The 115,343-nt window shown below is 36.8% G+C and carries 116 protein-coding genes, 2 pseudogenes and 4 other annotated features (2 of these 122 running past the window's edge); of the genes and pseudogenes, 91 read left to right on the top strand and 27 right to left on the bottom strand.

Annotated features, from left to right (window positions below; genetic code table 11):
• From MKY70_RS23130 to pheA, 3 genes are all read left to right on the top strand, one after another.
• Nucleotides 1-1,716, top strand: partial view of an ABC transporter permease gene (locus MKY70_RS23130; protein WP_088034163.1) — the 3' portion only. Its footprint begins 207 nt before the window's first position; only the last 1,716 of its 1,923 coding nucleotides appear in the window; its start codon lies off the left edge, out of view; its stop codon occupies nucleotides 1,714-1,716.
• 49 nt (nucleotides 1,717-1,765) lie between these two features.
• The gene (locus tag MKY70_RS23125) at nucleotides 1,766-3,679 is read left to right on the top strand and encodes an ABC transporter permease (protein ID WP_088034165.1); all 1,914 of its coding nucleotides are present in this window, start codon (nucleotides 1,766-1,768) and stop codon (nucleotides 3,677-3,679) included.
• Between the two features lie 97 nt (nucleotides 3,680-3,776).
• Entirely contained in the window at nucleotides 3,777-4,628 is an 852-nt protein-coding gene (gene pheA, locus MKY70_RS23120; RefSeq protein WP_002192473.1) for a prephenate dehydratase, read from the top strand.
• A 112-nt stretch (nucleotides 4,629-4,740) separates the two neighbouring features.
• Here pheA and MKY70_RS23115 read toward each other — a convergent pair whose 3' ends face one another.
• From MKY70_RS23115 to MKY70_RS23105, 3 genes are all read right to left on the bottom strand, one after another.
• Entirely contained in the window at nucleotides 4,741-5,388 is a 648-nt protein-coding gene (locus tag MKY70_RS23115; RefSeq protein WP_088034168.1) for an MOSC domain-containing protein, read from the bottom strand.
• An 80-nt stretch (nucleotides 5,389-5,468) separates the two neighbouring features.
• Nucleotides 5,469-6,011: a transcription repressor NadR gene (locus MKY70_RS23110; protein WP_002034157.1), complete on the bottom strand. Its 543-nt coding sequence runs from the start codon at nucleotides 6,009-6,011 to the stop codon at nucleotides 5,469-5,471.
• Nucleotides 6,011-7,153 carry an IscS subfamily cysteine desulfurase gene (locus MKY70_RS23105; RefSeq protein ID WP_002190770.1) on the bottom strand — a complete coding sequence of 381 codons (1,143 nt, stop codon included), beginning with the start codon at nucleotides 7,151-7,153 and terminating at the stop codon, nucleotides 6,011-6,013. The genes MKY70_RS23110 and MKY70_RS23105 overlap by 1 nt, the downstream gene beginning before the upstream one ends.
• 153 nt (nucleotides 7,154-7,306) lie before the next feature.
• On the opposite strand from MKY70_RS23105, the gene nadB reads away from it, so the two are divergent.
• From nadB to MKY70_RS23080, 5 genes and pseudogenes are all read left to right on the top strand, one after another.
• Nucleotides 7,307-8,836, top strand: coding sequence for an L-aspartate oxidase (nadB, locus tag MKY70_RS23100; protein WP_113734167.1), 1,530 nt, complete (start codon nucleotides 7,307-7,309; stop codon nucleotides 8,834-8,836).
• A 19-nt stretch (nucleotides 8,837-8,855) separates the two neighbouring features.
• A complete protein-coding gene (gene nadC, locus MKY70_RS23095) occupies nucleotides 8,856-9,689 on the top strand; it encodes a carboxylating nicotinate-nucleotide diphosphorylase (RefSeq protein ID WP_002184918.1) in 834 nt (277 codons plus the stop codon).
• Between the two features lie 30 nt (nucleotides 9,690-9,719).
• Nucleotides 9,720-10,826 carry a quinolinate synthase NadA gene (gene nadA / locus MKY70_RS23090; protein WP_341025780.1) on the top strand — a complete coding sequence of 369 codons (1,107 nt, stop codon included), beginning with the start codon at nucleotides 9,720-9,722 and terminating at the stop codon, nucleotides 10,824-10,826.
• A 224-nt stretch (nucleotides 10,827-11,050) separates the two neighbouring features.
• Nucleotides 11,051-11,207 (top strand): annotated as a pseudogene (gene safA / locus MKY70_RS30890) (SafA/ExsA family spore coat assembly protein); the annotation flags it as partial.
• A 1,969-nt stretch (nucleotides 11,208-13,176) separates the two neighbouring features.
• Complete coding sequence (locus MKY70_RS23080; RefSeq protein ID WP_341025775.1) at nucleotides 13,177-13,821, top strand: YhcN/YlaJ family sporulation lipoprotein; 645 nt, start codon at nucleotides 13,177-13,179, stop codon at nucleotides 13,819-13,821.
• A gap of 32 nt (nucleotides 13,822-13,853) precedes the next feature.
• On the opposite strand, the gene MKY70_RS23075 is transcribed toward MKY70_RS23080, so the two are convergent.
• Nucleotides 13,854-14,288, bottom strand: coding sequence for a branched-chain amino acid ABC transporter substrate-binding protein (locus MKY70_RS23075; RefSeq protein ID WP_341025772.1), 435 nt, complete (start codon nucleotides 14,286-14,288; stop codon nucleotides 13,854-13,856).
• Nucleotides 14,289-14,729: 441 nt separating this feature from the next.
• On the opposite strand from MKY70_RS23075, the gene MKY70_RS23070 reads away from it, so the two are divergent.
• Entirely contained in the window at nucleotides 14,730-15,245 is a 516-nt protein-coding gene (locus MKY70_RS23070; protein WP_002167631.1) for a BofC C-terminal domain-containing protein, read from the top strand.
• A gap of 10 nt (nucleotides 15,246-15,255) precedes the next feature.
• Here the strand turns inward: MKY70_RS23070 and MKY70_RS23065 are convergent, their stop codons facing one another.
• A complete protein-coding gene (locus MKY70_RS23065) occupies nucleotides 15,256-16,200 on the bottom strand; it encodes an iron-hydroxamate ABC transporter substrate-binding protein (protein ID WP_088034180.1) in 945 nt (314 codons plus the stop codon).
• 189 nt (nucleotides 16,201-16,389) lie between these two features.
• On the opposite strand from MKY70_RS23065, the gene ruvA reads away from it, so the two are divergent.
• The 6 genes from ruvA to yajC are packed head-to-tail and all read left to right on the top strand — an operon-like array spanning nucleotide 16,390 to nucleotide 20,723.
• Nucleotides 16,390-17,007 (top strand): Holliday junction DNA helicase RuvA, encoded by a 618-nt coding sequence (gene ruvA, locus MKY70_RS23060; RefSeq protein ID WP_002088786.1) that lies wholly within the window; start codon nucleotides 16,390-16,392, stop codon nucleotides 17,005-17,007.
• A gap of 5 nt (nucleotides 17,008-17,012) precedes the next feature.
• Complete coding sequence (ruvB, locus tag MKY70_RS23055; protein WP_000344470.1) at nucleotides 17,013-18,014, top strand: Holliday junction branch migration DNA helicase RuvB; 1,002 nt, start codon at nucleotides 17,013-17,015, stop codon at nucleotides 18,012-18,014.
• Nucleotides 18,011-18,211, top strand: coding sequence for a DUF2905 domain-containing protein (locus MKY70_RS23050; RefSeq protein ID WP_000138161.1), 201 nt, complete (start codon nucleotides 18,011-18,013; stop codon nucleotides 18,209-18,211). Before ruvB ends, MKY70_RS23050 begins: the two co-directional genes overlap by 4 nt.
• A 19-nt stretch (nucleotides 18,212-18,230) precedes the next feature.
• Complete coding sequence (gene queA / locus MKY70_RS23045) at nucleotides 18,231-19,283, top strand: tRNA preQ1(34) S-adenosylmethionine ribosyltransferase-isomerase QueA (protein WP_088034182.1); 1,053 nt, start codon at nucleotides 18,231-18,233, stop codon at nucleotides 19,281-19,283.
• 12 nt (nucleotides 19,284-19,295) lie between these two features.
• Nucleotides 19,296-20,435 (top strand): tRNA guanosine(34) transglycosylase Tgt, encoded by a 1,140-nt coding sequence (tgt, locus tag MKY70_RS23040; protein WP_000125368.1) that lies wholly within the window; start codon nucleotides 19,296-19,298, stop codon nucleotides 20,433-20,435.
• A gap of 27 nt (nucleotides 20,436-20,462) precedes the next feature.
• The gene (gene yajC / locus MKY70_RS23035) at nucleotides 20,463-20,723 is read left to right on the top strand and encodes a preprotein translocase subunit YajC (RefSeq protein ID WP_002034132.1); all 261 of its coding nucleotides are present in this window, start codon (nucleotides 20,463-20,465) and stop codon (nucleotides 20,721-20,723) included.
• A 38-nt stretch (nucleotides 20,724-20,761) separates the two neighbouring features.
• On the opposite strand, the gene MKY70_RS23030 is transcribed toward yajC, so the two are convergent.
• Nucleotides 20,762-21,145, bottom strand: coding sequence for a TIGR04086 family membrane protein (locus MKY70_RS23030; protein ID WP_002190755.1), 384 nt, complete (start codon nucleotides 21,143-21,145; stop codon nucleotides 20,762-20,764).
• A 104-nt stretch (nucleotides 21,146-21,249) separates the two neighbouring features.
• Between MKY70_RS23030 and MKY70_RS23025 the strand changes: the two genes are divergently transcribed.
• On the top strand, nucleotides 21,250-21,906 hold the full coding sequence (locus tag MKY70_RS23025; protein WP_002015314.1) for a DUF421 domain-containing protein: 657 nt from the start codon (nucleotides 21,250-21,252) through the stop codon (nucleotides 21,904-21,906).
• Nucleotides 21,907-21,935: 29 nt separating this feature from the next.
• Here MKY70_RS23025 and spoVB read toward each other — a convergent pair whose 3' ends face one another.
• Nucleotides 21,936-23,495, bottom strand: a complete 1,560-nt coding sequence (spoVB, locus tag MKY70_RS23020) for a stage V sporulation protein B (protein WP_289404674.1) — start codon at nucleotides 23,493-23,495, stop codon at nucleotides 21,936-21,938.
• 187 nt (nucleotides 23,496-23,682) lie between these two features.
• On the opposite strand from spoVB, the gene MKY70_RS23015 reads away from it, so the two are divergent.
• The 11 genes from MKY70_RS23015 to aspS all read left to right on the top strand — a co-directional run bounded on the left by MKY70_RS23015 (nucleotide 23,683) and on the right by aspS (nucleotide 37,653).
• Nucleotides 23,683-23,967: a post-transcriptional regulator gene (locus MKY70_RS23015; RefSeq protein ID WP_002015311.1), complete on the top strand. Its 285-nt coding sequence runs from the start codon at nucleotides 23,683-23,685 to the stop codon at nucleotides 23,965-23,967.
• 282 nt (nucleotides 23,968-24,249) lie between these two features.
• Entirely contained in the window at nucleotides 24,250-26,514 is a 2,265-nt protein-coding gene (gene secDF, locus MKY70_RS23010; protein ID WP_088034186.1) for a protein translocase subunit SecDF, read from the top strand.
• A 269-nt stretch (nucleotides 26,515-26,783) separates the two neighbouring features.
• Nucleotides 26,784-27,677, top strand: coding sequence for a cation diffusion facilitator family transporter (locus tag MKY70_RS23005; RefSeq protein ID WP_088034188.1), 894 nt, complete (start codon nucleotides 26,784-26,786; stop codon nucleotides 27,675-27,677).
• 101 nt (nucleotides 27,678-27,778) lie between these two features.
• On the top strand, nucleotides 27,779-30,100 hold the full coding sequence (gene recJ, locus MKY70_RS23000; protein WP_002015306.1) for a single-stranded-DNA-specific exonuclease RecJ: 2,322 nt from the start codon (nucleotides 27,779-27,781) through the stop codon (nucleotides 30,098-30,100).
• A 65-nt stretch (nucleotides 30,101-30,165) separates the two neighbouring features.
• Nucleotides 30,166-30,678: an adenine phosphoribosyltransferase gene (locus MKY70_RS22995; protein ID WP_002015305.1), complete on the top strand. Its 513-nt coding sequence runs from the start codon at nucleotides 30,166-30,168 to the stop codon at nucleotides 30,676-30,678.
• Nucleotides 30,679-30,889: 211 nt separating this feature from the next.
• On the top strand, nucleotides 30,890-33,073 hold the full coding sequence (relA, locus tag MKY70_RS22990) for a GTP diphosphokinase (RefSeq protein WP_002015304.1): 2,184 nt from the start codon (nucleotides 30,890-30,892) through the stop codon (nucleotides 33,071-33,073).
• A gap of 17 nt (nucleotides 33,074-33,090) precedes the next feature.
• The gene (locus MKY70_RS22985) at nucleotides 33,091-33,531 is read left to right on the top strand and encodes a D-tyrosyl-tRNA(Tyr) deacylase (protein WP_002015302.1); all 441 of its coding nucleotides are present in this window, start codon (nucleotides 33,091-33,093) and stop codon (nucleotides 33,529-33,531) included.
• Between the two features lie 116 nt (nucleotides 33,532-33,647).
• The gene (locus tag MKY70_RS22980; protein WP_215588509.1) at nucleotides 33,648-33,980 is read left to right on the top strand and encodes a YrdB family protein; all 333 of its coding nucleotides are present in this window, start codon (nucleotides 33,648-33,650) and stop codon (nucleotides 33,978-33,980) included.
• A gap of 82 nt (nucleotides 33,981-34,062) precedes the next feature.
• Entirely contained in the window at nucleotides 34,063-34,239 is a 177-nt protein-coding gene (locus MKY70_RS22975) for a hypothetical protein (RefSeq protein ID WP_002015300.1), read from the top strand.
• Between the two features lie 54 nt (nucleotides 34,240-34,293).
• Nucleotides 34,294-34,524: a binding site (T-box leader), on the top strand.
• A gap of 69 nt (nucleotides 34,525-34,593) precedes the next feature.
• Nucleotides 34,594-35,865: a histidine--tRNA ligase gene (gene hisS, locus MKY70_RS22970; protein ID WP_012261743.1), complete on the top strand. Its 1,272-nt coding sequence runs from the start codon at nucleotides 34,594-34,596 to the stop codon at nucleotides 35,863-35,865.
• Nucleotides 35,866-35,877: 12 nt separating this feature from the next.
• Entirely contained in the window at nucleotides 35,878-37,653 is a 1,776-nt protein-coding gene (aspS, locus tag MKY70_RS22965; RefSeq protein WP_215576559.1) for an aspartate--tRNA ligase, read from the top strand.
• Between the two features lie 32 nt (nucleotides 37,654-37,685).
• Here the strand turns inward: aspS and MKY70_RS22960 are convergent, their stop codons facing one another.
• Entirely contained in the window at nucleotides 37,686-37,826 is a 141-nt protein-coding gene (locus MKY70_RS22960) for a hypothetical protein (protein ID WP_341025762.1), read from the bottom strand.
• Nucleotides 37,827-38,015: 189 nt separating this feature from the next.
• Here MKY70_RS22960 and MKY70_RS22955 point away from each other — a divergent pair, with 189 nt between their 5' ends.
• Nucleotides 38,016-38,783, top strand: a complete 768-nt coding sequence (locus MKY70_RS22955; RefSeq protein ID WP_000903181.1) for a tRNA threonylcarbamoyladenosine dehydratase — start codon at nucleotides 38,016-38,018, stop codon at nucleotides 38,781-38,783.
• A 156-nt stretch (nucleotides 38,784-38,939) separates the two neighbouring features.
• Here MKY70_RS22955 and MKY70_RS22950 read toward each other — a convergent pair whose 3' ends face one another.
• Both MKY70_RS22950 and MKY70_RS22945 read right to left on the bottom strand, forming a co-directional pair.
• Entirely contained in the window at nucleotides 38,940-39,581 is a 642-nt protein-coding gene (locus MKY70_RS22950; RefSeq protein WP_002034101.1) for an RsfA family transcriptional regulator, read from the bottom strand.
• A gap of 37 nt (nucleotides 39,582-39,618) precedes the next feature.
• Entirely contained in the window at nucleotides 39,619-40,905 is a 1,287-nt protein-coding gene (locus MKY70_RS22945) for a replication-associated recombination protein A (RefSeq protein ID WP_002067244.1), read from the bottom strand.
• Nucleotides 40,906-41,299: 394 nt separating this feature from the next.
• On the opposite strand from MKY70_RS22945, the gene cymR reads away from it, so the two are divergent.
• The 7 genes from cymR (at nucleotide 41,300) to MKY70_RS22910 (ending at nucleotide 47,706) form a co-directional block, all read left to right on the top strand.
• Nucleotides 41,300-41,716 carry a cysteine metabolism transcriptional regulator CymR gene (gene cymR / locus MKY70_RS22940; protein WP_000704117.1) on the top strand — a complete coding sequence of 139 codons (417 nt, stop codon included), beginning with the start codon at nucleotides 41,300-41,302 and terminating at the stop codon, nucleotides 41,714-41,716.
• Between the two features lie 35 nt (nucleotides 41,717-41,751).
• Nucleotides 41,752-42,897, top strand: coding sequence for a cysteine desulfurase family protein (locus MKY70_RS22935; RefSeq protein ID WP_061689583.1), 1,146 nt, complete (start codon nucleotides 41,752-41,754; stop codon nucleotides 42,895-42,897).
• A gap of 16 nt (nucleotides 42,898-42,913) precedes the next feature.
• Nucleotides 42,914-44,029, top strand: coding sequence for a tRNA 2-thiouridine(34) synthase MnmA (gene mnmA / locus MKY70_RS22930; protein ID WP_002088752.1), 1,116 nt, complete (start codon nucleotides 42,914-42,916; stop codon nucleotides 44,027-44,029).
• A gap of 110 nt (nucleotides 44,030-44,139) precedes the next feature.
• A complete protein-coding gene (locus MKY70_RS22925) occupies nucleotides 44,140-44,799 on the top strand; it encodes a tetratricopeptide repeat protein (protein WP_002143220.1) in 660 nt (219 codons plus the stop codon).
• Nucleotides 44,800-44,906: 107 nt separating this feature from the next.
• Nucleotides 44,907-47,243 carry an SF1B family DNA helicase RecD2 gene (gene recD2 / locus MKY70_RS22920; protein ID WP_002034106.1) on the top strand — a complete coding sequence of 779 codons (2,337 nt, stop codon included), beginning with the start codon at nucleotides 44,907-44,909 and terminating at the stop codon, nucleotides 47,241-47,243.
• Between the two features lie 127 nt (nucleotides 47,244-47,370).
• A complete protein-coding gene (locus tag MKY70_RS22915) occupies nucleotides 47,371-47,559 on the top strand; it encodes a hypothetical protein (RefSeq protein WP_002015288.1) in 189 nt (62 codons plus the stop codon).
• Between the two features lie 18 nt (nucleotides 47,560-47,577).
• Complete coding sequence (locus tag MKY70_RS22910; protein ID WP_002015286.1) at nucleotides 47,578-47,706, top strand: YrzQ family protein; 129 nt, start codon at nucleotides 47,578-47,580, stop codon at nucleotides 47,704-47,706.
• A 36-nt stretch (nucleotides 47,707-47,742) separates the two neighbouring features.
• Here MKY70_RS22910 and MKY70_RS22905 read toward each other — a convergent pair whose 3' ends face one another.
• Complete coding sequence (locus MKY70_RS22905) at nucleotides 47,743-47,955, bottom strand: hypothetical protein (protein WP_002015285.1); 213 nt, start codon at nucleotides 47,953-47,955, stop codon at nucleotides 47,743-47,745.
• Between the two features lie 177 nt (nucleotides 47,956-48,132).
• Here MKY70_RS22905 and MKY70_RS22900 point away from each other — a divergent pair, with 177 nt between their 5' ends.
• On the top strand, nucleotides 48,133-49,200 hold the full coding sequence (locus tag MKY70_RS22900; RefSeq protein WP_241875786.1) for an AI-2E family transporter: 1,068 nt from the start codon (nucleotides 48,133-48,135) through the stop codon (nucleotides 49,198-49,200).
• Nucleotides 49,201-49,238: 38 nt separating this feature from the next.
• Here the strand turns inward: MKY70_RS22900 and MKY70_RS22895 are convergent, their stop codons facing one another.
• On the bottom strand, nucleotides 49,239-49,583 hold the full coding sequence (locus tag MKY70_RS22895; protein WP_341025754.1) for a PH domain-containing protein: 345 nt from the start codon (nucleotides 49,581-49,583) through the stop codon (nucleotides 49,239-49,241).
• A gap of 237 nt (nucleotides 49,584-49,820) precedes the next feature.
• Nucleotides 49,821-50,039: a binding site (T-box leader), on the top strand.
• Between the two features lie 41 nt (nucleotides 50,040-50,080).
• Here MKY70_RS22895 and alaS point away from each other — a divergent pair.
• The 12 genes from alaS (at nucleotide 50,081) to MKY70_RS22835 (ending at nucleotide 62,210) form a co-directional block, all read left to right on the top strand.
• Complete coding sequence (gene alaS / locus MKY70_RS22890) at nucleotides 50,081-52,723, top strand: alanine--tRNA ligase (protein ID WP_002015283.1); 2,643 nt, start codon at nucleotides 50,081-50,083, stop codon at nucleotides 52,721-52,723.
• 78 nt (nucleotides 52,724-52,801) lie between these two features.
• On the top strand, nucleotides 52,802-53,068 hold the full coding sequence (locus tag MKY70_RS22885; protein ID WP_000348591.1) for an IreB family regulatory phosphoprotein: 267 nt from the start codon (nucleotides 52,802-52,804) through the stop codon (nucleotides 53,066-53,068).
• Nucleotides 53,069-53,071: 3 nt separating this feature from the next.
• Nucleotides 53,072-53,485 (top strand): Holliday junction resolvase RuvX, encoded by a 414-nt coding sequence (ruvX, locus tag MKY70_RS22880; RefSeq protein ID WP_001221204.1) that lies wholly within the window; start codon nucleotides 53,072-53,074, stop codon nucleotides 53,483-53,485.
• Between the two features lie 12 nt (nucleotides 53,486-53,497).
• On the top strand, nucleotides 53,498-53,776 hold the full coding sequence (locus tag MKY70_RS22875; protein WP_002034112.1) for a DUF1292 domain-containing protein: 279 nt from the start codon (nucleotides 53,498-53,500) through the stop codon (nucleotides 53,774-53,776).
• 241 nt (nucleotides 53,777-54,017) lie between these two features.
• The gene (mltG, locus tag MKY70_RS22870; RefSeq protein ID WP_341025753.1) at nucleotides 54,018-55,088 is read left to right on the top strand and encodes an endolytic transglycosylase MltG; all 1,071 of its coding nucleotides are present in this window, start codon (nucleotides 54,018-54,020) and stop codon (nucleotides 55,086-55,088) included.
• 215 nt (nucleotides 55,089-55,303) lie between these two features.
• Complete coding sequence (locus MKY70_RS22865; protein ID WP_002034114.1) at nucleotides 55,304-55,945, top strand: O-methyltransferase; 642 nt, start codon at nucleotides 55,304-55,306, stop codon at nucleotides 55,943-55,945.
• 7 nt (nucleotides 55,946-55,952) lie between these two features.
• Nucleotides 55,953-56,882 carry a peptidase U32 family protein gene (locus MKY70_RS22860; protein ID WP_002015276.1) on the top strand — a complete coding sequence of 310 codons (930 nt, stop codon included), beginning with the start codon at nucleotides 55,953-55,955 and terminating at the stop codon, nucleotides 56,880-56,882.
• Nucleotides 56,883-56,900: 18 nt separating this feature from the next.
• A complete protein-coding gene (locus MKY70_RS22855) occupies nucleotides 56,901-58,181 on the top strand; it encodes a peptidase U32 family protein (RefSeq protein WP_002143215.1) in 1,281 nt (426 codons plus the stop codon).
• 17 nt (nucleotides 58,182-58,198) lie between these two features.
• A complete protein-coding gene (gene udk / locus MKY70_RS22850; RefSeq protein ID WP_002015274.1) occupies nucleotides 58,199-58,837 on the top strand; it encodes a uridine kinase in 639 nt (212 codons plus the stop codon).
• A gap of 276 nt (nucleotides 58,838-59,113) precedes the next feature.
• Entirely contained in the window at nucleotides 59,114-59,590 is a 477-nt protein-coding gene (gene greA, locus MKY70_RS22845; protein WP_105584419.1) for a transcription elongation factor GreA, read from the top strand.
• 92 nt (nucleotides 59,591-59,682) lie between these two features.
• A complete protein-coding gene (locus MKY70_RS22840; RefSeq protein ID WP_341025750.1) occupies nucleotides 59,683-61,434 on the top strand; it encodes a peptidoglycan D,D-transpeptidase FtsI family protein in 1,752 nt (583 codons plus the stop codon).
• A 116-nt stretch (nucleotides 61,435-61,550) separates the two neighbouring features.
• A complete protein-coding gene (locus MKY70_RS22835; protein ID WP_012261740.1) occupies nucleotides 61,551-62,210 on the top strand; it encodes a YrrS family protein in 660 nt (219 codons plus the stop codon).
• A gap of 34 nt (nucleotides 62,211-62,244) precedes the next feature.
• Here the strand turns inward: MKY70_RS22835 and MKY70_RS22830 are convergent, their stop codons facing one another.
• Entirely contained in the window at nucleotides 62,245-62,460 is a 216-nt protein-coding gene (locus MKY70_RS22830) for a YrzA family protein (protein ID WP_113734182.1), read from the bottom strand.
• A 137-nt stretch (nucleotides 62,461-62,597) separates the two neighbouring features.
• Here MKY70_RS22830 and MKY70_RS22825 point away from each other — a divergent pair, with 137 nt between their 5' ends.
• The 13 genes from MKY70_RS22825 to MKY70_RS22765 all read left to right on the top strand — a co-directional run bounded on the left by MKY70_RS22825 (nucleotide 62,598) and on the right by MKY70_RS22765 (nucleotide 74,439).
• A complete protein-coding gene (locus tag MKY70_RS22825; protein WP_113734183.1) occupies nucleotides 62,598-63,236 on the top strand; it encodes a class I SAM-dependent DNA methyltransferase in 639 nt (212 codons plus the stop codon).
• 14 nt (nucleotides 63,237-63,250) lie between these two features.
• On the top strand, nucleotides 63,251-63,946 hold the full coding sequence (gene mtnN / locus MKY70_RS22820) for a 5'-methylthioadenosine/S-adenosylhomocysteine nucleosidase (protein ID WP_113734184.1): 696 nt from the start codon (nucleotides 63,251-63,253) through the stop codon (nucleotides 63,944-63,946).
• An 82-nt stretch (nucleotides 63,947-64,028) separates the two neighbouring features.
• Nucleotides 64,029-64,952 carry an O-acetylserine dependent cystathionine beta-synthase gene (locus MKY70_RS22815; protein ID WP_113734185.1) on the top strand — a complete coding sequence of 308 codons (924 nt, stop codon included), beginning with the start codon at nucleotides 64,029-64,031 and terminating at the stop codon, nucleotides 64,950-64,952.
• A 3-nt stretch (nucleotides 64,953-64,955) separates the two neighbouring features.
• Nucleotides 64,956-66,089 carry a bifunctional cystathionine gamma-lyase/homocysteine desulfhydrase gene (locus tag MKY70_RS22810; RefSeq protein WP_341025745.1) on the top strand — a complete coding sequence of 378 codons (1,134 nt, stop codon included), beginning with the start codon at nucleotides 64,956-64,958 and terminating at the stop codon, nucleotides 66,087-66,089.
• Between the two features lie 260 nt (nucleotides 66,090-66,349).
• On the top strand, nucleotides 66,350-68,953 hold the full coding sequence (gene adhE, locus MKY70_RS22805) for a bifunctional acetaldehyde-CoA/alcohol dehydrogenase (protein WP_002190733.1): 2,604 nt from the start codon (nucleotides 66,350-66,352) through the stop codon (nucleotides 68,951-68,953).
• Between the two features lie 126 nt (nucleotides 68,954-69,079).
• The gene (locus MKY70_RS22800; RefSeq protein ID WP_002034123.1) at nucleotides 69,080-69,316 is read left to right on the top strand and encodes a YrhC family protein; all 237 of its coding nucleotides are present in this window, start codon (nucleotides 69,080-69,082) and stop codon (nucleotides 69,314-69,316) included.
• A gap of 147 nt (nucleotides 69,317-69,463) precedes the next feature.
• Nucleotides 69,464-70,411, top strand: a complete 948-nt coding sequence (locus MKY70_RS22795; protein ID WP_002015260.1) for an ABC transporter substrate-binding protein — start codon at nucleotides 69,464-69,466, stop codon at nucleotides 70,409-70,411.
• Nucleotides 70,412-70,416: 5 nt separating this feature from the next.
• Nucleotides 70,417-71,445, top strand: coding sequence for a FecCD family ABC transporter permease (locus MKY70_RS22790; protein WP_002015259.1), 1,029 nt, complete (start codon nucleotides 70,417-70,419; stop codon nucleotides 71,443-71,445).
• On the top strand, nucleotides 71,432-72,250 hold the full coding sequence (locus tag MKY70_RS22785) for an ABC transporter ATP-binding protein (RefSeq protein ID WP_002129193.1): 819 nt from the start codon (nucleotides 71,432-71,434) through the stop codon (nucleotides 72,248-72,250). Before MKY70_RS22790 ends, MKY70_RS22785 begins: the two co-directional genes overlap by 14 nt.
• The gene (locus MKY70_RS22780; RefSeq protein ID WP_002129192.1) at nucleotides 72,217-72,612 is read left to right on the top strand and encodes an ankyrin repeat domain-containing protein; all 396 of its coding nucleotides are present in this window, start codon (nucleotides 72,217-72,219) and stop codon (nucleotides 72,610-72,612) included. The genes MKY70_RS22785 and MKY70_RS22780 overlap by 34 nt, the downstream gene beginning before the upstream one ends.
• A 294-nt stretch (nucleotides 72,613-72,906) precedes the next feature.
• Nucleotides 72,907-73,434, top strand: coding sequence for a GNAT family N-acetyltransferase (locus MKY70_RS22775; protein ID WP_002015253.1), 528 nt, complete (start codon nucleotides 72,907-72,909; stop codon nucleotides 73,432-73,434).
• A 58-nt stretch (nucleotides 73,435-73,492) separates the two neighbouring features.
• A complete protein-coding gene (locus MKY70_RS22770; RefSeq protein ID WP_002015252.1) occupies nucleotides 73,493-73,951 on the top strand; it encodes a GNAT family N-acetyltransferase in 459 nt (152 codons plus the stop codon).
• A gap of 110 nt (nucleotides 73,952-74,061) precedes the next feature.
• The gene (locus MKY70_RS22765) at nucleotides 74,062-74,439 is read left to right on the top strand and encodes a MaoC/PaaZ C-terminal domain-containing protein (protein WP_002015250.1); all 378 of its coding nucleotides are present in this window, start codon (nucleotides 74,062-74,064) and stop codon (nucleotides 74,437-74,439) included.
• Nucleotides 74,440-74,478: 39 nt separating this feature from the next.
• Here the strand turns inward: MKY70_RS22765 and MKY70_RS22760 are convergent, their stop codons facing one another.
• Complete coding sequence (locus tag MKY70_RS22760) at nucleotides 74,479-75,024, bottom strand: helix-turn-helix domain-containing protein (RefSeq protein WP_002015249.1); 546 nt, start codon at nucleotides 75,022-75,024, stop codon at nucleotides 74,479-74,481.
• 156 nt (nucleotides 75,025-75,180) lie between these two features.
• On the opposite strand from MKY70_RS22760, the gene MKY70_RS22755 reads away from it, so the two are divergent.
• Both MKY70_RS22755 and MKY70_RS22750 read left to right on the top strand, forming a co-directional pair.
• Nucleotides 75,181-75,585 (top strand): DoxX family protein, encoded by a 405-nt coding sequence (locus MKY70_RS22755; protein ID WP_002015248.1) that lies wholly within the window; start codon nucleotides 75,181-75,183, stop codon nucleotides 75,583-75,585.
• Between the two features lie 21 nt (nucleotides 75,586-75,606).
• Nucleotides 75,607-76,464, top strand: a complete 858-nt coding sequence (locus tag MKY70_RS22750) for a VOC family protein (RefSeq protein WP_002015247.1) — start codon at nucleotides 75,607-75,609, stop codon at nucleotides 76,462-76,464.
• Between the two features lie 16 nt (nucleotides 76,465-76,480).
• On the opposite strand, the gene MKY70_RS22745 is transcribed toward MKY70_RS22750, so the two are convergent.
• The 3 genes from MKY70_RS22745 to MKY70_RS22735 form a co-directional block, all read right to left on the bottom strand.
• A complete protein-coding gene (locus tag MKY70_RS22745; RefSeq protein ID WP_193652059.1) occupies nucleotides 76,481-76,795 on the bottom strand; it encodes a 4a-hydroxytetrahydrobiopterin dehydratase in 315 nt (104 codons plus the stop codon).
• On the bottom strand, nucleotides 76,776-78,530 hold the full coding sequence (locus MKY70_RS22740) for an aromatic amino acid hydroxylase (protein WP_060751081.1): 1,755 nt from the start codon (nucleotides 78,528-78,530) through the stop codon (nucleotides 76,776-76,778). The genes MKY70_RS22745 and MKY70_RS22740 overlap by 20 nt, the downstream gene beginning before the upstream one ends.
• Before the next feature lie 158 nt (nucleotides 78,531-78,688).
• Nucleotides 78,689-78,916 (bottom strand) — a binding site (T-box leader).
• Nucleotides 78,917-78,968: 52 nt separating this feature from the next.
• Nucleotides 78,969-79,197, bottom strand: a binding site (T-box leader).
• Nucleotides 79,198-79,267: 70 nt separating this feature from the next.
• Nucleotides 79,268-82,015 carry a S8 family peptidase gene (locus MKY70_RS22735; RefSeq protein WP_341025741.1) on the bottom strand — a complete coding sequence of 916 codons (2,748 nt, stop codon included), beginning with the start codon at nucleotides 82,013-82,015 and terminating at the stop codon, nucleotides 79,268-79,270.
• A gap of 229 nt (nucleotides 82,016-82,244) precedes the next feature.
• On the opposite strand from MKY70_RS22735, the gene MKY70_RS22730 reads away from it, so the two are divergent.
• Entirely contained in the window at nucleotides 82,245-83,483 is a 1,239-nt protein-coding gene (locus tag MKY70_RS22730; protein WP_113734193.1) for a TolB family protein, read from the top strand.
• Nucleotides 83,484-83,526: 43 nt separating this feature from the next.
• Here the strand turns inward: MKY70_RS22730 and MKY70_RS22725 are convergent, their stop codons facing one another.
• The 3 genes from MKY70_RS22725 to MKY70_RS22715 all read right to left on the bottom strand — a co-directional run bounded on the left by MKY70_RS22725 (nucleotide 83,527) and on the right by MKY70_RS22715 (nucleotide 85,626).
• Complete coding sequence (locus MKY70_RS22725) at nucleotides 83,527-83,649, bottom strand: DUF4023 domain-containing protein (RefSeq protein ID WP_000071861.1); 123 nt, start codon at nucleotides 83,647-83,649, stop codon at nucleotides 83,527-83,529.
• 273 nt (nucleotides 83,650-83,922) lie between these two features.
• Entirely contained in the window at nucleotides 83,923-85,002 is a 1,080-nt protein-coding gene (locus tag MKY70_RS22720) for a transposase (protein WP_341025740.1), read from the bottom strand.
• Nucleotides 85,003-85,287: 285 nt separating this feature from the next.
• Nucleotides 85,288-85,626: a hypothetical protein gene (locus MKY70_RS22715; RefSeq protein WP_002088722.1), complete on the bottom strand. Its 339-nt coding sequence runs from the start codon at nucleotides 85,624-85,626 to the stop codon at nucleotides 85,288-85,290.
• A gap of 169 nt (nucleotides 85,627-85,795) precedes the next feature.
• On the opposite strand from MKY70_RS22715, the gene MKY70_RS22710 reads away from it, so the two are divergent.
• From MKY70_RS22710 to MKY70_RS22700, 3 genes and pseudogenes are all read left to right on the top strand, one after another.
• A complete protein-coding gene (locus MKY70_RS22710; protein WP_044442495.1) occupies nucleotides 85,796-86,371 on the top strand; it encodes a histidine phosphatase family protein in 576 nt (191 codons plus the stop codon).
• Nucleotides 86,372-86,764: pseudogene (locus MKY70_RS22705) on the top strand (hypothetical protein); the annotation flags it as partial. It lies immediately after the preceding gene.
• 216 nt (nucleotides 86,765-86,980) lie between these two features.
• Nucleotides 86,981-87,481 (top strand): DoxX family protein, encoded by a 501-nt coding sequence (locus MKY70_RS22700; protein ID WP_002015237.1) that lies wholly within the window; start codon nucleotides 86,981-86,983, stop codon nucleotides 87,479-87,481.
• Between the two features lie 36 nt (nucleotides 87,482-87,517).
• Here MKY70_RS22700 and MKY70_RS22695 read toward each other — a convergent pair whose 3' ends face one another.
• Complete coding sequence (locus MKY70_RS22695) at nucleotides 87,518-88,402, bottom strand: alpha/beta fold hydrolase (protein ID WP_088034219.1); 885 nt, start codon at nucleotides 88,400-88,402, stop codon at nucleotides 87,518-87,520.
• A gap of 15 nt (nucleotides 88,403-88,417) precedes the next feature.
• The gene (locus tag MKY70_RS22690) at nucleotides 88,418-89,257 is read right to left on the bottom strand and encodes a GNAT family N-acetyltransferase (protein ID WP_088034221.1); all 840 of its coding nucleotides are present in this window, start codon (nucleotides 89,255-89,257) and stop codon (nucleotides 88,418-88,420) included.
• A gap of 269 nt (nucleotides 89,258-89,526) precedes the next feature.
• Between MKY70_RS22690 and MKY70_RS22685 the strand changes: the two genes are divergently transcribed.
• The gene (locus MKY70_RS22685; RefSeq protein WP_002190719.1) at nucleotides 89,527-90,912 is read left to right on the top strand and encodes an alkaline phosphatase; all 1,386 of its coding nucleotides are present in this window, start codon (nucleotides 89,527-89,529) and stop codon (nucleotides 90,910-90,912) included.
• A gap of 54 nt (nucleotides 90,913-90,966) precedes the next feature.
• Nucleotides 90,967-91,431: a hypothetical protein gene (locus MKY70_RS22680; RefSeq protein WP_088034223.1), complete on the top strand. Its 465-nt coding sequence runs from the start codon at nucleotides 90,967-90,969 to the stop codon at nucleotides 91,429-91,431.
• A gap of 26 nt (nucleotides 91,432-91,457) precedes the next feature.
• Here MKY70_RS22680 and MKY70_RS22675 read toward each other — a convergent pair whose 3' ends face one another.
• On the bottom strand, nucleotides 91,458-92,108 hold the full coding sequence (locus tag MKY70_RS22675; protein ID WP_002015229.1) for a GTP pyrophosphokinase: 651 nt from the start codon (nucleotides 92,106-92,108) through the stop codon (nucleotides 91,458-91,460).
• 304 nt (nucleotides 92,109-92,412) lie between these two features.
• On the opposite strand from MKY70_RS22675, the gene MKY70_RS22670 reads away from it, so the two are divergent.
• From MKY70_RS22670 to MKY70_RS22660, 3 genes are all read left to right on the top strand, one after another.
• Complete coding sequence (locus MKY70_RS22670) at nucleotides 92,413-93,909, top strand: YcdB/YcdC domain-containing protein (protein ID WP_016100600.1); 1,497 nt, start codon at nucleotides 92,413-92,415, stop codon at nucleotides 93,907-93,909.
• 183 nt (nucleotides 93,910-94,092) lie between these two features.
• Nucleotides 94,093-94,806 (top strand): RNA polymerase sporulation sigma factor SigK, encoded by a 714-nt coding sequence (gene sigK, locus MKY70_RS22665; RefSeq protein ID WP_000051382.1) that lies wholly within the window; start codon nucleotides 94,093-94,095, stop codon nucleotides 94,804-94,806.
• Nucleotides 94,807-95,097: 291 nt separating this feature from the next.
• A complete protein-coding gene (locus tag MKY70_RS22660; protein ID WP_088034224.1) occupies nucleotides 95,098-95,886 on the top strand; it encodes a phosphatidylserine decarboxylase in 789 nt (262 codons plus the stop codon).
• A gap of 152 nt (nucleotides 95,887-96,038) precedes the next feature.
• On the opposite strand, the gene MKY70_RS22655 is transcribed toward MKY70_RS22660, so the two are convergent.
• The gene (locus MKY70_RS22655; RefSeq protein ID WP_002015226.1) at nucleotides 96,039-96,194 is read right to left on the bottom strand and encodes a sporulation histidine kinase inhibitor Sda; all 156 of its coding nucleotides are present in this window, start codon (nucleotides 96,192-96,194) and stop codon (nucleotides 96,039-96,041) included.
• 246 nt (nucleotides 96,195-96,440) lie between these two features.
• On the opposite strand from MKY70_RS22655, the gene MKY70_RS22650 reads away from it, so the two are divergent.
• The 8 genes from MKY70_RS22650 to MKY70_RS22615 all read left to right on the top strand — a co-directional run bounded on the left by MKY70_RS22650 (nucleotide 96,441) and on the right by MKY70_RS22615 (nucleotide 101,691).
• On the top strand, nucleotides 96,441-96,953 hold the full coding sequence (locus tag MKY70_RS22650) for a YqeG family HAD IIIA-type phosphatase (protein WP_002015225.1): 513 nt from the start codon (nucleotides 96,441-96,443) through the stop codon (nucleotides 96,951-96,953).
• A 3-nt stretch (nucleotides 96,954-96,956) separates the two neighbouring features.
• Nucleotides 96,957-98,063 (top strand): ribosome biogenesis GTPase YqeH, encoded by a 1,107-nt coding sequence (gene yqeH, locus MKY70_RS22645; RefSeq protein WP_002015224.1) that lies wholly within the window; start codon nucleotides 96,957-96,959, stop codon nucleotides 98,061-98,063.
• Between the two features lie 15 nt (nucleotides 98,064-98,078).
• Nucleotides 98,079-98,912, top strand: coding sequence for a shikimate dehydrogenase (aroE, locus tag MKY70_RS22640; RefSeq protein ID WP_088034225.1), 834 nt, complete (start codon nucleotides 98,079-98,081; stop codon nucleotides 98,910-98,912).
• A 4-nt stretch (nucleotides 98,913-98,916) separates the two neighbouring features.
• On the top strand, nucleotides 98,917-99,210 hold the full coding sequence (gene yhbY, locus MKY70_RS22635; protein WP_002015220.1) for a ribosome assembly RNA-binding protein YhbY: 294 nt from the start codon (nucleotides 98,917-98,919) through the stop codon (nucleotides 99,208-99,210).
• A 253-nt stretch (nucleotides 99,211-99,463) separates the two neighbouring features.
• A complete protein-coding gene (locus tag MKY70_RS22630; protein ID WP_002067321.1) occupies nucleotides 99,464-100,033 on the top strand; it encodes a nicotinate-nucleotide adenylyltransferase in 570 nt (189 codons plus the stop codon).
• A complete protein-coding gene (gene yqeK / locus MKY70_RS22625) occupies nucleotides 100,023-100,592 on the top strand; it encodes a bis(5'-nucleosyl)-tetraphosphatase (symmetrical) YqeK (protein WP_002143180.1) in 570 nt (189 codons plus the stop codon). The genes MKY70_RS22630 and yqeK overlap by 11 nt, the downstream gene beginning before the upstream one ends.
• Nucleotides 100,589-100,945, top strand: coding sequence for a ribosome silencing factor (gene rsfS, locus MKY70_RS22620; protein ID WP_000653209.1), 357 nt, complete (start codon nucleotides 100,589-100,591; stop codon nucleotides 100,943-100,945). Before yqeK ends, rsfS begins: the two co-directional genes overlap by 4 nt.
• On the top strand, nucleotides 100,942-101,691 hold the full coding sequence (locus MKY70_RS22615) for a class I SAM-dependent DNA methyltransferase (protein ID WP_002088700.1): 750 nt from the start codon (nucleotides 100,942-100,944) through the stop codon (nucleotides 101,689-101,691). The genes rsfS and MKY70_RS22615 overlap by 4 nt, the downstream gene beginning before the upstream one ends.
• A 172-nt stretch (nucleotides 101,692-101,863) precedes the next feature.
• Here MKY70_RS22615 and comER read toward each other — a convergent pair whose 3' ends face one another.
• On the bottom strand, nucleotides 101,864-102,691 hold the full coding sequence (comER, locus tag MKY70_RS22610) for a late competence protein ComER (RefSeq protein WP_088034226.1): 828 nt from the start codon (nucleotides 102,689-102,691) through the stop codon (nucleotides 101,864-101,866).
• 77 nt (nucleotides 102,692-102,768) lie between these two features.
• Here comER and MKY70_RS22605 point away from each other — a divergent pair, with 77 nt between their 5' ends.
• The 3 genes from MKY70_RS22605 (at nucleotide 102,769) to MKY70_RS22595 (ending at nucleotide 106,325) form a co-directional block, all read left to right on the top strand.
• A complete protein-coding gene (locus MKY70_RS22605) occupies nucleotides 102,769-103,368 on the top strand; it encodes a helix-hairpin-helix domain-containing protein (protein ID WP_002034076.1) in 600 nt (199 codons plus the stop codon).
• Between the two features lie 63 nt (nucleotides 103,369-103,431).
• Complete coding sequence (locus tag MKY70_RS22600; protein ID WP_002088698.1) at nucleotides 103,432-103,989, top strand: ComE operon protein 2; 558 nt, start codon at nucleotides 103,432-103,434, stop codon at nucleotides 103,987-103,989.
• A gap of 14 nt (nucleotides 103,990-104,003) precedes the next feature.
• The gene (locus MKY70_RS22595; RefSeq protein ID WP_341025730.1) at nucleotides 104,004-106,325 is read left to right on the top strand and encodes a DNA internalization-related competence protein ComEC/Rec2; all 2,322 of its coding nucleotides are present in this window, start codon (nucleotides 104,004-104,006) and stop codon (nucleotides 106,323-106,325) included.
• 31 nt (nucleotides 106,326-106,356) lie between these two features.
• Here the strand turns inward: MKY70_RS22595 and MKY70_RS22590 are convergent, their stop codons facing one another.
• The gene (locus MKY70_RS22590) at nucleotides 106,357-106,491 is read right to left on the bottom strand and encodes a YqzM family protein (RefSeq protein ID WP_000997609.1); all 135 of its coding nucleotides are present in this window, start codon (nucleotides 106,489-106,491) and stop codon (nucleotides 106,357-106,359) included.
• Nucleotides 106,492-106,839: 348 nt separating this feature from the next.
• Between MKY70_RS22590 and holA the strand changes: the two genes are divergently transcribed.
• A complete protein-coding gene (gene holA / locus MKY70_RS22585) occupies nucleotides 106,840-107,850 on the top strand; it encodes a DNA polymerase III subunit delta (RefSeq protein ID WP_002034073.1) in 1,011 nt (336 codons plus the stop codon).
• Nucleotides 107,851-107,934: 84 nt separating this feature from the next.
• Here the strand turns inward: holA and rpsT are convergent, their stop codons facing one another.
• Nucleotides 107,935-108,192, bottom strand: coding sequence for a 30S ribosomal protein S20 (gene rpsT / locus MKY70_RS22580; protein ID WP_002088694.1), 258 nt, complete (start codon nucleotides 108,190-108,192; stop codon nucleotides 107,935-107,937).
• Between the two features lie 180 nt (nucleotides 108,193-108,372).
• Here rpsT and gpr point away from each other — a divergent pair, with 180 nt between their 5' ends.
• The 7 genes from gpr to grpE all read left to right on the top strand — a co-directional run.
• On the top strand, nucleotides 108,373-109,476 hold the full coding sequence (gene gpr / locus MKY70_RS22575) for a GPR endopeptidase (protein ID WP_002088693.1): 1,104 nt from the start codon (nucleotides 108,373-108,375) through the stop codon (nucleotides 109,474-109,476).
• Nucleotides 109,476-109,838 carry a DUF3679 domain-containing protein gene (locus MKY70_RS22570; RefSeq protein ID WP_063607626.1) on the top strand — a complete coding sequence of 121 codons (363 nt, stop codon included), beginning with the start codon at nucleotides 109,476-109,478 and terminating at the stop codon, nucleotides 109,836-109,838. The genes gpr and MKY70_RS22570 overlap by 1 nt, the downstream gene beginning before the upstream one ends.
• A 208-nt stretch (nucleotides 109,839-110,046) precedes the next feature.
• The gene (gene lepA, locus MKY70_RS22565) at nucleotides 110,047-111,870 is read left to right on the top strand and encodes an elongation factor 4 (RefSeq protein WP_002034072.1); all 1,824 of its coding nucleotides are present in this window, start codon (nucleotides 110,047-110,049) and stop codon (nucleotides 111,868-111,870) included.
• Nucleotides 111,871-112,059: 189 nt separating this feature from the next.
• Nucleotides 112,060-112,434 (top strand): winged helix-turn-helix transcriptional regulator, encoded by a 375-nt coding sequence (locus MKY70_RS22560; protein ID WP_002015203.1) that lies wholly within the window; start codon nucleotides 112,060-112,062, stop codon nucleotides 112,432-112,434.
• A gap of 51 nt (nucleotides 112,435-112,485) precedes the next feature.
• A complete protein-coding gene (gene hemW / locus MKY70_RS22555; protein WP_088034228.1) occupies nucleotides 112,486-113,625 on the top strand; it encodes a radical SAM family heme chaperone HemW in 1,140 nt (379 codons plus the stop codon).
• A 133-nt stretch (nucleotides 113,626-113,758) separates the two neighbouring features.
• On the top strand, nucleotides 113,759-114,775 hold the full coding sequence (gene hrcA / locus MKY70_RS22550) for a heat-inducible transcriptional repressor HrcA (RefSeq protein ID WP_002015201.1): 1,017 nt from the start codon (nucleotides 113,759-113,761) through the stop codon (nucleotides 114,773-114,775).
• A gap of 114 nt (nucleotides 114,776-114,889) precedes the next feature.
• Nucleotides 114,890-115,343: the 5' portion of a nucleotide exchange factor GrpE gene (gene grpE, locus MKY70_RS22545; RefSeq protein ID WP_088034231.1), read on the top strand. It continues 122 nt past the right edge of the window; only the first 454 of its 576 coding nucleotides appear in the window; the start codon lies at nucleotides 114,890-114,892; its stop codon lies off the right edge, out of view.

The raw sequence follows: 115,343 nt of genomic DNA, 5'->3' as shown, positions 1-115,343 counted from the left end.
TCAGCACTCTTTATTTTATATGCGAATTCAACGTTTTTACGAGCAAGAAAAAAAGAATTTGGCTTATTAACGTTAATAGGTGGAACGAAGTCTCAACTTGGCCGAATGATTATATTAGAGCAACTGATGTTAGGGAGTATTGCCATTGTAGTAGGTATTGGGATTGGAATGCTTTGTTCAAAACTTTTCTTCCAAGCACTCAGTGTCTTACTAAAAATTGATAAAACACTGCCGCTTGTGTGGAATGGAAAAGCAGTTCTTATTACAGTTGGCATATACTTTGTCCTCTTTTTAATACTATCATTGTTTAGTGTTTGGACAGTAGGCCGCTTGCAAATTATTGATTTATTAAGAGAGGCAAGAAAACAAAAAGTAGAACCTTTTGCATTTACATGGTTAGGGGTAGTTGGTATAGGCTGTATTATTGCTGCGTATATACTTTGTTTCCAAGTAACAATTATGAATTTCATTATGTATTTCTTACCAATTGTCGGACTGACAATTGGCGGAACGTATTTACTATTTACACAAGGAAGTACAGTCGTATTAAAAGCATTGCAAAAACGAAAACAATCTTTTTATACGTATCCCAATATGTTTGTACTTAGCAATCTTATTTATAAAATGAAAGATAATGCTCGTTTTCTATTTGTTATTTCTATTATTACGGCGGTTGTTTCTTCAGCGGTTGGTACGCTTTATGTATATTTTGAAAATATGAGTGCGAAAACGATAGAGCTTACACCGCATGCTATTTCATATGAGGAAAAGGGACTAAATACGCATAGCCTGATTAATGAAGAAAAAGAACAAGAGATTGTAAAAAAACATGGGTTTGAAGATGCACGAAAAGTAACTTACGTAAAACTACCTGCAACACAGAAAATAATGTTGTTTAACAGTGAACGTGAAGTACCAATGACGATTATTTCAGAAAAAGAATATAACGCGGAAGTACGTGAACAAAAGAAAGAGCAAATTACAGAGGTTCATAATGCACCAGGTAGTGCGACGATGGTTATGGTTGATGCAGCAAATGAACTTATGAAGATAGATCGTACGAAACCGTATGAATTTACAATCAACGGACAAATGCAGTCTGCTCAATTAAATGAGCCAACGTCATATTCTGTTTTTAATGATAGCGAATATCTCATTGTGAATGATCAAGATTTTGAGAAATACGAAAAGCTCGTACCAGATGAAGAAAAGACGAAATATTATGGTTATTATATTGAAGACTGGAAAAGTACGGAAGACCTTGTGCTAGATTTGAAAAAGGAAATTGCACCAGAAAAGCAAGGGGAATTGAGAAACGCAGTGTTCGCTTATAAAGATATAAGAGAAGGTGGAGCGATTACAATGTTCATCGGATTCTTCGTAGCAGTACTGTTCTTCTTCTTTGCGTGTAGCATGACATACTTTAAATGGTTTAATGATAAAGAACAAGATCGTATTCAATTTAAGTCATTAAAAAGAATTGGTATGACAGATAAAGAAATTCGTAAAATTGCAATTCGTCAAATGGGAGTTATCTTCTTTATCCCAATTTTAATCGGTACAATTCATAGTGGATTTGCTCTTCATACGTTAGGGAAAATGCTTTATATCGATTTATGGAAATCAGGTGCGATTGTAATAGGGGCTTATATTTTAGCTTCTGCCATTTACTTTATGATCGCGCAAAGAGGATATTTAAAACACGTGAAAAGCTAGGGAAACCTCTAGCTTTTTGCCTATGTAGTAAGGTACAGGAGGACGATAGATGAACATTCGGCAACTGGCGCTACAAAATATAAAGGGAAATTGGCGTAATTATAAAGTGTTTTTCTTAAGTAGTTGTTTTGCCATATTTGCTTCTTATGCATACATGTCTGTCATTGTACATCCGTATATGCAAGAGACGATGTGGTATCAAAATGTACGCTGGGGACTTATCATATGTAACGTTATAATTATTTCTTTTTTCGTCATATTTATTTTATACTCTACTTCTATTTTCATAGAAGCACGTAAGAAAGAATTAGGGTTATATATGTTAATGGGAGCGACGAAGTCTAACGTAATAGGAGTGATTATGACCGAGCAAATATTGATCGGAATTTTCGCTAATATTTTCGGTATCGGGCTTGGCATGATTTTTTTAAAACTCTTTTTTATGGTGTTTAGCATGTTACTTCGCCTTCCGAAAGAACTCCCTGTCATATTTGACATGAGAGCGATTGGTGTAACGTTTGTTATATATATGCTCGTCTTTGTTCTGTTATCTTTTATAAGTGCTTTACGTATATGGAATATAAAAATCATACGGTTATTAAAAGAATTTCGAACAGATAAACGAGAGAGGAAAACATCAAAGTGGCTTTGTTTATTCGGCTTTGTTTGTTTAGGAACGGGATATGCGCTAGCGCTACAAGTGACGATGCCAACGATAGCATTATACTTTTTCCCTGTGTCTATACTTATTTTTTTTGGAACGTATTTTTCTTTTACACATGCTGTTAGCCAATTGTTAGAAGTGATAAAACGAAATAAAAAGATTATGTATACATATCCGTATTTATTTATAGTGAATCAATTGTCACATCGAATGAAGGAAAATAGTCGCTTTTTCTTTCTGTTGTCTATGGCAACAACGTTTGTCGTTACAGCGACAGGTACGGTGTTCTTATATTTTTCTAGCATGCAAGATATGTGGCGTGGCGGAGGAGTACACTCATTTTCATACATAGAAAAAGGTACTTCTGCTCATGAAGTTTTCGAGAAAGACAAGGTTGAAAACTTATTACATCAATATGGATATGATAATTTTCAATATATGAGTTTTGTTGGAGTGTATGCATCCTTTCAGTCCAATAAGGGAGAAACAGAGGTAGCACCGCTTATAAAGGAAAGTGAATACAATCAAGAGGCAAGAAAACAAAAACAGAAAATGTATTATCCTAAAAAAGGAACAGTTACACTTGTCTATTATAATAAACGCAATTATCCAAATGTATATAATCAAAAAGAGATTCAATTGCAAGTAATGAATCAAGCGTATCCATTCGCATTTAACGGTCAGAAAGAAGGGGTACAATTTAACTATCACCGTTCATACATTAATGGTCTGTTTTTTGTCATGAATGATGAAGATTTTAACAGTATAGCAAATACAATTCCGGATTCTGAAAAAATGATATATAGAGGTTACACATTACCAAATATCGAAAATACGAAGGAATTAAACGAAGCTTTACGGAAACATATGAAACAAGATGCAAATGATGCATTTCGAAGTAATATGGAGTTATATGTGAATATGAAAGAAGGCGGTGATATTACTCTATTTGTAGGCTCATTCATTAGTATATTATTCTTCCTTACTTCATGTAGTATCGTATATTTTAAATGGTTTCATAATATTGCATCGGATCGTAAACAGTACGGGGCACTCTCTAAACTTGGGATGACGAAGGAAGAAGTTTGGAAGATTTCCCGTTGGCAATTGTGTATGCTATTTTTTGCGCCAATTATAGTAGGAAGTATGCATAGTGCAGTTGCGTTATATACGTTTCATAATACTCTCTTTATGGACGGTTCATTAAGAAAAGTAGGTTTGTTTATTCTGTTTTATATCGCTGCATGTATCATTTATTTCTTCTTCGCTCAAAGAGAATACAAGAAACATTTAGACTAGCGAATGCTAGTCTTTTTTAAATATTCGAAATTTACATAGAAGAATATAAAAAAGTATGGTATAACAGTAAGAAAACGAAAAAGAGAGGGAAAAGACGATGATTCGAGTAGGATATTTAGGACCAGAGGCAACATTTACAAATATGGCGGTGAGTCGTTTTTTTCCGGAAGCAGAGCATGTACCGTATCGAACGATTCCAGATTGTATTGATGCAGCCGCAAATGAAAACGTAGATTTCGCAGTTGTACCGTTAGAGAACGCCATAGAAGGTTCAGTTAATATAACGGTTGATTATCTCGTACATGAGCAGCCACTTTCCATTGTAGGAGAAATTACAGTGCCAATTCAGCAACATTTACTCGTACACCCGCAGTACGAAGGAGTGTGGAAAGAAGTATACGCTGTACATTCTCATCCGCATGCCATTGCACAGTGCCATAAATTTTTAAATGAGGAATTAAAAGGGGTAACCGTTCGCGATATGACATCAACAAGCGCTGCTGCACAATATGTGAAAGAACATCCTGAAGAAAAAATTGCAGCTATTGCAAATGAAGCAGCGGCAGAAAAATACGGATTAACAATTGTAAGGCGTGATATTCATACGCATAAAAACAATCATACACGTTTCCTTGTTCTCCATAAGAAAAAGAAAGCAGTACTCCCAAATAACGGAGAAAACCGAGGAGAGAAAACGACGCTTATGATAACGTTACCCGCTGATTACGCAGGGGCACTATATCAAGTGTTATCAGCTTTCGCATGGAGAAAATTAAACTTATCAAAAATCGAATCTCGCCCGATGAAAACAGGTCTTGGAAATTACTTTTTCTTAATCGACGTAGATAAAGCATATGATGACGTATTATTGCCAGGCGTAATGATGGAACTTGAAGCACTCGGTTTTTCTGTTACAGTGCTGGGGAGTTATTCTTCTTATTGGTTGTAAGAGAGGTGGATGAACTGTCGATATTTCCCTTCTAATCGCTGATATAATTTTATCGGATAATACATTTTGTGATAGATAAATAGAATCCCACCTATAAATGGTGGGATTCTATTTATTTTAACTTCGCAAGACGATCCTCTAACTGACCACGCCAAATCTCGGCTAGTTCTTGTACAGCAAGAACCTTCGCAATGCCATCTTTATCTTTCCTATTATGAAAATAAATTTCGTTAGAGAACAAAACAGATACATTGTTTGATGGACGCTCTAGTAATGTAATTTTAGAATCTTTACGCACAGTACCTTCTTGAAGAACGCGGCATAAGTAGCCAGTATATCCAGTTGCTACAATGCGTGGCAAAATGCCAGGAATACCGAGACGTTTTGAAATTGTGCTACAAGGTACTCTCGCTTGTGTAACTTGAATGATTGCTTCGCCTAGTTGATATGTATCTCCGATGCATACATCACGCTCTAACATATTTGTTACGGTAATGTTTTCGCCAAATGTGGAAGCCGGAAGTGTAGTTTGAAATTCCTCTTCCCATAGTGCGTAATGCTCGTGTGGGTACACACAAACTGCGCGATCAGGTCCCCCGTGGTGTTTTAAATCCGCTACATCATCACCACGGAATCCGTCTTTTGAGAGGAAGGCCTCTTCTGTAGGATCTTTACATATACCTGTTATCATTTCTTTATCTTCGCCATATTTCATTTGTTTCGGTTTACCAGTGCTAAAGTGAACGAGTTCAATTTCCATATTTGACCTCCTTTACAATTGATTACAATATTATATCACTAAAAAAGCACAGAGAATGATAAAAAACTCTGTGCTTTACATTAATAAACGAGAAATCCAGCGCGGTCTAGTGCCTCACAAGCGGCATCTAATTTCTCTTTAGAATCTGCTTCAATTGTATGTAAGTGAATACCATCTGTTAGTTGCGAAAGATAGGAAGCGTTTGTGTTTTCGATTTTTTGTAAATATTGCTCTACATCGAAGCGATTACTTACCATAATCGATGCTGTTAAGTCGCCGTATACAGGATGCTCAACTTTTACGTCTTTAATTGTAACGCCGTGGTCAACTAACATAGTAAGTTCTTGACGTACTTCTGCCGGTTTATGTTGGCATACGATTACGCGTTCAAAAGCTTGTTGTCTTGTTTGTGGCTTTAAATATAAATACCCTTGTGCAGTCGCAATAATTGGTTCATTTCGTGCTTTTAGTAAGGAAATGTCTTGAACGATAACTTGCCTACTTACGTTTGTCTTTTTAGATAGTTCATTCCCTGATAATGGTTCATTTGCAGCAAGAAGCCACTCAAGGATGAGTTGTCGTCTTTCTTCGCCTAAAATCTTTTTTTGATCATTTTGTTTCATTATGATTTAACACCTCTATAAAATTGATTTCCAATTGTGTGTAGTGCATGAATAGTTGTATCAATTTGTTCTTTCGTTGTGTGATGTCCGAAAGAAAAGCGGACATATTGTTTTGCCTCTTCATACGTTTTTCCAATTGCAAGCATTGTTTTTGAAGGGTCTTGTTTACCTACTTGGCAAGCACTTCCAGTTGAAATGGCTATACCATGACGGTTACATTCTAACATTGTATACTGACCTTCTATTCCTTTTATTGTAACCCCAATAATATGTGGTAAACAAGAAGTAGAATGTCCTTTCACTTCAATTTCTAGAGGAAGTGTTTGTAATTGCTCTAAAAAATAAGATCGTAATTGTTTAAAACGAAAGCTCTCTTCCTTTTGATTCTTTAATATATGCTCTGCGGCTGTTAAAAAAGCAGCGATTCCAGGAACGTTCACTGTACCAGGGCGAAAGCCTTTTTCATGAGAAGTTCCCGGAAATACTTGTTCCCAGCGAACTTGCGGATTTATATAGCAAGCTCCAACTCCTTTCGGTCCGTATATTTTATGGGCTGAAACAGAGAGGCTATCAATCTCCATCGCTTTAACGTCTATTGGAAGTTTACCAAACGTTTGAACACAATCCGAATGAAATAAAACATTATATTTTTTTAAAAGTGCTCCGATCTCTGCAATGTTTTGAACGGTCCCGATTTCAGAGTTTCCGTGCTGTATACTTGCTAGAGCAGTATCTTCTGTAATAGCTGCTTCTAAATCTACTAAATGAATTATCCCACTTTTATCAACAGGAATCTCAGTAATAGTATAACCTTGCGATTGTAAGGATTGAAAATAACTTCGAATCGATGCGTGTTCCATAGGTGTCGTAATAATGTGCTTTCCATTTCTAGCATTTAGAAGGGATTGAATCGCAAGGTAGTTAGATTCTGAACCGCCGCTTGTAAAGAATACACCTTGTTCCTTACCCCCAATCATTTCTGCAAATGTTTCTCTACAAACTTGCAATAAAGATGATGCGCTTCCGCCGATATCGTGTAAACTTTGTTCATTTCCGAAATATTTCTTTGCTGCTTCTACATATGTTTCTAAAGCTTCTTCGCTCATAGGTGTTGTCGCTGCATAATCTAGATATATCATCATGTAATTTCCTCTCTTCAGTAAGAGTGACATTTGTTTTCGTTTTTAGAATGGTAGTGAAAATAAGAATTGTAAAAAAACTCTTGTCATTATTTTAAAACTATGTAAATATAGGTGTCAAGACAGTTGGAAAGTGTGAAGTGGGAGGCAACAATTATGCCAAGTGCAGATGTCTTGATTATTGGAAGTGGCGTTGCGGCGCTTCGTGTTGCGAAAGAGCTTTGTCACGAAAAGAATGTGATAATTATCACAAAAAAAACAGGACGTAATAATAATACACATTTAGCTCAAGGAGGAATTGCAGCAGCAGTTGCTACATATGACGATCCGAGTGGGCATTTTGAGGATACATTAGTGGCAGGTTGCCATTATAACAACGAAGAAGCAGTTCGTTATTTAGTTGAAGAGGGACCGAAAGAAATAAGTAAGCTTATTACGAATGGAATGAAATTTGATGGGGATGAAAAAGGGATCCACCTTGGTAAAGAAGGGGCGCATCGAAAACGGCGCATTTTACATGCCGGAGGAGATGCAACTGGTAAAAATCTATTAGAGCATTTAATACAAGAAGTAGTTCCGAACGTTACTGTCGTTGAGCATGAAATGGTGCTCGATTTTATTATAGAAAATAATAAATGCATAGGAGCTTTAACGCGAAATAGTGAAGGGAAGCTGAAGCGTTACTATGCTGATAATACGGTGTTAGCATCAGGAGGAATAGGTGGTTTGTACGCCTTTACATCGAATGATGAGACAATTACAGGCGATGGACTTGCGATGATATATCGAGCTGGGGGGGAACTTGTTGATTTAGAATTTGTACAATTTCATCCGACGATGTTATACGTGGACGGGCGATGTTGTGGTCTCGTTTCTGAAGCAGTCCGTGGTGAAGGAGCTGTCCTTATAAATGGAAAAGGACAGCGTTTTATGATGGATATACATCCCGGGAAAGATCTCGCACCGCGTGATGTAGTGGCAAGGGCTATTCATGAACAACTTCTTGCAGGTGAAAAAGTGTACTTAAACATCGAAACCATTCAAAACTTTGAACAACGTTTTCCGACCGTCTCATCATTATGTAAAAAGAATGGTATTGATTTAAAAGAAAATTCTATTCCGGTCGTACCGGGCGCTCATTTTCATATGGGCGGCGTGAAGACGAATTGTGACGGAGAGACGTCCATTTCAAACTTATATGCGGTCGGTGAAGTGGCTTGTAATGGAGTTCATGGTGCGAATAGATTGGCGAGTAATTCATTATTAGAAGGTCTTGTGTTTGGAAGACGAATAGGAAAACACATTTTAGCTAAGCCAGCAGAGGAAAGAAAAAATGTGCCGGAAGAGAGAGGGAAAAGTTTTATAGCTCTTAATGATTTACCGTTGAAAGAAGAAATACAAGAATGCATGATGAAATATGTTGGGATTGTGCGAACTGAGAAAAATTTATCATATGCTCAGAGATGGTTTAGTAGGTACGGTGTGCGAAATATGATCTTACAATATGATGCACTTACAAATGAAGAGATAACGCTTATTAATATGTTAACAGTTTGTGAGCTTATAACAGTATCAGCTTTGCAAAGAGAAGACAGTATTGGTGGTCATTATCGCATTGATTATCCAAAAAGAAATAGCGTAAAAAAAGAGATTATCCGAGTGAGAAGAAAACTACAACTTGTTTAATAAGGGGAAGAGGGGTTTTATGAATACGTTAAAAGTTAAGGAAGCATTAAATCGATTTTTTCTAGAAGATATAGGAGAAAGAGATGTAACATCTCAGCTTATCTTTCCCGATAATGCACTTGCGAAAGGAACGTTTCTTGTAAAGGATACAGGGGTATTTGCAGGGTGCTTAGTAATTGAAGAAGGATTTAAATTAATTGATCAGAGAATTGAAGTTGAACTTCATAAAAAAGATGGGGATCTTGTAGAAAAAGGCGAAATAATTGCAACCGTGCAAGGACCAATCGCATCATTATTAACGGCAGAGCGCGTTATATTAAACGTTATTCAGCGTATGAGCGGGATAGCGACGATGACACGTAAGGCGGTTTTTGCTTTAGATAGCAGTCATACACGCATTTGTGATACGAGAAAAACGATGCCAGGACTACGTATGTTTGATAAATATGCTGTAGTATGCGGGGGCGGGTTTAACCACAGATTCGGTTTATATGATGGTGTCATGATTAAAGACAATCATATTGCTTTTGCTGGCTCGATTACAAAAGCTGTTACATCGGTGAAAGAAAGATTGGGACATATGGTGAAAGTAGAAGTCGAAACAGAGACAGAGGCGCAAGTAAGAGAAGCAGTAGAGGCCGGCGCAGATGTTATTATGTTCGATAATCGTACGCCAGAAGAGATTCGTGAGTTTTCAAAAATTGTACCAAGTGCCATCGTTACGGAGGCTTCAGGTGGTATTACAATTGAAGATTTGTCAAAATACGGAAAAACAGGGGTGGATTATATTTCACTTGGAGCGTTAACACATTCAGTGAAAGCACTTGATATTAGTTTTAATATTGAGGCCTAATGAGAGTGGTTTAGAGGGGGAGAATCATAAATGGGTATTTTAGAGAAAGTTCAGCCAATCGAAGTAATGTTACCAGAGCGTTATCAAATGATGTCTACATTAGAGATGGAAGAGCGTGTCCGTGAAATTAAAGAAAAAATGGGGGCATTACTATTTATTCCAGGACATCATTATCAAAAAGATGAAGTGGTGCAATTTTCAGATGCAGCAGGGGACTCGCTGCAACTCGCGCAAGTTGCAGCGAATAATAAAGAGGCAAAATATATTGTGTTTTGTGGTGTGCACTTTATGGCAGAAACGGCAGATATGTTAACGACAGATGATCAAATTGTCATCTTACCAGATATGCGTGCCGGCTGTTCTATGGCAGATATGGCAGATATTGAACAAACAGAAAGAGCGTGGAAAGAGCTCGCGAAATTATTTGGGGATACGATGATTCCATTAACGTATGTAAATTCAACAGCTGCGATCAAAGCGTTTTGTGGTCGTAATGGAGGGGCAACAGTAACCTCTTCTAATGCAAAACAAATGGTGTCTTGGGCGTTTACACAAAAAGAGCGTCTCGTCTTTTTACCAGACCAACATTTAGGAAGAAATACAGCGTATGATTTAGGTATTCCGTTAGAAAAAATGGCAGTGTGGAACCCGCATACAGATTCATTAGAGTACGATGGAGATATAGAAGAAATTCAAGTGATTTTATGGAAAGGCCATTGTTCTGTTCATCAAAACTTCACTGTGAAAAATATTGAAAATGTGCGGGAAAATCATCCGGATATGAATATTATTGTTCACCCTGAATGTTGTTATGAAGTGGTTGCTGCTTCTGATTATGCAGGATCAACGAAATATATTATTGATATGATTGAAGCAGCTCCGGCGGGAAGTAAGTGGGCGATTGGTACAGAGATGAATTTAGTGAACCGAATTATTCAGCAACATCCAGATAAAGAAATTATTTCGCTAAATCCGTTTATGTGTCCTTGCTTAACGATGAACCGAATTGACTTACCTCACCTGTTATGGGCACTTGAGAACATAGAAAGAGGAGAACAAATTAACGTTATTCGTGTAGAGAAACAAGTAACAGAAGAGGCAGTTCTTGCATTAAATCGTATGTTAGAGCGCGTTTAAAGCAGCGGGATTTCCGTTGCTTTTTTTCGTACATATAATCATAACAAGGATGAAATAGGCATACATTGTGTTGAGGAAATCATTGCGGTTTTTCTATGCTTATTCCACTTCGAATCATATTGAAAATAGAAGAAGTGATAAAAGTAAAAGAAGTTAATGTTGTTTAGAAAGTGTTACTTCAAAGTGTTTTTACTTATAGATAAGTTATACAGGAGGGGGAAAATTTGAAAATTCATATCGTGCAAAAAGGGGAGACCCTTTGGAAAATTGCAAAAAAGTACGGAGTGGATTTTGAAACGCTAAAAAAAACAAATACACAGCTTAGCAATCCAGACCTAATTATGCCAGGGATGAAAATTAAAGTGCCATCGCATAGCGTTCATGTGAAACAACAAACTGGATCGGGTTCAGCGCCCCCGAAACAATATGTAAAAGAGGTGCAGCAAAAAGAGTTTGCATCAACACCAACGCCACTTGCAATAGAAGATGAAGATGAGATCACGTATCAATCAACACCTATTACACAACAACCAGCTATGCAACAAACGCAAAAAGAAATGCAGATAAAACCGCAAAAAGAAATACAGGTGAAGCCGCAAAAGGAAGTGCAAGTGAAGCCACAAAAAGAAGTGCAAAAAGAAATTCCGATTCAAAAAGAGAAGCCAGTTGAAAAGCCGCCTGTCATTCAAAAACCACCTGTTGTAGAGAAAGTAGAAAAACTAAAACCTACTACGAAAGAAAACACTAAATTTTCTATCAATGTATTACCGCAGCCGCCGCAACCACCAATTAAAGCGAAAAAAGAATATAAAATTTCAGACGTAATAAAAAAGGGAAGCGAGTTAATTGCTCCTCAAATTAATAAAATGAAACCTAACAATGTCATTTCTCCGCAAACGAAAAAAGACAATATAGGAAACATAGTGTCACCGCAAGTGAAAAAAGAAAATATAGGGAATATAGTGTCACCGCAAGTGAAGAAAGAAAATATAGGGAATATAGTGTCGCCGCAAGTGAAGAAAGAGAATGTAGGGAATATAGTGTCGCCGCAAGTGAAGAAAGAAAATGTAGGGAATATAGTGTCGCCGCAAGTGAAAAAAGAAAATGTAGGGAATATAGTGTCGCCGCAAGTGAAAAAAGAAAATGTAGGAAGCATAGTCTCGCCACAAGTGAAGAAAGAAAATATAGGAAGCATAGTCTCGCCACAAGTGAAGAAAGAAAATATAGGAAGCATAGTCTCACCAAACGTATCAAAAGAAAGTGTTATTATCCCGCAAGTAATACCGCCTAATATTCAAGTGCCGAATATAATGCCAATAATGGATAACAATCAACCACCAAATATAATGCCAATAATGGATAACAACCAAATGCCAAATATGATGCCAATAATGGATAACAACCAAATGCCAAATATGATGCCAATAATGGATAACAACCAAATGCCAAATATGATGCCGATAATGGATAACAACCAAATGCCAAATATAATGCCAATAATGGATAACAACCAAATGCCAAATATGATGCCGATAATGGATAACAACCAAATGCCAAATATAATGCCAATAATGGATAACAATCAAATGCCAAACATGATGCCGATAATGGATAACAATCAAATGCCAAACATGATGCCGATAATGGATAACAATCAAATGCCAAACATGATGCCGATAATGGATAACAATCAAATGCCAAACATGATGCCGATAATGGATAACAATCAAATGCCGAACATGATGCCGATAATGGATAACAATCAAATGCCGAACATGATGCCGATAATGGATAACAATCAAATGCCAAACATGATGCCATATCAACAGCCAATGATGCCGCCATATCCGCAGTATCAGCAACAAAATCCATACAATCAAATGCCGTATCAACAAATGTCGCCACAATATACTTCTATGCCAAATCCAAATACGATGCCAATGGATAATAATATGCCACCACTCGTGCAAGGGGAAGAAGATTGTGGATGCGGAGGAGAGAATAGGTTATATAGTCCTCAGCCGGGTGGACCACAATACGCCAATCCTTTATATTATCAACCGACTCAGCCAGCATATGCACCGCAGCCAGGAACGATGTATTATCAGCCAGATCCACCAAATGTATTTGGAGAACCAGTTTCAGAAGAAGAGGATGAAGAGGAAGTTTAAAAAAGGTGGGGTTATTCCCGCCTTTTTTGTATTCGTGATGGTCAGGAATATGGTGAATTTACATTAAGTGCTAGAAAATTCCTAGTGAAATATTAACAGTGTAAAAAACCTCTCTGTTACTCATCATAAGGGGGAGCTTTTCGAAAGAGAAGTTCATTCTAACAAGGGGGGTTTTTGTATTGAATACGAAAGTAAAAGTTATTGCTGCTTCTTTGTTAGTTACCAGTGCATTAGCTGCATGTGGTACACCAAAAGATAATAATGCGATGGATGGACGTAACTATAATTACGAGCGTACATCTTATAATGACACACACCGATATAATGATAATGTAACGCGTAACGATCGTTCTACAGATTATGTAACATATAGAAACGGTCGTAATGACGCAGGATCCAACTATTATCGTGATGTAAATTATAATGGGCAAATTGCTAATCCACACCCAACTCGTAATATTACAATGAACAATTCATACATTAACAATGATGGTAAAACTGCGGAGAAAATTACGAATCGTGTAAAACGTATGAATAACGTAGATAGAGTTTCTACAGTTGTATATGGAAACGATGTAGCGATTGCGGTAAAACCGCGTAATACAGCGACGAATGAAACAGCGATGGCGAACGAAATTCGTCAAGCTGTTGCGAATGAAGTTGGAAATAGAAATGTTTATGTTTCTGTAAGAAATGACATGTTTACTCGTGTTGATGCAATGAGTACGCGTCTACGTAACGGTACAGTTACAAATGATTTTAATCGTGACATAACAAATATGTTCCGAGACATTCGTTATGGCTTAACTGGTACAGTACGATAACAAAACAAAGAGGAAGGGATAGCCCTTCCTCTTTATTCGTCTTTATCTTGTAAGCGACGTTTTTTAATGAAATAACTAATGGAATAGGAAGCTAAAAAGCATACGAAGAGGATACTACCTGTAAGGATAGCTTCAAACAGCGGTCTCTCTGGACTGAAAATGATATAAATAATAGCCATAATAATTCCTATAATAAGACAGCGTAAGACAATTTTGTAATAGGGAGTTAATTTCACTTCTTTTGCGCTTTCTTCTACATCGATTGAAACACTTAATTGTAAGTAACTAAGTATAATGCTTGTAAGTATAAATAATAACCACAATGGAGATTTCGTAATTTGATCGATTCCTTCAGAAAATCCGATATAGCCCAAAATTCCGATTATTCCAAGTGATTGAAAGAGAAAGGCAATACGTATGTTTTTTAACGTTTGAAGAATGAGGCGTTCATCTTTAATTTTTTTCAAAGCATTCATCTCCTGTTTATTATGATTTCGCTGTCATACAAATTGTAACATATATATTACATTAATCAATTTATATTTTACATAAATTTCAATTGGTTGAAAGAGGAAGAAAAATATATTTAGAAATATATTGCGCTTCTACCTTGTTAATGTTATATTAGCAAAGCGATGAGCTAATTTACGTAAGTCGAGAGATATGCTTAAGTGCTAAACACGCGAATGTGGTCGCCTGGTCTTTCGCCGTAAACGCATCAGACGCCTGCTTTGCAGGCGTCTTTCATTTTATATAAAAGTAAATGATACATGCAGATGAGGATTAACCCTTATCTGCATTTTTTATTTTCCTTAGAAATTTAATGCTATTGTTTATATGGATAAAACCCCCATTTCCGGAAAAGCTACAAATGAAAGTATGATTTTGCCTAGAAGAGGTGAACAGAAATGAAATGGATGCTAATTGCAGTGCAAGCTTTCGTTGTGATGTTTTGCTTAGCTTATGGATCCGATGTGAGGGCAGAAATAACAGAAAAAGTACCTGAAGTTACAATTTTATTAGAGCGTATGTATGTTGATGGAGAAGTAAGTGAGGAAATACTGACAGAAAAAGTAGCGGATTTAGAAAAGTTTTTGCAGCAATATAAAGAATGGCAACTTGTTGATCGCGATGATGTGCAAATCGTATTACAAAGGAAAGTTGATGATATTTCTCCTTTACTGAAAACGAGCGGTTATTTTGGTGTTTCAGAGGAAGGGATATTGCAAATTTTTAAAGGGGTACCGAAGAGTGATAACGCGATCCATTCCTTCTTTCAAATTGATATGAAAAAGCTTGAGAGTTATGAGCGAGCAAAACTAAAGCGTGGTATTCGTATTAAGTCAAAAGAAGGATTCGTGAAGACAATCGAAAAAATGAAGCAGTACGCAGTGCAAAATAATAAAAAAAGCAGCTCAGGGTGAGCTGCTTTTTTTATTTATTCTTAGCTAAAATCTCTTTTGCGATTTCATCAATTAGCATATCTTTTCCGATTGGATTGAATGCTTTCGTATTGAAGACTTCATTCGATACTTCATATACGTGATTGTTTTTTACTGCTTTATTATCTTTCCAAACCGCACTATTTTTATAGTCTTCGTACACTTTATCAGCTTCTCCGCCGAAGCTTACAATAAACATTTGATCAGGCTGGAATGCAACAAGACCTTCTAGTGATACTTGTGCCATCGTTTGTTTTAAATCTGTACCTTTTGTTGCTGGAAGTTTTAAGTCGTTAAAGATGATGTCACCATATCCGAAGCTACCGTATACACGGAAGTTTTGTGGTGTTACTGCAACGAACATAAAATTCTCATCTTTTGTTTTTTCTTTAATTTTTTTAGATAAAGAGTCTGCTTTTTTATCGTAATCTGCAATCCATTTGTCGGCTTTCTTTTCTTCGCCAAATAGTTTACCTACTTCTTTAAACTTACCGCGCCAGTCTTCTAGATTTGTTTCTAGAACAACTGTCGGTGCAACTTTTTCAAGTTGATCATAAATTTTCAATTGACGATTGTTTAAAATAATTAAGTCTGGTTTTAAAGCAGTAACAGCCTCTAGGTCAACTTTAGGTGCCCAGTACCAGCCGACTGCCTTTACCCCGTCTAGCTTTTCCGTTAAGTGATTTTGGATTTTATCTTTATATGTGTTTGCTGTACCGACAGGTTTATGACCAAGAAGTAATAATTCCTCTGTTGATCCAGATAAATCCACAATTCTCTTTGGATTAGCTGGAATTGTTGCTTCCCCTTTAGCATGTTTTACAACTTTTGTTTTCGGTTGTTCTTTTGCTTTTGCTTCTTCTTTTTGAGAAGAACAGCCAACGATAGAAAGAACAACTAGCATGATAGTAAATAAAATAAATAGCTTTTGTTTCATCCTGATGTAACCCCTTTAATTAATATTGATAATCATTATCGACATCTGTATATTAATGTTCTTTTTGTATTTATGTCAATAGAAAAAAACGGAAATTGTAAACGGGGAACATTTGTTGGGGCAGTCTCGCTTTTCTATTGTTAAATATGTTAAAATGGAATACATGATTTGAGAGGGAGAGATCGTATTTTGTTTGAATATGTTACAGGTTACGTGGAGTATGTAGGACCGGAATATGTCGTAATTGACCATAATGGAATTGGTTATCAAATTTTCACACCAAATCCGTATGTATTTCAAAGAAGTAAGCAAGAAATCCGTGTCTATACATATCATTATGTGAGAGAAGATATTATGGCACTTTACGGGTTTAAAACACGTGAAGAGCGTTTATTATTTACAAAATTGTTAGGTGTATCGGGGATTGGACCAAAAGGTGCTCTTGCAATTTTAGCTTCTGGTCAAACCGGACAGGTCGTTCAAGCGATTGAACATGAAGATGAGAAGTTCTTAGTGAAGTTCCCAGGCGTAGGAAAGAAAACAGCGCGCCAAATGATTTTAGATTTAAAAGGAAAACTAGCAGATGTTGTACCAGATGCGTTTGTTGATTTGTTCTCAGATACTGAAAGTTTTGATACGAAGAAAGGTTCATCAGTTGAACTTGATGAAGCACTGGAAGCACTGCGTGCACTTGGCTATGCAGAACGAGAAGTCTCTCGCGTTGTACCAGAGTTATTAAAAGAATCACTAACGACGGATCAATATATTAAAAAGGCACTTAGTCTTTTACTAAATGGTAAGAGGTGAGTATAATGGACGAACGTCTCCTTTCAGGGGAATCTGGATACGAAGATGCGGATTTAGAGTATTCATTACGGCCACAGACGCTCCGTCAGTATATTGGCCAAGATAAAGCGAAACATAATTTAGAAGTGTTTATTGAAGCGGCGAAAATGCGTGAAGAAACGTTAGATCACGTACTTTTATATGGCCCACCTGGACTTGGTAAAACGACGCTTGCGAATATTATTGCCAATGAAATGGGTGTTAACATTCGAACGACGTCAGGTCCTGCAATTGAAAGACCAGGAGATTTAGCGGCTGTATTAACAGCACTTCAGCCTGGGGATGTATTATTTATTGATGAAATTCATCGTTTGCATAGATCTATTGAAGAAGTGTTATACCCAGCGATGGAAGACTTTTGCCTTGATATCGTTATTGGGAAAGGACCGTCAGCTCGCTCTGTACGTCTAGATTTACCTCCATTTACGCTAGTTGGGGCAACGACGCGTGCAGGTGCATTATCAGCACCACTTCGTGACCGTTTTGGTGTACTTTCACGATTAGAGTATTATACAGTAGATCAGCTTTCTGCGATTGTAGAACGTACAGCAGAAGTGTTTGAAGTTGAAATAGATTCGTTAGCAGCATTAGAAATTGCAAGACGTGCCCGTGGTACACCTCGTATTGCGAATCGTCTATTACGACGTGTACGTGACTTCGCACAAGTTCGCAGTGACGGAACGATTGCGATGGAAATTACACAAATGGCGTTAGAACTATTACAAGTAGATAAATTAGGACTTGATCATATCGACCATAAATTACTGCTTGGTATTATTGAAAAGTTCCGCGGTGGTCCAGTTGGATTAGAAACTGTTTCAGCAACGATTGGGGAAGAATCGCATACGATTGAAGATGTGTATGAACCGTATTTATTACAAATTGGCTTTTTACAAAGAACGCCAAGAGGCCGGATTGTAACACCGCTCGCATATGAGCATTTCGGAATGGAGATGCCAAAAGTATGACGGAGATGCCAAAGCTGCTTATTACAGCTGGTATTTTGCTCATTGTTGTTGGATTAGCTTGGAAGTTCATAGGAAGGCTTCCAGGCGATATTTTTGTGAAAAAAGGTAACGTTACCTTTTATTTTCCTATCATTACATGTATTGTGTTAAGTATTGCATTATCTTTCATTATGTATATAATAAATCGATTCAAATAAGAAATAGGTGGATACAGTTATGGATATTAATCTGTTTGATTTTCATTTACCAGAAGAACTCATTGCACAAATTCCGCTTGAAGAGCGTGAAACATCAAGATTGATGGTGTTAGACCGTGAAACAGGAGATATTGAGCATAAACATTTTACGGACATTCTTTCTTACTTACAAGAGGGGGATTGCTTAGTTTTAAATGAAACGAAAGTGATGCCTGCTCGCTTGCACGGTGTGAAAGAAGATACAGGTGCACACATTGAAGTGCTTCTTTTGAAACAAGAGGAAGGCGATAAGTGGGAAACGCTTATAAAGCCAGCAAAGCGTGTAAAAGAAGGAACTGTCATCTCTTTTGGTGAAGGAAAGTTAAAAGCAACTTGCATTGGAACAGCAGACCAAGGTGGGCGTCAACTTGAGTTTTCATATGACGGCATCTTTTATGAAATTTTAGACGAGCTTGGAGAAATGCCACTTCCTCCATATATTAAAGAGACGCTAGAAGATCGCGATCGTTATCAAACGGTATATGCGAAGGAAATCGGTTCAGCAGCAGCACCGACGGCTGGCCTTCACTTTACAGAAGAGTTACTTGAGAAATTGAAGCAAAAAGGCGTCGGGTTAGCATTCATTACACTCCATGTAGGACTTGGAACATTTAGACCAGTTTCTGCAGAAACTATTGAAGAGCATCATATGCACGCAGAGTATTACCATATGTCCGAAGAGACAGCTGCGTTATTAAACCGCGTGAAAGAGGATGGTGGCCGTATTATTACAGTAGGTACGACATCAACACGTACGTTAGAAACGATTGCGACAGATCATAGTGGTAAGCTTTGCGCCGCTTCTGGCTGGACAGATATTTTTATGTACCCAGGATATGAATTTAAAGCAATTGATGGTTTAATTACAAACTTCCATTTGCCGAAATCAACATTAATTATGCTTGTAAGTGCATTTTCAAATAGAGATAATGTACTTCATGCTTATAATGAAGCAGTAAAAGAAAAATATCGTTTCTTTAGTTTCGGTGATGCGATGTTCGTTGCATCTCACGCTAAAATGAGAAACAAATAAAAGGAGTAAATTATGACAGCAATTCGTTATGAATTTATTAAAACTTGTAAACAAACGGGTGCACGTTTAGGTCGAGTGCACACGCCACACGGCTCATTTGATACACCGACATTTATGCCAGTTGGTACACTTGCAACAGTTAAAACAATGTCACCAGAAGAATTAAAAGCAATGGATTCTGGCATTATTTTAAGCAATACGTATCATTTATGGCTACGTCCAGGCCACGAAATTGTTCGTGAAGCAGGTGGCTTGCATAAGTTTATGAACTGGGATCGTGCAATCTTAACGGATTCAGGTGGATTCCAAGTATTTAGCTTAAGTGATTTCCGACGCATTGAAGAGGAAGGTGTTCATTTCCGCAATCACTTAAATGGCGATAAATTATTCTTATCTCCAGAAAAAGCGATGGAAATCCAAAATGCATTAGGTTCAGATATCATGATGGCATTTGATGAGTGTCCACCGTTCCCTGCTACTTTTGAATACATGAAAAAGTCTGTAGAGCGTACAAGCCGCTGGGCAGAGCGTTGCCTAAAGGCGCATGAACGTCCACAAGATCAAGGTTTATTCGGTATTGTGCAGGGCGGGGAGTTTGAAGAACTTCGTCGTCAAAGTGCGAAAGATCTTGTTTCAATGGACTTCCCTGGCTATGCTATAGGCGGTCTATCTGTTGGTGAACCGAAGGATATTATGAATCGTGTTCTTGAGTTTACAACACCACTTCTTCCTGATGATAAACCACGTTACTTAATGGGTGTAGGTTCTCCTGACTCGTTAATTGATGGTGCGATTCGCGGTGTTGATATGTTTGACTGTGTACTTCCGACTCGTATCGCTCGAAATGGTACATGTATGACAAGTGAAGGCCGCTTAGTTGTGAAAAACGCGAAATTCGCTAGAGACTTCGGGCCGCTTGATCCGAACTGTGATTGCTACACATGTAAAAACTATTCTCGTGCGTACATTCGTCACTTAATGAAATGTGATGAAACGTTCGGAATTCGTTTAACGTCTTATCACAACCTTCATTTTCTGTTAAACTTAATGGAGCAGGTGAGACAAGCTATTCGTGAAGACCGTCTTGGCGATTTCCGCGAAGAGTTCTTTGAACAGTATGGCTTTAATAAACCGAATGCTAAAAACTTCTAATACATAATTTAAAAGGAGGAACACAAGATGAATGCAGGTATGATGAATATCGTTATGATTGTTGCGATGTTTGCGATTTTCTATTTCTTATTAATTCGCCCGCAACAAAAGCGTCAAAAAGCAGTTGCTCAAATGCAAAATGAAATCAAAAAAGGTGATGCTATCGTAACAATCGGTGGTTTACACGCTACAATCGAATCAGTGGATGAAACGAAAATTGTTGTTAAATCTGGTGGTTCACACTTAACTTTCGATCGCAATGCGATTCGTGAAGTTGTGAAAAACTAATGATGAAGGCCCTGCATGAAATGTGCAGGGCCTTTTTTTTAACTATTTTGTTTTGACATATTTACACCGAAAATACCTCCGAGTGTACTCGCACCCATTAATGCTAATTGGTAGAGTAACTGTGAGTTCGATAAAGTTTGAGAGAAGCCTAAATAGTTAACGAGAAAGACGAGAAGAGCGAATGTAAGGCCTGTTGTGAAACCTACTAGCCATCCTTTTCCTTGTGCCTTTTTACCAGCAATAAATCCAGACATAAGCATAGATAGAAGGGCTATTATAAAAATAGTAATTACTAATGTCCCTTCATTAATATTCGTAAATTTTAATAAAAGAGCCATGATCATACTTGTAATAGATGCGAGGATTAATAGGGTAATAATACCGAAGCCGATTGCGCTCGATAATTTTTTCGTTCCATCCATTATGCATTCCCCCTTTTTAATACAAGCATATTTTCATTTTGTTTAAGTTAGACTAGTTTCTTTTTTGTAGGGGAGCCTATAAGTAAAAAAAAGGGGATGTAGAAATGGAATGGGTATCAATAATCGGACGAACAATGCTTTTGTATATAATCATTTTAATTATTTTTCGTCTTATGGGTAAACGTGAAATTGGAGAATTAAGTGTATTAGATTTGGTTGTATTCATTATGCTCGGTGAAATGGCTGTAGTGGCAATTGAAAATACAGATAAATCACTTTGGCATCAATTAGTTCCAATGACTTTTCTTATGTGTATACAAATCATTTTGTCGGTCATTTCTTTAAAGTTCCAGCGTTTTCGGCATTTAATAGAAGGGGAGCCTGCGATTCTTGTGAATGCAGGTAAAATTGATGAAAAAAAGATGCGGAAGCAGCGATATAACATAGATGATTTATTGATGCAACTACGTGAGCAAGGAATAGGAGATGTGCGTGATGTAGAATACGCTATTTTAGAACCATCTGGAAAGTTATCTGTCTTTCAAAAACAAAAAAGTAAAAAGAGCAAAAATGATACACCAATTTTTACACTCCCACTAATTATTGATGGAGAAATTCAATACAATCATTTGCAAATGATCGAACATACAGATGGGTGGCTCGTTGAGAAACTGAATAACTTAGGTTATAAAGATGTGAAACAGATTTTATATTGTAGTTTTCAAAATGGACAGTTTTTCGTTGATTTGAAAGAAAATTAGAGGCTTACCATTTTGAATGGCAAGCCTGCTTACTTCAAAAATGAAAGTTTCCGAATGATAGGGAGACGACTTAATTCTTCTTTTCGAATGAGTTTGAAAACGAAGAGGAGAACGATATAAACGATTGTTGTTAAAGTGATTTCCCATAATGTTTGTATGCCAAGTGAATGAGAAAAAACGATATACTTATGAAGATAAAAACCGAAGGTACCAGCAATCCCGATAGCAACTCCGCCGAAAATATAGTCTTTTGCATAAATGGTAAATGCAATTTTCTTTAAAACAGTGGCGTAGTGAAGGAATGTTACGGTTACTATATTTGCTGCGATGGCGAGGGCAACCCCCATCATTTGGAACTCTGGGCGTGAAGCGAGTGCAAAGATAACGATTAATTTTACGATAGCGCCAATAAATGTGTTCATCATAGCAGCGCGTGCTAAGTTTAAAGCTTGCAAGACAGACGTAAGGGGACTTTGGAAATAATGAAATAAAAAGCAAGGTGCAAGAAGCTGGATGAACGCGGCCGCGTTGTCTGATCCGTACATGAGAGTTAAAACTGGAGAAGCAAATACATATAATATAACGACTGACCATCCGCCGGTTATTAAGGAAATTCGAAGTGCTTGTTGTAATCGGTGTTCCACTAATTTGTGTTGTCTCTTTGCCATTGCCTCGCTAATTGATGGGACGAGTGCTGTAGAAAGAGCGTATGTAATAAAGGCTGGCAGTGATAGAAGCGGGAACGCATATCCGTTTAATATACCGTATTGCTGAGTTGCGACAGAAGCAGCAACGCCGGCGATCGCTAAGCTTTGCATAACGACGATAGGTTCAAAGAAATAAGAAACGGAACCAATTAAACGGCTTCCTGTAGTTGGTAAAGCAATGTCCATAAGGGAATAAAACGTATTTTTGCTCTCCTTTACAGTAGTGAAAAATCCAGAGCGTATAGATAAATGTTTTTCGCGTTGGAATAAAGTAAGTAAAAATAATAAAGATGCAACTTCGCCAAGAACAGCTGATAGCATGGCACCGGCTGCAGCATATTCTACGCCGTAAGGTAAAAATAACCGAATGCATACAGCAATAATTGTAATGCGGACAACTTGTTCTATGACTTGAGCGTAAGCGCTCGGCTTCATGTTTTGTTTCCCTTGGAAATAACCACGTAAAACGGAAGAAACTGCAATAACAGGGACGACAGGTAAAATAGCCATTAATGGATAGTAAGTTCTTTCATCTGTTAATAATGTTTTTGCTAAAATAGGTGTGAGTAGCATAATCCCAATTGTTAAAATGATGCTAATAATGGATGTAACGGCTAGCGAGACAGTTAATATTTTTTTAACTCTTTGCTTATCGTTCACTGCTTCCGCTTCTGCTACAAATTTTGCGATTGCAACAGGAAGGCCAATTTGTGTTAATGTAATTGCTAAAATGAAGGTGGGGACAGCCATCATATAAAGGCCAACGCCTTCTTCGCCTAAAATACGTGCCATTACAATGCGGTTAATAAATCCAAGGATTTTTGTAATAAAACCGGCTATCATTAAAATAAATGCGCCTTTTAAAAAGCTTTGTCTCGTCATACTCTTCTCCTACCTTCTCAAAATCAATGGAATGATTTACAATAATTTATATGCACGTATGAGACAAGAATGACAAGCATTTAAGAGAGTGAAGTATGAATGGTACTCTTGAAAGAAGTTATTGCTGTCCATTAGAGCGGGATTAAAAGCGACTTTTCGTGCTGAAATAAGAAGGAGATGTTTATATATGTTGGATAAAGAGGCTTTGGTAGAATCATACCGCGGACAGTTACAAGTCGTTTTAGAAAGTAAAGTAGAAGAGTTTCAGTTGTTCGGTTACGACCGAGTGACAGATAATGATATTTGGAAGTTTCTCAAGGCGAAAAAGTGGAAAAAGATAGATAGTGATGTTAGGTTATATGAATTAGTAAATGATGTATTAAGAGTAAGTACTAATGAATATATGAATTATTTAACTGTTGAAGCATATCAAGCGCCACTTTGGTCGTTTGATGAATATGAAAATAAATAACCGACTGTAATTGGTTTGTTCTTCCTTTTGCAGTATAATGATAGGTATTGATAAAGAGGAATTAATTATGTCTAAGATTATATATAAAGGAGGTAGTGAAGAGGAAAAATAAATAATGAATAGTGTAGGTATTGTGAAAATCTTACCGACACAGCTAGTGATGAACTAGCGGAAATACATGTATTTTATAGAAAGTAAGTCTACTAACTAGGCGTATGCACACGTGCGAAAATGAATCGTAAGAGATTTATTGAAAGTGTTAGTAGCAGAAAGAGGGTACATATGGCAAAGCGTGGTACAAGAATTGCCGCCTTTTTCCTCATCGTTTTATTAATTGGTGGAGTAATTGGTGCGGCAGGAAAAGACATAGCAAAAGGAATTAGTCTAGGACTAGACCTTCGCGGTGGTTTTGAAATTCTGTATGAAGTAAAACCAGCCAAAAAAGGTGATAAAATCGATCGTGATGCACTTGTAAGTACAGTAGGTGCTCTTGAAAATCGTGTCAATGTTCTTGGTGTAAGTGAGCCGAACATTCAAATCGAAGGGGAAGATCGAATTCGTGTACAGCTTGCTGGTGTACAAGATCAGCAAAAAGCACGTGAAATGTTATCAACACAAGCGAAACTAACATTCCGTGATGTGGATGACAACCTGCTTATGGACGGAGCGGATTTAAAAGGCGGCGGAGCGAAGCAAACATTTGATGATAAAGGTCGTCCAAGTGTTGGACTTACGTTAAAAAGCGCTGAAAAATTCCGTGCAGTAACTGAAAAGATTTCAAAAATGCCACCACCAACGAATTTAATGGTAATCTGGCTTGATTTTGAAGAAGGAAAAGATTCGTATAAAGCAGAATCTGCAAAACCGAATCCGAAGTTTTTATCAGCAGCAACAGTAGAACAAGTATTTAATCAAGCTGAAGTATCTATCGTAGGTGGAAACTTTACAGTTGAAAGTGCGAAAGAACTTTCATCTTTATTAAATGCAGGTGCACTTCCTGTTGATTTAAAAGAAATGTATTCAACATCTGTTGGAGCGAAATTTGGTCAACAAGCATTAGAGCAAACGATTTTCGCTAGTGCGATCGGTGTTGCTATTATTTTCTTATTCATGCTTGTATTCTACCGTCTACCAGGACTTGTGGCGGTTATTATGTTAGGTTTATACATTTTCGTTACATTACTTGTCTTTAACTGGATGCATGCAGTTCTTACGTTACCAGGTATTGCGGCATTGGTGCTCGGGGTTGGTATCGCAGTTGATGCGAATATCATTACGTACGAGAGATTGAAGGAAGAGCTGAAAATTGGTAAGTCGATGATGTCAGCATTTCGTGCTGGTAACCATCGTTCATTATCGACAATTTTAGATGCGAACATTACAACAATTGCAGCAGCTGGTGTATTATTCGCTTACGGTAATAGCTCTGTAAAAGGGTTCGCGACGAGTTTAATCGTAAGTATTTTAGTTGGTTTCATTACGAACGTATTCGGTACTCGTTTCTTACTTGGATTACTTGTAAAGAGCCGTTACTTCGATAAAAAACTATCTTACTTCGGTGTTAAGGAAAAGGATATTATTCCATTAACAAAAGGTGTAGTACATCCACCGACGAGATTTGATCGTATTAACTTCGTAAATATCGGTCATAAATTCTTCTTATTCTCAGTTGTAGTCGTAATTGCTGGGGCAATTATATTACCGATTTTCAAAATGAATCTTGGTATTGACTTTGCAAGTGGTACACGTATCGACTTGCAATCAAAACAAGCACTTACTGTGTCTGACGTTCATAAAGACTTCAATGAACTGAAGATTGATGTGAAAGAAGAAAATATTGTACCGACGGGTAATGATAATAAAGGTTTCGCAGTTCGTACGTTAGGTGTTCTATCAAAAGATGAAATTGCGAAAACAAAAACATTCTTCCATGATAAATACGGTACAGATCCAAACGTAAGTACAGTTTCACCGACAATTGGGAAAGAAATTGCGCGAAATGCATTTATCGCAGTATTAATTGCCTCTGCAGTAATCGTTTTATACGTAAGTATTCGTTTCCGTCTTACGTACGCAGTATCTGCAGTAATCGCATTATTACATGATGCATTCGTTATGATTGTTATGTTTAGTCTTTTCCAGATTGAGGTAGACTTAACGTTTATCGCTGCGGTATTAACGATTATTGGTTACTCTATCAATGACTCAATCGTTACGTTTGATAGAAACCGCGAGTTATACAAACAGAAAAAACGAGTTCGCGATATAAAAGATTTAGAAGAAATCGTAAACTCAAGTATTCGTCAAACAATCGGTCGTTCCATTAATACAGTTTTAACAGTGTTGTTCCCAGTAATCACACTACTTATTTTTGGTAGTGAGTCACTGCGTAACTTCTCACTTGCATTATTAATTGGATTAGTTGTAGGTACGTACTCTTCTATTTTCGTTGCTTCTCAAATTTGGTTAATGCTTGAAAACCGTCGTTTGAAAAAGGGCAAAAACAAGAAGAAGGTTGAGAAAGAAGTATCTGAACCGCAAGTATAAAAAGTTGATGTCTCTTTACGAGGCATCTCTTTTTTCGTTTGTGGATAGAATAAGATAGCAACTTTTGAAAGAATGAAATGGAATAAAGTGGTGATGTTATCGCTGATTTTGTTCATCACCACTTATTATTAGCCCTCACCAATCGGGCTTTTACGGGCAGTTGATCTCCCACCTAACTTCCTTGTATTTGCCGGATTTTGAGGTGGGGGGCTTACTGCCCGCAAATAGCGGGATAAAAAGATAGGTTAAGAAAAGAAGGGATTTCAATTATGGAAAAAGATGAACGTTTTAAACAGGCCGAGTTTGGTGCTATTGTCGGAATCGTTGGTAATATTATATTAGCGATTGTAAAAGCGGTAATTGGTTATATTGGAAACAGTAAGGCACTTTTAGCGGATGCAGTGCATTCTGGATCAGATGTAATTGGCTCGTTAGCTGTACTTTTTGGATTACGAGCGGCAAAGCAACCGCCTGATGAAGATCATCCGTATGGTCATGGTAAAGCGGAATCGATTTCAGCGATTATTGTTGCGGTATTATTATTTATTGTTGGAATAGAGATAGCGATTTCGTCTATAAAAGCTTTTTCACAAGATTTGGAACCACCAAAAGGAATTACGATTTTTGCAGTTATTCTTTCGATTGTAGTGAAAGAAGGGATGTTTCAGTATAAATATCGATTAGGGAAGAGGATAAATAGTGCTGCAATTATTGCAAATGCATATGAACATCGTTCGGATGTGTTTTCTTCAATTGCAGCTTTAATCGGCATTTGTGCAGCTATTATCGGCGGTAAGTTAGGTATAGATTGGCTTGTATATGCCGATCCAATTGCGGGATTATTTGTTTCAATTCTCGTTGCTAAGATGGCGTGGAGTATTGGAGCAGAAGCTATTCATGCAACGCTCGATCATGTTCTGCATGAAGAAGATGTTTTTCCGCTTAGGGAGGCAGTTTTTCAAGTGGAAGGTGTGAAAAAAATTGGCTCTTTATATGCAAGAGAACATGGCCACTATGTTATTGTCGATATTAAAGTATCTGTAGATCCATATATCACTGTAGAAGAAGGTCACCGCATCGGAAAACATGTAAAAGAAAAACTTATGAAACAAGATAACGTACAAAACGTTTTTGTACATATTAATCCGTATTCCCCAAATTAAACATAACGGATATTTAATTATATAGATATCGAATCGTAGTTTGCATTATATTGTCACCCCTTAATCTGTCTTGTATAATGGATAGGTTAAGGGGTGATTTCGTGTTACAACCGAAGACGCGTTGGAAAGAAAAAGAATATAATGAGGAACTAGTGAGTGAATTAGCAAATAAATTGCAACTATCACCTCTTGTGACTTCATTATTTCTTGGCAGAGGCTTAAATACAGAAGATAAGATTGTAGACTTTTTAAATACAGCAGATCAAGAATTTCATGATCCATTTTTACTTGAAGGAATGGATCGGACTGTAGAACGTGTGAAAAAAGCTATTGAAAATGGAGAACAAATATTAATATTTGGCGATTACGATGCGGACGGAGTAAGTAGTACGACTGTGTTATATCTTGCTCTCAAAGAATTAGGTGCAGAAGTAGAATTTTATATTCCAAATCGTTTTACTGAAGGCTATGGGCCAAATGAAGAAGCGTTTCGTTGGGCGCACAGTGCAGGGTTCTCACTAATTATTACTGTCGATACTGGTATCGCAGCGGTACATGAAGCGAAGGTAGCGAAGGAACTTGGAATAGATCTTATTATTACAGATCATCATGAGCCACCACCAGAATTACCAGAGGCACTTGCGATTATTCACCCGAAATTAGAAGGCGGTGTTTATCCGTTTCATTATTTAGCGGGTGTTGGTGTTGCATTTAAAGTTGCACATGCACTTTTGGGCCGTGTGCCAGAGCATTTGTTGGAAATTGCAGTAATCGGTACGGTAGCCGATTTAGTATCGCTTCACGGTGAAAATAGATTATTAGTACAGCGTGGACTGAAGCATATGCGAATGACTCGAAATATCGGTTTAAAGGCGTTATTTAAAGTCGCTAACGTTTCGCAAAGCGAAATTACAGAAGAAAGCATCGGGTTCGCACTCGCACCTCGTATTAATGCAGTTGGTCGTTTGGAAGATGCAACACCTGCTGTACACCTTTTATTATCAGAAGATCCAGAGGAAGCGAAAGAGCTAGCTGAAGAAATTGATGAGCTGAACAAACTTCGAAAAGATATTGTAAAGCAAATTACTGAAGAAGCTATCGCTGAAGTCGAAAATAATTTCCCGCCAGAAGAAAATAAAGTATTAGTCCTTGCAAAAGAAGGTTGGAATCCAGGGGTAATTGGAATTGTCGCTTCTAAGTTAGTTGAACGTTTTTATCGTCCGACGATTGTATTAAGCATTGATCCTCATAAAGAAACAGCAAAGGGATCGGCTCGTAGTATTGCAGGATTTGATTTGTTTGCAAACCTTTCAGATTGCCGTGAATTGTTACCGCATTTCGGAGGTCATCCGATGGCAGCGGGAATGACGCTTAATATGAATGATGTGGATGAATTAAGACGTAGGTTAAATGAGCAAGCAGATGTAATTTTAACAGCAGAAGATTTTATTCCGATTACAGCAGTGGATGCATTTTGTAAAGTAGAGGATGTAACGCTTGCCGCGATTGAGGATATGCAAAAGTTAGCGCCATTTGGCGTAGGAAATCCGAAACCGCGTATTGCGGTGAAAGATGCCGACTTAGAAAGTATCCGTGCAATTGGATCTGATGGTTCGCATTTAAAAATGGCTCTTCGTGATGGACAAGCAACACTGGACACGATTGGATTTGGATTTGGTACTTATGCGAAAGAAATCTCTCCAGTTGCGAAGGTTTCTGTAGTAGGAGAAGTGTCCATTAATGAATGGAATAACTTTAAAAAGCCGCAATTAATGGTGCAAGATATTGCTGTAGAGGCATGGCAATTATTTGACTGGCGTAGTATGCGTAATGTGGAAGCAAATTTAGCAGAACTTCCGAAAGAAAAAATAACAATGGTGTATTTTTCTGAAGAGGTATTGAATAAATTTTCTTTAGAAGGCTATAAAGAACAGCTCGTGCATGCATCAGAGGTAGCTCATTTTGATGATCAATACATTGTGCTACTTGATTTGCCGAAAGGAACAGATGAATTAGGTGATGTATTTAAGGCTGGATTCCCAGCTCGAATTTACACGCTATTTTATCAAGAGAATAATCATTTATTTAGTACGGTCCCAACGAGGGAACATTTTAAATGGTACTATTCTTTCTTAAGCCAAAAAACACCATTTTCTTTAAGACAATATGGGGAACAACTGTGTCGTCATAAAGGTTGGTCAAAAGATACAGTAAATTTCATGACACAGGTGTTTTTTGAGTTAGAATTTGTTACAATAAAAGACGGTGTCATTTTTATGGCAGACAAAAAACAAAAGCGTGATTTAATTGAATCGAACACATATCGTGAGAAAATGAACCACTTACAATTAGAGAAAGAATTGGTTTATAGCACATATCAGCAACTATATACATGGTTTGAAACGATTCGTGATCATAAATAAGTAGAACAGTTAGGGTAAAGGATTTGTATTTACAAACCTTTTATATCTGAGGAGGATTCAGAAATATGGATTTCAAGCAACATATCGCAATTGTACCAGATTATCCGAAAGAAGGTATTGTGTTTAAAGACATTACACCTTTAATGAACGACGGAAAAGCATATAAAGCAGCAACAGATGCAATCGTTGAGTATGCAAATAAAAGAGACATTGATGTTGTAGTAGGACCAGAAGCGCGTGGTTTTATTATTGGTTGCCCAGTTTCTTATGCATTAGAAGTAGGTTTCGCACCAGTTCGTAAATTAGGGAAATTACCACGTGAAGTAATTACAGTTGACTACGGTAAAGAATATGGAACGGATGTTTTAACAATCCATAAAGATGCAATTAAGCCAGGCCAACGTGTATTAATTACAGATGACTTATTAGCTACAGGTGGAACAATTGAAGCGACAATTAAACTAGTTGAAGAACTTGGTGGAGTTGTAGCAGGAATTGCATTTTTAGTAGAGCTTACTTACTTAGATGGTCGTAAAATGTTAGATGGTTACGATGTATTAGTATTAGAAAAATACTAATCATTATATAGGTGAAACTACGGTGATAAAAAAGTACCCGTGAATCTCTTGGAGAGGAGCGGGTACTTTTGTATAATTGCACAAAAAAACATGGTGAAATGTCAGTAAAATCTTTTCCTTTTCACAATTCACAATCATTGGGTTATAATGATAGAATATAATTTATTCTATTCAATAAAGATAAAGTCAATTTTCAATAAAAGGTGATTCGATGGCAAATGAGCAAGTACTAACAGCTGAACAGGTACTCGAGAAAGCAAGTCAATATTTAGCGGATGGAGATATTGAGCTAGTGGCACGTGCCTATGAATATGCGCGTGATGCACATAGCGAACAATATAGAAAATCGGGTGAACCATATATTATTCACCCAATTCAAGTTGCAGGTATTTTAGTTGATTTACACATGGATCCGGCTACAGTATCCGCAGGTTTCTTACATGATGTAGTGGAAGATACAGAAATTACATTAGAAGACATTGAACGGGAATTTAATAAAGAAATCGCTATGCTTGTCGATGGTGTTACAAAGCTTGGAAAGATTAAATATAAATCCCATGAGCAGCAACAAGCAGAAAACCATCGCAAAATGTTTATCGCAATGGCTCAAGATATTCGAGTTATTTTAATTAAACTAGCTGATCGTCTTCATAACATGCGTACATTGAAACATTTGCCTCAAGAGAAGCAGCGTCGCATTGCAAATGAAACGTTAGAAATCTTTGCACCTTTAGCACATAGACTCGGAATTAGTACTATTAAATGGGAGTTAGAGGATACGTCACTTCGCTATTTAAACCCGCAGCAATATTATCGTATTGTGAATTTAATGAAGCGTAAACGTGCAGAGCGTGAAGAATATTTAGATGAAGTAATGACTGGCATTCGCGAGAAATTAAAAGAGGTTTCAATTCAACCTGAGATTTCTGGAAGACCAAAACATATTTACAGTATTTATCGTAAAATGGCATTGCAAAATAAACAATTCAATGAAATTTACGATTTACTAGCTGTACGTGTCGTTGTGAATAGTATTAAAGATTGCTATGCGGTGCTTGGAATTATTCATACGTGCTGGAAACCAATGCCAGGTCGTTTTAAAGATTATATTGCAATGCCGAAAGCAAATTTATATCAATCTCTTCATACGACTGTAATTGGACCAAAAGGTGATCCGCTAGAAGTGCAAATTCGTACGAAAGAAATGCATGAGATTGCAGAATTCGGAATCGCGGCACATTGGGCGTATAAAGAAGGTAAAGCAGCAGAAACAACGGGTACATTAGAGAAGAAACTAACTTGGTTCCGTCAAATATTAGAATGGCAAAATGAAGCTTCTAATGCAGAAGAATTTATGGAGTCATTAAAAATTGATTTATTCTCTGACATGGTATTCGTCTTTACACCAAAAGGCGATGTAATGGAATTACCACTTGGCTCTGTTCCAATTGATTTTTCGTATCGTGTCCATTCGGAAATTGGAAACAAGACAATTGGTGCAAAAGTAAATGGGAAAATGGTGACGCTTGATTATAAGTTGAAAACTGGTGACATCATTGAAATTTTAACATCGAAACATTCGTATGGTCCAAGTCAAGATTGGGTAAAGCTTGCTCAAACATCTCATGCGAAAAATAAAATACGTCAATTCTTTAAGAAACAACGTAGAGATGAAAATATTGAAAAAGGCCGTGAACTTGTTGAAAAAGAAGTGCGTGGCTTAGAGTATGAGATGAAAGAAGTATTAGCGCTTGATAATTTAAAACGTGTCGCTGAGAAGTTTAACTTTGCAAATGAAGAAGATATGTTTGCAGCAGTTGGATATAACGGAATTACAGCAGCGCAAATTGTTACGCGACTAACGGACAAGTTCCGTAAACAACGTGAAGAAGAAGACATCGTTGAAGTTAAAGAAGTTCGTAAACCGATGAAAATTCGAAAATGGGATTCTGGTGTAAAGGTAAGTGGTGCAGATAATTTGTTAATTCGTTTATCAAAATGCTGTAACCCAGTTCCAGGTGATGATATCGTTGGGTATATTACGAAAGGTCGAGGCGTATCAATTCACCGTTGCGATTGCGTCAATGTGCATACAGAAGAAGCGGTGGAGCGTTTACTAGAAGTAGATTGGGAAGGTAGTCCTGAAAAAGAAATTGAGTACAATGTTGATATTGAAATTTCAGGCTATGATCGTCGTGGTTTATTGAATGAAGTATTACAAGCTGTTACAGAAACGAAGACGTATATCTCAGCTGTTTCTGGTAGAAGTGATCGTAATAAGATGGCAACGATTAACATGTCGATTTCTATTCGAAATTTACAACACTTGAAAAAAGTAGTAGAGCGCATTAAACGTGTTCCAGAAATTTATGCCGTACGACGCATGATGCATTAATAGGGAGTGTAGAAAAGATGAGAGTTGTTTTACAACGATCAAAGGAAGCGTCTGTCACAGTAGATGGCGAGATTGTAGGACAAATTCCATTCGGTTTAACATTACTAGTTGGCATTACGCATGAAGATACAGAAAAAGATGCAACTTATATCGCAGAAAAAATTGCAAACCTACGTATTTTTGAAGATGAGAGCGGAAAGATGAACCATTCTGTACTTGATATGAAGGGACAAGTTCTATCTATTTCGCAATTTACATTATACGGAGATTGCCGTAAAGGAAGACGTCCAAACTTTATGGATGCTGCGAAACCTGATTATGCAGAACATTTATATGATTTCTTTAATGAAGAAGTTCGTAAACAAGGACTGCATGTGGAGACAGGACAGTTCGGAGCAATGATGGACGTTTCTTTAATCAATGATGGTCCGGTGACCTTAATTGTAGAAAGTAAATAGTGTTGCCGGGGAAGAGAGGATTATAGGTCCTCTCTTTTTTCATACATTGTGGTATGTTTTGTTTAGTTACAATAGGATTTAATTTGAAGAGGAATAAAAGGAAAAGAAGGTGTAGCATGCTTCAAGAATTCAATATAGCTTTACGTTTTATGCTGGAGTTATGCATTCTTGGGATTGTTGGATACTGGGGGTTCCGAATAGGAGAAATACCTGTTGTAAAAATTACACTGGCTACTAGTCTTCCGATTGTTGTTGCTGTCATATGGGGGTTATTTGGAGCTCCATACGCAGAGTGGGAAGTGCGTGGTATATTGCATGTATTGTTAGAAATTATCGTGTTTGGAGTAGGTGTTGCAGCGTTGTATCATTTGAAGCACCCTTTACTTGCGAGTGGATTGGCTACCGTTATTATTGTTAATCGCATTCTTATGTTTATTTGGAATCAATAACTGTTTCGGCTATGTATAACTATCTCATCAATATGGAACAATAAAAAGTAAAACAACCATATTGAATGTGAGGGATATACGTATGCGTATGAATGAAAAAGGGCATTCTGTTACAAATGGTGCAAATCAACTGTTTAACGTAAATTTACATGATTTTATTTCAAAAGAACAAAACAATACTTCAATGGAGCTTGCTTCTGAGTTTGGAATTTCACTACAAGATGTAAAGCGCCTAAAGAAGCAAATTGAGCGCTCTTAGAGCACTTGACAATCCTACTCAACAAACGTATAGTAATTTTATATTTACATATGAATATAGCCGTTGATAGAGGAGAGTAAATGAGATACACATGGAAAGAGAAGGAATGTCCTAGGCTGAAAACATTTCTACATGATGACTGATTGAATGACACTCTGTAGGTTTCAACTTGAAAGGCTTATACGCTTAGTAGAGATGAACGCAAATTTAAGCGTTATTAAAAAAGTGGAAGCATACGTGCTTCAATTAGGGTGGCACCACGGGTATAATACTCTCGTCCCTACTGTTCAAACAGTAGAGGCGGGAGTTTTTTTATTTTTATTAAGATTAAAACAATTTGAGGAGGAACTGAATATGTCTATTCAAATCCCACGCGGAACGCAAGATATTCTTCCAGGTAGTGTTGAGTTATGGCAGTATATCGAAGGGCAAGCGCGCGACATTTGCCGTCGTTACAATTATAAAGAAATTCGTACACCAATTTTTGAGCACACAGAGCTATTTTTACGTGGTGTTGGTGATACGACAGATATCGTACAAAAAGAAATGTATTCATTCCAAGACCGTGGAGAGCGTAGTTTAACATTACGTCCAGAAGGTACTGCACCTGTTGTACGTTCTTACGTTGAAAACAAAATGTTCGGTGATGCAACACAACCAACAAAATTATACTATATCGGCCAAATGTTCCGTTATGAAAGACCACAAGCAGGTCGCTATCGTCAATTCGTACAATTCGGTATTGAAGCAATTGGTAGTAACGATCCAGCAATTGATGCAGAAGTAATTGCACTTGCTGTAGAGTTTTACCGCGGTATGGGCTTGAAAAATATTAAAGTTGTATTAAATAGCTTAGGTGATGCAGCGAGTCGTCAAGCACACCGTGATGCGTTAATTGCTCACTTTGAGCCGCGCATCGGAGAATTCTGTTCTGATTGCCAATCTCGCTTAGAAAAAAACCCTCTTCGTATTTTAGACTGCAAGAAGGACCGTAATCATGAATTAATGAGCACGGCACCATCTATTACAGAATACTTAAACGAAGATTCAGCAGTATACTACGACAAAGTACAAGAACTACTAACGATGATGGATGTTCCATTTGAGAAAGATCCGAATTTAGTACGTGGTTTAGACTACTACCAACACACTGTTTTTGAAATTATGAGTGAGGCAGAAGGTTTCGGTGCTATCACAACATTAAGTGGCGGTGGCCGTTATAACGGACTTGTACAAGAAATCGGTGGACCGGAAATGCCAGGTATCGGTTTTGCGATGAGTATTGAGCGTTTAATTATGGCGCTGAAGGCTGAAAATATTGAGTTACCAATTGAACATAGTATTGATTGTTACGTTGTAGCACTTGGTGAAAAAGCGAAAGACCGTGCTGCAAAAGTTGCGTTCGATCTTCGTAAAGCTGGATTATCAGTTGAAAAAGATTATTTAGATCGCAAAATGAAAGCACAATTTAAATCTGCAGATCGTTTAAATGCGAAATACGTAGCTGTATTAGGGGAAGATGAGCTAGATAAAGGCATCATTAACTTAAAAGATATGGCAACAGGCGGACAAGAAGAAGTAGCGTTAGATGTATTTGCTTCATATGTAGCAGAGAAATTAATATAGGGGGAACTTAAAGTGGCTGAAAGAACACATGCATGCGGAAAAGTAACAGTAGAAGCGGTTGGACAAACAGTTCAATTAAAAGGTTGGGTACAAAAACGCCGTGATTTAGGTGGATTAATCTTTATCGACTTACGTGACCGTACAGGTATCGTACAAGTTGTATTTAATCCAGAAACATCAAAAGAAGCGTTAGAAGTAGCAGAAACGATTCGTAGCGAATACGTATTGCACGTAGAAGGTACAGTTGTTGAACGTGGTGAAGGCGCAATTAATGATAATATGGCAACTGGTCGTATTGAAGTACAAGCATCGAAAGTAAATGTATTAAACGCAGCGAAAACAACGCCAATCATTATTGCTGATGATACAGATGCATCAGAAGATGTGCGTTTAAAATATCGTTACTTAGACTTACGTCGTCCTGCAATGTTCAACACATTCAAAATGCGTCATGACGTAACGAAAACAATTCGTAACTTCTTAGATACAGAAGAGTTCTTAGAAGTTGAAACACCAATTTTAACGAAGAGCACGCCAGAAGGAGCTCGCGACTATTTAGTACCAAGCCGTGTGCATGATGGTGAATTTTATGCATTACCTCAATCTCCGCAGCTATTTAAACAGCTTCTTATGGTCGGTGGATTTGAGCGTTACTATCAAGTAGCACGTTGTTTCCGTGACGAAGATTTACGTGCGGACCGTCAACCGGAATTCACGCAAATTGATATCGAGGCATCATTCTTAACACAAGATGAAATTTTAGAAATGATGGAGCGTATGATGACGAAAGTCATGAAGGATGCAAAAGGTGTAGAAGTTAGTGCACCATTCCCTCGTATGAAATATGCTGATGCAATGGCTCGTTTTGGTTCTGATAAGCCGGATACACGCTTTGAAATGGAACTAAAAGACCTATCTGAATTTGCAGTAGGCTGTGGATTTAAAGTATTTACAAGTGCTGTAGAAAACGGCGGACAAGTAAAAGCGATTAACGCAAAAGGTGCAGCGAGCAAATACTCTCGTAAAGACATCGATGCATTAACTGAATTCGCCAAAGTATACGGTGCAAAAGGTCTAGCTTGGCTTAAAGTTGAAGAAGACGGCTTAAAAGGACCGATTGCGAAATTCTTCGGTGAAGAAGAGGCAAACGTGTTAATGAGTACATTAGAAGCGGATGCTGGTGACTTATTACTATTCGTAGCAGATAAGAAAAGTGTTGTTGCAGATAGCTTAGGTGCACTTCGTTTACGTCTAGGTAAAGAACTTGATTTAATTGACGAAAGTAAATTTAACTTCCTATGGGTAACTGATTGGCCACTTCTTGAGTACGATGAAGATGCAGATCGTTACTTCGCAGCTCACCACCCATTCACAATGCCATTCCGTGAAGACGTTGAGTTATTAGAAACAGCACCAGAAAAAGCACGTGCACAAGCATATGACCTTGTATTAAACGGTTATGAGCTTGGTGGTGGATCACTTCGTATTTACGAGCGTGACGTACAAGAAAAAATGTTCAAAGCACTTGGATTCTCACAAGAAGAAGCACAAGAACAATTCGGATTCTTATTAGAAGCATTCGAATACGGTACACCACCGCACGGCGGAATCGCATTAGGTTTAGACCGTCTTGTTATGTTACTTGCAGGTCGCACGAACCTTCGTGATACAATTGCATTCCCGAAAACAGCAAGCGCAAGCTGCTTATTAACAGAAGCACCAAGCCCAGTTGCAGAAGCTCAGCTTGAAGAGCTAAGCTTAAAATTGAGCTTGAAAGAAGAGAAGTAAGAATAGAGTCTAGATGGTTATACTAACCCCATCTAGGCTTTTTTTGAAAGGTTGTTTAAAAAGTCCGGTTCAGATGGCAGTCGCAGCTCATCGTTGCTTCGCCAGTCCGGTGCTCGAGTAGTGAAGCTACACTGCGCTCCTCCTGGCGTCAGCGCCTCGATCTGCTCGGCCATCTGAATCCTCCTTTTTAAACGTATATTGAAGAGGAAGTTAAAAAAGTCTGGTTCAGCTAGTGGTCTTATGTTTTATTTTTTCTCTTTGAATATGTATTTTTAGGAATTCTATAACTTTTTCTATACAAATAGTCGGAAAAACGCTAGAATACATGGTAGACCATTTTTGTAATAGGAGTGTAGAGCTGAATGTTACATCAATTTTCACGTAATGAATTAGCCTTTGGAAAAGAAGGCCTTGAAATATTAAAAAATAGTACAGTCGGTATTTTAGGTATTGGCGGCGTAGGATCATTTTCGGCAGAAGCGTTAGCACGTTCTGGCGTAGGACGTCTCGTATTAGTCGATAAAGACGTTGTAGATATTACAAACGTAAACCGTCAAATTCACGCGTTAGTATCTACTGTAGGACGTTCAAAAGTAGAATTAATGAAAGAGCGTATCGCAGATATTAATCCAGAGTGTGAAGTAATTGGACTAGAGATGTTTTATACAGATGAAACATATGAAGAGTTCTTTAAACACGGTTTAGATTTCGTAGTAGATGCATCTGATACGATTACGTTCAAAATTCATTTAATTAAACAATGTTTACGTCGTAAAATCAAAATTATCTCATGTATGGGTGCGGCAAATAAAATGGACCCAACTCGTTTCCGTATTGCGGACATCTCTAAAACACATACAGATCCAATTGCGAAAGTAATTCGTACGAAGCTTCGTAAAGATGGTATTAAAAAAGGTGTAAAAGTTGTCTTCTCTGACGAGAACCCAATCGTAATTCGTGAAGAAGTACGTAAAGAAATCGTACCAGACGAAAATGCAAAAATTCGTAAAGCGAAATTACCACCTTCATCAAATGCATTCGTACCATCTGTGGCAGGCCTAATTATGGCAAGTCACGTTGTACGTGAGCGTATTAAAAACGTTGAAGTGAAGCGTGTAGGGCAAGAATAAAAAGGAAGCATATATCGTTTAGGATATATGCTTTTTGTATGTTTTAAAGAAATATCGATGTCGAATCGTTAATATAATTTCATTTACTGTGGTGCTTTTTCACTAAGGGAAAATAAACAGGGATGTCACTTAGTTGAAAAAGTGGCATCCCTGTTTTTAGTTTTCTGCAGAATATATAATATCTAAATTTCCATTTTGATCGGTTTTGAAAATCGGAGCAATTTGCTCTTCTTGTTCTTCGACCGAAACAAGTTTTCGAGCACGATCCATAATTCTAACAAGCATTGCATAATCTTCTTCGATTGCTTGTTGTTTTTTTGTGAGAACAGCTAATTTTGCTTCAAGTTCATTATTCATTTTTTGCAGGGAAGTGAGCTGATCTTGTAATACGTCATTTTCAGTTTGTAACTTTGCGAGTGAAGGGTTATTGTGCTCCAAGTTTTGCAAAAATGAGATGACATTTTGCATTGTAAGATCTTGTTTATTTGGGACAATATCTTCTGAAAACTCGGCATCGATTACGAGCTGCCGAGTTTGTGTGAACTGCTCTTTTTCTATTTTAGCTTCCGAACGCTTTAATTCTTTACGTTGTTTTTTTGCGATTTGCACCGCATCTTCATAATATGGTCTTACTTCAGCATTCCATCTAAAGCCACAAGCTGCTGAAGTTCGGTTTAATGTATCACCAACTTCATCGAATGCTTTTATTTGTGTACTTCCGCTGCGAATATGTCGTAAAACAGTTTCTGCTAAAAGGAGATCGTCTTCTTTTGTCCATGCATCTTGACGTGTTTTCATAAGCGAACCCTCCGTAATGGTGACGTTTTCGCTTATATTACCCTTTATTCTTCGTTTTATGCGAACTTTGTAATCTTTCATAAACAGTAGAAAGTGCTTGTTCAAATTTTCCTGTCGTTTTCGGTTTATAATATTGCTTGTTTTTAATTTTATCAGGTAAGTATTGTTGTTGTACCCAGCCATTTGGGTGATCGTGTGGATATAAGTATCCGATGCCTCTTCCTAACGATTCGGCTCCTTTATAATGACTATCTTTTAAATGACTTGGAATATCGCCTGTTTGGCCATTACGTAAATCGTGTAGTGCGGCATCGAGTGCTTTATAGGCCGAGTTTGATTTCGGTGATAGACAAAGTTCAATAACAGCATTTGCAAGTGGTATGCGTGCCTCTGGGAAGCCGACCCGTTCAGCTGATTCAATCGCTGCAAGTGTACGTTGTCCAGCTTGTGGGCTAGCAAGTCCGATATCTTCATATGCCATAATAAGCAGACGTCTACCGATGCTTTGTAAGTCACCAGCTTCAATAAGACGCGCTAAATAATGAAGTGCGGCGTTCACATCACTTCCGCGTACTGATTTTTGAAAAGCAGATAAAACGTCATAGTGAGCATCGCCACCTTTGTCGTGAACGAAACTCTTTTTCTGTAAGCATTCTTCTGCGATTTCAAGTGTGATTTCCGCGGCTTTGTCGTCAGTTGTAAAGCTAGATAAAACAGCTAGTTCAAGTGCATTATAAGCTGAGCGCATATCTCCGCCTGACGCATTTGCAAAGTGATGTAATGCCTCATCCGTAACAGTTACATCATATTCCCCAAGCCCTTTTTCTTTATCTTCAAGCGCTCGTTTTAAGCCAATTAAAATATCATCTTCTGTTAATGCGTGTAATTCGAAGATTTGACAACGACTTCGAATAGCAGAATTAATAGCATGGAACGGATTGCTTGTCGTTGCACCAATTAAAGTAAGAAGTCCGCTTTCTAAATGGGGTAATAGAAAGTCTTGCTTCGCTTTATCTAGCCTATGAACTTCATCCAAAATTAAAACGAGGTGCCGATGCATTTTCGCTTCTTGTACGACAACTTCCATATCTTTTTTATTATGAGTAACAGCGTTTAAGAGGCGAAACAGGGTTCCAGTACTTCCTGCAATTGCGCTGGCGATTGATGTTTTTCCTGTGCCTGGAGGACCGTATAAAATCATTGATTGAAAATGATTTGCTTGGACCATCCGCCATAAAATCTTACCTTCACCAACTAAATGCTGTTGTCCGATAATTTCTTGAATATTTGTAGGGCGCATTCGATGTGCGAGTGGTTGTTTCATTTGACCCTCTCCCTTAATGTATAATCTCATTCTATCGTATCATTTTTTTTGATGAAATTTGAAATAGGATGCTGTTTTGTGGGGAATATGAATATGAATATTCCTATTTTTCTTTCAATTGTAATAATTTCCGAGTTTTTCAATGTGATTTTATGTTATCATTTTGATACACAAGTTGAAATTTCTTATAATACTATATTATGCTATAATTTCATAGGATTTTAAATTGTGTTCTTTTATAAAGTGAAACTTTAATCAGTGGGGGTTTTGTTCATCCCCCACCTAACTTCTTTGCTCCAGCCGAATTTTGAGGTGGGAGTTTTACTGCCTGCAAATAGCGGGATAAATAAGATATAACCAATAGAAGTGAAAATTTGAAATGAGGTGCAAATAGATGAAGATTTCAACGAAAGGCCGCTACGGCTTAACAATTATGATTGACCTTGCAAAAAAGTTTGGTGAAGGCCCAATTTCATTAAAATCAATTGCACAGGCACATGATCTATCTGAGCATTACTTAGAGCAATTAATTTCACCACTTCGTAACGCTCGTCTTGTAAAGAGTACGCGTGGTGCATATGGTGGATATGTATTATCTGATCAGCCAGTCAACATTACAGCTGGAGATGTAATCCGTGTACTAGAGGGTCCAATTAGTGTTGTAGAAATGATAGAAGAAGAAGAACCAGCACAACGCCAATTATGGATGCGTGTTCGTGATGCAGTGCAAGAAGTATTAGATAGTACAACTTTAGAAGATTTAGTACGTTATGAGGAAGAAAATCACGGGGGCTATATGTTTTACATTTAATTCCTTGTGAAACGATTTGGAAAGAAGGAGATTTAATGGAACGCATTTACTTAGATCATGCTGCGACATCTCCGACTCACCCAGAAGTGGTCGAAAAGATGATTCCATATATGACAGAAACATTTGGAAACCCGTCTAGTATTCACTTTTATGGGCGTCAAACGCGCCATGCGGTAGATGAGGCGAGACGTGTGTGTGCACGTAGCATTCACGCGAGTCCAAATGAAATTATATTCACGAGCGGTGGTACAGAAGCTGATAATTTAGCACTTATAGGTGTAGCGCGTGCGAATCGTCATAAAGGTAACCACATTATTACAACGCAAATTGAACATCATGCGATTTTGCATACGTGTGAATTGTTAGAGCGTGAAGGATTTGAAGTGACGTATTTACCTGTTGATGAAACAGGGCGTGTTCAAGTTTCTGACATACAAAAGGCACTAACGGAAGAGACGATTCTTGTATCTATTATGTTCGGGAATAATGAAGTAGGGACAATACAACCAATTGTGGAAATAGGTAAGCTGTTAAAAGAGCATCAAGCTTATTTCCACACAGATGCTGTACAAGCTTACGGTTTAATAGAAATAGATGTGAAAGAGTTTGGTATTGATTTATTATCGATTTCCGCTCACAAAATTAACGGCCCAAAAGGTGTAGGGTTCCTATATGCTGGTGCAAATGTGAAATTTGAACCGTTATTAATAGGCGGAGAGCAAGAAAGAAAACGTCGTGCTGGTACTGAAAATGTACCTAGTATTGTTGGACTTCAACATGCAGTTTCGCTAGCTGAAAAAACTCGTGAGCAAAAAAATGCCCAATATGAAGAGTTTAAAGATATAATGGTATCTGTCTTCAAAAATGAGGACATTCATTTCGAGGTAAACGGAGACTTGGAATATCGCTTACCACATGTGTTTAATATAAGTTTTACAGGAATGAATATTGAACCGTTTCTTGTAAACCTAGACTTAGCTGGTATTGCAGTATCAAGTGGTTCTGCTTGTACAGCTGGTTCGATTGATCCATCACATGTATTAGTGGCGATGTTCGGAAAAGACTCCGATCAAATACGTTCATCCGTACGCTTTAGTTTCGGACTTGGAAATACGAAAGAGCAAATTGAAAAAGCGGCGTACGAAACAGTGAAAATCGTGAAGCGATTAACACAAAATTAGCATGGGAGGTGACATGATGAACAAACTACCTCAAGAAACACGCGTTGTCATCGGGATGTCCGGTGGCGTCGATTCATCTGTAGCAGCTCTTTTATTAAAAGAGCAGGGTTATGATGTAATCGGAATTTTTATGAAAAACTGGGATGATACAGATGCAAATGGTGTCTGCACAGCAACAGAAGATTACAATGATGTAATTGAAGTGTGTAACCAAATCGGCATTCCGTATTATGCAGTAAACTTTGAAAAACAATACTGGGATAAAGTATTTACGTACTTTTTAGATGAGTACCGAGCTGGTCGTACACCAAACCCAGATGTAATGTGTAACAAAGAAATTAAATTTAAAGCATTTTTAGAGCATGCAATTGCACTTGGTGCTGATTATGTAGCAACAGGTCATTATGCACGCGTTGCTTATATGGACGGCGAATATAAAATGCTTCGCGGCGTTGATGACAATAAAGATCAAACATATTTCTTAAATCAATTAAGCCAAGAGCAACTATCAAAAACAATGTTCCCATTAGGTGAATTAAAGAAACCACAAATTCGCGAAATGGCGACAGAAGCTGGTTTAGCGACAGCGGCGAAGAAAGATAGTACTGGTATTTGCTTCATCGGTGAGCGTAACTTTAAAGATTTCTTAAGTAACTATTTACCGGCGCAACCAGGTGTGATGCAAACATTATCTGGTGAAGTGAAAGGGAAACATGATGGTTTAATGTATTATACAATTGGACAACGTCATGGCCTTGGTATTGGTGGTAATGGTGATCCGTGGTTTGCTGTTGGAAAAAACTTGAAAGAAAACATTTTATATGTTGATCAAGGATTCCATAACGAACTTCTATATGGTGATGAAGTTATTGCTACGAATGTAGGCTGGGTAAGTAATAAAGCGAAGGAAAAAGAATTTACGTGTACAGCGAAATTCCGTTATCGTCAAGCAGACAATAAAGTAACGGTTCAAATCGTTGATGAAAATACAGTTCGTATTCTTTGTGATGAGCCAATTCGTGCGATTACGCCAGGCCAAGCAGTTGTTTTCTATGATGGAGATGAGTGCTTAGGCGGCGCTACAATTGATGAAGTATATCATAGTGGTAAGAAATTAGATTATTTAGGATAACACGAGAAGCCTCTGCCGATTAGCGGTTAGAGGTTTCTTTTACATAAAGCGAATTTTCGTTCGCTTGGAAAATACATTCTTTGTTATAATTTGTTGTAGAGGTGAAGGATATGTCAAACAAACTTGAAACAGGTATTAAATATATGCAAGAAGGAAACTGGGAAGAAGCAGCTAAAAATTTCACAGAAGCAATCGAAGAAAATCCGAAAGATGCGCTTGGATACATTAACTTTGCGAATTTATTAGATGTATTAGGTGATAGTGAGCGAGCAATTGTATTTTATAAACGTGCATTAGAATTAGATGGTAAATCTGCTGCTGCTTATTATGGCTTAGGAAATGTATATTACGGTCAAGAGCAATTTGCAGAGGCGAAGGCTGTATTTGAACAAGCGATGCAAGTGGGATTACAATCAGCTGACGTAACATTTATGTTAGGTATCACACATGTGCAACTTGGAAATGATCGTCTTGCACTTCCATTTTTACAAAGAGCGACGGAATTAGATGAAGGCGATGTAGAAGCTGTTTTCCAATGCGGACTTTGCTTCGCACGACTAGAACATATTCAAGAGGCAAAACCTTATTTTGAAAAGGTGTTAGAAATGGATGAAGAGCATGCAGATGCGTATTATAATTTAGGTGTTGCGTACGTATTCGAGGAGAATAACGAGAAAGCTCTTACTTTATTTAAGAAAGCGACTGAAATTCAAGCAGACCACTTTTTAGCTGGTAATGGTATTCGTTTATTAGAGCAAGAAGCTGAATAAAGTGAAATTATAGTTTAATGCGCAGTTACCCCTCATCTAAAGATTGTGAAAGAGGTGGGGGATGTACTGCTCATTAAAGTGAAAAGAACTCGGAAAGGAGAGGAAATATGGGAAATCAACATGCAATGGATTTGTTTGAGGAAGAAAAAAAATTTATAAAAGCGCAAGTTCTTCATACCATTTTCCACAACGAAGAAAACCTCTATTCCGTTGTCAGTATGAAAGTCATTGAAACGAATGAAACATACGACGAAAAAAAAGTAATGATAAACGGTCATTTTCCCCGTATGCATGAAGATGAAGTGTTTACATTAACAGGTCATTTTAAAGACCACCCAAAGTATGGAAAACAATATTTAGTTGAAACGTTTAAAAAAGAACTGCCACAAACAAAAGCAGGTATGGTGCAATATTTAGCGAGCGATTTATTTAAAGGGATTGGAAAGCGTACAGCCGAAAAAATCGTGGACCATCTTGGTGAGCATGCGATTTCTAAAATTATGGATGATCCGGATGCGTTAAGTGGTGTTGTAAACAAGCAAAAAGCGCAGGAAATATATGAGACGATTATTGAGCATCAAGGGCTCGAGAAAGTGATGAGTTTTTTAAATGGTTACGGTTTTGGAACAAAACTTTCTATTAAAATTTATCAGCAATATAAAGAGATGACATTAGAAGTGATTCGTAATAATCCGTATAAACTTATTGAAGAAGTGGACGGAATTGGATTTGGAAGAGCAGATGATATAGGGCGTGCAATCGGAATAACGGGCAATCACGACGACCGTGTACGTGCAGGGTGTTTTTATACGTTAGAGAATATTTCATTACAACTCGGTCACGTGTATATGGAAAAAGGTCAGCTTGTAAGAGAAACGATGTCACTTTTAAATAATCAAGAAGGTAGAGTGACTGAGGAAGATATTGTAGGCTGCGTTGAAATGATGCAAAGCGAAGGGAAAGTCATTATAGAAGAAGAGCGAGTGTATTTAGCTTCTTTATTCTATTCTGAGAAAGGCGTTGTAAAGTCAATTCGTCGTCTTATGAATCAAGAAGAAACCCCTGCATTCCCTGAAGCAGAAGTGTTAAAAACATTAGGAGAAATTGAAGAACAGCTAAAGGTACAGTATGCGCCGCTTCAGCAAGAAGCAGTTCAAACTGCACTTCATAAGCCGATGATGTTGTTAACAGGTGGACCAGGGACGGGGAAAACAACAGTTATTAAAGGAATTGTTGAAATGTATGCGTCACTTCACGGAGTATCATTAAATCCGAATGAATATAGTGATGATAATCCATTTCCAATATTATTAACGGCCCCAACTGGAAGAGCGGCGAAGCGCATGAGTGAATCGACAGGACTTCCAGCTTGCACAATTCATCGTCTGCTTGGATGGACGCCAGAAGGATCTTTTCAGCGCAATGAAACAGACCCTGTACAAGGGAAGCTCCTTATTATTGATGAGTTTTCGATGGTAGATATTTGGCTTGCAAATCAGCTATTCAAGTCACTTCCGACAAATATTCAAGTTATCGTTGTAGGTGATGAAGATCAGTTGCCATCTGTAGGACCTGGACAAGTGTTAAAAGATTTATTGAATGCAGGTGCGGTTCCAACGGTCAAGCTTACAGAAATTTATCGTCAAGCGGAAGGGTCATCTGTTATTCAACTTGCCCATGCGATAAAGGATGGAACACTTCCGCCAGATTTAGCACAAAATAAAAAAGATCGTTCATTTATCAGCTGTGCAGGTGCTCAAATTGTTGAGGTTGTTAAAAAGGTTTGTGAAAATGCTAAGACAAAAGGCTTTAGTGCAAGAGATGTACAAGTGTTGGCACCAATGTACCGCGGACCAGCAGGTATTAATGTGTTAAATGAAGCTCTTCAAGAAGTGTTTAATCCGAAAAAAGAAAAGAGTAAAGAAATTGCCTACGGTGACGTTGTATACCGCAGAGGTGATAAAGTACTTCAATTAGTCAATCAGCCGGAAAGCCAAGTGTTTAATGGTGATATTGGAGAAATTGTTTCAGTATTTTATGCGAAAGAAAATGTCGAGCAACAAGATATGATTATCGTTTCATTTGATGGAATTGAAGTAACATATACAAAGCCGGATTTAAATCAAATTACGCATGCCTATTGCTGCTCGATTCATAAATCACAAGGTAGTGAATTCCCAATAGTTATTATGCCAATTGTAAAGAGCTACTACCGTATGTTACGTCGTAATTTAATTTACACGGGTATTACAAGGAGTAAGAAATTCCTTATTATTTGCGGGGAGGAAGCAGCGTTTCAATCCGGTGTAAATCGCCTTGATGATGCAATGCGTCAAACGACTTTAGCTGGCCGATTGCAAGAATCACAAGGAGAAGTGCAGATGGTGACGGTTAATGGTGAAGAAATGGACGTGGAAAACATTTCACCGTATGATTTCATGTAACAAGGTGAAATTATATAGTGAACCTTTCAAACGTATAACGTTGAAAGGTTCTAGCAATGTATAAATGAATGCAGTTTGGACATAATGGCGAATAGAATCTGGGAGACTGTAAGGAGATGAAAGCCATATGTTCAGTTGTCCAAATTGCAAAGGGAAAGACATCGGAAAAATAGGTGTCAACCAATTTTATTGCTGGAATTGTTATATCGAATTATCGGTTTCAAAGGGGAAAATCCATACACATCAAGTAGAGGAAGATGGTTCATTAAGCTCTCTTGATGATTTATTTGATGATAATGAAAGAACGATCGGATAACGAAAAGGGGGATTTACTTTGAATCTACGCAATTCATTAATCGCATTAGGTGTTGGAGCTGCAGCGTATCAATATGCTCGCAAACAAGATGTATTTTCAAAACGCAATGTGAAAAAAGCACGTAAGATGATTAAGTCTTATTTATAAGGCGTAAAAAACTCCCTTTATGATAAGGGAGTTTTTTTATGCGCTTGTATGCAAATATAAAAGTCCGATTTCAGAGAAGAGATAAGATAAACCGTAGCATCCAACGCCAAGCATTCCATAATGCCATAAGTGCTTAGCTCTTTCCTTTCGTGAGGAACGAATAAAGAAGCCTTTCCAAATACCAAACCCGATACAAATCCATTCAAGAAGCATAAAAAGTGCGGATAATGCAAGCATAAATAAGATCATTATGAGCCCTCCTGATTATATTTTGACATTTTGTATTTTCAAGGGATGGTTGTCCTTATTATGTTAAATATATGTACGTCTTTAAAAAACAGTATGGTCTGTATAAAAAGATTTTAAAACTTTTGCACATAACCTAACCTATTTATTTTCAAAATAAAGATGGAGGAGGTTTTTCGTGTGAAGAATCTTAAAATCATTTGGATATATCGTTTAGGATTATTGTTACTCGTTTTTCTTTGTTTGCTCGTCTTTTTAAAAATTAAGCCACTATGGGCACCGATTATTTTTGTATTTAAAGTGGCGATCACACCGTTCTTTATTGCTTGTTTTATTGCTTATTTATTACACCCTTTAATTGAAAAAATCCATAAGGAAGGAATGCCACGCACACTTGCTATTTTGCTCATTTATATTCTTTTCTTTGGCGGAATTGGCTATGGAATTTATAAAGGAACGCCAGTTGTTATTAAACAGTTACAAGAAATTAATGAACAATTTCCACAGTTTACAAAAATGTACGATTCTTGGATGGATGGAGTTACAGAACAAACAGCGAATTTCCCATCATTTATTCATGAAAAGGTGAAACAAATTTTTGGTGGTGTAGAAACGAAGATTCAAGCGCTTTTAAATAAAGTCATGAGCACAGCTCGTGGTGTACTGGATTCGTTACTCATTATTTTCTTAATTCCATTCATTGTATTTTACATATTAAAAGATTACGGTGAGTTTTATCATATATTTTGGAAATTAGTCCCGAGTAAGTGGCGTAGTACGGGTCAAATGCTTGCGAAAGAAATTGATAAATCACTCGGAAGTTATATTCGAGGGCAGTTATTTGTTTGCTTAGTATTAGGGGGGGTATCTGTTCTTTCTTTTTGGTTTATCGGTATGAAATATCCATTGCTGCTCGGCATTATTATTGGGGTAACGGATATAATCCCGTACTTTGGTCCTATTTTAGGGGCGATTCCCACGTTGATGATTGCGGCAACGGTATCAACGAGTTTACTCATTAAGGCGGGGATTACAATTGCTATTTTGCAATTTTTGGAAAGTAACATTTTATCTCCTTACATCGTTGGTAAGTCGCTTCGTATGCATCCTGTTATTATTATGCTTGCATTACTAGTTGGAGGAGAGATAGCCGGGATTGTAGGATTACTAATATCAGTTCCAATTTTAGCAGTTATTCGTACAGTGATTGTTCATGTAAGGCCTCTTTGGAAAAAAGAAGATGTGTAATATAAAAGCCCTCTACTTATAAAAGTAGAGGGCTTTTATTATTTAGAGAGTTGCTCGTGTATTTGTTGAACGAGAGAGCTTACATCATTTGTTTGAATATGTTTTATTTTTTTCCATTCATTATCGTACATAAATATAATTTGATTGTTGAAAAGACGCTTTTGCTCTTTTAGATTAGAAATGTTTGCAAAAGAGTACTCTTCAAATATTGGGTTCTTACTTACATCTGGTCCATAAAAGAAGAGCCGTTTGTTCGTTAAAATTAACAGTCCTGGTCTTGCGACGGAACGATATATAAATATATTTAATGAGCATGCTGCATAAAAAAGGATTTTTTCATCAGTTGTTAACATTTCTTTAGCTTGATTCAATAAGGTTGTCATTGTAATCGCTCCTTTATTGTTAATAATTTAATTATAATAAATAATGTAATATTTAGAAATTTGTATAAAGTATTTTTTGAGAGGAGATTCCTATTTAGTAATAAATGCATAATATATTTAAAGGCTGTTAAGAATGAATAGTAGAATAACTATGATTAATAAGCAATTGATACAATATAAATGATTATCTACATTGACAAACTTAAGAGAATTCTATTATATTTAGTCATATAATACATTAAATCAATGACGGAACAAGTACGTTACAGTCCATTTGTAGAGAGAAGCTTCCACTGGCTGAAAGGAGCTTTAAATGAAGGGTAACAGAAAGCTAATCCTGAGAGCAGCTAATCACTGCCGTCTTGCCACGTTACGGCACCATGAGGTGATGAATTGATTGTTATAATAATCAATTCATAATTAGGGTGGTATCGCGAGTTAACTCTCGTCCCTTTTATTAGGGGCGGGAGTTTTTTATATTTAAGGAGGAAAATACAATGAAACAACTAACAGGCGCACAAATTCGTCAAATGTTTTTAGACTTTTTCCAAGAAAAAGGACATGCAGTAGAACCAAGTGCATCACTAGTTCCTCATGAAGATCCATCTCTGTTATGGATTAATAGTGGTGTAGCGACATTAAAGAAATATTTTGATGGTCGTGTAATCCCACAAAATCCACGTATTACAAATGCACAAAAATCAATTCGTACAAACGATATTGAAAACGTTGGGAAAACGGCTCGTCACCATACATTCTTTGAAATGTTAGGGAACTTCTCAATCGGTGATTACTTCAAAGAAGAAGCAATTACTTGGGCTTGGGAATTTCTAACGAGCGACAAATGGATCGGATTCGATAAAGAATTACTATCTGTTACAATTCATCCGGAAGATGAAGAAGCATTCACAATTTGGAATGAGAAAATGGGTGTTCCAAAAGAACGCATCATCCGTTTAGAAGAAAACTTCTGGGATATCGGTGAAGGACCAAGTGGACCGAATACAGAAATTTTCTATGACCGCGGTGAATCTTACGGTAATGACTTTAGTGACCCAGAATTATATCCGGGCGGAGAAAACGAGCGTTACTTAGAAGTATGGAACCTTGTATTCTCTCAATTTAACCATAATCCAGACGGTTCATATACGCCACTTCCTAAGAAAAACATCGATACAGGAATGGGTCTAGAGCGTATGACATCTATCGTTCAAGATGTACCTACGAACTTTGATACAGACCTATTCATGCCGATGATTGGTGCAACAGAATCAATTTCTGGTGAGAAATATCGTAATGGCGATTTAGAAAAAGATATGGCGTTTAAAGTAATTGCTGACCATATCCGTACAGTAACATTCGCTGTTGGTGACGGTGCTCTTCCATCTAACGAAGGCCGTGGTTATGTATTACGTCGTTTATTACGCCGTGCTGTTCGTTATTCTAAGAAATTAAACATCAACCGTCCGTTCATGTTTGAATTAGTACCGGTTGTTGGAGAAGTAATGAAAGACTTCTATCCAGAAGTACTTGAAAAGAAAGATTTCATCGCAAAAGTTGTGAAGAATGAAGAAGAGCGTTTCCATGAAACACTTCATGATGGTGAATCAATTTTAGCTGAAGTAATTGCAAAAGCGAAAGAAGAAAAAACAACTGTTATTTCTGGCGTAGATGCGTTCCGCCTATACGACACGTACGGTTTCCCAATTGAATTAACAGAAGAATATGCAGAAGAAGCTGGTATGACAGTTGATCAAGCGGGCTTTGAAAATGAAATGGAGAAACAACGTGAGCGTGCACGTGCTGCTCGTCAAGACGTTGATTCTATGCAAGTTCAAGGCGGTGTACTTGGTGAAGTTAAAGTAGCGAGCGAATTCGTTGGTTACGGTACAGTTGCAACAGAAAGTAACGTTGTTGCCCTTGTGAAAAATGGTGAGTATACAGATAGCTTACAAGCAGGTGAAGAAGGACAATTAATGCTTGATGTAACGCCATTCTACGCTGAGAGCGGTGGGCAAATTGCAGACCGTGGTTACCTTCTTGCTGACGGCGTGAAAGTTGTTGTGAAAGACGTACAAAAAGCACCAAATGGTCAAAACTTACACAAAGTAGTTGTGGAAGAAGGTACATTAACGAAAGAAGCGGCTGTAAAAGCTCTTATCGATACGAAAAACCGTAGTAGCGTTGTGAAAAACCATACAGCAACTCACTTACTGCACCAAGCATTAAAAGATATACTTGGAACGCATGTTAACCAAGCTGGTTCTCTTGTAACATCTGAACGTTTACGTTTTGACTTCTCTCACTTCGGTCAAGTACAAGCTGATGAATTAGAAAAAATTGAGCGTATCGTAAACGAAAAAATTTGGGAAAGTATTGATGTTGCGATTTCTCAAAAAGCAATCGAAGAAGCGAAAGAAATGGGCGCAATGGCATTATTCGGTGAAAAATACGGTGATGTTGTACGCGTTGTGCAAGTAGGCGATTACAGCTTAGAGCTTTGCGGTGGTTGTCACGTTGATAACACAGCTTCTATCGGTATTTTCAAAATCGTTGCTGAGTCTGGTATCGGTGCAGGAACTCGTCGTATTGAGGCGGTAACTGGTAAGTCTGCATACGAATTAATGAACGATCAAGTAGGTTTATTAAAAGAAGCAGCAGGAAAAATGAAAACAAATCCAAAAGATATTTTAACAAGAGTTGATGGTTTATTTACTGAAGTAAAACAACTTCAAAAAGAAAACGAATCTCTTGCTGCGAAATTAAGCAATATCGAAGCTGGAAACTTAACTGATTCAGTAATGACAGTTGATGGCGTGAACGTATTAGCGGCGAAAGTAAATGTTGCAGATATGAACAACTTACGTACAATGATGGATGACCTTAAAAATAAGTTAGAGTCTGCAGTTGTTGTATTAGCGTCTGTAAATGACGATAAGGTAAACATTTTAGCTGGCGTAACGAAAGATTTAATTAGTCAAGGTTACCATGCGGGTAAACTTGTGAAAGAAGTAGCTTCTCGTTGTGGAGGCGGCGGTGGTGGCCGTCCTGATATGGCACAAGCAGGCGGTAAAAACCCAGCGCAAGTAGAGGAAGCTTTAGCGTTTGTACAAGAGTACGTTAAATCTGTTTCAAAATAAAGAGATAGTAGTGTACAATGGTAGGGAGAGGAGAAGTTCTTCTCCCTATACTTACTACTTACAAGTGAGGTGCTTGAAATGGACGGTTTTGATAAGACAATGAAGTTTAGCATTCAAGATGAAAAACAGAGTGTCCATGTAAATGATGTACTTTTAACTGTGTATGATGCACTTCAAGAAAAAGGTTATAATCCGATTAACCAAATCGTCGGTTATTTATTAAGTGGAGATCCAGCATACATACCTCGCCATAAAGATGCACGAAGCATCGTTCGCAAGCTTGAACGTGATGAGATAATTGAAGAGCTTGTGAAGTCTTACTTGAAACATCATCGTGAGGAGTAGTTTATGCGGATATTAGGTTTAGATGTTGGTACTAAAACAGTCGGTGTTGCAATGAGCGATGAAATGGGCTGGACAGCACAAGGGCTGGAAACAATCAGGATTAACGAAGAACGAGGCCACTTTGGTTTTGACCGTATTTCTGAGTTGGTAAAACAGTACAATGTGGACAAAATAGTAGTAGGTTTACCTAAAAATATGAATGGTACAATCGGCCCTCGTGGTGAAGCGTGCCAGCAATTTGCAGAAAACCTGCGAAATCTGTTACAATTAGAAGTTGTAATGTGGGACGAGCGTTTGTCGACGATGGCAGCGGAACGTCTGCTCATTTCAGCTGATGTGAGCCGTAAGAAGCGAAAACAGGTAATCGATAAGATGGCTGCAGTCGTGATCTTACAAGGATTTTTAGATAGTAAATAAGAGGTGACCAAAATGGAAGAAAATCAAATTACAATTGTAGACGAAAAAGGAAACGAACATTTATGTGAAATTATTTTCACTTTTGATGCTGAAAAATTCGGCAAAAAATCTTACGTAGTCTTCTCTCCAATCGGTGAAGTAGACGAAGATGGAGACCAAATCTTCGATGCAATGGCATATGAGCAAAGTGAAGAAGAGGGCGGAACATTACTTTCAATTGAATCTGAAGAAGAGTGGGAAATGGTACAAGAAATGTTTAACACTCTTGCTGATGAGCAAGAAGAAGAATAGTAATGGATAAAAAGGCGAACTGTGTACACAGTTCGCCTTTTTTGTATTTATATGCAACATGACAGATTTTTTGTCGAAACTACGTAATTGTTTATAGTATAATAAGACGGGTTGTATGAAAAAAGGCTTTAAATAAGTAGCTGTCACCGATTATTTAGAAATGATTGGTTTTGCTTTATGTTTGTAGGGCATTGTATAGAGGAAGTGTATACGGTCTACAATTGAATAAGGAGGAAGAATTTTGGTAGAGAATCAAGTGAAGAAGAAGCGTAGACGTATTTTTTTAATTTCGATTATCGCACTGCTTTTAGTTTGTGGATCAGTCTATGCGTATATTTCATCTGCATTAGGACCAGTTGATAGTGGAAATAAAAAAGAGATTGAGGTAGAGATTCCAAAGGGGTCATCTACAAGTAAAATCGGTGAGATTTTAGAAGAAAAAGGTGCTGTGAAAAGCAGTACAGTTTTTAGTTTTTATACGAAATTTAAGTCGAAAAGCTTACAAGCAGGTACATATTTATTAAATCCTTCGATGAGTGCTAACGATGTCATTGAACAAATGTCATCTGGCAACGTACATCGTCCGGCTCTTTATAAAGTGACGATTAAAGAAGGGGCGCAAGTAACTGAAATTGCTGAAGTGATTGCGGCAGAATTAAAGTGGAATAAAGATGATGTTGTGCGTCAATTAAACGATAAAGCATTTATTCAAAAAATGCAGCAAAAGTATCCGAAGCTATTAACAGATAAAATTTTTGATAGCAACATTAAATATCCACTAGAAGGATACTTATATCCAGCAACGTATTCTTTCTATAAAAAGGATACAAAATTAGAAGAAATTGTAATCCTGATGCTTGAGAAAACAAATGCAATTATTGTTCAAAATGAGGCGAAAATGAAAGCGAAGAACTGGGATGTTCATCAACTTCTCACGTTGTCTTCACTTATTGAAGAAGAGGCTACTGGCTTTACTGATCGCCAAAAAATCTCTAGTGTTTTCTACAATCGTCTAGCGAAAGGCATGCCGCTTCAAACGGATCCGACGGTATTATACGCGCTTGGAAAGCATAAACAACGTGTATTATACGAAGACTTGAAAGTAAACTCACCGTACAATACGTATGTTGTGAAAGGGTTGCCGGTTGGACCGATTGCAAACTCTGGTAAACATTCAGTGGAAGCAGCGTTAGATCCTGCGCAAACAGATTATTATTATTTCTTAGCTGCACCAAGTGGTGAAGTGTATTATGCGAAAACATTAGAAGAACATAATGCATTAAAGCAAAAATACATTACGAAAAAACAGTGAAATGGGGAGGGATAGCGAAAAGGGTCGCATATCCCTCTTTTTTGTGGTAAAATATATCGGGTTAAAAACTGGCAGAAGAATCGTTTTTAATATCAAAACGGGACGTACAAGCTAAGGGTGAAACTGGCTTGTATTTTTATTGCATTCTATGTGTGAAAAGACAAAGGTTGACGCGTCATAGAGGCACTTCTCCATGTAAATAAGGAGGACCAATTATGGAGGATGCAGTTAACGAGTACCTATTATCATTTATTGATCCAAAAGATAAATTAATTCTTGAAATGGAAGAGTATGCAACTGAAAACCATGTGCCGATTATGGATCGACTTGGAATGGAATTTATGCTGCAATTTTTACGTTTAATTGGACCGGAAAGTATTTTAGAACTTGGAACAGCAATCGGTTATTCTAGTATTCGTATGATGCAAGCTATTCCGAACTCTCGCATTGTGACAGTAGAGCGCAATCGTGAACGATATGAAAAGGCACTTGAATATATAGAATGTTCCTCGGTAACAGACCGTATTTCTGTTATTTACGGTGATGCTTTAGAAACGGGCGAACAAGTGAAAGAACATGGAACATTTGATGTTATTTTTATTGATGCAGCGAAAGGGCAGTATCGTCGCTTTTTTGACTTATACGAACCGTTATTAAATCCTGGTGGCGTTATTATTTCAGATAACGTTATGTACCATGGTCTTGTGACGACAAAAGAGAAAATTGAAAATAGACGTACCCGTGGTTTGATTCGTCGTATTAAGACGTACAATGAATGGCTTATGAATCATGAAGGATATGATACAACGATTTTCCCAATTGGCGATGGAGTGGCTGTAAGTAAAAAGAGAGGGTGACAAAAGTATGAAGAAACCTGAATTGTTAGTAACGCCTAGAGCGGTGGCGGATATTGAACCTCTTGCGAAAGCAGGGGCAGATGCAGTAATGGTTGGTGAACAAAAGTTTGGTTTACGTTTGGCAGGAGAGTTTTCACGTGAAGATGTGAAACAAGCTGTAAACATTGCACATGAAAATGGTGTGAAAGTATACGTTGCAATGAATGCGATGTTCCACAATGATAAAGTAGAAGAATTAACGGACTATGTTGCCTTTTTAAATGAGGTAAATGTAGATGCGATTGTTTTCGGAGATCCAGCGGTATTAATGGCTGTTCGTGAAGTTGCACCAAATATGCAACTTCACTGGAATACAGAAACGACAGCAACAAACTGGTTTACTTGTAACTATTGGGGGCAAAGAGGAGCGAAACGCGCTGTATTAGCTCGTGAGCTTAGCTTAGATGAAATTGCTGAATTAAAAGAAAATGCTGAAGTGGAACTTGAAGTACAAATTCACGGTATGACTTGCATGTTCCAATCGAAGCGTTCACTAGTAGGAAACTACTTTGAGTATCAAGGGCGTAATCTCGACATCGAAAAGAAAAAGTATGAAGAGAATATGTTCTTATACGACCCGGAACGTAATAACAAATATCCAATTTATGAAGATGAAAATGGTACTCACATTATGAGTCCGAATGATATTTGTTTCATCGATGAGTTAGAGGAACTAATCGATGCTGAAGTCGATAGCTTAAAAATTGATGGTGTCCTAAAAAGTTCTGAGTACATTATTGAGGTAACGAAGAAATATCGTAAGGCGATTGATTTATGTGTAGAAGATCGTGATGCGTATTATGACGTGAAAGATGATTTATTTAAAGAGATAGAAGAAATACAACCGGTAAATCGTCCGTTAGATACAGGATTCTTCTTTAAAGAAACGGTTTACTAAACGAGGAGGGTGTAGGAAATGGCTGTACAAGAAATTTCACGAGTGATCGATGGCAAACGCGTTATTGTGAAAAAACCTGAACTGTTAATCCCTGCGGGTAACTTAGAAAAATTAAAAGTAGCTATCCATTATGGGGCAGATGCTGTATATTTAGGTGGACAAGAATTTGGTCTTCGTTCTAATGCAGGTAACTTTACGCTGGAAGACATGGCAGAAGGCGTTGAATTTGCAAAGAAATATGGAGCAAAAATATACGTAACAACAAATATTTTTGCACATAATGAAAATATGGATGGGCTAGAGGAATATTTAAAAGGGATTGAAAAAGCTGGCGTAACGGGAATTATCGTTGCCGATCCGCTTATTATTGAGACATGTAAACGTGTGGCGCCTTCTGTTGAGGTGCATTTAAGTACACAACAATCACTATCCAACTGGAAAGCAGCACAGTATTGGAAAGAAGAAGGTTTACATCGTCTTGTATTAGCTCGTGAAGCAAGCTATGAAGAAATGAAAGAAATTAAAGAAAAAGTTGATGTTGAAATTGAAGCATTCGTCCATGGTGCAATGTGTATCGCGTATTCAGGGAGATGTACATTAAGTAACCATATGACAGCGCGTGACTCTAACCGTGGTGGTTGTTGTCAATCTTGCCGCTGGGATTATGATTTAGTTCAAACGGTATCACAACATAAAGATGCAAAAGAGCTTCCTCTATTCCAAGAAGAAGATGCTCACTTTGCGATGAGCCCAAAAGATTTAAATTTAATCTTATCAATTCCGAAAATGATTGAAATTGGAATTGATAGCTTAAAAGTTGAAGGACGTATGAAATCTATCCATTACGTAGCGACTGTAGCAACTGTATATCGTAAAGTAATTGATGCGTATTGTGCGGATCCGGATAACTTTGAGTTTAAACAAGAATGGTTAGATGAACTTGATAAATGTGCAAATCGTGATACAGCTCCTGCATTCTTTGAAGGGGTTCCAGGACATCAAGAGCAAATGTTTGGAAATCATAGTAAGAAAACAACGTATGATTTTGCTGGTTTAGTGTTAGATTATAATGAAGAAACGGGCATCGTAACGCTTGAGCAACGTAATCACTTCAAACCAGGACATGAAGTGGAGTTCTTTGGGCCAGAAATAGAAAACTTTACGCAAACGGTGGAGAAAATTTGGGATGAGGATGGAAACGAATTAGATGCAGCGAGACATCCGTTGCAAATCGTGAAATTCAAAGTGGATCAACCAGTGTATGTGAATAATATGATGCGCAAAAACATACTTCAATAAGAAAGAGTGGTAGTCGAATGGGGACGAATAAGCCTGTTGTAATTGGAATCGCTGGTGGTTCAGGATCAGGAAAAACAAGTGTAACGAAAGCGATTTTTGACCATTTTAAAGGTCATTCCATTTTAATCTTGGAGCAAGATTATTATTACAAAGATCAAAGCCATTTACCAATGGAAGAACGTTTAAAAACAAATTACGATCATCCTTTAGCGTTTGATAATGATTTGTTAATTGACCATTTGCAGCAGTTGCTTGCATATGAGCAAGTGGAAAAGCCTATATATGACTATACATTGCATACGCGTTCAGAAAAAATTATTCCAGTTGAGCCGAAAGATGTAATTATTTTAGAAGGAATTCTTATTTTAGAAGACCCACGTCTTTGTGAGTTAATGGATATTAAGGTGTTCGTTGATACAGATGCAGACCTTCGTATTTTACGCCGCATGCAGCGCGATATTGAAGAGCGCGGTCGTACAATGGATTCAGTTATCGACCAATACGTAAACGTTGTACGTCCAATGCATAATCAATTTATTGAGCCTTCTAAGAAATTCGCGGATATTATTATCCCTGAAGGTGGACAAAATCATGTTGCAATTGATATTATGGTGACAAAAATTGCAACAATTCTTGAACAAAAAGTAAATTTGTAATAGCATAGTAAAAGATATACGATAGGAAGGGATTTTTTCCCTTCTTATCGAATACAATGAAACATGAAACCTCACCTACCAATAGGTGAGGGCATATTTATATCAACTTTCCATACATACCTTCTTTATATAAGGAAGAATTGGAGAATAAGGGGTTGTATGTGACAACTCCACTAGTGCTACGTGTGCTAGAAACCTCCGCTATATAAGCGGAGGAGTTTTCATATGGAACTCCTCTTTTTTTCGGGGGATTGGTATATAAAAGGAGTGGAAAACATGGCAACAGAAAAAACATACCCTATGACGCAAGAGGGTAAGCAAAAACTAGAGAACGAAGTTGAACAATTAAAAACAGTAAGACGTAAAGAAGTTGTAGAGCGTATTAAGATCGCACGTAGCTTCGGAGATCTTTCAGAGAACTCTGAGTATGATGCAGCGAAAGATGAGCAAGCATTCGTAGAAGGACGTATTACACAACTTGAAAACATGATTCGTAATGCGGTTATCATTGAAGACAATGGTGAAGAGTCTACAGTTGTAACATTAGGTAAAACTGTAACATTTAAAGAGTTACCAGGTGGAGACGAAGAAGCATACATAATCGTAGGTAGCGCAGAAGCCGATCCATTTGAAGGAAGAATTTCTAACGATTCTCCAATCGCAAAAAGCTTATTAGGTAAGCAAATTGGTGAGAAGGTAGCAATCCAAACACCAGGTGGAGAAATGCAAGTAGAGATTATCTCTGTAAAATAACGTAAAAAATCACTCGTGTAAAAACGAGTGATTTTTTATTTGTATAAAAGGTGAAACACCTCGTCTAAACTACAATAGACGAGGTGTTTTTTATGAAAATGAAACGGAGAATTATAATTGTTTTAATTTGTTTTATGGGTGTGATTTTTTTATTACTTTGTCGTTTAATCCAAATACAGATTATAGATACGGAATCATTTACTGACCGAAATATCAATCTGATTGAAAAAAGTGTTACGCAACGAACACAATCACTTACAGTAGATAATGGAAGAGGGCATTTTACAGATCGAAATGGTAAGGAAATTGGTGAAGAGAAATATCCAGTCTTAATTGTTTTTCCATTTTTACAAATAAAAAATGACATGTTAGAGAAAATTGCGCATATCATTGGTGTGTCGAGACAAGAGATAAGACTGCAAATGAAAAATAAGAATCAAGCATTTATATTACGAAGGGAGAATACCCCATTTCAATTGACGCTCGAGCAGATGAAGAAGGTAAATCAATTAGATATTTTAGGTATTGTAGCAGCAGAAGTTCGACTGAAGCAAATGGGAGAGGCAGATCATTTAATTGGTGATGTGGGAGAGAATGAACAGGAATTTCAAAAGCGTTATGGAGAAATGAAAAAAACTTCGAAACAAACGCCAATTGGTATTTCTGGATTGCAACAATCATTTGATGAATTTTTACTGACTGATGGAGAAGCGAAAGTACTATATCAAGTGGATCGACAAGGAGAACCGATTTTTGGGAAGCAGGCGAAATACACTTCGCCAGGAAATCCATTTTATCCAGTTACTATTCAAACAACAATACATAAAACGTTGCAACGACGAGCAGAGAAGAGTATAGATGAAAACGGAATAAAAAAAGGTGGGTTAGTATTACTAGACATAAAGAATAGTGAAGTTGTAGCAATGGTAAGTAGGCCTTCTTTACAGATGAATGATAGGAGGATATATAAAGCTACACTTGAAAATCAAATGTTAACTCCTCATTTTCCGGGGTCTGTTTTTAAAACAGTAGTTGCAGCAGCAGGAATTGATGAGAATTTGGTGCGGTTTAATCGTACATTTAACTGTAATACGGATTTATACGGTGAAAATCTTCCACAAGTTATGATGGGGTCATTAAACTTTAAGGAAAGCTTTGCTAGAAGCTGTAATCGAACGTTTGCCGTATTAGGTGGTGAACTAATGCAAAAGGATAGGGAAGTATTAGAAACGTATTTAGAGGCCTTAGGAGCAAGTGAGAAGGTAGGTTGGAAAGGTTCGGTATTTCATACACCAGAATTTGAGCAATTGCCAGAAGAAAAGAGTGCTATTATTTGGGAAAGCGAAGAAAATAAAGATAGTAGAAAAGCGATTGCTCAAACGATGGTCGGACAAAAAGATGTACGTGTGTCACCTCTAGCTATAGCGAATATGATGGCGACAATTGCTAGAGGTGGAGAGAAGATGGAAGTGAAAGTCGTTAAAAAAATAGCGTATAAAAATGGAACTGACTTTTTTACATTTGAAAATCATAAATTAAATGGGAAACAGCTTTCTTATGAAACGATGAAAAAATTACAACAGTTGTTAAGAGGCGTTGTAACGATGGAGAAAGGAACGGGAACCGCATTCCGTTCGTTGCCACTAACTGTCGCTGGAAAATCTGGGACGGCACAAACAGGAAAAGGAGAGAAGGTGAATCGCTGGTTTGCAGGTTATTTTCCATATGAAAACCCAAGATATGCTTTAGTTGTAGTTGATATAGAAACAGATAACGTAAATGTAGTTACACCAGCTTTTGCAGAAATGGTAGAAGCAATTCATCAATTAGAAATTGAAAAGTAATCTTGCAATTATTTATGAAATGTTTTCATTTCGTGAAAATATTATTGTAAATGTTCAACCTTTCTAGATTTAATGTTACAATAGCAAGTATGAAAAACTGCATGGAGGTTTGAAGAATGGCAGGAGGATCTAGATTCCAACAGAAACAACAAAAACGTCGTCAAAACGGTGTTTTAAATATTGCGATTGCTATTGTATTAGTAGCAGTAGCTATTGTAGCATATCAATTGTTTGTTCCTGACACAAAAGAGCAAGCGTCTTCTAGTGATAATAAAAAAGTAGCTCAGCAAACAACAAAAGAAAATAAAGCTGAGAAAGCAAAAGGTAAAGAAGAGACGAAGAAGAACGAGCAAGAGAAAGAGAAAGCAGAGGCTAAGAAGAAGGAAGAAGAAGAGAAGCTAAAGGCTGAAGAAGAAAAGAAAAAAGCTGAAGAAGAAGCAAAAACTAATGAGAAAATATCAGCTGAAAAAACACAGCCAAAGGCAACAGATGCTTATACGAAACCTTCTTGGAAGCCAGTAGGTACAGAACAAGGTGCAACACCTGCGATGACGTTTCAAAAAGGTACAGCAGATTGGAATGAGATGAATCAGGCGATTTCCGCTGCAATTGATGTTCCGGTAGAGCAATTGGTTATTCATAGAATCGGAAATAACGGTAAGAATAAAGCTTACGGTAACGTGCAAGATAAGCAATCAGGTAAAAAATATTATGTAAATATTGATTGGGTAGACAATGAGGGCTGGAAACCAGTACTCGTTCAAACTCTAAACTAAAAAAGAGAGGCTCTTAGGAGCCTCTCTTTTTTAGTTAGCGTAATTTCTTTAATTTAAAATGAACAACCGCACTATAATAAGGTCTTTTGCTTTCAGGATCCATAATCATTTGGTGAGAAATATGATGAACTTCGAGCATAAGTGCTTTATTATTATCAATTTGTTCGCTAATTTTCTTTTCTAAAGAAACCAAGTTTGCAGCCTCGAAAAATTCTACTTTATCTTCTAACATTTCAAAGGTAAATGACACAAAGATGCCCCCTCTCCTGTGATAATCACCTATAGTGTAACAAAGAAAAGAAGGAAATACTATGTACATTTCAATTGACATTTTTAGAAAGAGGGAATATCATACTGATAAAACCGATAAGAAAAAGGGGAATTTTTATGGGCATAGAATTTAATGGTTTATTTGATGAATGGGCTCATACGTACGACTCATTTGTACAAGGCGAAGATATACAATATAAAGAAGTTTTTGCCCATTATGAGGACATTTTAGAGGATGTAGTTAACAAGTCATTTGGCAACGTATTAGAATTTGGTGTTGGTACTGGCAATTTAACAAATAAATTATTACTTGCTGGCCGCACAGTTTACGGTATAGAACCGTCACGTGAAATGCGTACTATCGCAAAAGAGAAATTACCAAAAGAGTTTTCAATTACAGAGGGTGATTTTCTTTCATTTGAAGTTCCAAATTCAATTGATACAATTGTGAGCACCTATGCATTTCATCATTTAACAGATGATGAAAAAGACGTAGCAATTGCGAAGTATAGTCAATTGCTAAACAAAGGTGGTAAAATAGTGTTTGCTGATACGATATTTGCAGATCAAGATGCATATGATAAAACTGTTGAGACAGCAAAACAAAGAGGTTTTCATCAGTTAGCAAACGATTTGCAAACAGAATACTATACACGTATTCCGATCATGCAATCTATTTTTGAAAACAATGGCTTCCACGTAACGTTTACGAGATTAAATCATTTCGTTTGGGTAATGGAGGCAACTAAGCAATAGAAAGAGGGATTAGATTGAGAATTGCTGTAATTGGAGCAATGGAAGAAGAAGTACGTATTTTACGTGACAAATTAGAACAAGCAGAAACAGAAACTGTTGCAGGTTGTGAATTTACGAAAGGGCTATTGGCAGGACATGAAGTAATCTTGCTAAAGTCTGGTATTGGTAAAGTAAATGCAGCTATGTCAACGACAATTTTATTAGAAAAATATAAACCTGAAAAAGTAATCAACACTGGTTCAGCTGGTGGATTCCATCATTCTTTAAATGTTGGAGATGTAGTTATTTCAACAGAAGTTCGTCACCATGACGTAGATGTAACAGTATTTAACTACGAATATGGTCAAGTGCCAGGAATGCCACCTGGATTTAAAGCTGATGAGGCATTAGTTGCATTAGCTGAGAAATGTATGCAGGCAGAAGAAAATATTCAAGTTGTAAAAGGAATGATTGCAACAGGTGATTCATTTATGAATGATCCGAACCGCGTTGCAGCAATTCGTGATAAATTTGAAGACCTTTATGCAGTAGAAATGGAAGCAGCAGCTGTTGCGCAAGTATGCCACCAATATGAAGTTCCGTTTGTTATTATTCGTGCACTTTCTGATATTGCAGGTAAAGAATCAAATGTTTCATTTGATCAATTTTTAGATCAAGCAGCTCTTCATTCTACAAACTTTATCGTAAAAGTATTAGAAGAGTTAAAGTAATGTAACAAAAAGGCAACTGTCTCATATAAAGAAAATACATACAGTTGCCTTTTCTTTATTGGCAAATAAGGGGGAGAACACGATGAATGTATATCGTGGAGTTCATGAGTTGATTGGTCATACACCAATCGTAGAAATTACTCGTTTTTCACTTCCGGAAGGAGTCCGTTTATTTGCAAAGCTTGAATTTTACAACCCAGGCGGAAGCGTTAAGGATCGTTTAGGAAGAGAATTAATCGAAGATGCGTTAGAAAAAGGGCTTGTTGCAGAGGGCGGAACAATTATTGAACCGACGGCTGGAAATACAGGTATTGGACTGGCACTTGCAGCGTTAGAACATGATTTACGCGTCATTGTTTGTGTACCAGAGAAATTTAGTGTTGAAAAACAAGAATTAATGAAAGCGCTAGGTGCAACAGTCGTGCATACCCCGACTGAGCAAGGAATGACCGGCGCAATTGCAAAGGCAAAAGAATTAGTAAAGGAAATACCAAATTCATACTCTCCAAGTCAGTTTGCTAATGAAGCAAACCCTCGTGCTTATTTCAAAACACTAGGTCCTGAACTTTGGGATGCGCTGAATGGAGAGATTAATATATTTGTTGCAGGGGCAGGAACTGGCGGTACGTTTATGGGAACTGCGTCTTATTTAAAAGAAAGAAATATTGATATTAAAACGGTTATTGTAGAACCAGAAGGATCTATTTTAAATGGCGGTAAAGCTGGTTCACATGAAACAGAAGGTATTGGTCTTGAATTCATTCCACCATTTTTAAAAACATCTTATTTTGATGAAATTCATACGATTTCTGATCGAAATGCATTTTTACGTGTAAAAGAATTGGCGCAAAAGGAAGGCCTTCTCGTTGGAAGCTCTTCAGGAGCGGCATTTCATGCAAGCTTACTTGAGGCAGAAAACGCAGCACCAGGTACAAATATTGTAACGATTTTTCCTGATAGTAGTGAGCGCTATTTAAGTAAAGACATATACAAAGGATGGGAATAAAAAATGAGAGCAAAGACAAAGTTAATTCATGGTATTCGCATAGGAGAACCTTCAACTGGATCTGTAAACGTGCCGATATATCAAACGAGTACGTACAAACAAGAAGCAGTTGGTAAGCATCAAGGATATGAATATTCACGAACAGGTAATCCAACTCGTTCAGCTTTAGAAGAAATGATTGCAGTGTTAGAAAATGGTCATGCTGGATTTGCATTTGGTTCAGGGATGGCAGCTATTACAGCAACTATTATGCTATTCTCAAAAGGAAATCACGTCATTTTAACAGATGATGTTTATGGCGGTACGTATCGCGTTATTACAAAAGTACTAAACCGTTTCGGCATTGAGCATACATTTGTAGATACAACAAACCTAGAGGAAGTTGTAGAAGCAATTCGCCCAAATACGAAAGCGATTTATGTGGAAACACCAACGAATCCATTACTGAAAATTACTGATATTAAGAAAATATCCGCTCTTGCTAAAGAGAACGATTTATTAACAATTATTGATAACACATTCATGACGCCATATTGGCAGTCGCCAATTTCTTTAGGAGCAGACATTGTACTTCATAGTGCAACGAAATATTTAGGTGGGCATAGTGATGTAGTTGCAGGCCTAGTAGCTGTAAATAGCCCGCAACTAGCAGAAGACCTTCATTTCGTACAAAACTCAACAGGAGGTATTCTTGGACCACAAGACAGCTTCTTACTACTTCGTGGTTTAAAAACATTAGGAATTCGTATGGAGGAGCATGAAATAAATTCACGCGCAATTGCTGAGTTTTTAAATAACCATCCGAAAGTAAATAAAGTATATTATCCAGGTCTTGAATCACATCAAAATCATGAATTAGCAAAAGAACAGGCGAACGGATTTGGTGCAATCATCTCATTCGATGTAGATAGTGAAGAAACATTAAATAGAGTACTTGAGAAGTTACAGTACTTTACACTTGCTGAAAGCTTAGGAGCAGTAGAAAGTTTAATTTCCATTCCATCACAAATGACACATGCATCAATCCCAGCAGATCGCCGTAAAGAATTAGGAATTACAGATACATTAATTCGAATCTCTGTTGGTATTGAAGATGGAGAAGATTTAATTGAAGATTTGGCACAAGCACTAGCATAGTAAAAATGCACTGCTAATATAGAGCAGTGCATTTTTATTATATTAATTTGTGAAATATTTCACAAATTAGACATACACAAATGAAATGATTTCATGTATATTGAATTCATGAAATATTATTCACGAACAAACTTGTGAAATATTTCACAAGCGATGGGATTCATGTAGGAAGGTAACTCTATTTTTTTACGCTAATCGGGACTTTTTATGACCTATAGGGACTTGTGAGGTCCAAGATAGCAGAATAGGAGGAAATTTACATGGTAGTCAAAGAGAAAGTTGTAAATGAAATGCAAGAGGTAAAAGAGATGATTGATACGTTAGTAGATAACGGTCAAAAAGCTTTACAAGCATTAGAAAGTTTTACACAAGAGCAAATTGACAACATTGTTCATGAAATGGCGCTTGCGGGTGTCGATCAACATATGCCGCTTGCGAAGTTGGCTGTTGAAGAAACGGGCCGTGGCGTATATGAAGATAAATGCATTAAAAATATTTTTGCCACTGAATATATTTGGCATAGTATAAAGAAAGATAAAACGGTAGGAATTATTCATGAAGATCCTCATGAAGAAATAATAGAAATCGCAGAACCTGTCGGTGTAGTAGCTGGGGTAACGCCAGTAACGAACCCAACATCGACAACAATGTTTAAAGCATTAATCGCGATAAAAACGAGAAATCCAATTATTTTCGCATTTCATCCTTCTGCACAAAACTGTTCCGTTGCAGCGGCAAAAACAGTATATGATGCAGCAGTGAAAGCTGGTGCACCAAAGCATTGTATTCAATGGATTGAAAGACCTTCTGTGGAAGCAACGAAACAATTAATGAACCATGATGGTGTCGCACTCGTTCTAGCAACTGGAGGGGCTGGTATGGTGAAATCGGCTTATTCTACTGGTAAACCCGCGCTAGGTGTAGGGCCAGGCAATGTACCATGTTATATAGAGAAATCGGCACATGTAAAACGTGCTGTTAATGATTTGATTTTATCGAAAACATTTGATAACGGTATGATTTGTGCGTCAGAACAAGCCATCATTGTAGATAAGGAAATCTATAATGATGTTAAAGCAGAAATGATTGCAAATAATTGTTATTTTGTAACAGAGGAAGAGAGAAAGAAATTAGAAAAGCTTGTTATTAATGAAAATACATGTGCAGTAAATAGTGATATTGTTGGGAAATCAGCACAGTATATTGCTGAATTAGTAGGAATTACTGTACCTGAACATACAAAAATGCTTGCAGCTGAAATTAAAGGCATCGGAGCAGCGTATCCACTATCTCGTGAGAAACTGAGCCCAGTGTTAGCTTGTGTAAAAGCAAATTCATTAGAAGAAGGATTTACATATTGCGAAGAAATGTTAGAGCTTGGTGGCCTAGGGCATTCAGCGGTTATCCATTCTACAAATAAAGAAGTACAAAAACAATTTGGGTTACGTATGAAAGCCTGCCGTCTCATTGTAAATGCACCTTCATCACAAGGTGGAATTGGTGATATATATAATGGATTTATTCCATCACTTACGCTTGGTTGTGGCTCCTACGGGAAAAACTCAGTTTCCCAAAACGTAACGGCGACTCATTTATTAAATATAAAAAGGTTGGCAAATAGAAAAAAGAATATGCAGTGGTTCAAATTACCACCCAAAATTTATTTTGAAAAACATGCGACAGCATATTTAGCAAACATGCCTAACATTTCCCGCGCATTTATTGTAACGGATCCAGGGATGGTTGAGCACGGTTATGTAGATACAGTTACGCACTATTTACGTAAGCATGCAAATGATGTGAAAGTTGAAGTTTTCTTTGAAGTTGAGCCAGATCCATCAGATGAAACTGTATTTAAAGGTGCGGACATGATGAAAAGCTTTAAACCAGATGTAATTATCGCGCTTGGTGGCGGTTCAGCTATGGATGCAGCAAAAGGGATGTGGCTATTCTATGAGCACCCAGAAACGACATTCTATGGAATAAAACAGAAGTTTTTAGATATAAGAAAACGTACATGTAAGTATCCGAACTTGGGAAATAAAGCACAATTTGTTGCCATTCCAACAACATCAGGGACGGGATCAGAAGTGACGCCATTTGCGGTTATTACAGATAAGAAAAATAATATTAAATACCCGCTTGCGGATTATGAATTAACACCAGATGTAGCGATTGTTGATCCGCAATTTGTAATGACAGTACCACCTCATGTGACGGCAGATACTGGTATGGACGTATTAACACATGCAATTGAAGCGTATGTGTCTGTTCTGGCAAATGACTATACTGATGGTTTAGCATTAAAAGCAATTGATCTCGTATTTAAATATTTACCGAGAGCATATAAAAATGGAAATGATGAAGAAGCACGAGAAAAAATGCATAATGCTTCCGCAATCGCAGGGATGGCATTTGCAAATGCTTTCCTAGGTATTAATCATAGTTTAGCGCATAAAATTGGACCGGAATTCCATATTCCGCATGGACGTGCGAATGCAATTCTTATGCCGCACGTAGTTCGCTATAATGCTATTAAGCCAAGAAAACACGCATTGTTCCCAAAATATGAGCACTTTGTGGCTGATGAACGCTATGCACATATTGCGAGAATGCTAGGGCTTCCAGCAAGCTCAACAGCGGAAGGTGTGGAATCACTCGTCCAAGCAATTATTGAGCTTGGAAAAAGCTTAAATATAAATATGAGTATTGCAGGACAAGGAGTTGCTAAAGACCAATTTGAAGGGGTTGTTGGATTATTAGCAGAAAGAGCTTTTGAAGATCAATGTACAACAGCTAATCCAAAATTACCGCTCATTTCAGAGCTGAAAGAAATCTATATGGAAGCATATAAAGGCGTATAATAGATAAAAAAGAGCCGCGAGTAAGCGGCTCTTTTTTACTTTGGAAAACATCTCCCAGATTGGTTCTATTTACTTGTCTTTAAGCTTGATAGAATGTGATAAAGTGAGGATGGGAGTGATAAGCAGATGAAAGAATTACAAGAAAAAATAGCAGATTATACCCGGTTTGCACAAGTACTTTTAGCTATAAGTACATTTTTAATGATCGGTTTATTAATTCCAAGTGGAATAAAAAGTATGGTACAGTCTTTTGTTATGATGGGGAGTATTATTGTATTTTTAGTTCTTGCTTTTTTCTTCTTTAAGCGTGTTAGAACGATGCGTGATCAATTAGAGGAGAGCGAATATGAAGAAAATTGTTAAATAGGGCGCTACGAAAAGAAGAAATCTTTTTGTAGCGTTTTTTCATTTTTGTAGAAAATGTATGCGTTTCATATTGACAATGATAATCCTTATCAATTAAAGTAGAATAGTAGTTAATGATTATTATTATCAATTAGAGGTGAAAGAATGAACAAATCTATTACGCTGTTCACAGCGATCTTATCTATTTTTTTCTTATTAATAGGTTGCAGTGCAAAAGAAAACGAAAAAGCATCCGCAACAAAAACAGACAAAGGAACAGACAAAATCGAAATTACCGATCTCTCAGACAGAAAGATAACATTCAATAAAGTTCCTGAAAGTTTTGCTACGTTGAGTATGGGAGACATGGATATTATTCATGCTTTAGGTGGAAAAATAGTAGGTCGTCCTGATACAAAATTAACTCTCCCAGAGGAATTAAAGAAAGCACAAGTAATCGGGAATGCACATCAACCGAATTTTGAGCAAATTGCTAGTTTAAAACCGGATGTACTTGTTGCTAACAATGGATTCCAAAAGAACATTCCAACGGTCGAAGGACAAGGAACAAAAGTAATCATTTCTTCAGCCAACTCTGTAAAAGATATTCAAAAGGGTATTGAAATGTATGGAACAGTAATGAAGAAAGAAGATAAAGCAAAAGAGCTTAACCAAAAAATTAATGATCAAATGAAGAAATATGAGAAAAAGAGTGATGTTAAAGCGTTGCTAGTTTATGGAGCACCAGGCACTTATTTAGCAGCATTACCAACATCTCTATCAGGGGATATTTTAGAAAAAACAGGCGGGAAAAATATCGCAGCTAGTTTTCCAGAAATGAAAGAGTATCCGCAATATGCACAGCTAAGTGTAGAACGTATTATTGAAGCAAATCCAGATGTGATTTATTTAATTACACATGGAGATCCCAATAGTGTGAAAAAAGCATTTGAAGGCGAAATGATGAAAAATGAAGCATGGAAAAATTTAGATGCAGTAAAACAAAATCGTGTAGTTATTTTACCACCAGATTTATTTGGATCAAATCCTGGGACAAAAGTTACAGAAGCGATGGACTTTATGTATAAAAGTATACAAGATGTAAGGAAATGATAAGTATGGAGAGTAGTGAAATAGTAAGAGAAAAGGAACATCCTTTTGCGAGAAAAAGGTGGATAATAACAGTTACTTTAGTCGTATTAACTGTTCTAGGTCTTTTTTATGGCCTTTTTGCAGGGAGCTTATCTTTTTCTTTACGAGACATTATAGAAGGTATACAAGATGAAGGTTCGACAGTTCATCGAATTGTATGGGATCTTCGTATACCGAGAGTGCTCGTTGGTTTTATAGTAGGAACGTGTTTAGCTGCATCAGGAGCATTATTGCAAGGGGTTATGAGAAATCCTCTTGCAGATCCTGGAATTATCGGAGTTTCATCAGGAGCAGGTCTTGTAGCAATTATAATCATGATTTTATTTCCTCAACATATGGCATTCTTACCACTAGGAGCGTTTTTAGGAGCTTTTATTACAGCAATGGTCATTTACGCACTATCATGGCAAAAGGGGGCGCCACCTTCACGAATTGTATTAGTAGGTGTTTCAATAAACGCCTTAATTGGTGCAGCGACTTCAGCGCTAATGTTATTACATAGCGACAAAGTACAATCAGTTTTACCGTGGTTAGCTGGTGGTATTGGTGGTGTTAGTTGGGCACATTTAAATATGATTATTTACTATGCGATATTCGCTATTATATTAGCTTTCTTCGGTATTAAACATATTCGAGTATTAATGCTTGGGGATGAAATGGCAAAATTATTAGGATATAACGTGGAAAGAAGTCGGTTTTATTTAATAGTAGTAAGTACAATGTTAGCTGGAATAGCAGTTAGTGTTTCTGGTCTTATTGGATTTGTCGGTCTTGTTGTACCGCATATGTTACGTTTATTAGTTGGAAATGACTATAAATATTTACTGCCATTATCATGCCTTGGCGGTGGGATATTACTTGTTTTTGCGGATGCGATAGCTCGAAGTTGGTTCGATCCAATCGAATTGCCTGTTGGTATTTTATTGTCCTTCTTAGGTGGTCCGTTCTTCTTATATTTAATCCATAGAGGAGGAAAACAACGTGATTTCCGTTAACAAAGTGTTTTACGCACATTCTGAAAGATTTCAAATGCAAAATATGAATGTACATATTAAAGCTGGAGAAATCGTTAGTTTAATCGGTCCGAATGGATCGGGGAAATCTACTTTGCTTCGTTTAATAGCACGGCTACTTAAACAAAGCGAAGGAGACATCATTTTAGATGGGGAAAATATTTATACGATGAAGAGTGCAGATGTAGCGAAGCAATTAGCGATGTTACCACAAATGCACGATCATCAATTAGATTTAACAGTGAAAGAACTAATAGAGTTCGGAAGAGGTCCTCATAAATCATGGAGTAGTCGCTTAAATAAAGAAGATGAAGAAATTGTTGATTGGGCATTGTCTGTTACAAAGCTTGAAGGGTATGAATATCGTCTTTTACAATCCTTATCAGGAGGAGAAAGGCAACGTGCTTGGATTGCAATGACGCTTGCACAACGCACAAATGTCTTACTATTAGATGAACCAACAACCTTTTTAGATATCGTCCATCAGTTAGAAGTAATGGAACTTGTTAAACGATTAAACGAAGAGTTTGGTATGACGATTGTAATGGTTTTACATGATATTAATCAAGCGGCTCAATATAGCGATCGTTTACTCGTATTAAAACAAGGGAAGATTCAGTATGATGGCGTACCAGAAGAAGTACTATGTCATCAAATGTTTCAGCGTGTATTTGGAATTGAAGTTGATATATTCCAAGGGAGTGACAAGCCATTTTTTACACCGAAACGAATTTGTGAAAAGGGAGAAGAGAGATGCAAACAGACGAGCGTATTACCACTGAGTTAGTAAGGGAATTTGTTATGGCAGCTCACGGAGATCTAGAAAGAGTACAGGAGCTTTTGGCCGAATCACCGAGCTTACTTCATGCTTCTTATAATTGGGGTGGCTCAGATTGGGAAAGTGCCTTAGGAGCAGCGGCCCATGTAGGCCGTAAAGATATTGCTCTTTATTTACTGGAAAAGGGAGCTCGGATGGATATTTTTGCAGCAGCTATGCTGGGTGAACTTGAAGTCGTACAAGCCATTTTAGTAGCACAACCAGAAGCATTACGTGCATCTGGCCCACATGGCATCTCTCTTCTTCAACATGCACGAATGGGTGGAGAAAAAGCTCAGCGTGTATTTGAGTACTTAACAGTGCTTTCTTAATGACCGCAAAGTTCTTATGTGCGGTAAACTTTCCACTCAAAGGATTGGAAGGTTTACCGCCCGTTAGAACGGGATAAGTATCTAGTATATTTGAAAATCCTACACCCCCTCAATTGTAGTTTTCTTTATACTAGTTATGATATGGATGCAGTAGACACTCTTTTGTCTACTGCTTTTTTTTGATATAATACACTTTTATAAGATTGAATTTTCTTTCTTTTTGGTAACTTTCTTGATATGAATTATTCAACACTTACGTAGTTTGAAATATGTTGTTATGTAATGAGGTTCAAAATGATGGGAGTGAATAAAAGAGTGTTCCATACAGATCGCTTACAATTTCGCAAATATACAATGGATGATTTACCATTTTATGCTTCTTTATGGGGGGATGAGAAGGTAATGCGCTATATTGGAAATGGAACGTTAAAAACATTTATGCAATGTAAAAAAAGTTTGGAGGAGAGGGTACTTCCAAATTATAAAAATGGTCTCGGTTTATTTGTAATGATTGAAAAGGAAACTGGGATAAGAATTGGTCATGCAGGACTTGTCAAGCAGAAGGTAGATGGAAAAGAGGAAATTGAGATTGGCTATTGGCTACTTCCTAAGTATTGGGGGAAAGGGTATGCGAAAGAGGCTGCGGCGGCATTTCGAGACTATGGTTTTCAAGCATTACAAATGAATAAATTAATTTCACTTATTAATCCGAACCACCCAGCTTCAATATTTGTTGCTAGAAAAACAGGGCTTAGTTATGAGAAAACAACTTCATTTCATGAGATGGATGTTCTCGTTTATTCCATTAAGCGGGTTGGATGAAAAAAGGTGAATTGCATTTTTTGGAGAATGTTATATAAAAAATAAAGGGAGGGATTACATGTATATTTATCATAATGGACTAATTATTCGTGAAGGAACGAATGGAGTGCCAGCATATGCGATTAAGACATTATTTGAAGATGCTGGCTGGAGTAATGATAATATCCCTTCTTGGCAAATTGAAAAGTTTACGATTGCATTTGAAAATTCAACATGGGCTTTCACAATTTGGGATGAAGAAGAAATGGTCGCGATGGTTAGAGTTATTTCTGATCAAATCATGGTTGCTAACATAGTAAACTTAGTTGTGAAGTGTGAGTATAGGGGGAAAGGGTTAGGTAAGAAACTTGTAGCTCTTTGTTTACAAAAGCTTCCGCATGGCGATTGGTTTGCGCATACGTCCGCTAACAATTTTGATTTTTATAGAAGTTGTGATTTTGAAGTAAGAGAGTTATCAAGAAATGGAACATGTGCGTACTATGGGTATCAAGTGGCAAAAAAGGAAGGGCATCGATAACTTATAAGGTAATAAAGAAAAAGGATTGCTATTTTAATAATATAAACTGAACTGAGACTCATTTTGTGATAAAATAAAAGAAAATTCAGTTTATTAAACGGGGGATAAAAATGAATGTAAAAGTTGGGGATATATTTAAATACGAAAGAAGATTTACCGAGGAAGAAGTTTTTGAATTTGCAAATATTACAGGCGATAAAGGTAGACATCATATGGAATATGATGAGAATGGACGATTAATGGTCCATGGTTTATTGACTGCTAGCATTGGGACGAAAGTAGGCGAAGAGTTACATTACATAGCGAGGGAATTAGTAAGTGAGTTTATTAGACCAGTTTTTACAGGGGATACGGTTACTTGTGAATTAACTTTAACAAATATTGAGCAAATGGAAGGATATAAAAAAGTTTCAATTGAGTCAGTTTATCGCAATCAACATGAAAAGACCGTACTAGTTGGGACGAGTTATGGAATTATAAGGGAATAAAAAAGAAGCCTGTTACGAAACAGGCTTCTTTTTTATCGTTTAGTAAACACGTTTTCGATTTTCCGCATGACTAGAGATAAGTAATAATGCAGATTCCTCACCTATATTGCGAACAATATGAGGAACGCATGCATTCCAAGAGAAAGAATCACCTTCTTCTACAATCGCAATATCTTCTCCATGTTGAACTTCTAGTTTTCCGCGTAATACAAGATGACACTCTTCACCTTCATGAGCATTTGGTGAGTTTTCTTTCGGGAATCCGGCAGAAATTTCTACTAGAGATAGGCGGAGACCACCTTGCTCCGCAACATGCTCAATTCTTTGTTCATCTTTTCCATACACACTGTATTTACGCTCTTCTTTTTTTACAATTTTCAAACGATCTTTTTGTTCTAACAATAAATATGGAAGGGGAACATTTAAAAAATTAGCGATCATTTCTAAAGTTGAGATAGATGGTGATGTTTTATTGTTTTCAACCTGACTCATAAAGCCTTTAGAAAGACCTGTTCCTTCACAAATTTGGGCAATCGTAATTCCTCTACGTTGACGAATTTCACGAATCGCAGAACCGATATTCATAAAATCATGCTCCTTTTTGTAAACAACTATTTGTATCATAGCAAAAAAAAAATATTTTTTCTCATGAAAAATGAATTGACGAATAAAAATAATTAGTGTATGTTTTGTAATGTAAATAAAAGTTTTGTATAACAAAACTATAAAGGAGAGAAAGAAATGAATCAACATATTGGTAACTTAATTATTCGTATCGTGTTAGGGGTAACGTTCTTTATGCACGGTTTAACAAAATTCCAATCAGGAATTGACAATATTGCAGGGTGGTTTACAAGCATTGGTTTACCAGGAGGACTTGCATACGGTGTAGCAACAGTTGAATTAGTTGGAGGTCTATTGTTAATTCTAGGTTTAGGCGTAAGGTATATTGGCTTATTATTTGCACTTGTTATGGTTGGAGCGATTGTGAAAGTAAAATGGTCAGCTGGTTTGTTAGGAGACGGGAAAAATCCTGGATTTGAGTTAGAACTTGCATTATTAGCGATGGGTGCTTACTTATTTGTTGCGAAAGCTAATGGTTTTGTAGATAATTTCTTAAAAGAGAAAATGTTAAAGAAGAATTAATTAAAATGGGGGTATAACAAAATGGGCTTTCCACTTCATCCCGAAACAACACTTGGGGTTGTTCATTTATATGTATCAAATTTAAAGAAATCGCTAGAGTTTTATACAGAAGTATTGCGTATGAAGGTACTGGAAGAAAAAAGTACAATCGTTACGTTTGGTAATGAGGACAATGAGCCACTTCTCATCATAGAAGAAAAGGAAGACGCTCTTCCGAAGCAAAGAGGTCGAACTGGTTTATATCACTATGCAATTTTATTACCAAACAGACAAGACTTAGCAAATATTCTTCGTCATTTTGTTGAGAGAGTACACCCATTACATGGTGGGGCTGACCATTACTTTAGTGAAGCTCTTTATTTAGCTGATCCAGATGGAAACGGGATTGAAATTTATCATGATCGCCAAAAAGAAGTTTGGCATGATGAAAATGGAGAGCTACCATTTGTTAGTAACCCGTTAGACGGCGAAGGATTATTACAGCAAGGAAGTACATGGAATGGGTTCCCGGCTGGTACTGTGATGGGGCACATTCATTTACATGTAGCTGACTTAGAAGAAGCGAAACGTTTCTATGTTGATGGCCTTGGTTTTGATGTAACGATTCCAGCTCGTAATGGAGCGTTGTTCGTATCAGCAGGTGGTTATCATCACCATATCGGTTTAAATACATGGCAGGGTGAAGGTATACCACCACAAATGCCAAATTCCGTTGGTTTGAAATATTTCACAATTGTACTAGCAGATGAAAAACAAAAAGAGCAAGTGTGTGAAAGTTTAAAATATATTGGCGTAGTTGCTACGTATAAAGATGGAATATTACAGGCCAAGGATCCGTTTGGACATTGTATACATTTTAAAGTGAAAGGAGAAGCCTAAAAAGGCTTCTCTTTTTTCACTTTCTTATAATAGCTTTTTCATTTTGTAAAAATAGTTCATCAAATTGCTTTGCAAGGTCAAAATCTAGTTTCGTTAAACCTTTTGCATTCCATGATGACAAAGTAATAATGACTGCTTTATACTGGATAAGGATAAATGGGTGGTGATTATGTTCTTCTGATAGTTTGGCGGCTTCAGAGACAAATTCGACTCCTTTTAAGTAGTCGGAAAACATATATTTTCTTTCAATCCATTTTTCATCTTTCAATACCCATTTATCTAACTTCGCTAATTCCTCATGTACTTCTTCGTCAGCTAATCGTAGCATCATTTTTCACATCCTTTATTGGAAGTAATGCAAGCCCGTTAGTAATAAGGCGTGTTACAGCTTTGTCAGTAGTGAAAGTAGAAAGTTGTTTTAATAAAACTGTTGATGTTTCGTGTCCTTTGTTATGTTGTAAAAGTAATTCTAAAATTTCAAGACGAAGCAACCATTCTTTCGGATAGAATGTATTTAACACTTCTTGAATGGCTATTAGTTGATCGACATGAGCGTCTTGTAATGTACCTTGATTACGAATGTCGCGAACTGTTTGATACATACGTTCAACCTCAGTTAATACAAGCGGAGCAGGAGTTTCATGTACTTCTTCATCCATCGGGAAAAATGCAGCCGCATCTGCCGCTCCTGGGAATACAGAAGTAATTGTTGAACCAACAGCCATATCAAAAGTTCCCCATGAAGGATCGAATAATAAACAATCTTTATGAGTAACTGTGCAACCTGCAAATGAGATAAGGACGATTTTTTTATCGTTCTTTACAATGTCTGTTACTGTTCCTTTTACATGGACTCCACTTGTGAAGGAAAGCTCGACGAGATTGCCAATTATAATGCCTAATGACTGTAGCTTTTCTTCTGTGCAATCTTCTAATGCGATATTACCATCTAGTAATCCGACCGGTGTACCAAATCCATCTTTGTGTACAGATGTAGAGTGATTCACCAATTGTTTATGATTAATTGCTAATGCAGTTGGTGTATTTGTTCTCATATAAATGACTTCACCAGTATCATTTTTAATTGTCTCTGTAAATGTACCGGTAATTTGTAATCCACTACTTAGCTCAGTTGTAGCATGATTTTCGGAGCGAATGGCTTTTTCTAATCCTTCTGTGCCACCTGTTTTGAATGCCATCGTTTCAGAGAACTTCTCAAGTTCCTCAGTCAACTCTTCAAATGATTCACAAACAAATAGCTGTGGCTGCATTTTTGTCACGTCATAAGTTGTTCCTGTGCAAGCTTCAATTGAGAATGGAACTTTTTCTACAGCATCTGTTAAGCAATGCTTGCTTTCACCAACAGAAGAAAGGAGACCAGCACCGTAGATTTTAGGATCGTCTATATTTCCAATCAATCCGTATTCCACTGTCCACCAGAAAAGACGTGAAATTTGTTCTGCTTCTGATAAACCAGAAACTAAGTTTTGTTTTTCGATTACAGTATTTTCAGCAACTGCAACTTCTTCAGGTGTAGAAGTCGGGCTTTCTTTTACAATCGTTAATGTACGAACAGCTTCAAAAGCCTCATGTTCTTCTTTTGTTGAGAAAGCTTTCGCTCCAATTTGCCCAAAGCGCTTCACATATTTTGCATATGTAGAATCGAGTAAAATCGGTGCGTGTCCTGCTGCTTCATGAACGATATCAGGAGCGGGTGTATACTCGATATTTTCTACTTTACGAATATCTGTTGCGATTGGTAGTAATCCGTGCCCCTGAAAATCGAAGAATGCTACGCCGGGAATAAGTCCGTCAATCGTTACAGCTCCCCAGCCGCTTGGTGCTAAGCAGTCATTCATTTCTTCTACTTTTGGAATTGCATCTATATTAATACCAGATGATTGTAGTCCGTTAACATAGGATGGATGAGCAACATCTTTTAAAAAGCTATGGTTTTGTCTCATAATGTAACGCCAAACAGCGTGATTCACCGGCGTGTATTGATCATAATGCTGTGTAGATACGAATGGTTTTAAATGTGATGGAATTTCTGTTTTCTTTGTCATTTAGACATCCTCCTTTTTCTCTATAAAAATGAATACCTGTTTCGTCTTGTACCACCTCCCTTTATAATTGTAAGCGCTTATAAAATTTTATCATAACATTCGGAATTATTTAACATTTGTTTGTGTGAGAAATAGAAAAAGCCCCTATCGGAAGATCCGATAGGGGCGAAAGAATCGCGGTACCACCCTATTTGTAAGTGGAAATATACTTACATCTCAACTAATGATAACGGAAAAACTCCGTCTTTTCCTTCATGCATAAAAGCACTACGAAAAAGAAGCTCCAGAATTGTAATTCGTACTTATATATGTGCTAATTTCCACCGACCATCAGCTCTCTGAAACAGGGATATAAGATACTACTGCGATTCTTTCAACGCATAATATATGAATTTATTTAAAAGGGGAAGGCGCAAAAAAGCCCCTATCGGAAAATCCGATAGGGACGATAAAAATCGCGGTACCACCCTATTTGTAAACAATTAATTGTTTACCACTTACTTTAAGATAACGGAAAGATCCGTCTTTCTCTTCATGCATAAAAAGCATTACGGGAAAGAAGCTCCAGAATTGTAATTCACGCTTGTATATGTACTGATTCACACCAACCATCAGTTCTCTGAGACAGGGATATAAGTCGCTACTAGTATTCCTTCAAAGCCGATATATAATTTGTTCAACTAAACTATGTTTTGTATTATAAAACTATATTTAAAAGCTTGTCAACAATAATTTTATTATTTCACTTCTAAATCGACGTTCAAATTAGATTTATTTCCAGCTGCATCGGTTGCTACAATGTGGATTGTATTTTTCCCTTGTTGTAATTGATTGCGATCGAAATAAATTTCAAAGTTTTTCTCCCAATGGTTCAAGAAGGCATTTTCCCATACACCATTTCCATTAATTTCATACTGTATCGTTACTGGATGTCCTGGAGCAACCCATCCAGATTCTGTCATCCAGTCTAAAAGTATATCATCTACTTTCCCTCTAATTACAAGGTTTTCTTGATCTACTTCAGGTGATAATTTCGGTGCAGTGCGATCGACGAACACAGCTCCTGTCTGTTTCGTTTCTCCACCAGAGTTAGAAGCAACAGCTTCGATTTGGTATAAGCCATCAGGTAGAGGAGATCCGTCAGTTTTCGTACCATTCCATTTGAGAGATTTATAACCAGGTGTTTCGTTTTTACCTTGATGTATCATGCCTTGATATGTTACACGGTCTTTCGTAATTAAATTAGCGTGAAATGTTACATCCTCCACTGGTGTAACTAAATAGTAATTGATCAGGTTGTCATCTAGTATTCCATCATTATTTGGACTAAAAGTAGAATTAACGATTTCAAGACCATCAATACGTTTGTATTCTTTCGGATCAATGCTAAACGTAAATGGAATACGTATTTCTTCAGTCTTCCCTTGCTCTTTCACATATAGATTTCCTGTATATACACCCTGTGGTAAGGAGCTATCTACAGTAATAGTAAAAGGCTTTTCGATGTTACTATTAGGTTTCACACTAATAGAAGAAGAGAAAGAAGTCTGGACTTTTGTTTTTGTATCTAGTAATTCAATGCGAGTTGAAAAGTTTTTCTTTTTGTTAGAAAGATTTTGTAACGTAATATTTTGTGTTAACTTCACTTTGCCGCTATTAGGTTTAATAAGACCGAAACTTACATTGTTAGGTTTCACTAATGCATCTGTTTGGGCTGCTTTTGGAATGTTAATTAAACCAGATCCTTGTGCCATGACAGGATATGTATTTTCATTGACATCCTTTAATGTTTTTGCAGTGTTGGCAAGAGCTGCTTTCAATTGTTCTGTCGTCCAATCAGGATGCATTTGACGCAGCAGGGCAACGGCTCCCGCCACTTGTGGCGCAGCCATACTTGTTCCGTTGTGAGATTCATAGCCACCTCTTGGGACAGTACTAGTAATTTGTACTCCAGGTGCAACAACATCAGGTTTTATGAGCCAACTTCCTTGTGATGGTCCTCTTGAACTGAAGTTACCAATAAGTTCGGTTTGCTTTGGTTGTCCAATTTTTATATTTTTCTTTCGTTTTGTAATTAAAGTTTTTAACTCTTCGCCATTTGTATTTGATAGTTGCATAACTGGAAGAGCTACATCTTCACGTGCAAAATATTCGGGCATAAGATTAATTTCTTTTTCGTTAGAAATTAGTAGCACGCCAAGAGCGCCAGCTTGTTTCGCTTGTTCTGCTTTTACTAACGTGCTTGAAGTTCCTTGTAAAACAAGGGCGAACTTACCTTTCACATCTTGTTTAGCGTAATCACTTGAATTACCGTAGCCAACATATACAAGCTGAGCATCGTTGCCTACTTGGAAATCTGATTTTGATAACGGTAATCCTTGGTAAGATTTATTGGAACCAGCTACTTGAAATGTTGGAAATGGAATAGAAACAGTAGATGCACCAACAGAGATGACACTACTTGCGTTACCAGGAGCGTCAACAGACCAAGGTTTTGGTCCATCATTTCCATTTGAGACGACTGCAGTAACACCAAGTTTTGCTGCGCGTTCTAACGTCATTGTTACAGGTTGATCAGGTACATTCAAATCTTGACCAAGAGATAGATTTAAAACATCGGCACCATCTTGAATAGCTCGCTCAATACCTTGAATAATATCATCGGTCGTACCGGTACCACCATCATTCATGACACGGTAAGCGAGTATAGAAGCATTCGGAGCAATCCCCTTTATTTTTCCGTTACCAGCAATAATTCCAGCAACATGGGTACCGTGGACATTTCCATCCATCGGATCATTATCTTCATCGACTGTATCATAGCCACCGATATAATTTGCTTGTAAATCAGGATGGGTATAGTCGACACCTGAATCGATAATAGCGACTTTCATCCCTTTCCCATCAAGGGGTTTGCCAGTCGGATCTTTTAAATTCCAAGCTTCAGGTGCACCAACTGTAGGGCCTCCAACGTTTGGTGTTTCTTGATCTGCTAGGCTTTTTGACGTTTCATGTAATTTATATGTTAAGTTCGGATAAATTGCTTTCACTTCAGGTAAAGAAGCTAGAGAGGCAATTTGATCCCCTGGGATAGAAATAGAAAATCCAGAAAATAACGTACTATACGTTTCTTTTATGGTTGCTTTCGGTGCTTTTTCTTTTATTTTCTTTGTTGTATCCTCTTGTGCTTTTTTTAGTTGTGCATGGTATGATTGCACATTGCTATTTTGTAGGTCCGGAGCATGTTGAATGTTACTTTGTGAAGCGAGTGGAGCATGTTGCAATTCTACAATAACTGAAATTTTTTTTGATGTTTTTGTTTCAACATTTTGCGCGATTTTGTTTTCTCCCCATTGTTCAATATTTGCTTTTAACTGTGGGCTAAATTGCTTCTCTTTTTGCAGTGATTCAGCATGGGCGCTTAATGCTCCAAAGCTCGAAAAGACGAGCGCCATACTTAATAGTGTTGATGTAGTTTTCTTCATTGAAACTCCCCCTAATAAAAAGTGCCAATTTTCCGAAAATAAATATTACATTTTTATCGTTAATTATAGGAACGGATGTTGGCTAAACTATACATTCGACATAATTCATACTAAACCTCTTTGAATTGAAAATTTCTTGGGAAATTTTTTGGAATTATGTCGAATGGATAATATTTGCATATAGTAAGCGGAATATGAGGAATGCTAAAGGGGGAAATGGGGGTGCTATATGAAAAGGTTTATAGTAAGTGGAATCGTGATTTTGTTCCTTTTTTTCTGTTCAAGTTCTATTACTAGCGCAGAAAACAATGGAGTAAAAGTTGCCTTTATTCGTAATCATAATCTATGGATTAAAGTCGGTGAAAAAGAAAAACAAATTACAAAAGGAGAGTACATAACAGGGCCGAAATGGTCACACAATGGAGAATGGCTTGCATATGCAAAAGGAAAGAAGCGAAATCACTTTGAACTGTATCGGCTGAAAGATGGAAAGAAAGTTACACCATCTCAATCAGAAGCATCGAATTATCAATGGTCACCAACAGAGAATATAATTGCATTTGTATTTGCACGCACATTAAATACATTTGATGCTGAAAAAAAGAAAGCAGATTTTGAAAACGTAGCTAATGGTGTCGGTGACTATGCATGGTATCCTGATGGTAAGAAGTTCCTTGTATCATCAGAAGCGTACTTGCTTCCAACAGGATGGACAGGTGCTCAGTTATATGAAATACAAAAGGATGCAAATATGAATCCTCATAAGATGAAACATTTATATGCACTACCGAATGAGCATGATGATTTTTTAGCATTAGTTGGAAGTGGATTTAAGTGGTCGCCAGATCAAAAATGGATTTCGTTTTTGGCAGTACCAACAGCTTCTTTGTCAGCTGATAGTAATACCCTTTGCTTAATTCGATCAGACGGCAGTCGTTTTGAAACAGTAGATCAAATGTTATTAAACACACAATGGTTCAAATGGGCGCCATCAAAAAATATATTAGCCTATATTGAAGGAAGCGGGAGAGTTGCTTTAGAGAATAAGCATTTAAAAATAAAAGAATTGCCGGCTCTCCAGCAAAATACATTTACTCCAAAAGGCTATGTTGATTGGGATTTCACATGGAAGAACGAGAATGTAATTATCGTTTCAAGGGCAAAGGAAGCAGAGCTATCGGTCCCTCTAGAAAAAAGACCACTACCATCTTTATATGAAATAAATAGTACAACAGATGAACAACATCAAATTACAAAGCCATCCAATAGCCAAGGCGATTATAACCCTATTTTTAGTAAGAAAAGCAACCAATTAATGTGGCTCCGTTCAAATCGTAAGAAAGCTGATGTATGGCTTGCTCATAACGATGGAAAACATGAGAAGAAGTGGATTGAAAATATAGATGTACCAGAGTGGTATTATGAGAAATGGAATTGGGAAGATGTCGTTTCGGTTAAAGACGAGTAAAAAACCCTGCCTGAAATATAATTTTCAGGCAGGTTTTTCAATGTTATTTATGTGTTTTATTTGGCTTTTTTTTCGCAGGGTTTCCGTTCCCTTGGCGCTTTCTATTTTGTTCATCTTTTGCTTGTTTTTCATGTAATGTATCTAAAAAATCATTTGAGTTACTCATTTTTATATCTCTCCTTTTTTCATTGCGTCCTAGTTACTATAACCATTTAGGAGGAAAATCATGAGATAAAAGTTAAGCGCTTAGTTTTCTTCGGTAGTATAAGTAAAATAGTCCGTACTTGAGACTCCCACGACTAAAGTCGCAAGCCCGAATCCTTATGGATTTACGGGTGGGATTCTTGAATGACTAAGCGTTCGCAATCCATTTCTGCTTTGAACAGCCTTCAAGATAAGGGCATCTCATTGCCCCTCCTAAACCAGACCATAAAGGTGCTTAGGCTGATTGACTGTTACCATCAATCACAGTTGCGCAGCGAATATTCATCGCTCCAACGATATCACGATGTGTCTTAAACCCACATGGACACTTATATTTTCTATCTTGAGCCTTATTCTTTTTAGCACATTTCGGACAACTTTGACTTGTATAAGCTGGATTCACATATTCAATCTGAATACCAGCTATCATTGCTTTATACGAAATAAATTGTGACAAACGATAGAATGACCAAGTGTGTAGGTTTTTTTCGTTTTTACGGCTTGTTCTTGCCGTCTGTCTTATATTCGTTAGTTGTTCTAATCGAATGACAGAAATATGATTTGCAATCGCAAAATCAATAATCTCACGACTTATTTTGTGATCTTTATCTTGCATCCATCTTTGCTCTTTATCATCCATTCGCCGAATGGCTTTCACCTTTTTGTCTTTTCCTAACTTCTTACGAACACTACGAAACTTACGCTTCTTATATTTATTGTGCCTACCACTCCCAAAGAAACGAACCTTATCATCATCTGTGATTGCTACCGCGGGGACCTTGAGACCTAAGTCTACGCCTAAAATTTTCGTTCCTGTCCTTTTATTGATAGGAAGTGTGACAGATATTTGGGCTATCCATTTATTCGATTTCTTTGTGATGCGAAGTGTACCTAATTTATGTTTTAACAGATTCAGATTACGATTGTTTTTATCACTTAATAAAGCTCGGATTTTTACCCGAGTCGACTTTCCATTTACCTTAAATGGGATTGAAATATAAGTAGGTTCAAATGAATAATTTTGATTGTTCCATACACAAACAGGTCTCTTTAGAATTGGGATGATTTTATAATGGCTTTTCTTTACTTTTGTAGCAAACAAACTTTTCGCATCTTTAATCGCTTGATTTTTCACTGCACTTGGGATATTTGCTTCAATATCTTTTGTGCTTTTTTTCGTACTTTTCTTTGCTTCCACCATTTCCGATACAAGTGTATTTATAACTTTTATATATTCTTGACTGCTTTGTTCCAATAAACAGATTTGTCCTTTTGTTGGAATCAATTTCACTTTCACTGTTAGGGTCTGTGACATACGTTTCATCCCCTTGTTTTTTTGATTTTCAACATCGTGTTCATCTGATACATTTCTAGCAATCATAACAAAATCAGAACGTGTTTATAAACCTTACAACTGCATGAAACGAGGAGATCTTCCTCTCAAACACTTTGAAATATCCTTCTATCATCATTTATTCTAGTTATATCATTTATTTTCGAAAGATTCCAATAAAACTCCGAAGAAACTACCTATACTTTGGATACTTAAAGTACCACGAACCTTGCGATTTTTAGTGGTACTCCGTATCCAACCTCACTTTCATCCCATGCCTAAAGGCGATGGGCTTTCTTGTTCGGGAAAAGCTGTAATGAATAACATAAGTAAAACTTGTAACTCTACATTTTCTTTTAAAATAGTTGCGACAGAAGATGGTAAGTAAGGTGATGTATCGCTCGTTCCTAAACCTAACCATTTGTTTAAGAGGTTCATGATACAAAATATGAAAACACCAGACCAGCTTGCGATAATTGCTTTTTGTTTAATTTTTGTTTCACGCTCATCATCTGTAATCCAAGGATTAGCAGTTTTATCACTATTAAAAAAGCCATTTATGTATCCCCATATGATCATTCCCATAAAGACGATAATCCATTTCATATTTGTAATCCTCCTCTTCTTGTAAAAAGTATTTTACATATATAATTGTAATATTTTCCAAACGTTGATGTCAAATACTTTTTACATTCTACTTTTTAAAATAGCAGGAGTAAAGAAAAAAATAGGGAAGAAATATGTGAGACCATTTTCTAGTGAGAGGAAGAGGAGAATGAAACTTATTTTTGTTCGGCATGGTGAAGGTGAACATACGAAAGATTTACCATTAAGTTTACAAGCAGTGAATCCACCATTGACGGGCGTGGGAAAGAAGCAGGCTGAATTGCTTCAGTGCGATGTACCATTACAAGAAAAGGATATATTAATCGCTAGTCCTACACTCCGAACTTTACAAACTGCGACAATATGGAGTGCGGAAGTTGCTTGTCAAAAAATTGTTCACCCATATATATCCCCGCGTATTTTTCCTTATCGGGAATCCGCCAAAACATTACCGTGCGATCAATTGTTAGATCGAAAGATAATACAAAATTTATTTCCACATTTTTCATTAGAAGAAAGTAGAAATGAATTGCTATGGAATGAGGGAGTCAATATCATCTCGGAGATGGAATTTCAGCAAATAGTAGATGAATTTCTGCACTGGTGCTATCAGTTAAAAGCAGAAAAAATTTGTATCGTTGCACACGATGGAACAATTACAGCGTATAGGCAATATTTACAGAAAGTCGCTTTAACTAGAGCTGATTTTTTGAAAGAAACGGGTATATATGAAATGGACTTATAGGAGAGGAAATTTGTAATGGAAGAGTTAGGAGAAGATGTGTACGACTTAAATGAGCCGAGAGTATACTTTAGCGTAGCGGAAATTAAGTAATATGCAAAATTGCATATTACACATATTGTAAATGGTTGGTATAAGTTTGGGGAGTTGAAACTAGTAGAATCCTTTTTACATAGTGGTGTAAAATCATATGTTGGATTGATAGATTATGTAGATGGAAATGTAGCAATTATGTTTACAATACGCCTATTTTACGGGTTTATTAACCATGACAAAACATTAGAAGAAGTTGTTCGAGAAGCGAGATTAACCGATGAGGAGACATGTACATTTCGAGTATATAAACAATATGAAACGGATTTATTCTATATTCGAATGAATGCGTTTCACATTTAACTCACAGTTTTTTTACATTTTCTTCAATGAAAATGATTATCACCTGTGGTATGATATGTTCAAGTTTTTACAGGTAATGAAAGTTACTATATAAACGTTAGTATTTAATGTTTTTTATGTATGTCACAAATTATTCACGATTAACGTTTTAAAAGTAAGCAACTAATGTTATTATATTATCTGTAACTGACTTAATTACAACTTTAGGAGGAAGATATGATTATTCAATTTTTAAGAGAAAACAAAGCAGTTTCTTTTGTATTAGCGATAATTCGAGTGTATCTTGGTTACACATGGGTAATGGCTGGAATCGGTAAACTACAAGGAAAAGGCTTCGATGCAACTGGTTATTTACAAGGTGCAATTGAAAAATCTAAAGGAGCACAACCAGCTGTTCAATCTTGGTGGGCATCATTCTTACAAGATTTTGCAATTCCAAACGTTGATTTATTTAATACACTTGTGACGTGGGGAGAAATTTTAGTCGGAATTGGTTTAATTGTAGGCTGTTTAACAAAAACAGCGGTCTTTTTCGGTCTTGTAATGAACTTTTCCTATATGTTTAGTGGGTCAATTGGTGTAAACCCTGAAATGGTTATCTTATCCATGTTCGTTCTTGTTTCTGGTATGAATGCTGGAAAACTTGGAATTGATGGTTTAGTTATTCCAAAAGTACTAGGATCAAAAATTCAAAAACGCCAAAAGCAAGCTGCTTAATATATGAAAACGGGTATCTCAAAATGAGATACCCGTTTATTTTTCAGCACTTATAGGATTTTTCTCGAAGAAATCTTTTACATACCCTACAAATTCTTGTGGCTCTTGACGAAATGGAGCATGATAACCTTTTTCAATAATATGGAAAGTGCTATTTTTTAAGAATTGATGATAAGTTTCTCCTTCTTTCCAAGAAACGCTATTATCATTTCTTCCCCATATAATTAAAGTTGGTTGCTTGATTTCAGTTGCGTTGATTTGAAGACGCCTAGGCCATAATTTCATTTTATTATAATGCTCTTCATCATTACGCTTGAATTTAACTTTGCTCTCATCATAATCTGCAATAGAAGAAACGGCACTTAAATCAGTCGACAACTTTGGTTTTGGTGAACCTTGTTTATTAACGAACGTATGAGGGCCGCCTGTAGCATCAGTTAAAATAAGGTGGGTAACCGCTTCGGGGTATAAATATGTTAAATTAAGAGAAATTTCTCCGCCCATAGAATGTCCCAGTATTGCGAATGAGTCGTACCCTAATTTTTTCATTAACTTATAATACAAATTTGCATGAGTTGGGAAAGAATAATAAAAATCCATCGGTTTAGAGGAACGTCCGAATCCTAAAGCATCAACAGAAATAATCGTATGATCTTTTGCTAAATCTGAGTAAACCTTTTGAAAACCATTGGATGATCCTCCAAATCCATGGATCATAAGTAAAGGTGGTTTTTCATCACCAATCTTTTTAAAGTAAATCGTTTGACCATCTATCTCTACCATTTTTTCCTCGGTAGTTAGTTTCGCTGTAATTGTATTTTTAACTTGTTTTACTTGTTCTACTGGCTTTTCTGCTGCACTACATCCTACTAATAGTGTAAGAGTAAGACAACCTACCATAAAATAGCTAAATCGCTTCAATTAGGTGTCCCCTTTCTAACATAACGCTGCATCTATCATAGCAAATAGTATATTACGATTTCCAGGAAGTTGATTACCGTTCTTTATCATAAGAGGTGAAAGGAGCGTTTCCTGGAAATTTTCTGTTTGAAGAAATTGACGGAAAATGAATTGTGAGTGCGGAACATCAATGCGTATTGTCCCATTCCACGAGTTGCAAATTATTTCTAATAACTGAATAGCGTCTTTTTCTTTTTTTGAAATAAGCGGAGTGATACATAGTACATTTCCTTTTTGTATGCATAAAGCAAAAGCATCTATTTGATTATCCCGCTCTATTTTAAAGGAGTAAGTTGCTCTCGATAGTAGTGATAAATAAAGCTTAGAACGATCTGCACCAGTCGCAGTTTGATCAAGAAAAATGAGAGATTGAAGATCGGCTTGCTGAATTTGTTTTATGGGAAAAGAATTTGTACTTATATGAGCCGCTTGTTTTTCGAAACGATGAATTGTTGTTATTGATTGAAATCCATAAGATTCATATAAGGATTCACCAGCTTTTGTTGCAATGAGCGTAATAGGGAGCGATGGATAAGTTACTTTTAAGCTATTGTTTAACAAAATACGGCCAATTCCTTTTCTTTGAAAATCAGGATGCACGATTAACATACCGATAGAAGAAAATCCAGGGGCAAACGAAAAGACCCCGCCCGCTGCAATAAGTTTATTCTCATGTACATAGCCAAAAATTGTGCCAATGGAAAGGTACATATGGAATTGCTCTTTCATAAAACTCGCATGCTGTAACCACCCAACTGATTCGCAAAGAGAGAGTAAATCTGGAATGGAAGATTCGTCTAGTTTTACTGTTTTCATAAAGTTCACCATATTTCTATTTAAACTAGAAAAAATAAGAATAATATTACGAAATGTAAAATAATAGGTTCGTATTAAAAGAAATCCAACATGTTTATATTTATCTTTGTAAAGGGGAGTATGCTTGATATGAAAAGACAAACTTATACAAATTATAACTTAAATTTACATAAGTTAACAAAAAATTTACATATAACTCATTTTCTCTTAACAGTCTTCTATTAAATTTGATAGTGGGAAATGAATAACCTAATTAGGGGGACAAGACAGTGAAAAAGTTTGTGAAAAAAGCATGGCCATTTGCAGTTGTGGCGTCGTTAGCAGTTACTTCGGTAGCAACATGGAATTTTACGCGTTCTAGTGAGGTTAATGCAGATGAGAACGGAAACAATGCAAAAATTAAAAATGTCATTGTATTAATTGGGGACGGTATGGGGCCTTCATATATGACAGCTCATCGTTATATGAAAGATAATCCAAAAACATTTGAGATGGAATCTACAGAATTTGATAAGCATCTTGTAGGAACACAAAAAACATATCCAGAAGATGAACATGAAAATATTACAGACTCTGCATCGGCAGCTACTGCGATGTCAGCAGGTATAAAAACATATAACGCAGCTATTGCAGTAGATAATGATAAAGCTGAAGTGAAAACAGTATTGGAGCAAGCGAAAGAAAAAGGGAAGTCAACGGGACTCGTTGCAACTTCTGAAATTACGCATGCAACACCAGCTGCATTCGGTGCACATGATATTAGTCGTAAAAATATGGACGCAATTGCAAATGATTACTTTGATGAGAAAATTAAAGGTAAGCATAAAATAGATGTTATGCTTGGCGGGGGCGTAAAGAACTTTGTTAGAAAAGACCGCAATCTTACAGAAGAATTTAAGAAGTCTGGTTATAGTTATGTAACAGATCGTAATCAATTATTAAATGATAAAAGCGATCAAGTTCTTGGCTTATTTGCACCAGGTGGTTTAGACAAAATGATTGACCGTACTGACAAAACACCTTCATTAGAAGAGATGACAAATGCAGCGATTGAGCGCTTGAACAAAAATAAAGACGGTTTCTTCTTAATGGTCGAAGGTAGTCAAATTGATTGGGCTGGACATGATAATGATATTGTCGGTGCAATGAGTGAAATGGAAGACTTCGAAAAAGCGTTTAAAGCAGCAATTGAGTTTGCGAAAAAAGATAAGAACACATTAGTTGTTGCAACTGCAGATCATTCTACTGGCGGATTATCTTTAGGTGCGAATGGTGAGTATAATTTTAAAGTAGATCCGATTAAAGCTGCGAAACGTACGCCAGACTTTATGGCAAGTGAGATTGTAAAAGGTGCAAATGTAGAAGAAACATTGAAAAAGTATATTGATCTACAATTAACACCAGAAGAAATTAAAGCTGTAAATGATATAGCTCCATCAAAAGATGTAACAAAGATTGATAATGCAATTGAAGATATCTTCAATAAGCGTTCGGTTACAGGTTGGACAACGGGTGGACATACAGGTGAAGATGTGAACGTATATGCATTCGGACCAGGTAAATACTTATTCTCTGGCGTTCAAGAGAATACAAATATAGCTAAACGTGTCTTTGACATCGTTGGCGGCGGCGATCCGAATAAAGGAAGACGCTAATTATAAATGAAAGTGAGGCGAAATGCCTCACTTTTCTTTTTAGGAGATGGAAAGATGAGCGTTTTTTTAGGGAAATTAAGATTCCTTCTAGTATTCGTATTATTGCTAGTTGGTTGTCAATCTCAAGAGAATAATATAGAACAAAAATCTGCTGGGAAAACTGAGGGAAAGGTACATATAACGAAAGAAGAAGAGAAATCCATTCAAGATGTTATTGAGGCATTTGTACGGACGACGAATGAAAAAAATCTTGCTGAGCATATGGAGTTATTTTCAAAGAAGATGCCTAGTGCTGAAGACTTAAAAACACAAAAGGAAGCGGCATTTCAAAAGGGAAATAAGAAACTAGAATTGGAACATATGAATATGAAAGCTCTTAAAGGTGGGCTTGTTATTGTTGAAACGGAGGAAAAAGAAGTAGATGGAGGGGTTACTCTCCAAAAGAAAACGCAGTATGCACTTGGAAAAGAAGACGAAGGGTGGAAGATTGAAGAGGTTCGTACGATAGAGAAGAAATAAAAAGGTTCTCATAGGAGAGAACCTTTTTATAGTGGTAATAAAATTTGATTTGAACATGCTTCAATGTCATCAATATCTTGACGGATTGTTGCCATCTTATTATCGAGGTCTTCAGCTTTCATAGCAGCGTCATGTAGTTCATCTTTCAAATAGTCAGGTATATTTCCTTCATATTTGTAGTAAAGTTTATGTTCTAAACTTGCCCAAAAGTCCATGGCAAGTGTACGTAATTGAATTTCTGCAAAGACATCTTTCGTACCAGAATTTAGTGACAATGGATATTTAATAATCATATGCAAACTTTTATAGCCATTTCCTTTTGGATTAGCAATATAATCTTTTACTTCTACAATTTCCATGTCTCCACGATTTTCAATAACTTCTTTTAAATGATAAATATCTTCTACAAAGCAACATGTAATACGGATGCCAATAATATCTTGTAATTGTGTTTGAGCATTTTCAACTGTTGGTGATAAGTTTTTACGCTCAAGCTTCCTAATGATACTTTCGGGTTGTTTAAGTCTTGTTTTTATATGTTCAAACGGGTTGTAGTCTTCTAAAAATTGAGCTTCCCGGTTCATAATTTCAAATTTAGTTTTTAACTCTTCTAAAGCGAATGTATAAGGTAATACAAAAGCTTTCCAGTAGTTAACTGTTGATTGGTTATATTCCATTTCTATACACACCTTTTCTTATTTACAAGTGAAGTTGTTATTATACTAAACACCAAATCATGTAGGCGCAAGCAGCAAATGATGAGATCATAAAGCGATATTTAGTTTTCATCTTTTCAACCCCTTTCAAATGAAATTATATATGAATAAATGTCATTGTTAGTAATTTCACTATGTACAATTCTTATAGTAATAGATTCATGTGAAATTCGTATGAACTAATTGTTTCAGTTTTTTGTCTTTTTGTTAATGGCTTTTGGTTTTGTTTGTTATAATTACCTTAAATTGTAATAAAGGAGAGGGTATGATGAATCCAAAAGATAAAAAAAGAAAAGAGCAAGTGGCCCACATTATTGAAATTCCAGATGAATATAGGCTTGTTGTAGATGATCAAGAAGGAGTGGATGATCCGTATCATCTATTATGGTGGGGGCATAAAGAGGATGAGGAGAAAAAGATACAAATTACATTAAATAGGCATACTGGTAATTTATTCGAATTCAGGATAGATGATGAAAATTATTTTTCGAGTGATAAAGAAGTGATAGAGGAGAATAAGGCAAGAGAGATTGCAAATGTATTTATAAAAAAATATGTGGAAGAAGAATTAGAATTTTATACATATGTGTCAGTTAAGGATGACTGGCGTGGTTGGAAAGAAATAAATTATATGCAGGAAGTGAATGGATATCCATTGCCGAATACAGGATGTGTTGTGCGAATTCATCCTTCAGGTAATGTTGTGCATTTTCATTACAATGGACAAAAAGCTATAGGGAAAAAACCGTTATGGCCAATTGAAATTGTTGAGGAGAACGTCGTTTTAGAAACTTTGAGAGCTAGACAAGATATGAGACTTGTATTTGTGGATTTAACACATTCTTCATGTAAATATGAAAATGGTGAGGAAGTAAAAGGCTATCATCTTGTATATGAACCAGAACCTAGTCATGCGTTTATTGATGCAAGTACAGGTAAAGATTTATTTGACCCAGATCATTATAAATTGCCTCCAACTGTAGCTGTTGAAAAACCGAAAAAAGGTAGTCAACAAGATGATATATTCGATTTATTTGACTGGGATAAAGAAAGTTTTACAAAAGTGGCTGAGACAGAAAATGAAGATGGAATAAGGATGAAATTTGTTTCGAAAGAGGAATTACAAAAACAGAAAGAAGAAAAGAATCCATATTTAATGAATGAATTTTTAAAAAAGCATTTACCGATGTTAAAATATAATAATTTAGTTGGCATTACGATTGATAAATCAACCAAGGAATTAATTGGTTTTATAAAACTGGCAGACGATAAAGAAGTAAAACAAATACTGTCTAGAGAGGAATGTTTACAAAAAGCACTTCAATTTTTAGAACATGTTATTCCAGATGTTACACAATATCTTCGCCTTTGGGATGAACGTGACGAAGATGAAGGGATTGAAAGATTTGTCTTTTCAGTATATGTGAATGAAATTCCGGTAGAGTATAGGGAATTCATGGTCAACATTAATACAGAAAATGGTGCTGTGATGCATTACTCGGGAAAACCTAGCAATATAATAGAAGAGTTACTTGCACATGAAACAGCACCAAAAGTAACAAAAGAAAAAGCGTTAGAAATATATAAAGAGGTCATTCGAGTAAAATTAGAATGGTGTATAGATCATGATGCAGAGGAAATGAAATATAAACTGCTGTATAAACAAACGAGGAGTGAAAATCATAAAGAATCCGTCGATTGTAGTCGGAAAATTCGTTACATAGATGCGCATACTGGAGAGAAAATTTGGAGTGAATATTAGTAAAAGCCAATCGATACGTTTCGATTGGCTTTTACTATGTTTATAGAAAAATTTAATGATTAGCGTTGAGTGGTTTAAGAATGCCATTAAGTTAAGAGTTCCATATTTACATCGTACAGACACAAACAACCTCATGCCCACATACACATAGTAAAGACCACTATTTTGGCGGAGGTGAAAGGTTTGAGTCTATTCGCCGCAATTGGATATATGGTTCGAGAAGTGTTTGTATTTGTTTCTTATGTGAAGAACAATGCGTTCCCGCAGCCGTTATCATCAGATGATGAGAGAAAGTACTTAGAGTTAATGGAGCAAGGTGATGCTCAAGCGAGAAATCTTTTAATTGAACATAATTTACGGCTTGTAGCTCATATTGTTAAGAAATTCGAAAACACTGGTGAAGATGCAGAAGATTTAATTTCAATTGGTACCATTGGGCTTATTAAAGCGATTGAAAGCTATTCAGCAGGGAAAGGAACTAAGCTTGCAACATATGCAGCACGCTGTATCGAAAATGAAATTTTGATGCATTTACGTGTGCTGAAGAAAACGAAAAAAGACGTTTCACTTCATGATCCGATTGGGCAAGATAAAGAGGGTAATGAAATATCGCTTATTGATATATTAAAATCAGAATCTGAAGATGTAATTGATATGATTCAGCTTAGTATGGAGTTAGAAAAAATTAAAGAGTATATCGATATTTTGGACGAACGAGAGAAAGAAGTAATTGTGAAGCGTTTTGGACTTGGGCTTGATAAAGAGAAAACACAGAGGGAGATTGCGAAGGCACTCGGTATTTCAAGAAGCTACGTATCGCGAATTGAAAAGCGTGCTTTAATGAAAATGTTCCATGAATTTGTGCGGGCTGAGAAAGAGAAAAAAGCAAAAGAATAATGTGTATTGTAAGCAGCTACACTTTAAAAGTGGCTGCTTTTCTTTCGGGAAAACGGAAAGAAAACGAGCTGTTCTAAGAAGAAATACATGTTCACTGTTGAAAATGGCGGGTTCTATCTGTAATATTAGAAGGTGCTAAACAATTTAAGAATAAAAATTATACTTAGTTTTTCTTCGTGTATAACGAGATGGCTCCATTCTATATGTGGGAATAAGAACCAATTTTACATATGATATAGAGAGAAAAGAAGGGGAAACTAAAGTTATAGGCTGATTAGGAGGTTTCGTAATTTGCGACGGACATTATATCGACTTATGATCGAACTTACAAATGGTCGTTTTACTTCTTATATATTACGTAAATTTGCACAATCTCGTTTGAGCTCTATCATTATTCCATCGTATGTGAAAGTTTTTCAAATTAATCAAGATGAGATGGAAAAGGGTTTGAAGGAATATGGAACATTGCATGATTTATTTACACGTAGGCTAAAAGAAGGAAAGCGTAGTATTGATACTGATGCATCGAGTATCGTTAGTCCTGTTGATGGTGTTTTTGCTGATCAAGGTCCTATTGAGGATACAAAAACATTCGATATAAAAGGAAAGCGTTATTCAATTGTGGATATGCTAGGTAATGAAGAGCGTGCAAAGCGATATGCAGGCGGTACATATATGGTGATTTATTTGAGTCCAAGTCATTATCATCGTATTCATAGCCCGCTTTCTGGCTCTGTGACTGAAAGATTTGTACTCGGTAGAAAATCATATCCGGTAAATGCAGCGGGTATGGAGTATGGGAAAGAACCATTGTCAAAAAATTATCGCTCTGTTACAGAAGTAAATAGTGAAGGCGAACATATGGCGCTTGTAAAAGTAGGTGCTATGTTTGTTAATAGTATCGAGCTCCTTCATGAAAGAAGTACTGTTCAAAAAGGTGAAGAGATGGCATACTTTACATTTGGCTCAACAGTTGTTTTATTATTTGAAAAAGATATGATTAAAGCAGTGCAGGAATTGACAAGTGGGCAAGAGCTGCGTCTTGGTGAAAAAATTGCAACCCGAGTATCTCATAAGTAAAGAAAAGGTTTTATAATATACTTATGAAGCTCTAATTAAGAAATGTGGACAAAGATGCTTAATGAAGAAATCCCCTAGATGGGAGTACTTGTTTATTCGAGAGCCATCGCAGGATGGCTCTTTTTACAGGTCAATCAGCAATCTATATGTACTCAAGAAGATTTGACGAGCTTGTCCTCTAACGAGCGTCTAATAATTTCTTGTTTTATAAGTAAAATGAAGTCGGGATTTAATTTTAGTTCTTTTGCTTTATAATAAGACTCAGTGAGTAAATCAGTAGATAACTGTTCCATATGTTTTGTTTTCAAGGTGAGTCACCTCCTAATAATATAAGGATTGATTCGTTGTTGCATTTAATGTACCAAAAAAATATGACAGTCACAAACAAGAGGTTATCCACATAACTCAGTGGATAAAGTGTGAATAGATTGTTAGTAAATTCCAAATTGACTGAAAAATTAACGTGGAAAGTGTGTACAAGTTTATCCACAGGTTATCTATCGAAAAATGTTGTCGAAAAATTTTATGGAAAATCCTCAAAGAGGTGAAAGAAATTGAAGTTATTTTTACCAAATGAATATGTGAAAAATATATATCATATTCAACCAGAAGATTTGAAAAAACGTGGAATTAAAGGAGTTATTACTGATTTAGATAACACTTTAATTGAATGGGATCGTCCAAACGCAACGCCACAGCTTGAAGAGTGGTTTTTGAAAATGAAAGAAAATGATATTCAAGTAACGGTCGTTTCAAATAACAACGAGCAACGCGTTAAAGACTTCGCTGACCCATTAGGTATTCCGTTTATTCATAGTGCGCGCAAACCGTTTGTTCGCGCATTTAAGCGTGCGATACATGAGATGCACCTGCAGCCAGATGAAGTTGTAGTAATTGGAGATCAGTTACTAACGGATGTGCTCGGCGGGAATCGTGTGGGACTTCATACAATTTTAGTTGTACCGGTAGCGCAAACGGACGGATTGGTGACACGATTTAATCGGAAAATTGAACGAAGAATTATGAGAAACATGAAGAAAAAAGGCTTAATTAACTGGGAGGAATAAAGTTTGACTGAAACAATTAAATGTATTGGTTGCGGTGTAGAAATTCAAACAGAAAATAAAAATGAAGTAGGATACGCTCCTGTATCATCTTTAGAAAAAGAACAAGTAATTTGCCAACGTTGTTTTCGTTTGAAACATTATAACGAAATTCAAGATGTATCTTTAACAGATGATGATTTCCTTCGTATTTTGAACGGAATTGGACAATCAGACGCACTAGTGGTTAAAATCGTAGATATTTTCGATTTCAATGGTAGCTGGTTACCGGGCTTACATCGTTTTGTAGGGAACAATAAAGTATTACTTGTAGGGAATAAGGCTGACTTAATTCCAAAGTCAGTTAAGCATGATAAAGTAAAACATTGGATGCGCTATAGTGCAAAGCAACTTGGTTTAAAACCAGAAGATGTCTTTTTAATTAGTGCAGCTAAAGGACAAGGAATCGCTGAACTTGCTGATGCAATTGAGCATTACCGCGAAGGTAAAGATGTTTATGTTGTTGGATGTACGAATGTTGGTAAATCAACATTTATTAATCGTATGATTAAAGAGTTTAGTGATGAGACTGAGAATGTAATTACAACATCACATTTCCCAGGAACAACGCTTGATTTAATTGATATCCCATTAGACGAAACGTCATCTTTATACGATACACCAGGTATTATTAATCATCATCAAATGGCGCATTATGTTGGGAAACAAAGCTTAAAGCTTATTACACCGACTACAGAAGTTAAGCCAATGGTATTCCAATTAAATGAAGAACAAACATTATTCTTTGGTGGATTAGCACGATTTGATTATGTAAGTGGGGGCCGTCGTGCATTCACTTGTCATTTCTCAAACCGTTTAACAATCCATCGTACAAAGCTTGAAAAGGCTGATGAATTGTACGAAAAACACGCTGGAGAATTATTGAATCCACCGACACCAGAAGAATTAGAAAATATGCCTAAGTTTGTGAAATATGAATTTAATATTCGTGAGCCGAAAACGGATGTTGTATTCTCTGGATTGGGCTGGGTTACTGTAAATGAATCAGGAGCGAAAATTGTTGCTCATGTACCAAAAGGAGTAAGTGTTTCATTACGTAAATCTTTAATTTAATATGGAGAGGGATTTATGAAACAATTATATGGTGTAATCGGAAATCCAATTGGACATTCATTATCACCCGTTATGCATAACGATGCATTTGAACACTTGAATATGGATGCCCATTATCATGCGTTTCTTGTAGAAGAAGAAGCGCTAGGGGAAGCAGTAAAAGGTTTGAAAGCATTAGGTATTTCAGGATTTAATGTAACGACTCCGCACAAAGTTGCAATTATGGAGTACTTGGATGAGATTGCCCCGTTAGCAAGGCAAATCGGTGCGGTAAATACAGTAGTTCATCGAGATGGAAAATTGATTGGGTATAATACAGATGGAATTGGTTTTGTTCGTGCCCTGCAGTCAATTAGTGAAGATCCACTTCAAGAGAAACGTATTTTATTAATCGGTGCAGGTGGTGCTAGCCGAGCTATTTACTTCTCGCTTGCCGATGTAGGTGTGAAACAAATTGATATTGCTAATCGTACGAGAGATAAGGCGAAAAACCTTATCTCTGGGTGCATGGCAAATGTTAATTCGCATGCTCTATCGTTAGAATGTGCAGCAGAAAATCAAGGGGAATATGATATTATCATCCAAACAACAACGATAGGTATGCATCCACATGTTGAGTATACGCCGCTGGAAATTCGTTCATTGAAACAAGGAACGATTGTTTCTGATATTATTTATAATCCATTTGAGACGAAAATTTTAGGCGATGCGAAAGAACAAGGTGCAATAATTCAAAATGGAATCGATATGTTCGTTTATCAAGGTGCACTTGCATTTGAAATGTGGACAGGGTGTGTGCCGAATATTGATAGAATGAAACAATTAGTAATGAGAGAGCTTGGAGGCTAATTATATGTTAACAGGAAAACAAAAAAGATTTTTACGTGCAAAGGCACATCATTTAACACCGATTTTTCAAGTTGGAAAAGGTGGCGTGAATGAAAATATGGTGAAACAAATTGGAGAAGCATTAGAAGTTCGTGAACTATTTAAAGTGAGCGTATTACAAAACTGTGAATTTGATCGTAGTGAAGTTGCAGAAGAGCTTGCACAAGGTGCACGAGCTGAAATCGTTCAAGTAATCGGAAGCACAATTGTTTTATACAAAGAATCAAGAGAAAATAAGCAGATTAAGCTTCCACGATAAATTGAAACTTTAATTTGCGTTTTTTAGCCTTCACCAATTAGGCTTTTGTGTGCAGTTAATTTCCCATCTAACCTAGTTATTGTCAGTGACTTTTGAGGTGTTGGCAAATAGCAGGATAAAAATCACGTATATTATTTCCATAATTGACGCTTGATAGATAGAGAGTGAAATTAATTGAACTTTTATTAACAGTGGGCTCTCTTCGAATTTGTATGGGGAGAGTTGCTGTATGTAAAAGGAAGGGGCGTTTCTTTTGAGAAAAATTGGCATTATTGGTGGCACGTTTGATCCACCTCATAATGGACATTTGTTAATTGCAAATGAAGTGTATCATGCTTTAGGGTTGGAAGAGGTATGGTTTTTGCCGAATCAAATTCCACCGCACAAGCAAGGACGTAACATTACGAGTGTGAAAAGTCGATTAAACATGCTGCAAATAGCGATTGAGGAAGAAGCATACTTTTCAATTTGTTTAGAAGAGCTAGACAGAGAAGGCCCATCTTATACGTACGATACTATGGTACAATTAACGGAGAAGTATCCGGATGTGCAGTTTCACTTTATTATTGGCGGAGACATGGTTGAGTATTTGCCGAAGTGGTATAACATTGAAAAGTTACTTAAGCTTGTGACTTTCGTTGGAGTTGCAAGACCAGGTTATACATTACATACGCCTTATGATATCGTAAAAGTGGAAATTCCGGAGTTTGCAGTTTCTTCTTCTCTGTTACGTGAGAGATATATGACGAAGAAAACGTGCAAATATTTACTCCCCGAAAAAGTACAGGTATATATCGAGAGGAATGGGTTGTATGAATCGTGAGGAAGCACTTAGTATTGTCAAACAACAAATGCATGAAAAACGTTATATACACACGGTTGGTGTAATGGAAACAGCGATTGAACTTGCCCGATTATATGGTGTAGATGAGAAAAAGGCAGAGACGGCTGCTATATTTCACGATTATGCAAAATGTAGAGCGATTCCAGAAATGGAAGAGATTATTAAGAGAGAAGCTTTGCCAAAGGATCTACTGCACTATAACAAAGAGTTATGGCATGCACCTGTTGGGGCATACTTAGTAGAAAAAGAAGTAGGCATTACTGATCCTGAAATTCTACAAGCTATTACATATCATACAAGTGGTCATGAAAAAATGACAATGTTAGATAAAGTTATTTATGTAGCAGATTACATTGAACCAGGACGTAAGTTTCCTGGTGTGGAAGAAGCGAGGAAACTCGCATATAAAGATATAAATCAAGCTTTACTGTTTGCTTTAAAGCGAACAATTCAATTTTTAATGGAAAAAGATCAAACGATTTATCCATTAACATTCCAAACATACAATGAAGTTATCAAGGAGGAAATTAATAAATGAAAGATAAAGAGTTATTAGTATTAGCGGCAAAAGCAGCTGATGATAAGAGAGCAGAAGATATGGTTGTACTAAATATGCAAGGTATTTCACCGATTGCAGACTATTTTATTATTTGTCACGGAAATTCAGACAAGCAAGTACAAGCAATTGCACGTGAAATTAAAGCGAAGGCACATGAGTTCGAAATTAACGTACAACGTATGGAAGGCTTTGATGAAGCACGTTGGGTTTTAGTAGACCTTGGTGATGTGGTTGCTCATGTATTCCATAAAGATGAGCGTAATCACTATAATTTAGAGCGTCTATGGGGCGATGTGCCGCGTGAAGATATTGCAGATGAGCTAGATCAATGAAATACGAACAATTTGCTTTGCTGTATGACGAACTGATGAATGATGTCCCTTATGATAAATGGGTGGAATTCACAGAGGAAAGTTTACAACAGGCATCTATGAAAGAGGCAAGAATCCTTGACGTAGCATGTGGAACTGGTAACGTAACACTTCCGCTTGTGCGAAAAGGTTATGACTTAATTGGTGTAGATCTTTCGGAAGAAATGTTAACTGTCGCGCAGCAAAAATTGGGGGGAGAAGGCTATTTTATTCCTTTTTACCAACAAGACATGAGAGAGCTAGATGTTCCTGGTGAATTTGATTGTGTGACAATCTTTTGTGACTCATTAAATTACGTATTGCAAGAAGATGGAGTGCAAGAAACATTTAGAAGAGTTTTCCACCATTTACGTCAGGATGGCTTGTTTTTATTCGATGTACACTCTTTATATAAAATACATCACGTATTTCAAAATGAAACATATACAGTGAACGGCGAAGAAATATCACTTATTTGGAACTGCTTCCCTGGAGAAGAATCAGATAGTGTGGAACATGATTTGACATTCTTTGTACAAGATTCAGAAGAAGATGTGTATCATCGTTTTGACGAATGTCACGTGCAACGTGCGTATTCGGTTGAAGTGTTAACAAAATGGCTTGAAGAAGCTGGGTTTACAGTGCTTCGCGTCACAGGTGACTTTGAACGAATTGAAGTGACAGAACAAACAGAGCGCATCTTTTTTATGGCGAAGAAGAATGGATAAAAGAAAAGCAACCGATAAGGTTGCTTTTGTTTTATAGAAAAGATGTAGTTTTAGTTCTAGAAAAATAAAAAGATGATATGTGTAAAGTGTAAAAATGCTAGTTTTAGTGAAAATGTAGCATGAAAAAGATAAGTATTAATAAAAAGGGTTTGGGATTACGATGGCGTATTTATTATGTGTGTTTATTGAATTGCTGCTCAACGCATTTTAAATCTTCATCAAATTTCTCATGTGTCCGTTCGATTAATTTATGAAACATATCCCCAACGTGCTCTTCTAAAATACGAATACCTTCTCCTGTAACACCGCCTTTAACGCATACCTTTTCTTGTAAAGTAGGTAATGTGAAAATTTCTTTTTCGAGTAATTTCCCCATTCCAATGACCATTTCACTTACTAAAGTAGTGGCTTCTTCATGTGTAATATTTGTTTTATCTACAGCAGCATTAATGAAACATTGTAATAAATAACTAAAAAAAGCAGGGCCGCAGCTTGCTATATCAGATGAAACGCGCGTTATATCTTCTTCTATAACAAGGGGAGTAGAAATGTTTTTGAATAGACGAAGTAGTTTTTGTTGCCATTCTAGAGAGCAGCTATTTCCAAATGTAAATAGTGATGCGCCGGATAAGGCGCGGTTTGTGATGCTTGGAATGATACGAGCGACGTGGCAAGGTATAAGTGTTTCTAATTGTGATGGAGATATGGGGCTTGTGATAGAAACTAAGCAATCTTCGTCTGAAAAATGGTCAGCGTATTTTTGTAGAATAGGGTATATGTCTATCGGTTTTACGCAAATGAAAATAAGCTGGGATTGTTCGATTACCTCTTGGATTGTTTTGGCTATATGAACAGAAGGGTATTTTTCTTTTATATGATATGCTTTGGCAGGCGTCCGATTAATAATAGTAAGGCACGAAGGTTTGACAGCACGGGTTTCTAAAAATGCATCGATTAGTATATTCCCCATGTTCCCTGTCCCTATAATTCCTATGTTCAATGTTTCATCCCTCCTTCGTAACTGCTTTCTCCTAAACAATATGAATGATGTTATAAATTTATGATTAGAGGTGTAAAATGATGTGGGATTTTCCGAAAAAATGGTTGGGATTAGTGGTTATTATTGGCACTTTGATTTTTCTTTTTTTCTGGAAAACGAATCAGCAAACAGAGCGATCGCTCATTACAACGGAAGTTCAAGTAAAAGATGTGGAGAAAAAAAGTAAACCGAAAGTATTGGATACAAAGGAGCAGAAAAAAATAATTATAATTGATGTGAAAGGGGCGGTTTTTAAAGAGGGTGTGTATGAAATGAAGGAAGGGGACCGGGTGAAGGAGGCGGTTGAAAAAGCTGGTGGTTTGTTGCCGGATGCAGATGTGAAGAAAGTGAATTTGGCGCAAATGGTCCAAGACCAAATGCTTCTGTATGTTCCTAACAAGAATGAGCCAGTGCAAGAAGGGGCTACTTTTTCAAAAAGCGAGGGTAAAGTGCAAATAAATACAGCTTCTAAAGAGCAACTTGAAAAAATAACAGGCATTGGTTCTCGGAAAGCGGAAAGTATTTTGAAATACCGAGAAGAACATGGTCCGTTTCAGAAAATAGAAGATTTATTAGAAATTGATGGGATTGGTGCGAAGTCTTTAGAGAAAATAAAAGATCAAATTATTATTCCATAAAAGATTGACGAAGTTTTTCTTTTTTCGCTACACTACAAGTAGACAAAAAAGAAGGTGAAAAATATGGAACGAATTTCATGGGATCAATATTTTATGACGCAAAGCCATCTACTATCTTTACGTAGTACATGTACAAGGCTTGCGGTAGGAGCGACAATCGTTCGTGATAAACGAATTATTGCTGGTGGATATAACGGTTCAATTAAAGGTGGTGTGCATTGTATAGACGATGGTTGCTATGTCATTGATAATCATTGCGTTCGTACAATTCATGCTGAAATGAATGCTTTATTACAATGTGCGAAATTTGGTGCAAAAACAGAGGAAGCGGAAATTTATGTCACACATTTTCCTTGTTTGCAGTGCTGTAAGGCGATTATTCAAAGTGGTGTTACAGCGGTTTATTATGCACAGGACTATAAAAATCATCCGTATGCCGTAGAGTTATTTGAACAAGCGAGTGTAACAGTAAAGCACGTTCCGCTAGAATACGATATTACATCGCTAGAGGAACAAGAGCGTCATTTACAGCTAAAGGAATTATTCGCAGCTTTAGAAAAAGATAATTTATCAATGGAAGAATTACAGCGTGTATTCACTAAAGCAAAAATGATGCTATAAGGAGTGAGTATGAGTTGAATGGGCAATGGGGCTATGTTGCAATCTCGTTTATAATTGGGATTGCAATTACCTTTTCCGCATCGCATTTGTTGGCTGCTTGTTGTTTCGTTTGTTATGTTTTATTTTGTTTATATCGTACTTCGCGTAAAACCTTCATATTTTGTATAATAGCGTGTTTTAGTGGCGTTATGTACACTACGTATGTTCAGAGTCTAAATAAGCCGCTAGGGGATTCCTATGAAGTTACACGAGGGGTCGTGCAAAATACACCTCTAATTAATGGGGATCGTCTCTCTTTTCAAATTGAAGATCAGAATAAAAACTTAGTGCAGTTAAATTATAAAATAAAATCTGCTTCGGAAAAGAAGCAGTTGCAACAATTACATGCAGGTATATCGTGTACATTTAAAGGGGAGGTGAAAGAACCACAAACTGCCCGGAATTTTCATGTTTTTGATTATCGTAATTATTTATATCAGCAAAAAATACATTTTATATTTGATGTGACATACATTTCTGAATGTCAAAAAACATCGTTGTCACTCGTGCAATGGATTTTCCTTCTCAGGCAACAAACAATCTCGAAAGTTACAGAAATGTTCCCGGAACAATCAGGTGCATTTATGAACGCATTATTATTTGGAGATCGACAACAAATGACGTTTGAAGTAGAAGAGCAATATCAACAATTTGGTCTTATACATTTGTTAGCAATTTCAGGATCGCATATCGTATTATTAATGATTATAATGTATTTTGTTTTGCTAAGAAGTGGTGTGACGAAAGAGATAGCAACAGTATGTCTTATAGTTTGCATTCCTCTGTATATGATCATGGCTGGGGCGTCGCCATCTGTTGTGAGGGCTTCTGTAACAGGAGTTTTATTATTGGTAGCTTTCATATGCTCTGTTCGCTTATCTAGTCTAGACGCCTTAAGTATAACGGCTATATGTATGCTTATATACGATCCGTATCTTATTTTCAACATTGGATTTCAATTCTCATTTGTAGGTAGTTTTTCTTTACTACTATCTGCGCCGATATTATTAGGGCGTAGTAATGGGATAGTTCGAAATTCTATTTACATTTCTATAATTTCACAGCTCGCTAGTACCCCCATCTTGTTATATCATTTTGGTTATTTTTCTCCTTATAGCATTTTCCTCAATCTTATATATGTTCCTTTTCTATCCATTATTGTATTGCCGTGTAGCATCATTATTCTTATATGTATGCCGGTTATTCCATTTTTCGCAAAAGGAATTGCATATGTACTTTCACTATGTTTAACCATTTCTAATGATTTTCTAAGTTACTGTGAAAGTTTCCCTTTCATCCGACTTACTTTTGGTCAAACTCCTTTATTTCTTGTGGCTATATATTGTTTTAGTATCGTTAGTATATTTGTGATTTGGGAAAGGGTAATAACGAAAAAAATTTTGTGCATAGTTGTGGGTGTGTTTCTTTTTATTAGTACTTGTCATTATGTATATCCATATTTTCGCGAAAGTGGGAGTGTTACATTTCTTGATGTTGGACAGGGAGATGCGATATTAATTCGTCTTCCGTACGATAAAGAGGTTTATCTTATTGATACAGGAGGAGCCCTTCCTGTCAAGAAGGAAGCGTGGCGACAGAAAAAGCATGAATTTTCTGTTGGGCATGATATTCTTGTTCCTTTTTTACAAAAAGAAGGTATAAAAACGATTGATAAATTAATTGTAACGCACGGAGATGCGGATCATATAGGTGCTGCGCTGGATTTGCTGTCATCTATTATTGTAAAAGAAGTTGTATTTGGGAGAAAGGAACAAGATACTGTATTGGAAAAAGTGGTGAAGAAAAAGGCGTTAGAAAAGAGCATGAAGATAAGTGTAGTAGGAGAAGGGGAAGGTTGGAGGGTAAATGAAGCGGAATTTTTCGTATTAGCTCCAAAGGGGAAAGAAAAGGGAGAAAATGACTCTTCGATTGTACTATGGGCCAGACTAGGGGGACTAACATGGCTATTTACGGGTGATCTAGAAGAAGAAGGAGAAAAGTTTATAGTATCAACATATCCTGATTTGCGGGCTAATATTTTAAAAGTTGCCCACCATGGGAGTAAAACATCGTCTACAGATCCATTTTTAAGCCTTGTACAGCCTGCTGTAGCGATTATTTCTGTGGGGGAGCGTAATAGGTATGGGCACCCGCATAAGGAAGTTATAGAGCGTTTTAAGAAGATGGGTATTGATATATGGCGTACGGATAAGCAAGGTGCTATTTCCTATGTTTTTAATGGAGAAAAAGGAACCTTTCAAAGTAAAATCACATATGATGAAACACATAGAAGATGAAAAAAAGAAGACTGCCGTTAAGCAGCAGCCTTTAAGAACCGATGAATTTAATAACAGTTGCAATAATGAAAAGTGTTGCGAAAAAACCAAATGAGACGATAAATCCTACCCCTGAATCAATAGCGTCATTGCGTTTACTTTGAACGTTTTGTTCAAAATCATTCATTTAGAATCCCTCCCCAACATTCCATTTTAGTATAAAATATTGTCAGAAAAAAATCTACAATTTCCATATGAAGTGAAATAGAGTATTTGTATACTTTTTCTAGTTAGTTAAGTAGCGTGAATTTTTCGTTTCCAATCATGTTAACAGTTGGCACTTATACTAAGATTATTATTGTAAATAATAAAGGGAAGGTGATTACCGCACACCAATAAGAAATCCGGGGCTTATTGCGTGGCGTTTTATATAAATAAAGGGGCGGGTTATAAAGACCGTCCCTTTGTACTTGTAAAACAAAAGCTAGGGCAGTAGTATAAATATATATTGCCAAGTTAGGGAGTAGGAAAAAATATGAGTGATATACATAAGAAGATTAAAAAGAAACAGTTCGCTCCGTTGTATGTACTGTATGGAACGGAAGCCTATTTTATAAATGAAACGATAAAGCTTATTACAACGGAAGCGCTTGAAGAGGAAGATCGAGAGTTTAATGTTGTGACATACGATTTGGAAGAAGCGTATTTAGAAGATGTAGTTGAGGATGCGCATACGCTTCCTTTTTTTGGAGAGCGTAAAGTTATATTAATAAAATCACCACTATTTTTAACGGCACAAAAAGAAAAGTTAGAACAAAATATAAAAATTTTAGAAGAATATATTGGGGAGCCATCTCCTTTTTCTATTCTTGTTTTTGTTGCGCCTTATGAAAAATTAGACGAACGAAAAAAAATTACAAAACTATTAAAGAAAACAGCGGATGTAATAGAAGCAAATGCGATGCAAGTGCAGGATGTTCAGAAGTGGATTGTTTCTCGTGCGGATGAGGTGCATGTGCATATTGATAATGCAGCTGTTAGTTTATTGTTAGAGCTTGTGGGAAGTAATGTAACAATGTTGGCGAAGGAAATGGACAAGTTAACGTTATACGTCGGTATGGGCGGAGAAATTACGCCAAAACTTGTCACGGAACTTGTGCCGAAATCTGTTGAGCAAAACGTGTTTGCTTTAACAGAAAAAGTGGTGAAAAAAGATATCGCTGGTGCGATGCAAATTTTAGACGGATTATTTACACAGCAGGAAGAACCGATTAAACTGCTCGCTTTATTAGTAAGTCAGTTCCGTTTGCTACATCAAGTGAAAGAGTTGCAACAGCGTGGTTACGGACAAAATCAAATCGCGTCCCATATTGGTGTACATCCGTACCGGGTAAAGTTGGCGATGAATCAAACGAAGTTTTTCTCTTTTGAAGAATTAAAAAAAGTTATTATAGAATTGGCGGAAGCTGATTATAGTATGAAGACTGGAAAGATGGATAAGAAACTTGTGCTTGAGTTTTTCTTAATGCGGTTAAATCATATGTAGTGACACAAAAAAGTTCACGTACTTAGTACGTGAACTTTTTTGTGTATATAAAAAACGATCCGAATGGATCGTTTTTTAAACGCCTTACGCGTTTACTTGTTTCGCTAAGCGAGATTTTTGACGAGCTGCAGCGTTTTGGTGGATAAGACCTTTACGAGCTGCTTTGTCAAGTTTTTTAGAAGCAGTTTTGAAAGCTTCTTTAGCATTTTCAAGATCGTTATTAGTAACTAAAGTTTCTACAGTTTTAACAGCAGTACGCATGTCAGACTTGATAGAAGCGTTATGTGAACGACGCTCTTCGCTAAGTTTAGCGCGTTTGATAGCAGATTTGATGTTTGCCATACTTTTCACCTCCCTGGTGCAATCGAATGACTCGATTCTTACATAGAACAAGTGATATTTTATCAAACGGTGAAGAGAATTGCAATAGTATATCAATGAAATTTCACGTAAAGGAAAGAATGACCTAATATAACTTGGGGAAATCTAACGATATTTACTATGAATTACGGAGGAGATACGATGAAAGAACCATTAGATTTAAGTAAATATAGTGTTAGAACTGACCTTGCTGTAGAGGCGCACCAAATGCTACAAGAGCGCCAAGAAGAACAAAAAGGGATACAGGGAGTTATTGTAAAAGAGAGGGAAGAAGAGGGAGTTACAATTACAAAAGTAACTATTGATGAAATTGCATCTGAGTCGATGGGGAAAAAACCTGGAAGTTATTTAACTCTTGAGGTGCAAGGTATACGACAACAAGATACGGAACTTCAGCAAAAGGTAGAGCGTATTTTTGCAAAAGAATTCTCTTATTTCTTAGAAGAGGTTGGAGTTTCAAAAGAAGCGAGTTGTTTAATCGTAGGTCTTGGGAATTGGAATGTAACGCCGGATGCACTCGGACCGATAGTCGTAGAGAACGTATTGGTGACGAGACATTTGTTTAAATTGCAGCCTGAAAGTGTGGAAGAGGGGTTTAGACCTGTTAGTGCCATTCGTCCAGGGGTAATGGGAATTACAGGGATTGAAACGAGCGATGTCATTTACGGAATTATTGAGAAGACAAAACCAGACTTTGTCATCGCAATTGATGCATTAGCTGCGCGTTCTATTGAACGAGTAAATAGTACGATACAAATTTCTGATACAGGAATTCATCCAGGATCTGGTGTTGGGAATAAGCGTAAGGAACTAAGTAAAGAAACATTAGGTATTCCTGTTATCGCAATTGGTGTGCCAACTGTGGTAGATGCTGTTTCGATTACGAGTGATACAATTGATTTTATTTTGAAACATTTTGGCCGGGAACTGAAAGAAGGAAACAAACCGTCACGCTCTTTATTGCCAGCAGGTTTTACATTTGGAGAAAAGAAAAAATTAACAGAAGAAGATATGCCAGATGAAAAGAGCCGAAATATGTTTTTAGGAGCTATTGGTACGTTAGAAGAAGAAGAAAAGAGAAAGTTAATTTATGAAGTATTATCTCCTCTTGGTCATAATTTAATGGTAACTCCAAAAGAAGTAGATGCGTTTATTGAGGATATGGCAAATGTAATAGCCAGCGGTTTAAATGCAGCGCTGCATCATCAGATTGATCAGGATAATACAGGGGCATATACACATTGATGGAAAGAGGCAGAAATAGCTTGAGTCAATTTACGCTGTTATGTATATGCGGTACAGTCTTATGTTTGCTTATGATGATAGCTGGAGTGGGACTCGCTAATCATGGTCTAAAAAGTATGAAGGGATATCGTCAGCTGTCATATGAACAAATTGCTCATATGACAGGAACAGAAGGCGCTGGGGCTGAATCGGAAATTTCGGGAGAGACGTTTTCGGCTATTGAAAAACAAAAACAGTTAGAAAGCTTAAGAAGTTTTAATGTTGTAGAAGGTATCGGTATGGCGATAGCAAGTGTTGCTCGTGATATGACAAAGTTTGGAACGGATATAGTTGTTGGGGCAATAAAAGGAATTTTTAGTTAAGGGTAGCGGGAAGGATGGTTGTCTTATGTTTGTAAGAGAGCTGTCTTTTAATTTGAAAAAGGTTTGTCTCTTATGGTTTGTTCGCATAAGATATAGATAGAGTGATTTGTATTGTAAGCAGCACGAGTTTTCATTGAATCTTTGCTGCTCTATTGATATAATCAGTGCTAGTGTATATTGGCGAGACTATTAGGAGTTGAGAACATAGATGAATAAAGAAGAAAGAGCAAAAAGACAGTCCAAAATTCGTAACTTCTCCATCATTGCTCACATTGACCACGGGAAATCAACGTTGGCAGACCGTATTTTGGAGAAAACGAACGCGTTGGCACAGCGCGAAATGAAGGCGCAATTGCTTGACTCTATGGAGTTGGAGCGTGAGCGTGGTATTACAATTAAATTAAATGCAGTACAACTAACGTATAAAGCGAAAGACGGTGAAGAGTATATTCTTCACTTAATCGATACTCCAGGACACGTCGATTTTACGTACGAAGTATCTCGTAGTTTAGCGGCTTGTGAAGGTGCAATTCTTGTAGTGGATGCAGCGCAAGGAATTGAGGCGCAAACATTAGCGAACGTATATTTAGCGCTTGATAATAATTTAGAAATCTTACCAGTTATTAATAAAATCGACTTACCAAGTGCAGACCCAGAACGCGTACGTCAAGAGGTAGAAGATGTAATTGGTTTAGATGCATCGGAAGCTGTACTTGCTTCAGCGAAAGCTGGCATTGGTATTGAAGATATTTTAGAACAAATCGTTGAAAAGGTACCAGCTCCAACAGGTGATTCAGAAGAGCCGTTACAATGTATGATTTTCGATTCTTTATATGATCCGTACCGTGGTGTAATTGCATATATCCGTGTTGTAAATGGAACGGTAAAAGTTGGCGATAAAGTACGTATGATGGCAACTGGAAAAGAATTTGAAGTAACAGAAGTAGGTGTGTTTACACCGAAAACGACGCAACGTGACGAGTTAACAGTAGGTGATGTAGGTTTCTTAGCGGCATCTATTAAAAACGTAGGTGATACACGCGTAGGTGATACGATCACACATGCGAAACGTCCGGCTGCAGAGCCGTTAAAAGGGTATCGAAAATTAAACCCAATGGTATTCTGTGGTTTATATCCAATCGATTCTGCACGTTATAACGACTTACGTGATGCGTTAGAAAAACTAGAATTGAATGATTCTGCTCTTGAATTTGAGCCTGAAACATCTCAAGCTTTAGGTTTTGGTTTCCGTTGTGGTTTCTTAGGGCTTCTTCACATGGAGATTATTCAAGAACGTATTGAACGTGAATTCAAGATTGACTTAATTACAACAGCGCCAAGTGTTATTTATAAAGTGTATTTAACAAACGGTGAAGATTTTATTGTTGATAATCCATCTAATATGCCAGATCCACAGACTATCGATCGTGTAGAAGAGCCGTTTGTGAAGGCTGCAATTATGGTTCCGAATGACTATGTTGGAGCTGTAATGGAAATTTGCCAAGGGAAACGTGGAACGTTTATTGATATGCAATATTTAGATGAAACACGTGTTACATTGACATATGAAATCCCGTTATCAGAAATCGTATATGATTTCTTCGATCAATTGAAATCAAATACGAAAGGATATGCATCATTTGACTACGAGTTAATTGGTTATAAACCATCTAAACTTGTGAAAATGGATATTCTTTTAAATAATGAACAAGTGGATGCTTTATCATTTATTGTACATCGTGATTCAGCGTATGACCGTGGTAAAGTAATTGTAGAGAAATTAAAGAAATTAATTCCAAGACAACAGTTTGAAGTGCCAATTCAGGCGACTATCGGAAATAAAGTTGTATCTCGTTCTACAATTAAGGCGATGCGTAAAAACGTACTTGCAAAATGTTACGGTGGTGACATTTCTCGTAAGCGTAAACTTCTTGATAAGCAAAAAGAAGGTAAAAAACGTATGAAGTCTGTTGGTTCTGTAGAAGTGCCGCAAGAAGCATTCATGGCTGTACTGAAAATGGATGATAACTAATGGAGTGAACTATAATTAGTGGAGATTTTTCTATTCTTCGCTAATTATTAGCCCGCACCAATCGTGATAAAAGTAGAAGCCGTTCGTTCGGCTTCTTTTTTATATGCTACTTTTTAGACATCTTATCATCTCTCATTTACAATAGTGAGAGAGCTTTTTAGTGATTGATATAGAGTTAGGAGACTATTAATGTCCGAAAATATTCGAAAAGATATTCGAGAGAAAATACAAAAAGGTAATTTTAATTGCGAAAAGGAACTGACGCTTTCTATAATTAGTGGGAAGTGGAAAGTTGTGATATTGTGGCACTTAGGTGTGGAAGGTCCGCATCGTTTTAGTGAATTGCAACGTCTGTTCCCGAGCATTTCTCATAAAGTGTTGTCAAATCAATTGAAAGAGTTAATGGAGGACGGGATTGTTGATCGAACGGTATACCCGGAAATTCCTCCGCGTGTTGAGTACTATATGACGGAATTAGGTATGTCGCTTTTACCGATCGTTGAAATGATGTATGATTGGGGAAAAATGCGAATGGAACAAATCCGTAATACAGTAGAGAAGTAAAGAATCCTCCGGAGTGCGGAGGTTTTCTTTTTAGAAAGGTAGGAGTTATATTTGGTACAAGCTGCATATATTCATATTCCATTTTGTCAGCATATTTGTCACTATTGTGATTTTAATAAAGTATTTATTGAACGCCAACCGGTTGATCAATACTTACAATATTTAGAGAAAGAAATAATAAATACGGTTCAAAAAGTACCGTTTGAAAGTATGAAAACGATTTTTGTTGGCGGAGGAACTCCGACAGCTTTAAATATGGAGCAAACAAAAAAACTACTCGACATCATTAACCGTCGTTTGCGTCCATTTGCGCCGAATTGTGAATTAACATTTGAAGCGAATCCAGGTGATTTACCGAAAGAGAAGTTGAACGTATTGCTAGAAGGTGGAGTAAACCGAATTAGTTTTGGTGTGCAAACGTTTCGTGATGAGCTACTTGAGAAGATTGGACGCAGGCATACGAGAGAAGATGCATTCGTAGCAATTCGAGATGCGCAGGAAGTCGGTTTTACAAATATTAATGTAGATTTAATTTATGCTCTGCCAGGACAGACGATAGAAGATGTAAAGGAAACATTAGACATTGCCTTTACGCTTGGTGTACAACATTTCTCGGCATATTCATTAATTGTGGAACCGAAAACTGTATTTTATAACTTAATGAATAAAGGGAAATTAAGACTACCAGGTGAAGATCATGAAGCGAAAATGTACGAAATGGTAATGGATGAAATGGAGAAACATGGTTATAACCAGTATGAGATTAGTAACTTCTCAAAAGGTGATAATGAAAGTAGACATAATCTCACATACTGGAATAATGAAGAGTATTATGGATTTGGAGCTGGAGCGCATAGCTATGTGAACGGGGAACGAATTCAAAATGTAGGTCCGCTCAAGCAATATTTCACTAAAATTGATGAGACAGGATTTCCATATTTAGATGTTCACACAGTGACAGAGAAAGAAAAAATGGAAGAAGAGTTGTTCTTAGGACTTCGAAAAACAAAAGGTGTTTCTAAGTTAGAATTCCAAAAGAAATTTAATGTGGAGATGGACCATGTTTTTGCAAAGCAGTTACAAAGTAATCAAGAACAAGGATTACTTGAAAACAGAGATGGACATGTTTGTTTAACGAGGAAAGGGAGACTATTAGGGAATGAAGTATTCCAGTCATTTTTGATTGATTAATTAAATGTGCCATAAGCGTGAAAAAGTTTTGTTATTTCGTGACGTTTCCGTTGACAATTGAATGTCAATTTTGGTAAGTTATTAATAGATTTAGCACTCGAAGACAAAGAGTGCTAACAGAGGTGATGATGAGATGCTTACGGAACGTCAGCTCTTAATTTTACAAACAATTGTGGATGACTTTATTGGATCAGCGCAACCAGTTGGTTCGAGGACGTTGGCTAAGAAAGATGAAATTACGTTTAGTTCAGCTACTATTCGAAATGAAATGGCTGATTTAGAAGAACTAGGATTTATTGAAAAAACGCATAGTTCTTCTGGGCGTGTTCCTTCTGAAAAAGGATACCGATTTTATGTAGACCATCTTTTAGCGCCGCAAAACTTACCGACCGATGAAATTGTACAAATTAAAGATTTATTTGCTGAAAGAATTTTTGAAGCAGAAAAAATTGCACAGCAATCAGCTCAAATTTTATCAGAGCTTACGAATTATACGGCCATTGTTCTTGGTCCCAAATTGAGCACAAATAAACTTAAAAATGTACAAATTGTACCGCTTGATCGTCAAACAGCAGTCGCTATTATTGTAACAGATACAGGGCATGTGCAAAGTAAAACGATTACCGTTCCGGAATCTGTTGATTTATCAGATTTAGAAAAAATGGTTAATATTTTAAATGAAAAGCTATCTGGTATACCTATGGCAGAACTTCATAATAAAATCTTTAAAGAGATTGTTACAGTCTTGCGTGGGTATGTTCATAATTACGATAGTGCAATAAAAATGTTAGATGGTACATTTCAAGTCCCTTTATCGGAAAAGATATACTTTGGAGGAAAAGCAAATATGCTTTCGCAACCAGAGTTCCATGACATTCACAAAGTAAGATCTTTGCTGACGATGATTGATAATGAGGCTGCGTTTTATGACATTTTGCGTCATAAACAAGTCGGAATTCAAGTGAAAATTGGTAGAGAAAATTCTTCTACGGCAATGGAGGATTGCAGTTTGATTTCTGCAACGTATTCGATTGGAGAAGAGCAACTTGGAACAATTGCAATTTTAGGTCCGACGAGAATGCAATACTCTCGTGTAATTAGTTTACTGCAGTTATTTACAAGACAATTTACAGACGGACTTAAAAAGTAAATGAGAGTAATACATTCGCTCAAGTGATGAAATTTTCATTGCTGTGTGTAATATATAATGCTTAGGTAATCATGCTAAGCATGATACCTAATACCTTTTAAGGAGGTGAAAATTGTGGAAGAGCGTAACGAACAAGTGGTAGAAGAAGTAGAAGAAGTGAAAGAAGCGCAAGTTGAAGAAGCTGTCACGCCAGAAAACAGTGAAAAAACTGTAGAAGAAAAAAGTGAGGCTGCTCTTTTACAAGAAAAAGTAGATGAGTTACAAGCGAAACTAACGGAAACGGAAGGTCGCACATTACGTCTACAAGCTGATTTTGAAAATTATAAGCGCCGTGTCCAAATGGATAAACAGGCTGCTGATAAATATAGAGCACAAAGTCTAGTTTCAGATATTTTGCCAGCTCTTGATAATTTTGAAAGAGCGATGCAAGTGGAAGCGACTGACGAGCAAACGAAATCCTTGTTACAAGGTATGGAAATGGTGCATCGTCAATTGCTAGAAGCGTTGACTAAGGAAGGTGTTGAAGCGATTGAAGCTGTTGGTAAACAGTTTGATCCGAATGAACACC

This window comes from Bacillus sp. FSL R9-9492 (assembly GCF_038007365.1).
Taxonomy (GTDB): Bacteria; Bacillota; Bacilli; order Bacillales; family Bacillaceae_G; genus Bacillus_A; species Bacillus_A mycoides.
This window is presented reverse-complemented; position numbering and strand designations above follow the sequence as displayed.

Coding starts and splice junctions, on each gene's coding strand:
- relA (WP_002015304.1), top strand. CDS start 30,890: ATGGCAAATGAGCAAGTACTAACAGCTGAACAGGTACTCGAGAAAGCA.
- MKY70_RS22560 (WP_002015203.1), top strand. CDS start 112,060: ATGTCCGAAAATATTCGAAAAGATATTCGAGAGAAAATACAAAAAGGT.
- MKY70_RS22690 (WP_088034221.1), bottom strand. CDS start 89,257: ATGAAAACAGTAAAACTAGACGAATCTTCCATTCCAGATTTACTCTCT.
- recD2 (WP_002034106.1), top strand. CDS start 44,907: ATGGGAAATCAACATGCAATGGATTTGTTTGAGGAAGAAAAAAAATTT.
- MKY70_RS22945 (WP_002067244.1), bottom strand. CDS start 40,905: ATGAAACAACCACTCGCACATCGAATGCGCCCTACAAATATTCAAGAA.
- MKY70_RS23050 (WP_000138161.1), top strand. CDS start 18,011: ATGACGGAGATGCCAAAGCTGCTTATTACAGCTGGTATTTTGCTCATT.
- MKY70_RS22955 (WP_000903181.1), top strand. CDS start 38,016: ATGTTACATCAATTTTCACGTAATGAATTAGCCTTTGGAAAAGAAGGC.
- MKY70_RS22915 (WP_002015288.1), top strand. CDS start 47,371: ATGTTCAGTTGTCCAAATTGCAAAGGGAAAGACATCGGAAAAATAGGT.
- ruvB (WP_000344470.1), top strand. CDS start 17,013: ATGGACGAACGTCTCCTTTCAGGGGAATCTGGATACGAAGATGCGGAT.
- MKY70_RS22865 (WP_002034114.1), top strand. CDS start 55,304: ATGGAGGATGCAGTTAACGAGTACCTATTATCATTTATTGATCCAAAA.
- MKY70_RS23110 (WP_002034157.1), bottom strand. CDS start 6,011: ATGAAACAAAATGATCAAAAAAAGATTTTAGGCGAAGAAAGACGACAA.
- MKY70_RS22750 (WP_002015247.1), top strand. CDS start 75,607: ATGGGCTTTCCACTTCATCCCGAAACAACACTTGGGGTTGTTCATTTA.
- rsfS (WP_000653209.1), top strand. CDS start 100,589: ATGAAAGATAAAGAGTTATTAGTATTAGCGGCAAAAGCAGCTGATGAT.
- MKY70_RS22570 (WP_063607626.1), top strand. CDS start 109,476: ATGGAAAGAGGCAGAAATAGCTTGAGTCAATTTACGCTGTTATGTATA.
- MKY70_RS22600 (WP_002088698.1), top strand. CDS start 103,432: ATGGAACGAATTTCATGGGATCAATATTTTATGACGCAAAGCCATCTA.
- MKY70_RS22605 (WP_002034076.1), top strand. CDS start 102,769: ATGATGTGGGATTTTCCGAAAAAATGGTTGGGATTAGTGGTTATTATT.
- MKY70_RS22835 (WP_012261740.1), top strand. CDS start 61,551: ATGGCAGGAGGATCTAGATTCCAACAGAAACAACAAAAACGTCGTCAA.
- MKY70_RS22760 (WP_002015249.1), bottom strand. CDS start 75,024: ATGAATATCGGTTCTGCGATTCGTGAAATTCGTCAACGTAGAGGAATT.
- MKY70_RS22885 (WP_000348591.1), top strand. CDS start 52,802: ATGGACGGTTTTGATAAGACAATGAAGTTTAGCATTCAAGATGAAAAA.
- MKY70_RS23115 (WP_088034168.1), bottom strand. CDS start 5,388: ATGGAAATTGAACTCGTTCACTTTAGCACTGGTAAACCGAAACAAATG.
- MKY70_RS22935 (WP_061689583.1), top strand. CDS start 41,752: ATGGAACGCATTTACTTAGATCATGCTGCGACATCTCCGACTCACCCA.
- MKY70_RS22840 (WP_341025750.1), top strand. CDS start 59,683: ATGAAAATGAAACGGAGAATTATAATTGTTTTAATTTGTTTTATGGGT.
- MKY70_RS23065 (WP_088034180.1), bottom strand. CDS start 16,200: ATGAAACAAAAGCTATTTATTTTATTTACTATCATGCTAGTTGTTCTT.
- hrcA (WP_002015201.1), top strand. CDS start 113,759: ATGCTTACGGAACGTCAGCTCTTAATTTTACAAACAATTGTGGATGAC.
- queA (WP_088034182.1), top strand. CDS start 18,231: ATGGATATTAATCTGTTTGATTTTCATTTACCAGAAGAACTCATTGCA.
- ruvX (WP_001221204.1), top strand. CDS start 53,072: ATGCGGATATTAGGTTTAGATGTTGGTACTAAAACAGTCGGTGTTGCA.
- lepA (WP_002034072.1), top strand. CDS start 110,047: ATGAATAAAGAAGAAAGAGCAAAAAGACAGTCCAAAATTCGTAACTTC.
- MKY70_RS23105 (WP_002190770.1), bottom strand. CDS start 7,153: ATGATGATATATCTAGATTATGCAGCGACAACACCTATGAGCGAAGAA.
- yajC (WP_002034132.1), top strand. CDS start 20,463: ATGAATGCAGGTATGATGAATATCGTTATGATTGTTGCGATGTTTGCG.
- cymR (WP_000704117.1), top strand. CDS start 41,300: ATGAAGATTTCAACGAAAGGCCGCTACGGCTTAACAATTATGATTGAC.
- MKY70_RS22810 (WP_341025745.1), top strand. CDS start 64,956: ATGAGAGCAAAGACAAAGTTAATTCATGGTATTCGCATAGGAGAACCT.
- rpsT (WP_002088694.1), bottom strand. CDS start 108,192: ATGGCAAACATCAAATCTGCTATCAAACGCGCTAAACTTAGCGAAGAG.
- MKY70_RS22775 (WP_002015253.1), top strand. CDS start 72,907: ATGATGGGAGTGAATAAAAGAGTGTTCCATACAGATCGCTTACAATTT.
- MKY70_RS22895 (WP_341025754.1), bottom strand. CDS start 49,583: ATGACAACCTTATTGAATCAAGCTAAAGAAATGTTAACAACTGATGAA.
- MKY70_RS22700 (WP_002015237.1), top strand. CDS start 86,981: ATGATTATTCAATTTTTAAGAGAAAACAAAGCAGTTTCTTTTGTATTA.
- MKY70_RS22755 (WP_002015248.1), top strand. CDS start 75,181: ATGAATCAACATATTGGTAACTTAATTATTCGTATCGTGTTAGGGGTA.
- MKY70_RS23125 (WP_088034165.1), top strand. CDS start 1,766: ATGAACATTCGGCAACTGGCGCTACAAAATATAAAGGGAAATTGGCGT.
- MKY70_RS22790 (WP_002015259.1), top strand. CDS start 70,417: ATGGAGAGTAGTGAAATAGTAAGAGAAAAGGAACATCCTTTTGCGAGA.
- MKY70_RS22875 (WP_002034112.1), top strand. CDS start 53,498: ATGGAAGAAAATCAAATTACAATTGTAGACGAAAAAGGAAACGAACAT.
- MKY70_RS22905 (WP_002015285.1), bottom strand. CDS start 47,955: ATGATCTTATTTATGCTTGCATTATCCGCACTTTTTATGCTTCTTGAA.
- MKY70_RS22925 (WP_002143220.1), top strand. CDS start 44,140: ATGTCAAACAAACTTGAAACAGGTATTAAATATATGCAAGAAGGAAAC.
- MKY70_RS22985 (WP_002015302.1), top strand. CDS start 33,091: ATGAGAGTTGTTTTACAACGATCAAAGGAAGCGTCTGTCACAGTAGAT.
- mnmA (WP_002088752.1), top strand. CDS start 42,914: ATGAACAAACTACCTCAAGAAACACGCGTTGTCATCGGGATGTCCGGT.
- MKY70_RS22765 (WP_002015250.1), top strand. CDS start 74,062: ATGAATGTAAAAGTTGGGGATATATTTAAATACGAAAGAAGATTTACC.
- alaS (WP_002015283.1), top strand. CDS start 50,081: ATGAAACAACTAACAGGCGCACAAATTCGTCAAATGTTTTTAGACTTT.
- tgt (WP_000125368.1), top strand. CDS start 19,296: ATGACAGCAATTCGTTATGAATTTATTAAAACTTGTAAACAAACGGGT.
- MKY70_RS22590 (WP_000997609.1), bottom strand. CDS start 106,491: ATGAATGATTTTGAACAAAACGTTCAAAGTAAACGCAATGACGCTATT.
- MKY70_RS22730 (WP_113734193.1), top strand. CDS start 82,245: ATGAAAAGGTTTATAGTAAGTGGAATCGTGATTTTGTTCCTTTTTTTC.
- MKY70_RS22770 (WP_002015252.1), top strand. CDS start 73,493: ATGTATATTTATCATAATGGACTAATTATTCGTGAAGGAACGAATGGA.
- greA (WP_105584419.1), top strand. CDS start 59,114: ATGGCAACAGAAAAAACATACCCTATGACGCAAGAGGGTAAGCAAAAA.
- MKY70_RS22740 (WP_060751081.1), bottom strand. CDS start 78,530: ATGACAAAGAAAACAGAAATTCCATCACATTTAAAACCATTCGTATCT.
- nadB (WP_113734167.1), top strand. CDS start 7,307: ATGCCAAGTGCAGATGTCTTGATTATTGGAAGTGGCGTTGCGGCGCTT.
- MKY70_RS22615 (WP_002088700.1), top strand. CDS start 100,942: ATGAAATACGAACAATTTGCTTTGCTGTATGACGAACTGATGAATGAT.
- MKY70_RS22735 (WP_341025741.1), bottom strand. CDS start 82,015: ATGAAGAAAACTACATCAACACTATTAAGTATGGCGCTCGTCTTTTCG.
- MKY70_RS22670 (WP_016100600.1), top strand. CDS start 92,413: ATGATGAATCCAAAAGATAAAAAAAGAAAAGAGCAAGTGGCCCACATT.
- nadA (WP_341025780.1), top strand. CDS start 9,720: ATGGGTATTTTAGAGAAAGTTCAGCCAATCGAAGTAATGTTACCAGAG.
- MKY70_RS22950 (WP_002034101.1), bottom strand. CDS start 39,581: ATGAAAACACGTCAAGATGCATGGACAAAAGAAGACGATCTCCTTTTA.
- MKY70_RS22720 (WP_341025740.1), bottom strand. CDS start 85,002: ATGTCACAGACCCTAACAGTGAAAGTGAAATTGATTCCAACAAAAGGA.
- MKY70_RS22710 (WP_044442495.1), top strand. CDS start 85,796: ATGAAACTTATTTTTGTTCGGCATGGTGAAGGTGAACATACGAAAGAT.
- MKY70_RS23015 (WP_002015311.1), top strand. CDS start 23,683: ATGTTGGATAAAGAGGCTTTGGTAGAATCATACCGCGGACAGTTACAA.
- MKY70_RS22855 (WP_002143215.1), top strand. CDS start 56,901: ATGGCTGTACAAGAAATTTCACGAGTGATCGATGGCAAACGCGTTATT.
- MKY70_RS23005 (WP_088034188.1), top strand. CDS start 26,784: ATGGAAAAAGATGAACGTTTTAAACAGGCCGAGTTTGGTGCTATTGTC.
- MKY70_RS23070 (WP_002167631.1), top strand. CDS start 14,730: ATGAAATGGATGCTAATTGCAGTGCAAGCTTTCGTTGTGATGTTTTGC.
- MKY70_RS22860 (WP_002015276.1), top strand. CDS start 55,953: ATGAAGAAACCTGAATTGTTAGTAACGCCTAGAGCGGTGGCGGATATT.
- secDF (WP_088034186.1), top strand. CDS start 24,250: ATGGCAAAGCGTGGTACAAGAATTGCCGCCTTTTTCCTCATCGTTTTA.
- spoVB (WP_289404674.1), bottom strand. CDS start 23,495: ATGACGAGACAAAGCTTTTTAAAAGGCGCATTTATTTTAATGATAGCC.
- gpr (WP_002088693.1), top strand. CDS start 108,373: ATGAAAGAACCATTAGATTTAAGTAAATATAGTGTTAGAACTGACCTT.
- MKY70_RS22960 (WP_341025762.1), bottom strand. CDS start 37,826: ATGGCCGAGCAGATCGAGGCGCTGACGCCAGGAGGAGCGCAGTGTAGC.
- hisS (WP_012261743.1), top strand. CDS start 34,594: ATGTCTATTCAAATCCCACGCGGAACGCAAGATATTCTTCCAGGTAGT.
- aroE (WP_088034225.1), top strand. CDS start 98,079: ATGAAACAATTATATGGTGTAATCGGAAATCCAATTGGACATTCATTA.
- MKY70_RS23025 (WP_002015314.1), top strand. CDS start 21,250: ATGGAATGGGTATCAATAATCGGACGAACAATGCTTTTGTATATAATC.
- MKY70_RS22725 (WP_000071861.1), bottom strand. CDS start 83,649: ATGAGTAACTCAAATGATTTTTTAGATACATTACATGAAAAACAAGCA.
- pheA (WP_002192473.1), top strand. CDS start 3,777: ATGATTCGAGTAGGATATTTAGGACCAGAGGCAACATTTACAAATATG.
- MKY70_RS22715 (WP_002088722.1), bottom strand. CDS start 85,626: ATGAAATGGATTATCGTCTTTATGGGAATGATCATATGGGGATACATA.
- MKY70_RS22745 (WP_193652059.1), bottom strand. CDS start 76,795: ATGATGCTACGATTAGCTGACGAAGAAGTACATGAGGAATTAGCGAAG.
- MKY70_RS22680 (WP_088034223.1), top strand. CDS start 90,967: ATGAGCGTTTTTTTAGGGAAATTAAGATTCCTTCTAGTATTCGTATTA.
- MKY70_RS22780 (WP_002129192.1), top strand. CDS start 72,217: ATGCAAACAGACGAGCGTATTACCACTGAGTTAGTAAGGGAATTTGTT.
- yhbY (WP_002015220.1), top strand. CDS start 98,917: ATGTTAACAGGAAAACAAAAAAGATTTTTACGTGCAAAGGCACATCAT.
- MKY70_RS23030 (WP_002190755.1), bottom strand. CDS start 21,145: ATGGATGGAACGAAAAAATTATCGAGCGCAATCGGCTTCGGTATTATT.
- adhE (WP_002190733.1), top strand. CDS start 66,350: ATGGTAGTCAAAGAGAAAGTTGTAAATGAAATGCAAGAGGTAAAAGAG.
- MKY70_RS22975 (WP_002015300.1), top strand. CDS start 34,063: ATGCGTATGAATGAAAAAGGGCATTCTGTTACAAATGGTGCAAATCAA.
- nadC (WP_002184918.1), top strand. CDS start 8,856: ATGAATACGTTAAAAGTTAAGGAAGCATTAAATCGATTTTTTCTAGAA.
- holA (WP_002034073.1), top strand. CDS start 106,840: ATGAGTGATATACATAAGAAGATTAAAAAGAAACAGTTCGCTCCGTTG.
- MKY70_RS22995 (WP_002015305.1), top strand. CDS start 30,166: ATGGATTTCAAGCAACATATCGCAATTGTACCAGATTATCCGAAAGAA.
- MKY70_RS22980 (WP_215588509.1), top strand. CDS start 33,648: ATGCTTCAAGAATTCAATATAGCTTTACGTTTTATGCTGGAGTTATGC.
- MKY70_RS22825 (WP_113734183.1), top strand. CDS start 62,598: ATGGGCATAGAATTTAATGGTTTATTTGATGAATGGGCTCATACGTAC.
- yqeK (WP_002143180.1), top strand. CDS start 100,023: ATGAATCGTGAGGAAGCACTTAGTATTGTCAAACAACAAATGCATGAA.
- MKY70_RS22800 (WP_002034123.1), top strand. CDS start 69,080: ATGAAAGAATTACAAGAAAAAATAGCAGATTATACCCGGTTTGCACAA.
- udk (WP_002015274.1), top strand. CDS start 58,199: ATGGGGACGAATAAGCCTGTTGTAATTGGAATCGCTGGTGGTTCAGGA.
- MKY70_RS22815 (WP_113734185.1), top strand. CDS start 64,029: ATGAATGTATATCGTGGAGTTCATGAGTTGATTGGTCATACACCAATC.
- MKY70_RS22675 (WP_002015229.1), bottom strand. CDS start 92,108: ATGGAATATAACCAATCAACAGTTAACTACTGGAAAGCTTTTGTATTA.
- MKY70_RS22795 (WP_002015260.1), top strand. CDS start 69,464: ATGAACAAATCTATTACGCTGTTCACAGCGATCTTATCTATTTTTTTC.